This is a genomic window from Lacibacter sp. H407 (genome assembly GCF_037892605.1).
Taxonomy (GTDB): Bacteria; Bacteroidota; Bacteroidia; order Chitinophagales; family Chitinophagaceae; genus Lacibacter.
The window spans coordinates 1,845,491-1,960,833 of sequence record NZ_JBBKTU010000001.1 but is presented as its reverse complement, the minus strand read 5'-3'; the positions used below and the strand labels follow the sequence as shown (position 1 = coordinate 1,960,833).

The 115,343-nt window shown below is 40.9% G+C and carries 102 protein-coding genes (1 of these 102 cut by a window edge); 51 read left to right on the top strand and 51 right to left on the bottom strand.

Translation table 11 applies throughout. The annotated features are described in order from the left end of the window. The first annotated feature begins 181 nt into the window (after positions 1-181). The 8 genes from WG989_RS08525 to WG989_RS08490 all read left to right on the top strand — a co-directional run bounded on the left by WG989_RS08525 (position 182) and on the right by WG989_RS08490 (position 12,308). Positions 182-784: a hypothetical protein gene (locus WG989_RS08525; RefSeq protein WP_340428684.1), complete on the top strand. Its 603-nt coding sequence runs from the start codon at positions 182-184 to the stop codon at positions 782-784. Positions 785-1,468: 684 nt separating this feature from the next. Then, positions 1,469-3,100: an amidase gene (locus WG989_RS08520; protein WP_340428683.1), complete on the top strand. Its 1,632-nt coding sequence runs from the start codon at positions 1,469-1,471 to the stop codon at positions 3,098-3,100. Between the two features lie 159 nt (positions 3,101-3,259). Then, positions 3,260-3,730, top strand: coding sequence for an RNA polymerase sigma factor (locus tag WG989_RS08515; protein ID WP_340428682.1), 471 nt, complete (start codon positions 3,260-3,262; stop codon positions 3,728-3,730). Positions 3,731-3,735: 5 nt separating this feature from the next. After that, positions 3,736-4,287: a hypothetical protein gene (locus tag WG989_RS08510; protein WP_340428681.1), complete on the top strand. Its 552-nt coding sequence runs from the start codon at positions 3,736-3,738 to the stop codon at positions 4,285-4,287. Between the two features lie 603 nt (positions 4,288-4,890). Beyond that, positions 4,891-6,732, top strand: coding sequence for a lectin-like domain-containing protein (locus tag WG989_RS08505; protein ID WP_340428680.1), 1,842 nt, complete (start codon positions 4,891-4,893; stop codon positions 6,730-6,732). A gap of 243 nt (positions 6,733-6,975) precedes the next feature. Continuing rightward, positions 6,976-9,348 carry a PQQ-dependent sugar dehydrogenase gene (locus tag WG989_RS08500; protein ID WP_340428679.1) on the top strand — a complete coding sequence of 791 codons (2,373 nt, stop codon included), beginning with the start codon at positions 6,976-6,978 and terminating at the stop codon, positions 9,346-9,348. Between the two features lie 119 nt (positions 9,349-9,467). Then, complete coding sequence (locus tag WG989_RS08495; protein WP_340428678.1) at positions 9,468-10,994, top strand: DUF4394 domain-containing protein; 1,527 nt, start codon at positions 9,468-9,470, stop codon at positions 10,992-10,994. A gap of 450 nt (positions 10,995-11,444) precedes the next feature. Next, positions 11,445-12,308: an SDR family oxidoreductase gene (locus WG989_RS08490; RefSeq protein WP_340428676.1), complete on the top strand. Its 864-nt coding sequence runs from the start codon at positions 11,445-11,447 to the stop codon at positions 12,306-12,308. Here WG989_RS08490 and WG989_RS08485 read toward each other — a convergent pair. After that, complete coding sequence (locus WG989_RS08485) at positions 12,305-13,318, bottom strand: PorP/SprF family type IX secretion system membrane protein (protein WP_340428674.1); 1,014 nt, start codon at positions 13,316-13,318, stop codon at positions 12,305-12,307. The two genes, WG989_RS08490 and WG989_RS08485, sit on opposite strands and share 4 nt — an antisense overlap. A 119-nt stretch (positions 13,319-13,437) precedes the next feature. After that, a complete protein-coding gene (upp, locus tag WG989_RS08480; protein ID WP_340428673.1) occupies positions 13,438-14,088 on the bottom strand; it encodes a uracil phosphoribosyltransferase in 651 nt (216 codons plus the stop codon). 160 nt (positions 14,089-14,248) lie between these two features. Between upp and WG989_RS08475 the strand changes: the two genes are divergently transcribed. Continuing rightward, positions 14,249-14,854 (top strand): anhydro-N-acetylmuramic acid kinase, encoded by a 606-nt coding sequence (locus WG989_RS08475; protein ID WP_340428670.1) that lies wholly within the window; start codon positions 14,249-14,251, stop codon positions 14,852-14,854. 411 nt (positions 14,855-15,265) lie between these two features. Here WG989_RS08475 and WG989_RS08470 read toward each other — a convergent pair whose 3' ends face one another. The 4 genes from WG989_RS08470 to WG989_RS08455 form a co-directional block, all read right to left on the bottom strand. Next, entirely contained in the window at positions 15,266-16,009 is a 744-nt protein-coding gene (locus WG989_RS08470; RefSeq protein WP_340428669.1) for a LytR/AlgR family response regulator transcription factor, read from the bottom strand. 59 nt (positions 16,010-16,068) lie between these two features. After that, on the bottom strand, positions 16,069-17,082 hold the full coding sequence (locus tag WG989_RS08465; protein WP_340428668.1) for a sensor histidine kinase: 1,014 nt from the start codon (positions 17,080-17,082) through the stop codon (positions 16,069-16,071). A gap of 43 nt (positions 17,083-17,125) precedes the next feature. Next, positions 17,126-17,479 carry a DUF4288 domain-containing protein gene (locus tag WG989_RS08460; RefSeq protein ID WP_340428667.1) on the bottom strand — a complete coding sequence of 118 codons (354 nt, stop codon included), beginning with the start codon at positions 17,477-17,479 and terminating at the stop codon, positions 17,126-17,128. A 114-nt stretch (positions 17,480-17,593) separates the two neighbouring features. Beyond that, on the bottom strand, positions 17,594-18,337 hold the full coding sequence (locus tag WG989_RS08455; RefSeq protein ID WP_340428666.1) for a LiaF transmembrane domain-containing protein: 744 nt from the start codon (positions 18,335-18,337) through the stop codon (positions 17,594-17,596). A 188-nt stretch (positions 18,338-18,525) separates the two neighbouring features. Between WG989_RS08455 and WG989_RS08450 the strand changes: the two genes are divergently transcribed. Then, positions 18,526-20,085, top strand: a complete 1,560-nt coding sequence (locus WG989_RS08450; RefSeq protein ID WP_340428665.1) for a peptide ligase PGM1-related protein — start codon at positions 18,526-18,528, stop codon at positions 20,083-20,085. A gap of 28 nt (positions 20,086-20,113) precedes the next feature. On the opposite strand, the gene WG989_RS08445 is transcribed toward WG989_RS08450, so the two are convergent. After that, a complete protein-coding gene (locus WG989_RS08445; RefSeq protein ID WP_340428664.1) occupies positions 20,114-21,487 on the bottom strand; it encodes a M20/M25/M40 family metallo-hydrolase in 1,374 nt (457 codons plus the stop codon). Between WG989_RS08445 and WG989_RS08440 the strand changes: the two genes are divergently transcribed. Continuing rightward, positions 21,486-21,695 (top strand): hypothetical protein, encoded by a 210-nt coding sequence (locus WG989_RS08440; RefSeq protein WP_340428663.1) that lies wholly within the window; start codon positions 21,486-21,488, stop codon positions 21,693-21,695. The genes WG989_RS08445 and WG989_RS08440 overlap by 2 nt on opposite strands. 39 nt (positions 21,696-21,734) lie before the next feature. After that, on the top strand, positions 21,735-22,871 hold the full coding sequence (gene bshA, locus WG989_RS08435; protein WP_340428662.1) for an N-acetyl-alpha-D-glucosaminyl L-malate synthase BshA: 1,137 nt from the start codon (positions 21,735-21,737) through the stop codon (positions 22,869-22,871). Here bshA and WG989_RS08430 read toward each other — a convergent pair. The 6 genes from WG989_RS08430 to porU form a co-directional block, all read right to left on the bottom strand. After that, positions 22,857-24,191: a murein hydrolase activator EnvC family protein gene (locus WG989_RS08430; RefSeq protein ID WP_340428661.1), complete on the bottom strand. Its 1,335-nt coding sequence runs from the start codon at positions 24,189-24,191 to the stop codon at positions 22,857-22,859. The two genes, bshA and WG989_RS08430, sit on opposite strands and share 15 nt — an antisense overlap. A gap of 84 nt (positions 24,192-24,275) precedes the next feature. Then, the gene (gene lolB1 / locus WG989_RS08425; RefSeq protein WP_340428660.1) at positions 24,276-25,106 is read right to left on the bottom strand and encodes a lipoprotein insertase outer membrane protein LolB1; all 831 of its coding nucleotides are present in this window, start codon (positions 25,104-25,106) and stop codon (positions 24,276-24,278) included. Positions 25,107-25,112: 6 nt separating this feature from the next. Continuing rightward, positions 25,113-25,547 (bottom strand): dUTP diphosphatase, encoded by a 435-nt coding sequence (dut, locus tag WG989_RS08420; protein ID WP_340428659.1) that lies wholly within the window; start codon positions 25,545-25,547, stop codon positions 25,113-25,115. A gap of 6 nt (positions 25,548-25,553) precedes the next feature. Next, positions 25,554-26,030: a 2-C-methyl-D-erythritol 2,4-cyclodiphosphate synthase gene (ispF, locus tag WG989_RS08415; protein ID WP_340428658.1), complete on the bottom strand. Its 477-nt coding sequence runs from the start codon at positions 26,028-26,030 to the stop codon at positions 25,554-25,556. A 64-nt stretch (positions 26,031-26,094) separates the two neighbouring features. Further along, complete coding sequence (porV, locus tag WG989_RS08410; protein WP_340428657.1) at positions 26,095-27,246, bottom strand: type IX secretion system outer membrane channel protein PorV; 1,152 nt, start codon at positions 27,244-27,246, stop codon at positions 26,095-26,097. Positions 27,247-27,315: 69 nt separating this feature from the next. Continuing rightward, the gene (gene porU / locus WG989_RS08405) at positions 27,316-30,726 is read right to left on the bottom strand and encodes a type IX secretion system sortase PorU (RefSeq protein WP_340428656.1); all 3,411 of its coding nucleotides are present in this window, start codon (positions 30,724-30,726) and stop codon (positions 27,316-27,318) included. Positions 30,727-30,985: 259 nt separating this feature from the next. On the opposite strand from porU, the gene WG989_RS08400 reads away from it, so the two are divergent. The 3 genes from WG989_RS08400 to WG989_RS08390 all read left to right on the top strand — a co-directional run bounded on the left by WG989_RS08400 (position 30,986) and on the right by WG989_RS08390 (position 35,177). Next, positions 30,986-32,533 (top strand): SUMF1/EgtB/PvdO family nonheme iron enzyme, encoded by a 1,548-nt coding sequence (locus WG989_RS08400; protein WP_340428654.1) that lies wholly within the window; start codon positions 30,986-30,988, stop codon positions 32,531-32,533. Between the two features lie 131 nt (positions 32,534-32,664). Beyond that, positions 32,665-33,963, top strand: coding sequence for a UDP-N-acetylmuramoyl-tripeptide--D-alanyl-D-alanine ligase (locus tag WG989_RS08395; RefSeq protein WP_340428653.1), 1,299 nt, complete (start codon positions 32,665-32,667; stop codon positions 33,961-33,963). 254 nt (positions 33,964-34,217) lie between these two features. After that, positions 34,218-35,177, top strand: coding sequence for a T9SS type A sorting domain-containing protein (locus tag WG989_RS08390; protein ID WP_340428652.1), 960 nt, complete (start codon positions 34,218-34,220; stop codon positions 35,175-35,177). Positions 35,178-35,216: 39 nt separating this feature from the next. On the opposite strand, the gene mce is transcribed toward WG989_RS08390, so the two are convergent. Further along, positions 35,217-35,618: a methylmalonyl-CoA epimerase gene (gene mce / locus WG989_RS08385; RefSeq protein ID WP_340428651.1), complete on the bottom strand. Its 402-nt coding sequence runs from the start codon at positions 35,616-35,618 to the stop codon at positions 35,217-35,219. A 147-nt stretch (positions 35,619-35,765) separates the two neighbouring features. Between mce and WG989_RS08380 the strand changes: the two genes are divergently transcribed. From WG989_RS08380 to WG989_RS08350, 7 genes are all read left to right on the top strand, one after another. After that, positions 35,766-36,098, top strand: coding sequence for a HesB/IscA family protein (locus WG989_RS08380; RefSeq protein WP_340428650.1), 333 nt, complete (start codon positions 35,766-35,768; stop codon positions 36,096-36,098). Positions 36,099-36,274: 176 nt separating this feature from the next. Continuing rightward, positions 36,275-37,468, top strand: coding sequence for a carbamoyl phosphate synthase preATP-grasp domain-containing protein (locus WG989_RS08375; protein WP_340428649.1), 1,194 nt, complete (start codon positions 36,275-36,277; stop codon positions 37,466-37,468). 162 nt (positions 37,469-37,630) lie between these two features. Beyond that, complete coding sequence (locus WG989_RS08370) at positions 37,631-38,104, top strand: DinB family protein (protein WP_340428648.1); 474 nt, start codon at positions 37,631-37,633, stop codon at positions 38,102-38,104. A 69-nt stretch (positions 38,105-38,173) separates the two neighbouring features. Continuing rightward, positions 38,174-40,249: a ComEC/Rec2 family competence protein gene (locus WG989_RS08365; RefSeq protein ID WP_340428647.1), complete on the top strand. Its 2,076-nt coding sequence runs from the start codon at positions 38,174-38,176 to the stop codon at positions 40,247-40,249. Between the two features lie 119 nt (positions 40,250-40,368). Continuing rightward, positions 40,369-41,871 (top strand): bifunctional phosphoribosylaminoimidazolecarboxamide formyltransferase/IMP cyclohydrolase, encoded by a 1,503-nt coding sequence (purH, locus tag WG989_RS08360; protein ID WP_340428646.1) that lies wholly within the window; start codon positions 40,369-40,371, stop codon positions 41,869-41,871. Beyond that, positions 41,871-42,875 (top strand): DMT family transporter, encoded by a 1,005-nt coding sequence (locus WG989_RS08355; protein WP_340428645.1) that lies wholly within the window; start codon positions 41,871-41,873, stop codon positions 42,873-42,875. The genes purH and WG989_RS08355 overlap by 1 nt, the downstream gene beginning before the upstream one ends. 19 nt (positions 42,876-42,894) lie before the next feature. Then, complete coding sequence (locus WG989_RS08350) at positions 42,895-43,629, top strand: pseudouridine synthase (protein WP_340428644.1); 735 nt, start codon at positions 42,895-42,897, stop codon at positions 43,627-43,629. Between the two features lie 45 nt (positions 43,630-43,674). On the opposite strand, the gene WG989_RS08345 is transcribed toward WG989_RS08350, so the two are convergent. From WG989_RS08345 to mutY, 7 genes are all read right to left on the bottom strand, one after another. Then, positions 43,675-44,964, bottom strand: coding sequence for a polysaccharide deacetylase family protein (locus WG989_RS08345; RefSeq protein WP_340428643.1), 1,290 nt, complete (start codon positions 44,962-44,964; stop codon positions 43,675-43,677). 8 nt (positions 44,965-44,972) lie between these two features. Beyond that, positions 44,973-46,349 (bottom strand): LutB/LldF family L-lactate oxidation iron-sulfur protein, encoded by a 1,377-nt coding sequence (locus WG989_RS08340; RefSeq protein ID WP_340428642.1) that lies wholly within the window; start codon positions 46,347-46,349, stop codon positions 44,973-44,975. Positions 46,350-46,358: 9 nt separating this feature from the next. Next, positions 46,359-46,952 (bottom strand): DUF3109 family protein, encoded by a 594-nt coding sequence (locus WG989_RS08335; RefSeq protein ID WP_340428641.1) that lies wholly within the window; start codon positions 46,950-46,952, stop codon positions 46,359-46,361. Positions 46,953-47,040: 88 nt separating this feature from the next. After that, positions 47,041-47,691 (bottom strand): gliding motility lipoprotein GldD, encoded by a 651-nt coding sequence (gldD, locus tag WG989_RS08330; RefSeq protein ID WP_340428640.1) that lies wholly within the window; start codon positions 47,689-47,691, stop codon positions 47,041-47,043. A 5-nt stretch (positions 47,692-47,696) separates the two neighbouring features. Then, the gene (gene gldE / locus WG989_RS08325) at positions 47,697-48,986 is read right to left on the bottom strand and encodes a gliding motility-associated protein GldE (RefSeq protein ID WP_340428639.1); all 1,290 of its coding nucleotides are present in this window, start codon (positions 48,984-48,986) and stop codon (positions 47,697-47,699) included. 119 nt (positions 48,987-49,105) lie between these two features. Continuing rightward, positions 49,106-49,537 (bottom strand): single-stranded DNA-binding protein, encoded by a 432-nt coding sequence (locus WG989_RS08320; protein WP_340428638.1) that lies wholly within the window; start codon positions 49,535-49,537, stop codon positions 49,106-49,108. A gap of 64 nt (positions 49,538-49,601) precedes the next feature. Beyond that, the gene (gene mutY, locus WG989_RS08315) at positions 49,602-50,717 is read right to left on the bottom strand and encodes an A/G-specific adenine glycosylase (protein WP_340428637.1); all 1,116 of its coding nucleotides are present in this window, start codon (positions 50,715-50,717) and stop codon (positions 49,602-49,604) included. Positions 50,718-50,895: 178 nt separating this feature from the next. On the opposite strand from mutY, the gene WG989_RS08310 reads away from it, so the two are divergent. The 3 genes from WG989_RS08310 (at position 50,896) to WG989_RS08300 (ending at position 53,986) form a co-directional block, all read left to right on the top strand. Beyond that, positions 50,896-51,186 carry an HU family DNA-binding protein gene (locus WG989_RS08310; protein WP_340428636.1) on the top strand — a complete coding sequence of 97 codons (291 nt, stop codon included), beginning with the start codon at positions 50,896-50,898 and terminating at the stop codon, positions 51,184-51,186. Between the two features lie 63 nt (positions 51,187-51,249). Further along, the gene (locus tag WG989_RS08305; RefSeq protein ID WP_340428635.1) at positions 51,250-52,152 is read left to right on the top strand and encodes a tetratricopeptide repeat protein; all 903 of its coding nucleotides are present in this window, start codon (positions 51,250-51,252) and stop codon (positions 52,150-52,152) included. A 286-nt stretch (positions 52,153-52,438) separates the two neighbouring features. Continuing rightward, complete coding sequence (locus WG989_RS08300) at positions 52,439-53,986, top strand: Rne/Rng family ribonuclease (protein ID WP_340428634.1); 1,548 nt, start codon at positions 52,439-52,441, stop codon at positions 53,984-53,986. Between the two features lie 88 nt (positions 53,987-54,074). On the opposite strand, the gene WG989_RS08295 is transcribed toward WG989_RS08300, so the two are convergent. Both WG989_RS08295 and WG989_RS08290 read right to left on the bottom strand, forming a co-directional pair. Beyond that, positions 54,075-54,269 carry a hypothetical protein gene (locus WG989_RS08295; RefSeq protein ID WP_340428633.1) on the bottom strand — a complete coding sequence of 65 codons (195 nt, stop codon included), beginning with the start codon at positions 54,267-54,269 and terminating at the stop codon, positions 54,075-54,077. Between the two features lie 118 nt (positions 54,270-54,387). After that, complete coding sequence (locus tag WG989_RS08290; protein ID WP_340428631.1) at positions 54,388-54,768, bottom strand: RidA family protein; 381 nt, start codon at positions 54,766-54,768, stop codon at positions 54,388-54,390. Between the two features lie 75 nt (positions 54,769-54,843). Here WG989_RS08290 and WG989_RS08285 point away from each other — a divergent pair, with 75 nt between their 5' ends. From WG989_RS08285 to WG989_RS08270, 4 genes are all read left to right on the top strand, one after another. Continuing rightward, entirely contained in the window at positions 54,844-55,482 is a 639-nt protein-coding gene (locus WG989_RS08285; protein ID WP_340428630.1) for a 3-hydroxyacyl-CoA dehydrogenase family protein, read from the top strand. A gap of 1 nt (position 55,483) precedes the next feature. Further along, on the top strand, positions 55,484-56,158 hold the full coding sequence (gene tsaB, locus WG989_RS08280) for a tRNA (adenosine(37)-N6)-threonylcarbamoyltransferase complex dimerization subunit type 1 TsaB (RefSeq protein WP_340428629.1): 675 nt from the start codon (positions 55,484-55,486) through the stop codon (positions 56,156-56,158). 104 nt (positions 56,159-56,262) lie between these two features. Beyond that, on the top strand, positions 56,263-56,586 hold the full coding sequence (locus WG989_RS08275) for an ArsR/SmtB family transcription factor (protein ID WP_340428627.1): 324 nt from the start codon (positions 56,263-56,265) through the stop codon (positions 56,584-56,586). An 82-nt stretch (positions 56,587-56,668) separates the two neighbouring features. Further along, entirely contained in the window at positions 56,669-58,075 is a 1,407-nt protein-coding gene (locus tag WG989_RS08270; RefSeq protein ID WP_340428626.1) for an MBL fold metallo-hydrolase, read from the top strand. Positions 58,076-58,110: 35 nt separating this feature from the next. Here WG989_RS08270 and WG989_RS08265 read toward each other — a convergent pair whose 3' ends face one another. The 7 genes from WG989_RS08265 to WG989_RS08235 form a co-directional block, all read right to left on the bottom strand. Then, complete coding sequence (locus WG989_RS08265) at positions 58,111-58,992, bottom strand: lysophospholipid acyltransferase family protein (RefSeq protein ID WP_340428625.1); 882 nt, start codon at positions 58,990-58,992, stop codon at positions 58,111-58,113. Between the two features lie 34 nt (positions 58,993-59,026). Further along, entirely contained in the window at positions 59,027-60,628 is a 1,602-nt protein-coding gene (gene nadB / locus WG989_RS08260; protein ID WP_340428623.1) for an L-aspartate oxidase, read from the bottom strand. A gap of 10 nt (positions 60,629-60,638) precedes the next feature. Next, a complete protein-coding gene (locus WG989_RS08255) occupies positions 60,639-61,412 on the bottom strand; it encodes a hypothetical protein (RefSeq protein WP_340428622.1) in 774 nt (257 codons plus the stop codon). A 3-nt stretch (positions 61,413-61,415) separates the two neighbouring features. After that, positions 61,416-63,494, bottom strand: a complete 2,079-nt coding sequence (ispG, locus tag WG989_RS08250; RefSeq protein ID WP_340428620.1) for a (E)-4-hydroxy-3-methylbut-2-enyl-diphosphate synthase — start codon at positions 63,492-63,494, stop codon at positions 61,416-61,418. Between the two features lie 153 nt (positions 63,495-63,647). Beyond that, positions 63,648-64,286: a tetratricopeptide repeat protein gene (locus WG989_RS08245; protein ID WP_340428619.1), complete on the bottom strand. Its 639-nt coding sequence runs from the start codon at positions 64,284-64,286 to the stop codon at positions 63,648-63,650. Next, entirely contained in the window at positions 64,283-65,278 is a 996-nt protein-coding gene (locus WG989_RS08240) for a VWA domain-containing protein (protein WP_340428618.1), read from the bottom strand. Before WG989_RS08240 ends, WG989_RS08245 begins: the two co-directional genes overlap by 4 nt. 170 nt (positions 65,279-65,448) lie before the next feature. Further along, entirely contained in the window at positions 65,449-66,255 is an 807-nt protein-coding gene (locus WG989_RS08235; protein ID WP_340428617.1) for a penicillin-binding transpeptidase domain-containing protein, read from the bottom strand. Positions 66,256-66,368: 113 nt separating this feature from the next. Between WG989_RS08235 and WG989_RS08230 the strand changes: the two genes are divergently transcribed. Beyond that, positions 66,369-67,280 carry a hypothetical protein gene (locus tag WG989_RS08230; RefSeq protein WP_340428616.1) on the top strand — a complete coding sequence of 304 codons (912 nt, stop codon included), beginning with the start codon at positions 66,369-66,371 and terminating at the stop codon, positions 67,278-67,280. A gap of 4 nt (positions 67,281-67,284) precedes the next feature. On the opposite strand, the gene WG989_RS08225 is transcribed toward WG989_RS08230, so the two are convergent. Together WG989_RS08225 and kbl are read right to left on the bottom strand one after the other, a co-directional pair. Then, the gene (locus tag WG989_RS08225) at positions 67,285-67,806 is read right to left on the bottom strand and encodes a hypothetical protein (RefSeq protein WP_340428614.1); all 522 of its coding nucleotides are present in this window, start codon (positions 67,804-67,806) and stop codon (positions 67,285-67,287) included. Then, positions 67,803-69,002, bottom strand: a complete 1,200-nt coding sequence (gene kbl, locus WG989_RS08220) for a glycine C-acetyltransferase (RefSeq protein WP_340428613.1) — start codon at positions 69,000-69,002, stop codon at positions 67,803-67,805. The genes WG989_RS08225 and kbl overlap by 4 nt, the downstream gene beginning before the upstream one ends. 145 nt (positions 69,003-69,147) lie before the next feature. Between kbl and WG989_RS08215 the strand changes: the two genes are divergently transcribed. The 7 genes from WG989_RS08215 (at position 69,148) to WG989_RS08185 (ending at position 75,079) form a co-directional block, all read left to right on the top strand. Further along, positions 69,148-69,345 (top strand): hypothetical protein, encoded by a 198-nt coding sequence (locus tag WG989_RS08215; protein WP_340428611.1) that lies wholly within the window; start codon positions 69,148-69,150, stop codon positions 69,343-69,345. Between the two features lie 86 nt (positions 69,346-69,431). After that, positions 69,432-69,917, top strand: a complete 486-nt coding sequence (locus tag WG989_RS08210) for an RNA polymerase sigma factor (RefSeq protein WP_340428610.1) — start codon at positions 69,432-69,434, stop codon at positions 69,915-69,917. 78 nt (positions 69,918-69,995) lie between these two features. Next, a complete protein-coding gene (locus tag WG989_RS08205) occupies positions 69,996-71,063 on the top strand; it encodes an anti-sigma factor family protein (protein WP_340428609.1) in 1,068 nt (355 codons plus the stop codon). A 25-nt stretch (positions 71,064-71,088) separates the two neighbouring features. Next, positions 71,089-71,955, top strand: coding sequence for an outer membrane beta-barrel protein (locus tag WG989_RS08200; RefSeq protein ID WP_340428608.1), 867 nt, complete (start codon positions 71,089-71,091; stop codon positions 71,953-71,955). 134 nt (positions 71,956-72,089) lie between these two features. After that, entirely contained in the window at positions 72,090-72,521 is a 432-nt protein-coding gene (locus WG989_RS08195) for a DUF4332 domain-containing protein (RefSeq protein WP_340428606.1), read from the top strand. Between the two features lie 272 nt (positions 72,522-72,793). Beyond that, entirely contained in the window at positions 72,794-73,351 is a 558-nt protein-coding gene (locus tag WG989_RS08190) for a L,D-transpeptidase family protein (RefSeq protein WP_340428605.1), read from the top strand. Between the two features lie 66 nt (positions 73,352-73,417). Beyond that, a complete protein-coding gene (locus WG989_RS08185) occupies positions 73,418-75,079 on the top strand; it encodes a restriction endonuclease subunit S domain-containing protein (RefSeq protein ID WP_340428604.1) in 1,662 nt (553 codons plus the stop codon). 92 nt (positions 75,080-75,171) lie between these two features. Here WG989_RS08185 and acs read toward each other — a convergent pair whose 3' ends face one another. Beyond that, positions 75,172-77,109 (bottom strand): acetate--CoA ligase, encoded by a 1,938-nt coding sequence (gene acs / locus WG989_RS08180; RefSeq protein WP_340428603.1) that lies wholly within the window; start codon positions 77,107-77,109, stop codon positions 75,172-75,174. A 218-nt stretch (positions 77,110-77,327) separates the two neighbouring features. On the opposite strand from acs, the gene WG989_RS08175 reads away from it, so the two are divergent. After that, positions 77,328-79,235, top strand: a complete 1,908-nt coding sequence (locus WG989_RS08175) for a T9SS type B sorting domain-containing protein (protein ID WP_340428601.1) — start codon at positions 77,328-77,330, stop codon at positions 79,233-79,235. A 62-nt stretch (positions 79,236-79,297) separates the two neighbouring features. Further along, the gene (gene gldA, locus WG989_RS08170; RefSeq protein WP_340428599.1) at positions 79,298-80,191 is read left to right on the top strand and encodes a gliding motility-associated ABC transporter ATP-binding subunit GldA; all 894 of its coding nucleotides are present in this window, start codon (positions 79,298-79,300) and stop codon (positions 80,189-80,191) included. Between the two features lie 10 nt (positions 80,192-80,201). Here gldA and WG989_RS08165 read toward each other — a convergent pair whose 3' ends face one another. Next, entirely contained in the window at positions 80,202-80,768 is a 567-nt protein-coding gene (locus WG989_RS08165) for a DUF4126 domain-containing protein (protein ID WP_340428597.1), read from the bottom strand. 161 nt (positions 80,769-80,929) lie between these two features. Between WG989_RS08165 and eno the strand changes: the two genes are divergently transcribed. From eno to nth, 4 genes are all read left to right on the top strand, one after another. Beyond that, the gene (gene eno, locus WG989_RS08160) at positions 80,930-82,222 is read left to right on the top strand and encodes a phosphopyruvate hydratase (protein WP_340428596.1); all 1,293 of its coding nucleotides are present in this window, start codon (positions 80,930-80,932) and stop codon (positions 82,220-82,222) included. A gap of 66 nt (positions 82,223-82,288) precedes the next feature. Then, positions 82,289-82,582, top strand: a complete 294-nt coding sequence (locus tag WG989_RS08155; protein ID WP_340428595.1) for an FtsB family cell division protein — start codon at positions 82,289-82,291, stop codon at positions 82,580-82,582. Between the two features lie 95 nt (positions 82,583-82,677). Beyond that, entirely contained in the window at positions 82,678-82,926 is a 249-nt protein-coding gene (locus WG989_RS08150) for a hypothetical protein (RefSeq protein WP_340428593.1), read from the top strand. Between the two features lie 35 nt (positions 82,927-82,961). Further along, on the top strand, positions 82,962-83,606 hold the full coding sequence (nth, locus tag WG989_RS08145) for an endonuclease III (RefSeq protein ID WP_340428591.1): 645 nt from the start codon (positions 82,962-82,964) through the stop codon (positions 83,604-83,606). Between the two features lie 111 nt (positions 83,607-83,717). Here the strand turns inward: nth and WG989_RS08140 are convergent, their stop codons facing one another. Then, positions 83,718-84,164 (bottom strand): RidA family protein, encoded by a 447-nt coding sequence (locus WG989_RS08140; protein ID WP_340428589.1) that lies wholly within the window; start codon positions 84,162-84,164, stop codon positions 83,718-83,720. 106 nt (positions 84,165-84,270) lie between these two features. Then, the gene (locus WG989_RS08135; RefSeq protein ID WP_340428587.1) at positions 84,271-86,115 is read right to left on the bottom strand and encodes a 2-oxoacid:acceptor oxidoreductase subunit alpha; all 1,845 of its coding nucleotides are present in this window, start codon (positions 86,113-86,115) and stop codon (positions 84,271-84,273) included. A 175-nt stretch (positions 86,116-86,290) separates the two neighbouring features. On the opposite strand from WG989_RS08135, the gene WG989_RS08130 reads away from it, so the two are divergent. Then, positions 86,291-87,271 (top strand): YitT family protein, encoded by a 981-nt coding sequence (locus WG989_RS08130; protein WP_340428585.1) that lies wholly within the window; start codon positions 86,291-86,293, stop codon positions 87,269-87,271. 21 nt (positions 87,272-87,292) lie between these two features. Here the strand turns inward: WG989_RS08130 and WG989_RS08125 are convergent, their stop codons facing one another. The 5 genes from WG989_RS08125 to WG989_RS08105 all read right to left on the bottom strand — a co-directional run bounded on the left by WG989_RS08125 (position 87,293) and on the right by WG989_RS08105 (position 97,732). Continuing rightward, positions 87,293-90,670, bottom strand: coding sequence for a VCBS repeat-containing protein (locus WG989_RS08125; protein ID WP_340428584.1), 3,378 nt, complete (start codon positions 90,668-90,670; stop codon positions 87,293-87,295). A 96-nt stretch (positions 90,671-90,766) separates the two neighbouring features. After that, positions 90,767-92,320 (bottom strand): RagB/SusD family nutrient uptake outer membrane protein, encoded by a 1,554-nt coding sequence (locus tag WG989_RS08120; protein WP_340428581.1) that lies wholly within the window; start codon positions 92,318-92,320, stop codon positions 90,767-90,769. Between the two features lie 42 nt (positions 92,321-92,362). Next, entirely contained in the window at positions 92,363-95,719 is a 3,357-nt protein-coding gene (locus WG989_RS08115; protein ID WP_340428580.1) for a SusC/RagA family TonB-linked outer membrane protein, read from the bottom strand. Positions 95,720-95,892: 173 nt separating this feature from the next. Beyond that, the gene (locus WG989_RS08110) at positions 95,893-97,002 is read right to left on the bottom strand and encodes a FecR family protein (RefSeq protein WP_340428579.1); all 1,110 of its coding nucleotides are present in this window, start codon (positions 97,000-97,002) and stop codon (positions 95,893-95,895) included. A 106-nt stretch (positions 97,003-97,108) separates the two neighbouring features. Next, positions 97,109-97,732 carry an RNA polymerase sigma factor gene (locus WG989_RS08105; RefSeq protein WP_340428578.1) on the bottom strand — a complete coding sequence of 208 codons (624 nt, stop codon included), beginning with the start codon at positions 97,730-97,732 and terminating at the stop codon, positions 97,109-97,111. A gap of 245 nt (positions 97,733-97,977) precedes the next feature. Here WG989_RS08105 and WG989_RS08100 point away from each other — a divergent pair, with 245 nt between their 5' ends. The 4 genes from WG989_RS08100 to WG989_RS08085 all read left to right on the top strand — a co-directional run bounded on the left by WG989_RS08100 (position 97,978) and on the right by WG989_RS08085 (position 102,253). Next, a complete protein-coding gene (locus WG989_RS08100) occupies positions 97,978-98,277 on the top strand; it encodes a hypothetical protein (protein WP_340428576.1) in 300 nt (99 codons plus the stop codon). Positions 98,278-98,418: 141 nt separating this feature from the next. Continuing rightward, a complete protein-coding gene (locus tag WG989_RS08095) occupies positions 98,419-99,282 on the top strand; it encodes a polysaccharide deacetylase family protein (protein WP_340428574.1) in 864 nt (287 codons plus the stop codon). Between the two features lie 41 nt (positions 99,283-99,323). Beyond that, complete coding sequence (locus WG989_RS08090) at positions 99,324-100,085, top strand: Bax inhibitor-1/YccA family protein (RefSeq protein ID WP_340428573.1); 762 nt, start codon at positions 99,324-99,326, stop codon at positions 100,083-100,085. Positions 100,086-100,198: 113 nt separating this feature from the next. Then, entirely contained in the window at positions 100,199-102,253 is a 2,055-nt protein-coding gene (locus WG989_RS08085) for an OPT family oligopeptide transporter (RefSeq protein WP_340428571.1), read from the top strand. Between the two features lie 137 nt (positions 102,254-102,390). Here WG989_RS08085 and WG989_RS08080 read toward each other — a convergent pair whose 3' ends face one another. The 3 genes from WG989_RS08080 to WG989_RS08070 all read right to left on the bottom strand — a co-directional run bounded on the left by WG989_RS08080 (position 102,391) and on the right by WG989_RS08070 (position 106,327). Next, entirely contained in the window at positions 102,391-103,443 is a 1,053-nt protein-coding gene (locus tag WG989_RS08080) for a glycosyltransferase family 4 protein (protein ID WP_340428570.1), read from the bottom strand. A 187-nt stretch (positions 103,444-103,630) separates the two neighbouring features. Then, positions 103,631-104,827, bottom strand: coding sequence for a DUF1501 domain-containing protein (locus WG989_RS08075; protein ID WP_340428569.1), 1,197 nt, complete (start codon positions 104,825-104,827; stop codon positions 103,631-103,633). Between the two features lie 75 nt (positions 104,828-104,902). Then, on the bottom strand, positions 104,903-106,327 hold the full coding sequence (locus WG989_RS08070; RefSeq protein ID WP_340428568.1) for a DUF1800 domain-containing protein: 1,425 nt from the start codon (positions 106,325-106,327) through the stop codon (positions 104,903-104,905). 104 nt (positions 106,328-106,431) lie between these two features. Between WG989_RS08070 and WG989_RS08065 the strand changes: the two genes are divergently transcribed. Next, complete coding sequence (locus WG989_RS08065; protein ID WP_340428567.1) at positions 106,432-107,496, top strand: alkane 1-monooxygenase; 1,065 nt, start codon at positions 106,432-106,434, stop codon at positions 107,494-107,496. 21 nt (positions 107,497-107,517) lie between these two features. Here WG989_RS08065 and WG989_RS08060 read toward each other — a convergent pair whose 3' ends face one another. Beyond that, positions 107,518-108,171 (bottom strand): hypothetical protein, encoded by a 654-nt coding sequence (locus WG989_RS08060; protein ID WP_340428566.1) that lies wholly within the window; start codon positions 108,169-108,171, stop codon positions 107,518-107,520. A 258-nt stretch (positions 108,172-108,429) separates the two neighbouring features. Between WG989_RS08060 and WG989_RS08055 the strand changes: the two genes are divergently transcribed. Then, complete coding sequence (locus WG989_RS08055; protein WP_340428565.1) at positions 108,430-109,413, top strand: zinc metalloprotease; 984 nt, start codon at positions 108,430-108,432, stop codon at positions 109,411-109,413. A 141-nt stretch (positions 109,414-109,554) separates the two neighbouring features. Further along, complete coding sequence (locus tag WG989_RS08050; RefSeq protein ID WP_340428564.1) at positions 109,555-110,529, top strand: zinc metalloprotease; 975 nt, start codon at positions 109,555-109,557, stop codon at positions 110,527-110,529. A 70-nt stretch (positions 110,530-110,599) separates the two neighbouring features. Here WG989_RS08050 and serS read toward each other — a convergent pair whose 3' ends face one another. The 6 genes from serS to WG989_RS08020 all read right to left on the bottom strand — a co-directional run. Next, entirely contained in the window at positions 110,600-111,871 is a 1,272-nt protein-coding gene (gene serS / locus WG989_RS08045) for a serine--tRNA ligase (protein ID WP_340428562.1), read from the bottom strand. 115 nt (positions 111,872-111,986) lie between these two features. Next, a complete protein-coding gene (locus tag WG989_RS08040; protein WP_340428561.1) occupies positions 111,987-112,427 on the bottom strand; it encodes an ester cyclase in 441 nt (146 codons plus the stop codon). A gap of 25 nt (positions 112,428-112,452) precedes the next feature. After that, a complete protein-coding gene (locus WG989_RS08035; RefSeq protein WP_340428560.1) occupies positions 112,453-112,992 on the bottom strand; it encodes a hypothetical protein in 540 nt (179 codons plus the stop codon). An 85-nt stretch (positions 112,993-113,077) separates the two neighbouring features. After that, complete coding sequence (locus tag WG989_RS08030) at positions 113,078-113,914, bottom strand: DUF6597 domain-containing transcriptional factor (protein ID WP_340428559.1); 837 nt, start codon at positions 113,912-113,914, stop codon at positions 113,078-113,080. 72 nt (positions 113,915-113,986) lie between these two features. Continuing rightward, positions 113,987-114,418: a GNAT family N-acetyltransferase gene (locus tag WG989_RS08025; RefSeq protein WP_340428558.1), complete on the bottom strand. Its 432-nt coding sequence runs from the start codon at positions 114,416-114,418 to the stop codon at positions 113,987-113,989. Between the two features lie 11 nt (positions 114,419-114,429). After that, on the bottom strand, positions 114,430-115,343 hold the 3' portion of the coding sequence (locus tag WG989_RS08020; RefSeq protein WP_340428557.1) for an NAD+ synthase. Its footprint extends 769 nt past the window's final position; only the last 914 of its 1,683 coding nucleotides appear in the window; its start codon lies beyond the right edge, outside the window — the gene reads right to left on this strand; its stop codon occupies positions 114,430-114,432.

The window sequence follows — 115,343 nt, the reverse complement described above, 5'->3', positions numbered from 1 at the left end:
GGGTTGCCAACCTTTTGAAGGTTGGCAACCCTATTATCAACCAATCTAAAAAACTCATATAGCAACTCTTGAAAAATCAAACAGTTGGAAATATTGATTCTTGGAAGAGTTGTGTACTTTAGCGTCTTGTAGGTAACATAACATTATGAACAGAACGTCATACTTTGAAAAAATTAATTCCGTGACATCTCCTTTGCTGTTACTGCCTGACCAGTTTGACACCGTTATTAAAGAAAGGACAAATAACTTAATTGAAACCATTGACACTTATTTGAATTTTGCTGACCAACTTTCGGAACTTAACAGTGACGCCGCAAAAACAAGAGCTTCATTTATCAGAATGCAATGTGGCGGCAATGACACAAAAGAATTTTTTGAACAGCATCGGGAAAGTTGGGGCATTCCAAAGTTTGAAGAAGAGCTTGTTACTTTTGAAGATTTTAAAAATGGTTTCCTTTATACGTTTCGTGACCATTCTACTTCATGGTGTGAAGATGGTGAAGCAAGAGATTGGTTTTTCAAATCCGTTGAAGCAAGGTTTGTGAGACAATATCAGTTTTGGGCTTGCGATAACGGACCCGAAGAAATTCTATTAAGCACAAGCGGTGATTACAAAAGCATCATGTGGGCAATTGTAAGAGACTATCAGGACTATTCAGCTTTGGTAAGTCCCATTTTCACAAAGCAAGACCTGCAAGACTTTTACAACGACTTTGACGAACAGAAAGGCGACTACGAAAAAGAAGATTTGTTAGAAATGATTGAAGAAAACCCTAATTGGTGAAAGGATGAAAGGCTGCCTTCAATAAGGGTTTTATGCAACTGTGGCAGCAAGTTAAAAATTAGGCGAAAGAACATCACGTCATTAGTATATTTTTAAAGAACAGGAGCGCTGCCTATTCCAACCCCTTTCGCCCATCTTGGCATGCCTGCTGAATAAAAAGCAACACAGCCGTTGTTCGGGATACTGAGCTTGCCGAAGTATCACCAACAACGAAATCAGGGAAACGAAGCTAATAATATCGATATTCTGATCGGTTGGTGAGGACACACAACCGAGGCGTGCTTCGTTCGTTAGCAAACTAAAAACGGAAATGCATTTTTATCACCCCTCCAGGGTTTTACCTCATTCCTATAAATCATCTTCTATAATAATTTCATCCCTTCGGGATTATGCAACCTCGAAGAGGTGACAGTATTATAGAAACAAAACACAATTCGTTCAACAAACCCCGAAGAGGTGATATAAAAAACTGTTGATCGCTTGAATGAATTGATGACGGGCTGCCGGATACGAAGGGGCAGTGCGTAGCACCGGAGCGAAGCGGAGCCCGAAGAAGCCGGAGCTACTGCTGCCACAAACACTACTGCTCACAGCCCCAACTTCAAACAATAAACAATGTCTTACACAACCATGTACAGCAGTCCGTTCTTCCCGTATATTTAGCATACCATTTAACTACTGCATATGAAACGTAGAGATTTTCTCCGCAACAGTACATTGGCCGGTGCCACCACGTTAGTTGCTGCTGCCTGTACCACGAATACAAACGAAACGAAAACAAACACCGAAACAGCAGCTGATGATGATGTATTTGAATTGAACGAACTCACAATCGATGAACTGCAACAAAAAATGGTGGCGGGCACCTACTCAAGTGAACAACTCACCAACTTATACCTGCAACGTATTGCGGCTATTGATAAAAGCGGACCAACGCTCAACTCGGTGATTGAACTGAACCCTGATGCAGTGTCGATCGCAAAACAAATGGATGCAGAACGTAAAGCCGGTAAACTGCGAGGACCCTTGCATGGCATTCCGGTGTTGATCAAAGACAATATTGATACAGCCGATAAAATGATGACAACAGCGGGTTCGCTTGCATTGGCCGGACATGTTGCAACGAAGGATGCATTTATTGTTGCGAAGTTGCGTGATGCAGGTGCGGTGTTACTTGGCAAAACAAATTTATCGGAGTGGGCAAATTTCAGATCAACCAAATCCTGTTCGGGTTGGAGCAGTCGTGGCGGACAAACAAAAAATCCTTACATCCTCGATCATAATCCATGTGGTTCAAGTTCGGGTTCGGGTGTTGCGGTTGCTGCTAATTTATGTGCAGTGGCGGTGGGTACTGAAACAGATGGTTCGGTTACCTGTCCTGCATCGGTGAACGGAACGGTGGGTATTAAACCAACAGTTGGTTTGCTGAGCCGCAGCGGTATCATTCCAATTTCTGCAACGCAGGATACGGCTGGTCCGCTTGCACGTACGGTAAAAGATGCGGCAATTTTATTGGGAGCATTAACGGGTGTTGATGCGAATGATGCCATCACCAAAGAAAGCGAAGGTAAAGCAGCAACTGATTATACGAAGTTTTTAGATGCAAATGCATTGAAGGGAAAACGATTGGGAGTGGAGAAAAAGAAATATGAAAACCAGTTTTTGAATCGACTGCAGGAGAATGCTATTGCACTCATGAAACAACAAGGTGCAGAAATAATTGAACTGGAGTACTTAGATAAACTGAATGCATTAGGCGACGCAGAATATGAATTGATGAAGTTTGAATTTAAAGATGGATTGAATAAATATTTGTCGACAGCAAATGCCAATGTAAAAACCATTGCTGATGTAATTGCCTTCAACAAAGCAAGTGAAGACAAAATCATGCCTACGTTTAAACAAGAGAATATGGTGATGAGTGAAGCAAAAGCCGGGCTCGACAGTAAAGATTATAAAGAAGCGTTTGAAAAAAGTCATATCGGATCAAAGAAAATCATTGATGCAGTGCTACAGGAAAATAAACTCGATGCATTGTTTGGTTTAACGATGGGACCTGCGTGCAGTATTGATACGATATATGGCGACCGCTGGGGCGATGTGTTTCTCACATCACCTGCAGCCATGAGTGGTTACCCACACATCAGTGTACCATGCGGCTTGGTGTATGCATTGCCGGTTGGTCTTTCATTTTTCAGCACTGCTTATAAAGAAGCTGAATTGATTGGGTTGGCTTATGCATTTGAACAGGCGGGCAAGCACAGGCAAAAGCCGGCGTTTAAGAAAGCGTTTCTCGATGAACTTCCCACAGCATAAATGATTTTGTAGCGTTGTTTGATGCAACAGCCTTTACATTCCTTGTACTTAACTGAATTATTTTAAAAAATAATTTCAGCTTCTGTAAGTTTTTGTTCCCATATCGCAACCTATGGTTTAGAAAGTCTAACTTTTACAGGTTAGAAAGAAAGGAGCAACATGGAGCAGGCATTTCTAAAAGACATTCAGCAGCATCAAAACATCATTTACAAGGTTTGCAACTTGTATCGTGATCGTCGTGAAGATCAGGAAGACCTGTTCCAGGAGATCGTGTATCAACTTTGGAAAGCTTACCCCGGTTTTAAAGGCGAGGCGAAGCTAAGTACATGGATGTACAGAATTGCATTGAACACTGCCATTGCTGCATATCGTAAACCAAAGATCGATATTACATATCCCGAAGAACTGCCTGATCACGTTCAGTATGCGACTGATACAAATAGCTCAGAAAATGAACAGCGGTTGTTTCGTGCACTGCGCAGCTTAACAGATGCTGAGAAAGCAGTGATCTCACTTTATCTCGAAGATTATAGTTACCAGGAAATTGCTGCCATTACCGGGTTAACTGAAAGCAATGTTGGTGTAAGACTCAACCGTATTAAAACAAAATTAAAAGAACGCTTAAACTGAATTTTATGGAACTGAATGAATTAAAATCGGGCTGGCAAAATGCCGGCGGCAATTACAGAACAGAAGCTGATCTGGTACGTATGACCAAACTCAATCAACACCCCACATTGAAACGCATACGCACCAAGCTGATCATTGAAACTCTTCTGCTTTCGTTTTTCTTAATTGTGTATTACGATTGGTTTGACGGCGATAAAAAACCATTATACGCTAACCTGCTTTTGTTTGCGTCTGTACTGCTGTACATTTTGAATGGTGTGATGGGTTATATCTCCTTAGCAAGACCGGTAATGAAAGAAAACCTACGGTCATCTGTTCAGCATTTGTTAAGTAAGGTGAAACGATTGTCGATGCTGTCGCTTGTTGTTTCGTTTTCATACAGTGTTTGTTTGCTTGCCTTTTTTCTATCGGTGATCACATTCACCAAAGAGAAGAGTTTTATTCTGCTGGGGGTGATCCTGGTGCTTGTGCAGGTAACACATATCTCTTATAAAGTGTGGCGCAACTGGATCGCAAAACTGGAATTGCAGGCAACTGATTTTGCAAAAGAAGATTAATGTCTCCTCTACTATCCTTCTCACATTATTGTTAAAAAAAGTAAGCCCCCGTTTTGGGCGGGGGCTTTAATGACTTCAATGCTTTTTGGTCTTGTCCGTGTTATCCTTTTCGCAGGGTACAGAAGTCACTTGGTTTTCATAGAGCCGTAATTTAAAACGGGCGGCTTTTGGATCTTTGGTTTTCAATGCTGCTTTTCAGCAGGGTTCGGATTTGGATGTTGGTTTTTAGGTTTGGATTTGGATCTTCGTTCTTGGGTTTGGATTTTTTTCGGTCTTTCTAATTGGATATTGTTTTCTGCTTCGATGATGTAAAAGTACATCCGCCAAACCCACGCCCCAACTATTTTGCAACTGTATTTTCAAAAACAAACAGCAGCATGCACCGCTTCTAAGTGGCTGTACTTAGTGGGTGTGTAAAGAAAGTACACGTGTTAAAATCAACTACAAAGTGGATAGCAGGATGTACTACAATTACCCGAAAAACAAACGACGGACATTACATCAATTTGCTCATACAGGCCCCATTTCTTGTGCCATTCTAAGAATCTGTTGCCTGTAAATACATATTTTAAACAATCACTCAGGTTTATTCGTTTCTTTTCAATGGCCATTAATAAGCTGAATTTTACCATTGTGGCAGGCCTTTTCATGTTGTTACAGCATGAGGTGCAGGCGCAGCAGTTTTCGACGCATGGAAATGCTTCGCAAACTGGTGCGTATACCTACATTATCACACCTAATGAATTTTCGCAGGCGGGTATGGCTACCAACCTGTACCCTCTCGATCTCACCCAAAATTTTACACTCAATTTCCTGTTGAATTTTGGATTGAATGATGCAACGGGTGCTGATGGTTTTGCTTTTTTGATGAGCAATATTTGTAACCCACAGCTTACAACCGGCAATGGGCTGGGAGTAAAAGGCATTCCCAATTCTCTAATTGTCGAATTTGACAGCTGGAATGATCTTCCTGCTTTTCATGATATCAACAACGATCATTTAGGTATTTATGCAGATGGAATTTTAGATGCAACAGGTTTCATAATGGACGGGAATACATTGCCTATATGCTTGCTGAATGATTGCAGCAATGTTGAAAATGGAAGATGGTATTCCGTTGCGATCAAATGGGAATATATCAGCGCTTCGGTACAGAAAATAAATGTTTATTTCAGCGATGTTCTCAGGGCCAGTTCAACCGGCAACCATATTGCGAACCGTTTCAATAACAGCAATCTTGTTTTTTGGTCGATCGCCGGAGCAACAGGCACTTCAAAAAATCTCCAGCAGTTCGGGATCGAAAGTAATAACAACAATAACCTCAATGTTTGTGAGGGAAGCAATTTCACTCTTACTGCCCCTGCATTGGCCACTAATTATTCATGGAGCAATGGTTCCACTTCAACAACCCGGACCGCTACGTTTACAGCAATAAAAAACGAAGTGATCACCTGCAACTACATCGACTACTGCGGAAATCCCCGCACTGTTTTTTTTACAATCACGGTAAACCCAAACCCCATCGTTTCGGTAAACAACCCTTCTACATGTGAAGTGAATCCGGCACTCCTCATAGCCACACCTGCAGTAAGTGCTCTTTATGTTTATAATTGGACGGTGCCGTCAGGAGTTACAAACCCCGGTAACGTAGCATCATTTCCTGTAACCACTTCCGGTCAATATTCGGTTGCCATTACAAATTCTGAAACCGGTTGCAGCAGCACTACCGAAAAAGCAACTGTCGTTACAGGCTCGCCCATTGAAGCATTGTTTTCAATTGCAGATACAATTTGCAAAGACGAAACGATCACTGCCTTGCCAACAATTTCACTGAATGGTATCAGGGGCACCTGGCAACCGGAGTTGAACAATCAGCGAACAACTACTTATAGCTTTTTACCTGATACAGGGCAATGCTCTCCAACTCTTACAAAAACTATTACCGTTGTAGAATATCCTGTTGTAAAACTAACTTCCAATGAAAAAATTTGTACGTGGGAATCAATTTTATTGAATCCTGTTACAACTGGTACAGACCTGCAATTTTTATGGCAGGATGGTAGTTCTGATTCTGTTTTAAACGCCACACAACCGGGAATTTATACAGTTATAGTTACAAATACATGTGGCAACGATACGGCAACTGCTTTACTGGAAATAACAAATTGCGGTACATATATACCATCTGCTTTTACTCCAAATGAAGATGGATTAAATGATGTATTTCGCATCAACGGCTCAGCGAATACAACTGCATTCAGTATGCGAATCTATAATCGATGGGGAACTCTGTTATACAATTCAAAAGATCCATTACAAGGATGGGATGGCAGTTTCAACGGATCGAAACAACCGCCCGGTGTTTATGTTTATCAAATAGCATTTGTTAATCCACAAACCGGTAAACAAATCCGTCTTCGGGGAAACTTCAGTTTACTACAATAAGAAAGATCCGCTTTCGATCCATTACAATTTTCATAAATATACTTCACATAAAAAAGAACTATTCAACAACAAATGCAACAATTATATTTTGTTGCATTTGTTGCATTGTCTGCTCAACAAGTATATGAGCATTGAAATTGTTTAGTCCATGTACATATCTTCATTTTTTAATTCGATTTCTGTATCAAAAAAAAAGAGTTAATTTGACATTAGTAAACCAAACTCCCCAAAATCTACATTACAATGAAACAACTACTGCTTTCATTTCTTTCTCTCGTGCTGTTCCATCAACTTTCTGCTCAATGTACAGGCATGGGAAGCATCAACTATCAACAATGGAATAACGTTACCGGTGGCAACATCAGTAATCTTACTTCCAATGCCAATTATCCAAACAATCCATCTGTAACGGGCACACGAACAACGTTTGAGATGCCAACCAACTTTGGCAACAACATTGGCATCAGGATGAATGGCTATCTCTGCGTGCCTACAACGGGCACATATTATTTCTGGATAGCTGCTGACAATGCAGGCGAATTATGGCTAAGCAGTACAGCTCTTCCGCTGAATAAAACAAGAATTGCATATACTTCTAAAGCGTGTAAATATCGTCAATGGAATGCTTCAACTTCACAAAAATCGGCGGGCATTGTATTGGTTGCCGGTGTAAAATATTATGTGGAAGCATTGATGAAAGAAACAACCGGAAACGACAATCTTTCTGTTGGTTGGGCAAAGCCGGGTCAAAGCAGTGCTGCACCCAGTGAAGTAATTCCGGGCAGCAGTCTTTCCACTCAGTTAGTAACTGATAGCGAAGCCCCATCTGCCCCATCAAATGTTTCAGCTGATTTTATTACCAACACATCGTTTGTATTAAAATGGAACGCATCAACCGATAATGTTGCAGTAACCGGATATGATGTATACCGCAATGGAGTAAAGATGAATAGCGCTGCATTGATTGGCACTTCATATAGTGTTACCGGTCTTGCTGCAAACACAACGTATAACATGACGGTTCGTGCAAAAGATGCCGTTGGGAACGAATCAACCAGTGCTGTGTTTCCTGTTACTACACTTTCTGCAACGCTTGCATCAGAATCATTCAGTGTACGTACCGTTATAGCACGACAGCGCATGCCGCATGATCTTGTATATGGACCGGATGATAATCTCTGGTACACTGAGCGGTTTGGCGGCACCGTTAGTTTTGTGAATCCAACAACAGGAGTTAAACGTATTGTATTAACACTTGGTTCCAAGATGGTTCGTGTTGGCGGACAAGATGGCTTGATGGGCCTTGCATTGCACCCGGCCTTCCTCACCGGCAAACCATTTGTCTATATCGCTTACACATATCAATCGCTCAGCTCAACCGTACGAAGAATGCGGATCGAGCGTTACACGTATGATGCATTTACTCAAACATTAATTGAGCCGGTTACAATCCTCGAAAATATTCCCGGCAGTAACGATCATAATTCAGCACGACTTGCCATTGGCCCCGATGAGAAATTATATTTCAGTGTGGGTGATATGGGTGCCGGACAGTTTGATAATATCAGCCGTGTAAATAATTCACAAAACCTTTCTATCCTGGAAGGAAAAATTCTTCGCTTCAATACAGAATTAGTAAGTGGCTCCTGGATCCCTGCTGATAATCCGTTTACAAGTGGCGGACAACCGACTGCGGTATATTCTCTCGGCCATCGTAATCCGCAAGGCTTGGTGTGGGGCAATGTAAACGGAACAAACTTCTTATACAGTACCGAACACGGTCCTTTCAGTGATGACGAAGTAAACATCATTGAGAACGGGCGCAATTTTGGCTGGCCGCAAGTAGCAGGTTATTGCGATGGTAATTACAATGGCAGAAACATTGGCGGCTTCAATGTTGTGAACGAGCAATTGAATTGTGCAACCTTAAACGCAAAAGAACCGTTGCGTTCTATTTTCCCTTCTGTGAATCCTCCAACCGGTGGCGATAATATGTTGTGGCCATCGATGGCTCCATCGGGTACTGAGTTTTACGGCAGCTCTGCGATTCCGGGTTGGCAAAATTCTTTACTTGTAGCAATGTTGAAAGCTGGCACCATTACCCGTTATCAATTAAGTAATGATGGTTCGCAAATTATTTCCGATACCATTAATTATTTCCGTGGAATGGGTCGCTTTCGTGATGTGGTAGTAAGTGCCGATGGATTAAAAATTTATGTGGCTTGTGATTCAAGTGGCTCCACCTCCGGACCAACGGGCAATGTAACAACTGCTCCGGCAAACCCTGGCAGTATCATGGAGTTTACCTTCAACAATGGTTCGTTCCGTCAATATGTTCAAACTACCCAACCTGTGCAGGAAGAGAAAAAGGATAAAACAATTGATATTTATCCGAACCCTGCCACCAACTTTATTGTTGTGTATAATTACAGCAACGAAGCAGGACGTCTTATTGAATTGTTTGATGTGAAGGGACGCAAAGTGAAGCAGCAGGCAGCAAACGGAGTTGCAACCCGTATGGAAACAAGTGAATTACCAGGTGGCATGTATGTGCTCCGTATTACAACGGCAAGTGGTACTATTTTACGAACAGAGAAATTGATGATCAATAAATAGTTCTTTTCCTGATGAACGATGATAGGCTGGCTCAGAAATGAGTCAGCCTTTTTTGTTTTTTCCTGAAAGGAAAATCTGTATGCCTCTGTTCTTCGTACCTAAGTTCTAAACTCACACGTATGAAGAAGACAACTCAACTCGTTGCCCTCATTGTAATTCTTTGCTCCGTACTTACGATCAGCTGTAGCAAGATCAATGATGGTAATAAAAATGGCAAAGGCCCCAAGATCGAATTTTATGCATTGATCAACACAAACACCCTTGCAAAATTTGATGCATCAAAACCTGAAACTGCAATTTCAAGCGTATCGATCTCAGGTATGCAATCGGCTGAAACAATGCTGGCAATTGATTTTCGTCCGGCAACCGGACAACTTTACGGTGTTGGCAGCAGCAGCCGCATTTATGTAATTAACACTACCACAGGCGAAGCAAGAGCCATCGGCACAGGTGCATTTACACCTGCATTGGCCGGCGATGTAGCTGCTTTCGATTTTAATCCAACAGTTGACCGTATCCGTTTAATTTCTACGGGAGGTCAAAATCTTCGTTTAAATCCAGAAACAGGAACAGTTGCATTCACCGATGGATCGTTGAATATTGGCGGCACAGCAAATGCAAATATTTCTTCTGCAGCCTATACTGAAAATAAAGCAGGCGCTTCTGCTACTGTGTTATTTGATATTGATGTAAACAATGATATTCTTTATAAACAAGATCCTCCAAATGCAGGAGGTTTAATGGCCGTTGGTAACCTGGGTATTGATTTGTCAGGAACAGGAGAGTTTGATATTGCAGCAGCAGAAAATATTGGCTTGGCAGTTTACAACAGTGGCAGCACACCTTCTGTTTTCACTATTGATCTTTCAACCGGTAAAGCAACCAATGTTGGAATGCTTGGCGGAGCAACAAGTGTTAGAGGCATTGCGATTCCTACACTTCCTGTTGCGTATGCAGTACAAAACGGAAACACCTTACTCATTTTAAATCCTGATGCACCAGTTACCGTGAGTAAATCAATTACAGGTACTGCAATGGGCGAAACAATTGTTGGTATCGATTTTCGTCCTGCAAACGGACAACTCTATGCATTGGGCAGCCAAAGCAATTTGTACACTATCAATACATCAAACGGTGCAGCAGCAAAAGTAGGTACGCAGTTTTCAACATTGCTTACAGGGACTGATTTTGGTTTTGATTTTAATCCAACCGTTGACCGCATTCGCATTGTAAGTAATGTTGGATTAAATCTTCGGGTACATCCTGTAACTGGTTTAGTTGCATTTGTAGATGGAAGCTTAACGGAAGGCGCTTCTGTAGGTGGTGCAGCTTATACAAATAATTTTGCAGGAGCAACAACAACGGTGTTGTTTGATATTGATCCGGCAGCAGATAAATTATACAAACAGGATCCGCCAAATAGTGGAACACTGGTTGCTATTGGTGACCTTGGTTTAAATACAACAGCAGTAGGTGGTTTTGACATTGGTGGCACGAGTGGAAATGCCTGGGCAGTTTTAACTGTTGATGGAAAAACACGTTTACATAAAATCAATTTAAGCAACGGATCGGCTTCTCCTTCACCGGCTAATTTTGAATTCACCGGCGGTGCAATTACCGCTTTCGCAATCGGTTTAGGATTTTAAGCTTGATGGTGAGTAGTTTTTAGTAAGAGCAGGGCAAAGGCCCTGCTTTTTTATTTGCTGCATGTTGATGATGCTAACTGATGCATTGCTTGAAAGGTACTGCCAGCGAAATGTGTTGTATATTCAGTTAACAAATTTTAAACAGCATGACGGCTTCAACAACCAAAACAGAAAAAATATTGCTTTGGTTAAGTTTATTTACATGCCTCTTCTGGTTATTGATACAGTTGGTTGATGTATATCAGTTCAAAGTAACCGGTATCTTTTATGAGATAGTTTCCATACCCATGTTATTGATGTTAGTTGTACTGCCTATCGTATTAATTGTACAACTCATTCGGCACAAACCGAAGTTTCGTTCACTTTACCTGTTATCGCTCAGCTTGCTTTTTGTTACTTTGATCATACTGCTATTCATCGGATAATGTAAACAGATCAAACCTGTCAATCATGAAGATCATTCTATTTGGCGCCACAGGCAACCTTGGTAAATGCATTGCATCAGAAGCTGTAAAACAGGGCTATGATGTAACTGCAGTTGTTCGTAATACAACAAAAGGAGAAATACTGCAGCAAACAGTCAACTGTAAACTACTTGTAGCAGATGTAACAAAAGCTTCATCACTTGAGCATTGCTGCAATGGCTTTGATGTGGTGATCTCAGCATTGGGAAAATCTGTTTCCATCAATGATAACAGTGCAGCTTCTTTTATGGATATTGATCTTACCGCCAATACACTAATTCTTGCAGAAGCACTAAAAGCCGGAGTGAAAAAATTTATTTATGTCTCTGCGTTTCATGCAGAGCGTTATCCTCATCTCACCTATTTTCATGTACACCAGCAATTTGCTGAACGGCTGATGCGATCTGGCCTTAATTATACCATTGTAAAACCTCCAGCCCTCTTCAGTGCTTTTATTGATTTGTTTGAACTGGCAGAAAAAGGAAGATTGATAAACATCGGCAAAGGCGATAAACTCACCAATCCTGTTTATGAAGCTGATGTGGCAGCTGTATGCATCAATGCCATTACACAAGATGTAAGTACAATTGAAATCGGAGGACCCGAAGTAGTAAGCCGCAAACAGATCAATGAAATTATACAGAAAGTAATTAAGCCGGAAAAAAAGATCAGAACCATTCCATTGGGCCTTGTAAAATCGATGTTGCCTTTACTGAAACTGTTCAATAAAAACATGCATGACAAGTTTGCATTTTTTCTAGAAGTGATGCAGCATGATACAATTGCACCCAAGTTGGGAAAACTGCAATTAGCTGACTATATAAAAATGAAGCTAAAAAAATCTGCTTAGAATCTTGGACAATTCAACTTCTTACGATTTGGATCAACATATTTTTTGATCCAGATCAATGAAATTTCCATACCGCCTCTGCGTTGCGATGCAGCTGCAAGACGTGATACATTCACATCGTACGAAATACCTAAACGATAATTGCCAAATTCTAATCCGGCGTAAGGAATCAATGCATCACCATAACGGAAAAATGCACCGGCATATACATCGGTAGGACTTTCAAAATCCTGGTTCACGGTAAATCCAACAGCCGCACCAAAAATGGTTTCTGTTGCACCGGCTTGGCGTTGATGGTTGGCACTCACAAATAAAGTAGTAGCATCAGCAATGGGAAAATAACCACCGCCATGAATGGTAAAGCGGGGATTCATAATATAATCTGCTCCCAAAAAACTTACTTTGGGTCGATTGATATGATACACCGAAGCACCAATATAGAAATTATTATACTCGTTGGTAGCGCCATTGTAAATAACACCTGCATTTACATCCGCATAATTGATATTTAAGAACCCGGTATTAATGCCATTAAGTTCCGCCGTATTGCCTGTAAAACCAAGGCTTGTAAGCTCATCTTCAAAATCAAGCTTACCGAAATCTAACCGGCGTTGTGCGTATGAACCGCTGAAGCCCACACCGATCTGGTGGAAGCCATCTTCATCAATTCCTTTGTGATACGCCACCGATCCGGAGAAGAAACTGTTCTTCATCACACCATCACCATTCACATCATACATACCCATTACACCAACACCAAACTGATCAAACTCAGGTATACGGTTACCCAATATTCCAAAATCAACAGAGGCTGTTCCGGTACGGAAGGCATTATTGATCGTTGGCCACTGGTTCCGGTAGTTACCTGCTACACGTACCTGTCCATTAAACTTGCCTGTTAAAGCAGGATTTAATGTAAGAGGCGATGCAAAGAATTGTGAAAAGTTAGGATCCTGTGCATAGGATTGCAACACGATCACGAGCAGAGGTAGTAGTATAAGTTTTCTCATCAGAGCAATTGTTATGAAAGACGTTTTTCAGCGTTCAAATGCTGCTTTCGCTTTGGTTAAGGTTATTGGTTTTAAAAAAGTCGATTTATTTGGTTCTGTCTTTTGTTTTGGTTGTTCTGTTACATCTGCAATTTCGTTCCGTAAGCCAGGTCGCCGGCGTCGCCTAAACCCGGCACAATATAACCCTTCGCTGTTAATTCATCGTCAATGGCGCCGCACCAGATCTTTACTTTGGGCTCGTTGCGATGTACATATTCGATCCCCACGGTACAGGCAATGGCACACACAATATGAATTTCCGACGGCAATCCCTCATCCCGCAGGTATTGCACCGTTTTTACCAATGAACTACCCGTTGCCAACATGGGATCTGCAATGATCACTACTCTGTTCTCTATACTGGGGCAACTGATATAATCCAGGCTGATTTCAAACGTTCCATCCCGGTGATGTTTACGATAAGCTGAGATGAACGCATTATCGGCACGGTCGAAATAATTCAACAATCCCTGATGTAACGGCAAACCTGCCCTCAAAATTGTGGCCAGTACCGGTTGATTCTTCAACATTTTTGATGGAGCCGTACCCAACGGGGTGGTGATCTCTATTTCTTCCCATGCCAGCTCCTTGCTGATTTCGTAGGCAGCCACTTCGCCAATCCGCTCCAGGTTACGGCGAAAACGCATACGATCGGTCTGAATTTCGGTATCCCGTAACTCGGCTACCCAGTTGCTTACCAACGAATGTTCCTTACTTAAATTGATCACCATGGGTTGAAAATTTCGATTGATGACAGTGGTTGAAAGATGGTTTCTCCTTGCGTAACGCATCAATCTTGAAGCCGCTATCGTACTTTTACAAATCTAACAGATAAATTGTGAACAGGATTGCCGGACGAATAAAATCTGCAATCGAAAATTTTTATACGGAATGGTTTACCGGGCTTTGGGAATTGCCAGCAATGCATCAGCACAACAACTGGAACTGGTTTTCGCCTCTTTTGAAGTAAGCGGACAGAAATGGGCCGTTGAAATTCGTCAAACAGCTTCTATTCCCTACCCACAGGAATTGTGGGGTCGATTGGAAAAAGCTGCTACACTTCCGGCTGTTGATTACATGCAACTGCATGTTGATTATGGGCACTGGATCGCCGCAACGGCCAACGAATTTATTATCGCCAATCAATTGGAATACCAGGTACAGTTGATTGGATTGTATGGCCACACGGCTATTGATTCGCCTGCCACAAAACTCACGCACCAGTTGGGCGATGCCGCTGCCGTTGCTGCAATTACAGGAGTGAACGTAGTGAGTGAGTTGAAGCAGATCGATCTGGCACTGGGCGGACAAGCATCCTCGTTTTATATTTCGGCCGAACAATTACTTCCGTTAACAGAGGGTGTACACAAAGAAGCATTTTATGCAGCCTTTTTTGCATTACTCCGCTGGCGTGAAGAAAATAATATCAAAGCGGCTGACAGCAATGCTGTTCGTGATAGTATTGGCGGTGCTGTTTGGGTGGGGCAGGAATGGTGATTGACGAAAGTGGGAGGCGCAAAGGTGGAAGTACAAAGTATGCTCAATGTACCGTCGAAATCCATCAAATTTCAGCAGATCTAATTTTTTAATTTCCAAAGATTTTTTTATTCGTTGCAGGTTCTTTTATTTTATTTAAGCTATCTACTTTCTTTGCTGACTCAATATTTGGTGAAACAAAAAGTATATTAAGGATCATAAGAAACGCCATTACAATAAGCAAAAAAAAGGTAAGCTTTATAGACAAACTCCTGTACTTGTTATAAAGATACCAGCCACTCATATTTTGATTCTATTTTTTTGATAATCGATAGTATTTTCGACGTTAGCTTCAACACGAAAAATGTAGGTTCAAGTAAATGAGCTTATTGTACCGACATAAGCTAATTAAAGTTATTAATAATGTCAGGACTACAACCCCAACATCACCTTCAACTTCGGATACCCTGCACGGCTCACCGGAATTTTTGCACCCGAACGTAATACGGCTACATGATTCTCTTTTTCATACGGATCAATGCGGGTGATCTCCTGTACACGCACCATAAATGAACGATGAGTACGTACAAAAGAAGACGCATTGAGTGTCTCTTCAAAATAACTCATGGTTTGTTTTTTCAGAAAGCTGCCGGTTGCAGTGATGATCTTTACATAATCATCTGCTGCTTCTAAGTATTGAATATCCTGCACCGGAATAATGGTGATCTTGGTTCCGTTCTTTACAACAACACGTTCTGCCTGCGCCGGATGTTTGGCTGCATCTTTCAACACCTGTTCGGTAGCTGCAACTGTTATTGCTTTATCCTGTTCCATCCATCGGCTGATGGCTTTATCAAACCGCTGTTGTGAAAACGGCTTTAATAAATAATCAACTGCATTTTTTTCAAACGCCTGCACAGCATATTCATCAAACGCTGTGGTGAAAATAACAGCCGGTGGTTCTTCCAACAGTTCCAGCATTTCAAAGCCGGAGATCTTTGGCATTTGTATATCAAGGAAAATAAGATCGGGACTGTGTTGCTGTATGGCTTTCACTCCTTCAAATCCATTGCTGCATTCTTCCACAACAATTAACTGCGGATGTGTCTGCAAATATTCATTGACCATACTGCGGGCCAGCGGTTCATCATCAATAATTAAAACTCTGTATTGCATTGCTTATAAATTATATGATCTGACACTTATCGTACCTCATACTTCGTACTTCAAATATATCAGACACCCGTTGGTTGTGGTATCAACAGCTTTGTGATAAAGATATTTTCTTTTGTACTTGTTTGCAGCAAATCATTGCGCCCAAACATTAAATACAATCTGCGCTGTACCGAACTTAATCCAAAGCCAGTTCCTTTCTGCGCAGCTGCCGTTTCAACATCAAATGGATTTTCAACGGTTATCATGAGTTGTCCATCTGCTGCATCTGCTTTCAGGTAAATTCGTGCTTCACCTGTTGTATCATACAAGCCAAACTTGATGGCATTCTCCACCAATGGTTGCAGTAACAATGCCGGCACCTGCATTTTCCATGCAGTTGCATCGAATTCCAGTTGCGTATGTAACCGGTGACCGAACCGCACTTTTTCAATTTCAAGATATAATTGCAAAGAATGAATTTCATCTTCCAGTTGTATCCATTGTTGCTCTTCTTTTTTCAACGTAGTGCGTAAAAAATCAGAAAGTTGCTGCACCATTTCTCTTGCTTCGCCCGGTCTTGTACCAATCAACGCATTGATTGAATTGAGTGCATTGAATAAAAAATGCGGTTGCAGTTGTTGGCGCAGTTTGTACAATTCAGCTTCCTTACTTAATTGCTCGGCCTCTGTTTTTTTCTTTTCTGTTTCAGCACGTTCCTGCCAGTTGAAATAAGCATAACCAATTACACTGATGCATCCATTGATCAAAAAACCAATGGCAAAACGAATGGGCCATGTATTATTTACAATTGACTGGTAGTGTTGATTCGTTCCATAGATCCAATCGAGTAATTTATCAGTTGCAAAGAACCAACCTGTTGTAAGTAATATCACCCACATAAAAAGATTCAACACACTGTTGGTGCGGGGTAAATAAAACCGTAGAATGGTGAACATCAACATCGAGACATAAATCAGCAAACTATTACTTACAATGCTATCGGTTAACGCTTCAAACCAGGTTAATCCCATTTGGTACAACGCCAATTCCTGCACACTGATCCATATGAACCAACTGATGCAGAAGGGAATCATGAATTGCCGTGTACGAAAAGGTGAAATAGCCACTTACAGTTGTTTAGGATTGATAAATACCGGCGATGCGTTCCGCAACATCAGTCGACCGCATCTGCATCGTATGTATAAACGATGCAGCTTGTTCTTCTTCACTGATACGTGAAAAAATTTCTGCTCCATCCAGCTCTGCATTAAACGGATAGATGTCGGTGACAGCGATCAGTTTCCAGCAAACAGTTTGTTGCGCATGATTGAAGAACATTTGCTCTTCCTTTTTCCCAAGCAGCGTTGCTTTGTTTACAGCTCCGTTTGCATCAGCAGCCTGAATTAAACGTAATTGTTCTTCAAACTGTGCTGTATGTTTTCCATTACCGCAAATGATTTGAAAAACCATTTTAACTAGATACCAGTTCATGAATGCAGTTGATTAGATGATAAAGGTTAATGGTTAACAGAAGTACGTATTTCTAACTTCGACATTCGTACTTGAACTAAAAATTGTTCATTTGAAAATATGCAGTGTTTACAATCAGATCGATTTGATATCAATGCCGCCAAACATCACAAAGCCTTCGATCACTAATATTTTATCTGTACTTACGCCGGCAGGTCGCTGACGCTTATCTTCAATGGCACCAAAAATGGCCACTACTTCGCTACGTATTTGCCAATGCGCCGGAACAAATAAGGTAGTGCCTCCAAAAACATTCACCACTTCCAGTTTTACTGTGCCGTTAAAATCAGCATGGGCCAGGTTAATTTCAGAACCACCAAACACAGCCACTGATTCGCCTCCTTTGAAATTCTTTGAATACACATTTCGTTTTACCGCTCCAAAAACTGCTGCCACATCAATCTTATCTTCGTCTTCAACAGCAGTGGTTCCGGAAGTGGAACTATCGGTTGTATAAGGAATCGTTTCCGTTGTAATGGAATCTTTTCGCTTATCAATAATGAACCCGCCTTTCCTGCGGAACAAAAAACTTAAGCCAATCGCAATGAGAATAGCCGGTGCAATGAATATACGCAGGTTCCATTCCGGATGTGTTTTTATAAACAGGAAGAAGGCACCCAATCCCATCAGGATGATCCACGAATTCCCTTTAAAATTATCCTTCAGTGCTACCACTAAGCCGATAGCAATTAAGATCATTGGCCAGGAGAAGAAAACCGTTGGAATCGGAAGATTGAGATTGCGTAACAGAATCAGTACACCTACTCCAAGTATTGTTAACCCGATCCACTTTTCGTTTGATCTATTGTTTGTTCCCATACAATTGCTTGTCATTTTTATGAATTTAGAACAAAACTATCATCACATCAAACAATGGGCAACAGTTGATAGAGAAGCAGCCGCTAAAAATCGGTGAACGACAGTATCCCGTCGGTAAGCTGCAACCTGTTACTTTGCCTGTTTAGCAGCAGGCTTGACTTCCTGTTGTTCATTTTATATATTGTGGGATGCCCAACATTATTCAGCAACACCCGCACACAGCAATTGCACCTGCATCGGTGCATACACTTTCTGCAAATGAGAAAGAGCTATTCAACAAACTGAAAGATCAACTCGGTGAACAATTCAGAACAACGTTCCCTGATAAACTGGCTGCAAAAACTGTTGTGGTCATTCCAAGCCTTACGCTCGATCATACCATCCTTTCAAAAGTAAAAGGACATGTGTTTTATGAAGAGCGTTTGCTTTGCTTACTGATGTTGCTGCGTATGCCCCGTACACGTGTTATTTATGTAACCAGTGTACCGATCGATCCTGCAATTATTGACTACTACCTGCATCTGTTACCCGGCATTACAGGTTATCACGCAAGGCAACGGCTTACTTTATTGAGTTGCTTTGATTCTTCATCTGTTCCACTCACTGAAAAAATTTTGAACAGGCCTCGTTTGATCGAACGGATCAGAAATCATATTGACCCGCATGCGCCTGCGCATATCACTTGTTTTAATGTTACGGAATATGAACAATCGCTTGCATTGAAATTGAATATTCCCATCTATGGTTGCGATCCTGATCTGAATTACTTAGGAACTAAAAGTGCAGGCAGGAAATTATTCAAATCGCTAAACATCCGTACACCCGATGGTTTTGAAGATGTAAAAAATAAAACTGAAGTGATCGATTGTCTTGTGCTGCTGAAACAACGCCACCCCGCATTACAGAAAGCGGTTGTAAAAATGAATGATGGTTTTTCCGGTGAAGGTAACGCCGTGTTTTCTTACAAGAATGCACCTGCCGATGATTCATTGTATAGCTGGATCAGCGAACATCTTGATGAACAATTGAAAATTGTTGCAGCAAATCTTACAAGTGAAGTGTTCTTTCAAAAGTTTGAAGAAATGGAAGGCATTGTGGAAGAATTTCTGGAAGCAGAACTTGTTACATCACCTTCTGTACAATGCCGTATTAACCCGTTGGGTAATGTGACTGTATTATCAACACACGATCAAATGCTTGGCGGCGATAATAACCAGATCTTTTTAGGTGCTACTTTTCCTGCTGATAAAGCCTATGCAACAGAAATTGGTCGCTTGGGCCATCGCATTGCAGAAGGTATGAAAGAGTTGGGTGTTCTTGGACGATTCGGGATTGATTTCATGAGTACAAAAACAGGCGATAGCTTTACTCATTACGCACTTGAGATCAACTTACGAAAAGGCGGCACCACACACCCCTATCTCATGTTGCAATTTTTAACTGAAGGAGATTATGATCCTGAAAAAGGAGAATACTTTATGCCCGATGGAAAGAAGCGCTATTATTTTACAACAGATAATTTGCAACGTGATTGCTACAAAGGTCTTACTCCACACGACCTGATTGAAATTGCAATGATCAATGGCTTACACTACAGCAATGCGTTGGAAGAAGGTGTGATGTTTCACTTGATCAGTGCGTTGTCGCAATACGGAAAAGTAGGACTTGTTTCCATTGGCAGCACACCTGAACGGGCCGTTGAATATTACAATAAAGTAGTAGAAGTATTGAACAATGAATGTGAATGAGGATCACTCATTCACATTCATTGTTTTGTTATAATCCATATTGATCAACTACGTATAACAGCAATACCATATTGATAGCACCTAACTCCAGCTCACGCTTGCTTACCATTTCAAATACATCGTTCGCAGCATGATGATGATCGAAGTAACGCTGTGAATCAGGACGTAAGCCTGCCAGTGTTGTACCTAATGGACGCAACGGACCAATATCAGCTCCGCCACCACCGGCAGAAAATTCATACACACCATATGGTTTAAACAGCGGCACCCAATTACGGAGTTTATTTAACACTGATTCTTCTGCAGTAAAACCAAATGCTCTCGGCGTAAAGCCTCCTGCATCACTTTCCAATGCAAAAATGAATTTCTTATTTTTTTCAGCAGTTGCTACTTCAGCATATTTACGTCCACCACGTAATCCGTTTTCTTCGTTCATAAACATCACTACACGAATGGTACGCTTCGGTTTAATTCCAAGTTGTTTGTACACTCGAATCACTTCCATACTCTGTACACAACCTGCACCATCATCATGCGCACCTTCACCCAGATCCCATGAGTCCAAATGACCGCCAACAGTAATGATCTCATTGGGAAATTCTGTTCCTTTTATTTCTGCAATTACATTATGACTTTTTACATCTGCCAGCATCACACACTCTGTGCGGAAATACAATTGAAATCTTTTTTTCTTTTTCAATTCACTGCTTACATATTCTGCATGGCGGGTTGAAACAGCAATGGCTGGAATTTTTGGAAATGAATCGTTGTACGTGGTTGTACCCGTATGCGGATAGTCATCAATATTACTTGCCAATGAACGAACCATTACACCAACAGCGCCATACTTGGCAGCCATTGAAGGGCCACGTCCACGAAATTGTCCTGCTTCACCATACGAACGAAAGGTTTCAACATTGGTTGGGTTCATCGGAAAATTATAGAAGACAATTTTCCCTTTCACCCCTTTTTCACCTAACTCATCCAGTTCTTTGAACGAGCGTACTTCGATCACTTCGGCTTTTATACCCTGCTTACCTGTGCCAACACTATTGCCCAATGCACACACATTCAGTGAAACGGTTGCACCTTTTTCATCCACCAATAAAGCACTTTCTTTTGCACCACGTACCCAATGCGGCACCATGCACTCCTGCAGGTACACTGTATCGGCACCCATTTCTTTCATCATACGATAAGTTTCCTTCACCGATTTTTCTGCCTGCGGCGATCCACTTAAACGTGGCCCTACCTGTTTACATAGGAAACGCAGATTATCGTAAGCTGTGCTGTGATAAAACACATTATCAGCAATGCGTTTAAACATTGCAGAATCATTTTTTTGCGCAGCAGCTGTTAATGCCATAAAACTGAAGGCGATGGCGAATTGAATTGTTCTCATGCTTTTAGAAAAGTTGATTGGAATGCCCAAAATAGAACAACTCTGCAAACCCACAAAAAGAGATGTTGCTGTAAAAACTGCTTTTTTACAAGCGGTAGCCATTCAAAAATGCGGGTTGTCTGAAAATGCTAACTTCGTAGCTGTAACCTGTCAAATCATCAGTGGCAAACCCTCTGGCATGATAAATGACACTTGTCCTATCAATTAAACAATCCTCCCAGAGGTTTGTAACTATAAAAAAGAATCAATGAAAATAGGTATTGTATGTTATCCCACGTTTGGCGGAAGTGGAGTATTGGCTACGGAGTTGGGAAAAGCATTGGCAGAGAAAGGCCATTCTGTACATTTTATCACGTATCAACTACCGGTACGGCTGAGTGGTTTTTTTACAAATATATTTTATCACGAAGTACGTGTACCGCATTATCCCTTGTTTGATTATCCGCCGTATGAAACCACGTTGGCAAGTACAATGGTGGATGTGGTGATCAATAACGATCTGGATCTGCTGCATGTGCATTATGCCATTCCGCATGCATCAGCGGCTTATATGGCCAAACAGATCTTGAAGAAAAAAGGAAAAGATATTCCCGTGATTACAACGCTGCACGGAACGGACATAACACTGGTTGGAAAAGACAAAACCTTTGAACCGGTTGTTACATTTTCGATCAACGAAAGCGATGCCATTACTGCAGTATCGCACAACCTTCGGAAAGAAACCTATCATTCATTTCATATTGAAAAAGAAATTGAAGTGATTCACAACTTTGTGGATGTAAAACGCTTTGATAAAAAACCATTGGATGCATTCCGCAAAGTGCTGGCTCCAAACGGCGAACGTATTATTGCACACGCCAGTAACTTTCGTAAAGTAAAACGTGTTAATGATATCATTCACATTTTTGATCAGATCAACAAAGCTGTTCCTTCTAAATTACTGATGGTGGGTGATGGCCCTGATCGTCCGGGTGCAGAAGAACTTTGCCGTGAGTTGGGCATTTGTGATGATGTACGCTTTCTTGGCAAGCAACAGGAAATGGAAGAGATCCTTGCTATTTCAGACTTGTTTATTCTTACATCGGAATATGAAAGCTTTGGTTTATCTGCCCTCGAAGCAATGGCGGCAGGTGTACCGGTGTTATCAAGCAATGCAGGTGGTATTCCGGAAATCAATATTCATGGCGAAACAGGTTACATGGCAAATATTGGCGATGTAAATGAATTGAGCCGTTTGGGTATTGGGTTACTGAAGAATGAAGAGCAGTTGCAACTATTTAAACAAAATGCAAAGGAACAAGCAGCAAAATTTGATATTCACTACATTGTTCCTTTGTATGAAGAATTATATGAGCGTTTTGTAAACGTATCAGCGACCTCTTAACCAAGGTGCCGGATTGATCATTTGATTTTCTCGTGCCAGAATAAAATTCAATTCACCATCCCCATCAAGGTTAGTTCCCACACGGCCAATTACCTGGCCTGTTTTGATCGTTTGCCCTTTGCTCACTGTTGTTGAACTGAGATTACTGTATGTGGTAAAGTATTTCCCATGACGAACCATTACAGCGGTGTTGCCACCCACATCAAACACACTCACAACTTCACCTTCGAAACAAGCTTTTACTGATGTTCCCGGCGGCGAAGCGATGGTGATAAAATCCTGACTGGTTTTTAGAGTAGTACCGGGGATAGTATATGATCCAAAGTTGATCGAAACAAATCCATTATCTACCGGAAAGGGAAGCTTCCCCTTGTTTACTTCAAAACTATTACCCAATGCAAGATCTTCTTTGTTGTATTCGAGATAACTTACTTTCTTTTCTGGTGCAGCCGGTTTTTCAACGGGTGCAGCAACAACAGGTGCCGTTGTAGCACCCGGGTTATTCTTCGCATTTTCTTTTGCTATACGGTCAGCTTCTTTTTTTGCATTGGCAATACGGTCTCTCTCTGCTTTTGCTTTTGTGTCGGCCTCTTTTTTAGCAGCTGCTATTTCACGGTTAATGATCGCCTGAATGGATGCCTGCATTTGTTGTGCCTGTTTCCGTTTAGCTGCAATGTTACTATTGATCTCTTTTTCTTTCTTTTTCAGTTGGTTTACTACGCTGGCCTGTTCTTCTTTATCTTTTACCAGTTCGCCCATTTCTTTACTTTGATCTTTCAGTACCGTACTTTTTTCTTTGCGGTTATTGGTGAGCTGTACAATTTTGTCTTTGTACAACGCTTCTGTTTTATGAATAACTGCTAATTGATCGGCCCTGTAACTACGATAGGCTTTCATGTATGCAATACGTCGAATAGCATCATTGAAATTAGTAGCCGAGAAAATAAAATTGAGTACATCGTAACTGCTGCGGTTTTTATACGCATACACTACATTGTGGGCATAGGTTAATTTCAATGTATCAAGATCTTTTTTCAGTCGACGCATCTCAATATACGATGCATTGATATCCTGTTCAATGGTTCGCACCTGCTTATTAATGTTATTGATCACTTCGTTCCGAAGCTGTATCTTTTTCTGAATAAGGGTGAGTTGTCCAATACTTTGTTTCGTATTCTTCTTCACATCACTGTACTGCTTGTTGAGCACATCGATCTCCTGAAGCGTTTGTTTCCGCTTTTTCTCCAGTTCTGCTTTATCCTGCGCTACCAGCGCTAACGTGAGCAATGTGCAAACAGAGAGCAATATGATTTTCAGCATAGGTATCGTGTTTGATTCGTTACAAAAATAAGGTTTGAGGCCCGAAAAGAGTTAACGCCCTGTTTTCTAAAAACGTATAGCAGGTCAGATTCTTTTGAATTTTTTAGGAATTGCAAAAGGATACGTCATCTCTTCATTGAACTTGTAGTCCTTGAATTTCAACTCTACATCCAGTTTAGTTTGCTGCAAAATAGTTATCTGGCGTTGCGTAGAGAAGTTTACGCCTGTTTTGGATTCGTAATTACTATAGATGAGATCGCAGGTGCGGTTCAATGCAGGATCATTATCATCCAGCTTGCTTTTCTGGATCATATAATCAGATCCTATCGATAACAGGTTCTTAAATAACGATGCATAACTCAACAGCGTATAACCGTTGGCGTTATTGGTATAAGTTGTAATACTGTCTTTATTAAAAAAGATCGGATTCCCGATCAACAGATTTTGCAGATCAGCAAATGAAAAAGGTATTTGGCTGAGTTCCTGTATATGACTCAATGGACGAACCTGATAGGTATTTGCTAATTTATCCAGGACTTTAATACTGTCTTTGCTGATCAACACACGTATTCCTTCAATTCCAATATCATTCCCAAGTGATACCCAGATAAGGCTGTCCTTTAACATGCGGACATTTGCCACAAAATCAGGTTGTTTCCCTTTGCTGTTACTGTAATCAACTTTTATTTTAGCGGAGAAGGTGCGGAAATCAATATACTTCTGCTGCACATTGTTTAATACATCATTCACCATCCTCATGGTATCTTCATGTGTCGGAAGTTTTTCAGCAGGCACTTCAGGAACAGCAACGGTATCTTTTTTTACCATTGCCTGCTGAATTGTTTTGGTTGACTTACAGGCCGAAAAAGCCAATAGCAGAACCAATGCAAAGAGTACTGAAAAAAAATGCTTCATTGTTGTTTATTGTTTTCCTGTGCTGCCAAAGCCACCATCACTGCGTTCTGTTTGTTCCAGTTCAACGGCAAGGCTCCAATCAATTTTTTCTACTTTCTGGATAACCATTTGTGCAATGCGGTCTCCATTATTAACAGACTGTATTTCGTTACTGAGGTTGATTAAAATTATCTTAATTTCTCCACGGTAATCTGCATCAATGGTGCCGGGTGTATTTAAACAGGTAATTCCCTGTTTAATTGCTAATCCGCTTCTTGGCCGTATCTGTGCTTCATATCCATCTTCCAATGCAATAAATAATCCGGTAGGGACCAATGCCCGTTCCAATGGTTGAAGTGTAACCGGTTCGGTAACAAATGCACGAATATCCATACCGCTGCTGCCTTCGGTTGCGTACGCCGGTAATGGATTGTTTGATTGATTAATGATCTTAACGGTCATGCGATTTTATTTTTCCAACAATACTGTTGCATAGGCCACCACCCCTTCTTCTCTTCCTACAAAACCCATTTGTTCAGTAGTAGTTGCTTTTACTGATACAGCATCTGTATCCAACTCAAGTATCGCAGCAATGGTTGACTGCATTGTTGCAATATAAGGTTTGATCTTAGGCGCCTGCAAACAAAGTGTACTGTCTACATTCACTACACGGTAGCCTTTCTCCTTGATCTTATCAAAACTTTGCTGCAACAAAATCTTACTGTCAATGTCTTTGTACGCAGCAGATGTATCAGGAAAATGTGTACCAATATCGCCTAACGCTAACGCTCCCAGCATTGCATCGCAGATGGCATGTAGCAATACATCTGCATCACTATGCCCCACCGAACCTTTGTGATGTGGTATTTCAACACCGCCGATAAAAAGTTTTCTACCTTCTGCCAATTGATGATAATCAACGCCTGAACCAATTCTGAATGCCATAATGTAAATAAAAAAGCGAAGGTAAACTACCTCCGCTTCTGACAAAATCTTTTCTATATGTGAATTATTCAACGGTTCCGCTGCCATCGCCACCCAAATCAAACAACAAACTGAAGCGTGTTGTATTACTTAAAGGATTACGATTAATTCCCTGACCTGTTGGTACTAAGTACGAGAAGTTAAAACCAAGTTTATTGTATTTGACACCGGCACCTACACTAAAGAAGCGACGGTTCCCTTTTGTTTTTGCTTCATAAAAATAACCTGCACGTGCAAAAAACTGATTATTGTAACCGTACTCAAGACCAGTAGAGATCTGGAACTCTTTTAACTCTTCGCCAAATCCACCCGGTGCATCACCGAATGAAGAGAACCAACTGCCCACCACACTTTTATTACGATAATTATCTCTCGCTGCACCCGATGTATCAGTTGGAGGAGTAGGCACTAACAGTTTATTGATATCAATACCAAAACTGATAGAGTTGATCTCGTCAATTGCTTTGGTGTACATACCGCCAATACCAAGATTTGCAGGAATATAATCTTTACCACGTGCATCGTTGGTGTAAGCAATCTTACTTCCCAGGTTACTCATTACAGCTCCGGCTGTAAAACCTGTACCAACATCATTCAATCCATTATAGTAAAATGAGATATCGCCGGCAACTGCAGTACCGGGCTTGTAAGTAACACCATTGGTATTACCATTTGCCAGATTTGAATAAATGAATCGTAAAGCAATACCAATACCGATCTGATCACTCAGTTTGCGGCTATAGCCTGCATCTAACGACCACTCACGAGGTCGGAATTGTTGCAGATCGTTACCGGCAAAATCGGTAAACTGGATATTACCAAGATTGAAATAACGCATTGAACCGGAAATTGCCTGGAGTTCATCTATTTGATGATACCCGGCAACTGTGGCAATGAATACATCATTCAGTCCAAGATCTTTTAACCATGGTGTATATGTGAGAGCGATCGCTGAACGTTCTTTTGCAAACGGAATTTTTGCCTGGTTCCAAAACGATGAATTTGCATCAGGTGATGTGGCAATTCCCATATCACCCATACCACCTGCACGTGCATCGGGCGAAATACGCAGCATAGGTACAGCAGTGGTTACAACATTGATCGGTTGTTGGGCAAAGGTTTGAACGGACATGCCAAGCAGCATGCTGCATAAAAGATATGCGTTTCTTTTTCTCATAAGAGTTGAAATTAGAGCCATAAAATTAGAAGAAAATTAAATAAGCAATCAATAATAGATTTTGGTTTATCAGAGCAGAACCAACTTTTGTATGGCGGTTTGTTTTTTACCATTTGAATCTTTTACTTCCAGTTGGTAGATATATACACCCCGACCAATTTTTGCACCGTAATCATCACGACCGTCCCACTCAATGTCAAAAGAACGGTTTCCGTCATTATTTATTGTACGTTGAATTGTTTTTACAATTTTTCCTGATACAGAAAAAATGCGGATGAGTACTTGCAGGTTATCGCCGGGTCTGTTGTGCTCAAACATAAAGGTGGTTCGTGTAGTAAACGGATTGGGATAATTGTATACACGTTCCAGTTTTAATTCTTGATCTTTCACTACACGAAATTCAAGACGGTATTCATTGCTGTTGTTTTGTACATCCCATGCTTTTATCTTCAACACATGCAAGCCTTCCGTTAATACAGGCAGTTGAAAGCGAACTGTTCCCTGCTGATAGCTATCTGCATCGGCTTCATAATAATCATTCAATACAAAGAACTGACTGTTATCATCATCCAATGTTGCTGTAAGATCGTGTCCTATGCCCGTTCCTACAGTATTGATACCACTTGAATCAGAGAGCTTTAGAAACAAAACTGGCGTTTCATTTGTGATACCACCGTTTACAAATTTTTCATCGTTGAGGTATGCTTTTATTCCCGGTCCGTTATTATCTGTTACAGGATTTTCACTTGCTCCACCAACAACAATTGTTGTTTCGGCACCGTTGCCGTCAACGTTGCCATTCTCTGCATAATAACTGATCTTGCCATTTCCAAATTGATAGTTGATATCTTTTGGCACAACAAAACTGTAACTGAATTCACCATTTGTAACTTTTGCTTTGCCTTTGAAAATGATGTTTGATTGCTGATCAAAATCTGTTACAACACTTCCGGCATCGTTGCCGATTGTTTTTACCTGTTGCACTTTATCATAAATAACAGGATATACGTTACCGTTAAAATTATTGATACGGTTACCGGCTGCATCTGTTACTTCACCTTTAATTGTATATCTGTCCAATGCTTTTAATGTATCTGCAACAGGTAGTTGGTTATTGATAGCAGTTGTTTTTACTTTCAACGTTGGAAATCCTAAACGAACAGCAGGATCGCCCAGCAATGTGAATTTTCTGTTGTTAATAATATCTCCAAACGTTTGATACGTAAAATTCTTTGCCCGTTTCATCGCTTCTCCTAATGTTGGAAAAACGCCATTTGCATCAGGTTGCAAGGCCTGCTTGAAATAATTGTTATTCATGATGCGGTTGCTGAATGCAAATACCACTCTAGTGGTGGTCATCAATGCAATTGCACCTGTGCGTTCCCGTAATAAAATATTTTCACCCAGAGAATTTATTAAAGGATTATCGTAAGGCGCAAAATCGCAGGTAGCGGTAATAAACAATGGCAGTTTATTCGGATTATTCCATGTATTGACCATGTCCTGATCAAGGATGGCTTCGCCTGCCAGGCGCCTGCTGCCACCATGTCCGCTGTAATTCCAGATTAAAGTACCCGCAAATACTTTACTGTTGATGGCTTGGTTTACATCGGGGTATCGACTACCGCCACTTCCACTCTGTTGACGATATGCATCCAGGTAAATTTTGGGAACATTGAATGTTTTGTTTTGCTGAATTACTGATGCATGCAGCTCCGCATCATCCAAATGAATATTGTTATCCTCATCATCAGCCACCAATGTGATATCATTCCGCCACGGGCCAAAACTTTCTTTGGCATGATAACGGATGATCTTATCCACCACAGATTTCGCTTCTGCTAAAGTCTTCGCAGGAATACGACCAATGCCGATATCTAACAGACTTACAGGAAAGGAACGATTGATGTCATCTTGGTCATCCAGCAAACCAAAAAAATCATCTGAAGTGTACGTTGCCAAGGGGTCTAATGATGCTTCACTTTCATAACATGGAACAAGGTTGGTATTGCCATTGATGCGGTTAAGATAATCGTACGACGCATCTCCAAACAACAATAAATAACGTGGGCGTTTTGTAGTATCTGCGCCGGCACGATCATAAAACATTTTTACAAAATTGCGGATCGCTGCAGCATCCGGCGAACCGGAAGCGAATTCATTATATACTTGTTCCGTACTTACTGCTATTACCGTAAGGCTTTGATTTTGGCGATGCCAGTTTGCCAGCCGCTGCGCTTCCTGCAGTAATGAGGGATGCGCTACAATAATGTAATTTGTTGTTGGTGCGCCATGTAAATCCTGGTTTGCAATTTTTCCTACGGCAACCGGTTGTAAAAAATTCTGCTGATTGAAAGCAACATATTCACGCAGACGTTCTGCTGTATTGACAAACCTTAATTCATTGCCGCTTAGTAAACCGGTCATGTTCTGTGGACGCAACGGATCGGTTATATCCCACACCAACGTATTACTTACGGCACCCTGTAGCCGAAATTCGGCAACGTTGCCGGACCCGACAGTTTCCCAATCTCTGAACAGTAATTGATCAACTGAATTCATACTAAGTTGACGCTGCGGAAACAATTCGAACCAATTGAGCCAGCCCTGTGCATTAACACTGCCTGTTTGGTAATTGTATTGTAATGCGATCGTTGATTGCGACGCATTGAAAGAGGTAACGACTTGATGTGCCGACGCCACCGGATCGTAGGTGCCCGTACCTACAGATGAAACGGTATGCTGTGCAACAGCCGCATTATTGACTCTTATTAAAAAAGAACTGGACGCACCGTTACTCCGGGCAGCCACATTAGAAACCAACTGCACAGGCGCAGGCAATAGATTTGGCACATTGATCGAAAACGTTCTTGTGGTTGTACTACCGGGTGTGTTGCTGAATTCTTCGCCATACCACTCTTTTCCACTCCGTAAAAAATTGATGGTATCCTGTTCATGAAAATAGCGGTCTTGAAAAGCCGTAACAATTCGGTTGGGAGCTCCACCAAATGTTCGGTTTTGAATACGCAACCCACTACCACCGATATTGATGAAATAGAAAGCTTCGTTACTGTATAAATTCTTTCGATGGCTGAAGCGCTTGTTCGTTGAATCTTTGATCCATTGCTGCGGACCATTGCTGTAAAACAGAAAATAATCGCTGCCATTCATCACAGCGTCGCCGCCGTCCACTACCTGGATGGCATTTTCTGTGAGATCGTCCAACAGAATAATGGTATTCTGTTCCGGCAACATTTCCCCGCCATTTCCATACAGCCGGATACTACTGCTTTGCAGATTGCTGACATTTACCCCCAACGACTGCAGCAAAGAAATATTGACCCTGTACACCCCGGGTTCTTTTACAGATATCTTATACCATTCTCCGCTTGCCAATACGGAATTGCTGCGATAGATGCGCTGAGCAGTACCGGAAAAAAATAAAATGCAGCCAAGTAACAGGGCAGTGGTGTATCGCATAAAAAGAGAGATTCAAAGATACCTGAAAATGGTTCCCCAAATTGTTGGTTAAAGAGAGCTGTTGATGGTTGAAAGCTGCAGCCCTGCGTAATTTCACGGCATGCTAAGCAGAAATACTAAAAAATGGATACAGAGGCCCGCTTTGTTTCAAAAATCCAAAAGATTAAACTATGTTTGTTGCCAGCCCAATTTAAAATTTGGGTCGGGAAATCCAATACAATATTTTTGAACTTCACCCGTTAACTAACAAAACGAAAAGATGAAAAACCTTTTCCGCATTCAGAATCTAGGTATCCTATTAATTGGGGCTACACTTATTACCTCTTGTAATTTATTCAAGAAGAAACCGGAGAAATCGGCTTCAACCGGATGGACGTACAATGATCCAAACGGTAGCGGTTTCCGTGTATCAAAAGAAAAGGAGCAGAAAACTGGTCCCGGACTCGTGTTTGTTGAAGGTGGAACCTTCACCATGGGTGCTGTTGAAGAAGATGTGATGCGTGACTGGAATAACATTCCACGTCGTGTAACCGTCGCTTCATTTTATATGGACGAATCAGAAGTTGCGAATGTTCACTACCGTGAATATCTCTTTTGGCTCGACCGTGTGTTCATGGATACAGCCATCACCAACCGTGCTTTACCCGATACTTTAGTTTGGAGAAGCGAGCTGGCATACAACGAACCTTACGTTGAATACTATTTCCGCCACCCTTCTTACAACCTATACCCTGTGGTGGGCGTAAGCTGGAAACAAGCTTACGACTATTGCTTGTGGCGTAGTGATCGCGTAAACGAAAACATCCTTTACGAAAAAGGTATCACCAACAAAAAAGCTGAGCTGCAAAAACAAATGCAAGGCGGCGGACAGGATAACTTTAATACAAAAGCATATCTGTTAGGTGAATACCAGGCAACTCCCGGCAAAAACATCAAAAATTATAAAGATCCGATCACGAAGCAGGTTCCGACAAGTATCAGCTTTGAAGAAGGTCTGATTTTACCTGATTACCGTCTGCCTACAGAGGCAGAGTGGGAATATGCCGCATATGGTTATATCGCACAAAACCCGAACCCACGTCGTAGCGAAAAGAAACGTGGTGAGGAGTTAACTGCAAACAAACAGGTATATCCTTGGGCACAGAATGTAAATGGTTTGCGTGATGCACGCAGAAGCAGCTGGCAGGGTCAATTCCTAGCTAACTTCAAGCGTGGATCTGGTGATAACATGGGTGTTGCCGGTGGTTTGAACGACCGTGCGGTAATTACCGGTCCAGTAAAAGCTTTCTATCCAAATGGTTTTGGCTTATTTAATATGGCAGGTAATGTGAGCGAGTGGGTAGCCGACGTTTACAGACCAATGACACCAAGTGATGGTGACGATTTCAACTACTATCGTGGTAATAATTTCCAGCGTATGGATTTGAGTACCGGTAAAGCTGAAAGAGATTCAATGGGCCGTATCAAATACCGTGATGAAACAGAAGACGAAGTAAAGAACCGTCGTAACTATCAAAAAGGGTATGCAATAGATTACCTTGATGGTGATTCATTAAGTGCTGTTCAATACGGATATGGCGTTACTACATTGGTAAGCGATAAGAGCCGTGTGTACAAAGGTGGTAGCTGGAACGATCGTGCTTATTGGTTAAGTCCTGGCGCACGCCGCTTCCTGGAAGAAGATCAAAGCAGTTCACAAATCGGTTTCCGTTGTGCCATGACACGTTACGGAAGTGCAGAAGGTAACGGACGCAAAACCGGTAACTGGTTTGGAAAAAGAAAACAAAACAATCGCAAAAGAAATTAATGATTTTGTAACTCATAAAAAGACCCTCCAAATGGAGGGTCTTTTGTTTATCACAGCTTTTACAGATCGTCTTTTTACAAAATAGATACAACAACTTTCTTACGAAATATCTTCCTGATTATCTTTGACGTATGCACATCGAAAAATTGTATCAACTTTTTTTGCAACACCCAAGTGTACAAACGGATACCCGTAAGCTCACAGCCGGTGATCTGTACTTTGCGCTGAAAGGTGAAAATTTCAATGGCAACAATTTTGCGAAACAGGCATTGCAAAAAGGTGCAGCCTATGCAATTGTGGATGAAAAAATTGAGCAAGCTGATCACAGAATCATTCAGGTTGAAGACGTGCTCCAAACACTTCAACAATTAGCCAAACATCATCGGCAACAATTCAACAGCTCGCCTTCCGGCAGTCAGGTTCCCTTTTTAGCGATTACCGGAAGTAATGGGAAAACAACTACTAAAGAACTGGTGCATGCAGTTTTATCATCGCATTTCAAAACCTATACCACCGAAGGAAATCTCAACAACCACATTGGCATACCACTTACCCTGTTAAAAGTAAAGGCTGATGCAGAAATTGCAGTGATAGAAATGGGCGCCAATCATCAGAAAGAAATTGCCTCCTATTGTACCTACGCTTTGCCTACCCATGGTTTGATCAACAATGTGGGCAAAGCTCACCTCGAGGGTTTTGGCGGAATTGAGGGTGTAAAAAAAGGAAAAGGAGAATTGTTTGACTTTATCCGTTCAACCAATGGCAGCATTTTTATCAATACCGACCTCGATTACCTTGAAGAGATGAGTAGAGGTATAAGCAATAAGATCACCTATGGAACCAACCATGCACAAACAACAGGCAGGCTCATCAGCAGCGAACCGTTTCTTGTGGTGAACATTGACAGTGACGAAGCCATTGGTGAAATCAATACACATTTGGTAGGCGATTATAATCTGCCGAATGTATTGGCTGCTGTTTGTGTAGGTGCACATTTTGGCGTTCCCGCACATAAAATCAAGGCTGCAATTGAGAATTACCTACCCTCCAACAGCCGTTCGCAGTTACTTGAAAAAGACAGCAATAAGATCATTCTCGATGCTTACAATGCCAATCCCAGCAGCATGAAGCTGGCTATTGAAAACTTTGCCAAATTACCCGCCGAAAAAAAGGTATTGATGCTGGGTGCCATGGCTGAGCTGGGTGATGAGAGTTCAGCCGAACACCAGGCGATTGTTGACCTGATCCAGCAATTCAACTGGGATGCAGTTGTACTGGTAGGCGGTGATTTTACAAAAATCAACCATCCATTTCTTTCTTTTTCCAACTCTACAGAAGCCGGACAATGGTTTCAAAATCAACAATTTGCCCACACCCACCTACTCATTAAGGGCTCCCGAAGCATGAAAATGGAACAGATCCTTTTATAATATACTTGCACAAGTCAAATACTTTAGTATTTTTACGGTCTTCTCTTAATATCCTTTACGAATTATCACTTAGCTGCTAACCAGTTTCTCCCTACCAATAAGTGATCCAGCCCCCTGAAACGAACCGTTAACTTATTCCGTTCAAACTATTATTAATGGTTCCGTTTATGAAGTATTTTTTACTCTCTTTATTCGTACTCTTTTGCTACTCCTCCAAAGGGCAGTACTATTTCCCACTTCCTAGTTGTTCCAACATGCCTACTAACTGTACCATTGTAGCCGTTCAAGATGGAGACTGGAATGTTGCCACCACTTGGAGCCCGCAACGAATTCCTGCAGATCTTGATAAGGTATGTATTCCTGCAGGACGAATTGTCAGAGTAAAAGGTACCCAGTACACAAAAATTGTGGATTGCCCGACAAGTATAACAAACCCTAACATTGCCATTTTTATCTGTGGTACTCTGGATTTTGATGCCAGTGGAACTTTATACCTTGGTTTTAATAGTTTAATTCAGGTTCTCGATCCTGTTGGTCCTACAACAGGATTAATAAAAGCTTCAAACGGCAATAGTGATTTGATTAAATTCGGCTGTGTGTTGAAATGGAATGGAACTTATGATATTAATGGCCCATATTATATTGGACCAGTTGATGAGGGGCCTGGCGTACTTCCCGTTGTATTCGGACACTTCAAAGCAGAACAAAAACAACCCTTTACAGTCAACCTTGAATGGAGCACGCTGCAGGAAGTAAACAATAGCAGTTTCGTAATTGAACGAAGCAATGATAAAAAAACATGGAGCGCCATTGGGTCTGTTGCATCAGAAGGCAATAGTTACACTAAGAATAATTACACCTATGTCGATAATGTCCCGGAAGCTGGTAACAATTATTATCGTTTACGACAGGTTGATTTGAATGGGCAAGTAAGTTTTTCAGAAACTGTTCGGATTGTACACATCATTAAAAAGAATATCAGCATTTTCCCAAATCCGGTGAACGCTGCCGCACAATTATATACAAAAGAAGCCTTTAAACCGGGTCAGGCAATTCAATTGATCGATGCAAAAGGCACTCGATTGAAAACGGTCAATCCAACTGGTGGGAACAGAGTGCAGATTGAAATGAATGGAATGGCTGCAGGCTTGTACCTGATTCAGTTGATGGAGAATGGACGTATCATTGAAAGTGTTTCAGTGATCAAACAATAAAAGCTTACATCCAAATACAAAGTAGCTGCTTTCGGGCGGCTATTTTTTTTCCTGACAGAGTTCAATTAATACAGCATTGGTCGATTTCGGATGAAGAAAACACACCAGCTTATTGTCAGCTCCGTTTTTTGGTTGTTCATTCAACAATACAAACCCATCCTCTTTTAATCGCTTCATTTCAGCAACAATATCTTCTACATCAAATGCAATATGATGCATCCCCTCTCCTTTCTTTTCAATGAACCGGGCAATCACCCCGTCTGCATCAGTACTCTCAAGTAATTCGATCTTTGTTTCACCCTTGCGAAAGAAAGCGGTCATCACTTGCTCTGTTTCTACTAACTCTGTTTTGTAACATCCTGTATTTAACAGCTTCTCAAACAATGGAATTGAAACCTCGAGACTTTTCACAGCAATGCCAATATGTTCCACCTTTTGCATGTAATTATTTTACGGGCAATTTACAACCATTGGTCAGAACTTTACCTGCTGAGCCAATCATCAGTTTCAAATTGACTAAATTTGCAGACAAGACGGCAGTAGAATTTCACGTGGCCCGTCAATTGCAGATACGTTAAAAAGTACATTATGATTTTTGTTACAGATAAAGCAAAAGAAAAAGTAACCCATCTGAAGCAACAGGCAAATGTGGGAACTGATGAATCCTATTTTCTGCGGGTAAGTGTAGTAGGCGGTGGGTGCAGCGGACTCAGTTACAAACTAGATTTCGACAACGAATCCAAACCCAACGATCAGGTATTTGAGGACAATGGCGTAAAGGTGGTAACCGATATGAAAAGTTTTCTCTATCTCTACAATACCACACTTGATTTCAGCGATGGATTAAATGGCAAAGGTTTTCATTTCAACAATCCTAATGCCAGCAGAACCTGTGGCTGTGGCGAAAGCTTTGCAGTATAGAAGCGAATCAGAAAAACTTTCAGCTGATTCAGCCTTTTTTCAGAGTTAAATTTTTCTACTTCGTTAAAGATGGTTTTGAACAACCGTTCTAACTCATACCTGTTAGTTAACCGCCAGTAAATTTTACTTGAAAAAATCTGCCAAAATTTTTCCTGCACCCCTACCTTTGCACCGCAATGGCAAATACGATCCTCCACAACGAATCCATTCCTTCTCAGCGTAAAAAAATTATTGTTCTCGGTAGTGGCCCCAACCGGATTGGTCAGGGTATTGAATTCGACTACTGCTGTGTTCACGGCCTGCTCGCCATCAAAGAATGTGGCTTTGAAGCCATTATGGTGAACTGCAACCCCGAAACAGTGAGTACCGATTTCGACATGGCCGACAAGCTTTACTTTGAACCAGTAAACTGGGAGCATCTCTGGGAAATTATTGAACTGGAACAACCTTATGGTGTAATTGTACAATTAGGTGGACAAACAGCCCTCAAACTCTCCAAGCGTCTGCACGAAAAAGGCATCCGTATCATTGGTTCTTCCTTCGACAGCATGGACATTGCTGAAGACCGTGGCCGTTTCAGTGATCTGCTCAAAGAAATGGAGATTCCTTATCCAAAATATGGTACAGCGTATACCACCGATGATGCCATTGAAGTGGCAAAAGAAGTGGGCTATCCGGTACTGGTTCGTCCCAGCTATGTGTTAGGCGGACAGCGCATGCGGATTGTAATCAACGAAACCGAATTGGAAAGTGCCGTATTAAGTCTCATCAAACATTTACCCGGCAACAAAATCCTCATCGATCATTTCCTTGATCGTTGTCAGGAAGCAGAGATCGATGCTATTTACGATGGTGAAAATTTCCACGTAATGGGTGTGATGGAACATATTGAACCAGCCGGTATTCACAGTGGCGACAGCCATGCAGTGTTACCTGAGTTCAATCTTTCTCCATTGATTGTTGCCACAATGGAAGAATATGCAAAACGAATTGCAAAAGCGCTCGATATACGTGGCCTCATCAATATTCAGTTTGCCATCAAAGGCGGTAAAGTGTATGTAATCGAAGCCAACCCACGAGCTTCACGCACCACACCGTTCATTGCAAAAGCGTACCAGATTCCTTACCTCAACATTGCAACGAAAGTAATGTTGGGCGAAAAGAAGCTTACTGATTTTACATACGAGAAAAAACTCACGGGTTATGCCATCAAAGAACCGGTATTCAGTTTTCACAAATTCCCGAACGTAAACAAAGAGCTCGGACCTGAAATGAAAAGTACAGGTGAAGCGATCCGTTTCATTAAAGATCTGCGTGATCCATACTTCCGTCAATTGTATAAAGACAGAAGTATGTATCTAAGTAAATAAATTTCAAACTCCGCACTTGTTGCGGAGTTTTTTTTGATACAAGCTTCACTTTTTATGGCATCAACTGTTGCCACGCTCGATTCATCGGTCCTCTTTCAATTGCGCTTTCTTTTTAACAGAATCATCATTGCATGTTCCTGCCCTTCTTCCTAACTTACAAGTATGAACAATAAAGAGGTACAATCGATCATCAGCAATCTGCAACGTGTTATCAACGGACAACCTTGGTACGGCGAAGCAGTATTACCCATGCTGCAGAAAATTCATCCGGCTGTTGTGTATATCAATCCAAAAAACTCACATGCTGCCATTGAAATTTTGTACCACATGATCAACTGGGCGCAGTTTACACTAAACCGCTTACAGCGAAAACAAGAAGAAGAATTGATGGACTCTGAAGAATCTGACTGGCGTACCATTGATCCAAAAGAACATACCTGGAAAAAAGGTTTGGCAGAGTTTGAAAGTCTGCATCAGCAAATCGTTGCTAATCTGCAAAAAAGAGATGATTCTTTTTTGGACGAGTCCGTTGATTTCCGGGATTACAATTTCCGTTTCCTGCTCAATGGCTTGATCCAACACAACATCTATCATTTGGGGCAAATAGCATTTCTTAAAAATTTACTTGGTGAGTAAGTAAAAAGGGGGAAATCCCCCTACCAGAGCACAGCTTCCGTTTTTATTTTAACGGTAACATCTGTAATAATGGTTCCTATTTGGAAAAACATCCCCTTTCTTCGTTTGTTACTGCCTTTGGCTGCAGGCATTATTTGTGGCTGGTATTTTTCACTACACTGGACACTGGCGTTATATGCAACCGTTAGTACTCTTCCCTTTCTGCTGTATTATTATTTTGCAACAGAACGCAGTCGGTTTTTCAACAACTGGATCACGGGGATCAGCATTAACATCATCCTGATCGCCTCAGGGATTGCGTTGGCATGGGCTAACCAATTACCACATCAGCCAAACTGGGCTGGTCATGCATACCAACAAGGAGATATAGTTCAGCTTCGTTTACTCGAGCCGTTAAGTGAAAGGGAAAAAACTTACAAGGCGCTGAGTGAAATCAGTATTGTTTACCACAACAACAAAGCAAAAAAAGTAACTGGTAAAGCCGTTATCTATTTCCGGAAAGACAGTTTTCCTCCGGCATTAACGTATGGAGATATTATTCTTGTTAACAAACCACTGCAGGAAATAAAGAATGCCGGAAACCCCGGAGGTTTCGACTACAAACGATATGCACTGTTCAACGGCATGACACATCAATTGTTTGTACAATCAAAAGATTATAAAAAATCAGTTCGATCAGAAACATCCTATTTCTGGAAACAGATGTATTATATAAAGGGCTATATATTAAAAACGATCCGCACTTACATTAAAGGCGATATGGAAAGCAGTGTTGCCGAAGCGTTGCTGATCGGCTACCGTGATGATCTCGACCGTGATCTGGTACAGGCCTACAGTAACACCGGCGTTGTACACGTAATTGCCATTAGTGGAATGCATTTAGGATTGATCTATGTTCTGTTGCTCTTCTTATTAAAACCACTGGAGCGCTTTAAGCGATTGAAACTATTTAAAACAATTCTTGTGATTCTGTTATTGTGGTTGTTCAGTTTATTAACCGGTGCCGGAGCATCCGTTCTCAGAGCCGTGATCATGTTCAGCTTTATTGCAGGTGCTGATCTATTTAAACGCAAAGGAAATATTTACAACAGTATGGCTGCATCCGCTTTTGTGCTGCTGTGCTACAATCCTTTTCTGTTGTGGGATGTAGGCTTTCAATTATCCTACGCAGCAGTGTTAAGTATTGTGTTATTTATGAAACCTATTTATCACTGGTTCAGCATTCAAAATAAAATACTGGATAAACTTTGGCAGTTGAATGCAGTTACATTGGCAGCACAAATCCTTACGCTGCCGCTTTGCATCTATCATTTCCATCAGGCACCAACAATATTTCTCATCAGTAATTTCTTAGCCGTACCATTATCAACGTTCATATTGTATGGATTGATTCTGCTTATGACTTGTTCATTCGTTCCATTACTTGCAAAACCTGTTGCAACTGTTGTAGCTATATTACTAAAATGGATGAATCAATTCATTCTGTGGGTCGATCATTTTACATTCTCGGTGGTAGATGGCATCAATCATCATCCCCTTCAAACAATTTTATTGTATTCGTTTATTGCAGCAACAGGTATCTGGCTCATTCAAAAACGACCGAACGCATTAAAGTGGAGCCTGGCATTTCTTTGCTTATTTTTCAGCATTCAGATCTATGTGCTGTATAAAACCAGCCGACAACAAAAACTAATCGTTTATAATCTGTCGCAACACACAGCCATTGATTTTATGCTGGGCAATCAATACCAATTCATCGGCGATTCTGTTTTACTGCAAGATGGATTTCTCCGCAACTTTCATTTAAAGCCATCAAGAATTGCGCATCGAACGTATCATTCGCCGATGTTGCAAAATCCCAACGGCAGGTTCGGTTATAATATCAATAACAAACGAATCGTCCACATCAACCAATCGTACCGGTACGATTCACTCGCTTCTCCCCTTCAAGCCGATGTAGTTATCGTATCCGGCAATCCCCGGCTTTTTATCAACGATCTGCTCAAAACAATTGATTGCAAGCTGCTGGTTTTCGACAGCTCCAACCCGCAATGGAAGGTAAATCTTTGGAAAAAAGACTGCGAACGTTTGCAACGCAACTATTTCTGCACAAGTGAGCAGGGTGCTTTTGTGATGAATTTATAGACCCCTACCTTTGCGGCTTCTAAAAGTCTTGCCACAAAGACAAAAAGTCTCCAAACACTAACGCTTTCCTCGTGTTTCTTCGTGACTTAGCGTCTGGGTGGCGCCAATCAACCACATTTATGAAGAAGATTCAAGCAGCGCTTATTTCAGTTTTTTACAAAGATGGTCTGGATTCATTAGTTCAGCTTTTACACGAACAGAATGTAACCATTTACTCAACCGGCGGTACCCAACAGTTTATTGAACAACTGGGAATCCCAGTTGTTCCCGTTGAAAACCTCACAACTTACCCTTCCATTTTGGGAGGCCGTGTGAAAACCCTGCATCCTTCTGTGTTTGGTGGTATTCTTGGAAAAAGAGATGATGAACAGCATTTAGCTGAAATGAAACAATACAATATTCCGGAACTTGATCTGGTAATTGTTGATCTCTACCCGTTTGAAGAAACCGTTGCTTCAACAACAGATGAAAAAGCGATCATTGAAAAAATTGATATCGGCGGACCATCGATGATCCGTGCTGCCGGTAAAAATCATAAAGACGTTGTGGTGTTGGCAGCAAAGAAAGAATATGCTGTATTAGAAAATATATTGCGTGAGCAAAATGGTGAAACAAGTTATGAGCAACGTAGAGCATTTGCCATCAAAGCATTTGATGTATGTACTGCATACGATACAGCGATCTCTAACTATTTCCACCAATCTGCTGTTGAAACACCTTTCAACAAAGAAGAAAAGATCATGCGTTATGGTGAGAACCCGCATCAGAGTGCAAGGTTCTTTGGTAACCTCGATGAATTATTTACACAACTGAACGGTAAAGATCTTTCGTATAATAATCTGGTTGATGTAGACGCTGCTGTGCAACTCATCAAAGAATTTACAGATACAACGTTTGCTATTATCAAACATACCAACGTATGCGGCGTTGCACAACGTGCAACAGTAAAAGACAGTTGGGATACTGCATTGGCCGGTGATCCTGAAAGTGCATTTGGCGGCGTATTAGTTTGCAATGGTGAAATTGATAAAGCAACTGCTGAAGCCATCAATGAAATTTTCTTTGAGGTATTGATTGCGCCTTCGTTTGCTGCTGATGCATTGGACGTATTAAAATCGAAGAAGAACCGTATTCTTCTTCAGTTGAAAGATCAACCGAAAACAAAAGAACAATACAAATCATTACTGAATGGAGTATTGGTGCAAGGTTTGGATGAAGGCAATTATACTGAATGGAAAGAAGCCGGTGACCGAACAACTACTGCTGCAGAAAAAGATGATCTGGTTTTTGCAAACCTCATCTGCAAACATTTAAAATCGAATGCCATTGCATTGGTAAAGAATAAACAACTGGTGGGTAAAGGTTGCGGACAAACAAGCCGTATTGATTCGCTTCGTCAATCGGTGGAGAAAGCAAAACAATTCAATTTTGATTTAACCGGTGCGGTAATGGCGAGTGATGCATTTTTCCCATTCAATGATTGTGTGCAATTAGGACATGCAGCCGGCATCACAGCTTTTATTCAACCGGGTGGTTCAATTCGTGATAATGATTCGATCGATTATTGCAAACAAAATAATCTGGCAATGGTGATAACCGGAATGCGTCACTTTAAACATTAATGCCCAAACTCGACATCAATAAAGCCTTTACATTTTCTGCTGATACCATCAAAAGTTTAGCAGTATTTAATCCTTTGACCATCCGGAAAAAAGGAACAAGAGCCAAAGCCATTTTTGCACTTGCCATTGTATGTGTGTTATGGGGTACAACATGGATCGCTTCCAAAGAAGGGGTGCGGCACATGCCTGCATTGGAGCTGGCGGGTATCCGTCAATTACTCGGCGGACTTTGTTACATGATCTTCTTTATTGCGAAAGGCGCTCAGTTTCCGAGAGGCAAAGAACTTATTCCATTATTGATATTATCTGTATTAAATTTTGTACTCAGTAATGGCTTAAGTACATGGGGTTTAAAATTTATTTCATCGGGGCTTGGTGCAATTATGGGCGCCATCTTCCCACTGTGGTTAGTGATCATTGGTTTGTTTACATCAAAAGGTAAAATTCCTGCTAAAGCAATACTTGGTTTAATGATTGGTTTTGGAGGTGTATGTGTGATCTTCTACGAACACCTGCACGATTTTTTTGATCCCGGTTTTCGCTTCGGTATTTTAATTTCACTCATCGCCACATGGACATGGGCATTCGGTTCATTGTACACCAAACAACAAGCTGCTAAGTTCAATCCCTATTTTGGTTTGGGTTTTCAAATGGTGATAGCAGGCATTGCCTTATTTGGTATTTCAGCTACTGATAAAAACTTTTTACCGCTTACTGAAATCCCCTGGCAGTCGTGGGCTGCTATTGGTTACCTGGTTGTGTTTGGTTCCGTCATTGCATTCATTTGTTACTTGTATGCACTGCAAAATTTACCAACGGAACAGGCAAGTATCTACGCTTATATTAACCCGGTAGTAGCTGTACTATTTGGTGCCATGATATTTGGAGAGAAGCTTACGCTTACATTAACAATCGGCGGCTTGGTCACATTGTTAGGCGTTTACCTCGTTAATAAAGCATTTAAGAAAACAGCTGAAGAGCAACGGGACGTTGCAGATAATTAATCCTCCTTACTTTTGACACATGGCCGAAGAGAAGATCAGTCTCAATAAATACATCAGCGCTACGGGTTACTGCTCACGTCGTGAAGCAGATAAACTGATCGATCAGGCACGTGTGGTAGTGAATGGAAATATTGCATTGACCGGCACAAGAGTTTCATCAAAAGATAAAGTGTACATTGATGATGAGTTACTGAAAGTGAAGTCAACAGCAAAGCAGGATCAGTTTATCATTGCATTCAACAAACCGTTGAACATCACTTCAACCACCGATGAAAAAGACCGCACCAATATCATCCGTTTTATCAATCATCCCAAACGAATATTTCCAATCGGTCGGTTGGATAAAGATTCGGAAGGGTTGATTTTCCTTACCAACAATGGCGATATCGTTAATAAAATTCTGCGTGCAGGCAATGAGCACGAGAAGGAATACATTGTTACAGTCAACAAAAAACTAACGCCCGATTTTGCTGCAAAGATGAGCAAGGGCGTACATATTCTCAATACCACTACGCTTCCCTGTAAGGTGCGTACGTTGAGTGGCAAAAGTTTTTCCATCATTCTCAAACAAGGATTGAACCGTCAGATCCGTCGCATGTGCGAAGCATTTGATTACGAAGTGGTGAGCCTGCGTCGTGTACGAATCATGAATATTCAATTGGGAAATATTGCTGTGGGAAAATGGCGCTACCTGAGCGATCCTGAAATGAAAGAGTTAATGCAGATGCTGGAAGGTTCGAAGAATGATCAATAAGAAAGCAAGTGGTGAGTGGTGAATGGCGAGTGCGTTGCGTACTTCTTACATCGTACCTCGTACTTCAGCTACCAATGCTTCATACATCTCCTTCCATCCGTTAAACATCGGATCAGTTCCCAACATGTGGTTGTGAAAAATTGTAATAAAAGTACCGCCAACTTTTTTCACCTCTTCTGCTAACTGTTTTGCTTCTGCCAACGCTTCTTCAGGTGAATGACGTAATTCATAAAACGAATTGGCTTCCATATATGCAAATGGATGAATACGGAGTGATGTAGATTCTTCTCTTTCTAAGTCGTACCACAAATATGAATGCGAAGTAGATGCACGGAAGCCATTCACAGTACCGTAACCCATACTGTATTCATCTGTAAAACCGGCAGCGATCAATTCCTGAAACGAATGTGGTAAATGAAAACGGATATAATGAGAACGTGTATGTTTGATTTCTTTCCGGCTGATCCATTGCAATTCATCTCGTTCTTTTAACAGCAACGCTTTGTTTACATTGCTTTGTACTGATGGATGCAGCCCAATTGTCGCTTTCTCAGCAGCAGAGCGGATCAACTGTTGCAACGGAGGTTTTGCAGGAGAAATATTTTTATCGTATTCACTTTTATCCCTTGCTACTAAAAAGAAAAAGATTGGGTTCAATTCATATTGCTGATGCAAATCGTTGATCCAATCGTATGAATCAAACGGGTCTTTTTCTTTGCCGCTTAATACACTTAATCGTTTTGGAATAGATGAAGGATGGTTAAGCGATGCACCCACACTTCGCCAAAAGCCTTTGTGTTTGTAACTCCAGGCAATATCAATATCGTAAGTGGGAACAAAGGTGAATGGTGAGTGGTGAATGGCGAGTGATGGGAACTTTATCTTTAGTCCTTTGCCGAATGCAATCAACCAAATATCAACCAATGGTTGATTTAAGAACCCTTCTTTCCATGCTAATGAATTCCAATGAGCATAGCGGCCATATTCATCCGGTTCAGATTCGGTATATTCTTCGTAACGGGTAATGAGAAAAAACACGGCAGCGAATACATCAAACCCAAGATCATCATCCGTTTGAAAAAATGCTTTAACACCGTTCCAATCAAAGCATTGTATTTTTTGCTTACGGATAAAATCCTGCTGCAATAATCCAATCGGCTTGATGTAAAACTCTGCAGCATCAATCCGCTCATCAGAATAATTCAGTTTGTTACCAGTGTATGAGCGATAATGTTCTACATCATCTGTCAACTCAGCATCTACCAATAACTGTTCATTGAAATACTGCAGAATGTAAGAAATGCGTGGAGTAATATGTGCTGTGTAAACAAGCATGCTTCAAGTTACTTCCCGTTACGTTCCTGCCAAAGCTGGTTGAAACTTTTTTCAGGGAAATTCATGGGGCCACGATGTTTAGTCCAGTCTTTCACAAATTTGTTGATCACCCAGTTTTTGATTTTGCTGTTGCCCATGTTCATCATCTTACGACTTAATGAAGCACGCTTCCATACTTTCCATGCCATGCGTTCACCGAACGAAGAGAAACCTTGTTCTACTGCTTCGTGACGATTCTCCAATAAGAGTTCATGCAAATTAATCCGCACCGGACAAACTTCTGTGCAGTTACCACAAAGCGATGATGCATAACTCAGATGTTTGTATTCATCCAGGTCATTTAAATGCGGTGTGATCACTTTTCCAATGGGTCCGCTATACGTTGCACCATAACTATGACCACCAATATTTTTATAAACAGGGCAAGCATTTAAACATGCGCCACAACGGATGCAATACAAACTTTCTCTTGTAACAGGATTCTTCAACACATTTGTCCGTCCATTGTCCAATAAGATCACCACCATTTCTTCAGGACCATCTGTTTCACCGGGTTGCTTTGGTCCGAGCACGATGCTGTTGTAGACTGTTACCTGCTGACCTGTTCCGTATGTTGCAAGCAATGGCCAGAACAAACCAAGATCATGCATGCTCGGTAACATTTTTTCAATACCAACAACAACGATATGCGTTTTCGGAAATGCACAACTCAATCTCGCATTGCCTTCATTTTCTGTTACAGCAATACCACCAACATCAGCCAGAATAAAATTGGCACCCGTTACACCTACTTCTGCCTGTACATATTTTTCACGAAGTATTTTTCGTGCAACCAACGTTAATTGTTCTGGAGTTGCTTTCGGGTCAGTTCCCAATTTTTCAGCAAATAATTTCGCCACATCTTCCTTGCTTTTATGCATGGCGGGTGTAACAATATGATAAGGCGCTTCGCCATCCAATTGCTGAATGTATTCACCCAAATCTGTTTCAACACTCTCAATATTATTTTTTTCAAGGAAATCGTTCAGGTGAATTTCTTCTGTTACCATGCTCTTACTCTTCACCAATGTTTTACAATTTCGTGCTTCACATATTTTCAGAATTTCATCGCAAGCCTGTTGTGCAGTTTCGGCCCAGATCACTTTGCCGCCACGACGTGTAAACTGCAATTCAAATTCTTCGAGTTGCTGATCCAGTGTTTCCAATGCACGCCATTTCACATTCTTTGCACGTTCACGTGCAGTAAGCATTTGTGTAAACTGCTGTTTCCCTTCCGGCACTTTTGCATTGTATTTGCCAATATTGAAATTGATCGTACGCCTGTGATCCAGGTCGGCAGACTTGATGGTACTCTTCGCTAAAAATTTATCGGCAGTCTGGCTCATGCGTTAAAGTTACTTATTTGATTTGTTGGAATAGTACTGATCTGCGATCTGCGTCAGCACTTCATAAAATTCTTCACCATACTTGCGAACGATGGCCTCTTTCAAAAAAACATACGTAGGCACTTTCAGTTTTTGTCCCAACGCACAGCCGGGGTTACACATCGGGTCACGTGGCTCGTAATTCACATATTCCTGATCGGTGTTTTCGCTCTTACTGATCTTGATCGGATACAAGTGACAAGAAATTGGTTTTTTCCACTTGATCTTTCCTTCATTGTATACTTGCTCAAACGAACACTTTACAATTCCTTGTTCATTCACTAAACCATACGCACACATTCCATTGCTGATGGTGGGCGTTACCCAGCCAAATTCCCGATCGTATGTATAATTTCCTTCTGTTTCAATTACCAGTTGTCCTTCTTTGGTAAGTAAATGTTTAACGTGTACAATAGCTGCGTTCACTTCTTCCAACTCCTCATTCGTGAGCGGTGCACCTGCATCGCCATCAATACAACAGCCGCCTTTGCATTTGTGCAGATCGCAAACAAACTGCTCCTCAACAACCTCATCGCTGATGAATATATTTTCAATCGCTATCATGCGGCAAAGATAAGTCGGTAATGGCTGATTCGTTCATTACAATAACAGGAAGAATGAGAATGAAAAAAACGGAGGAACGAGCAATTACTCAACCTCTCCACTTCAAGGTCTGTATCAAATGTTGCATGTCTTTGTAGAGAAACTGTTCAACAGGTCGGATGGAATCGTAGTTGGGGGTTGTATTAAAATATAGAGCACCTCTTAAAAAATGGCTGGTACTATCGGTCACGAAAAATTGTTTACCGGTAGCTGCATTGCCACCAATATCAAATACAAAACCCGTTACACCTGCACCACCCTGCACAGGAATTTCATCGATCGATGATGCTTTTAAACTGTGCTTACTCGTCATTTTAAAAGCATCTTCCACAAGGTTACTGAATTTGTTATTCCCTCCAATGGCTTTATAGCTGATGTGTATACGACCTGCCAGTTCAGGAAAATCAAGATTTACCCAGTATGGATTCTCGGGTTGATTTTCAAAAAAAGTACTGTCCTTTAATACATTTCCATACACAGGATATTCAAATGTGTAAGGATATCCGGGCTCATCAAAAAGCTTGTATTGTTTCTCCGGAAAATCGATCTGGAAATAACCTTTTGGTCGTGGCCGAGGATTAGAGTTGCAGGCAATAATGGAGAGAAGAAGTAAGAAGTACGAAGTAAGAAGTACGAATCTATTACCAAACTGCAACACGTTATTAATGAAATGTAAACTAAGATTGTGCAATTGCTTCATGTTAATCAATCAATGGGTTTAATGGTCACTTTCACTTTTTCAATACGGTTGCGGCTTACTTCCTGGATCGTGAATTGAAAATCGCCGGTTTCCACAACTTCATTCACCGGTGGTAAACGTTCGGCCAGTTCCAATACAAGCCCGGCCAACGATTCGCTTTCACCTCTTACTTTATCAAACGTATCAGGGGGAAGATTCATTGTACGACATACATCATGTATCATAGTGCGGCCTTCAAAAATATAATTGTGTTCGTCAACTTTCTTGTTCACACTTTCTTCATCATCAAATTCATCTTTAATATCACCAATAATTTCTTCAACCACATCTTCCATTGTTACAATACCACTGGTGCCACCAAACTCATCCACCACCACTGCAAAGTGTATCCGCTTTTGCTGAAACTCTTTCAACAGATCGTCGATCAGTTTTTGCTCAGGTACAAAGAATGGTGTGCGCATTAGCTGATGCCAATGAAACCCATCTACATCGTTAATATGTGGCAACAGATCTTTGGTTTGTAAAATGCCCACTACTTCGTCCATGTTGTTTTTATACACCGGCAACCGACTGTAATGCAGATCCTGCACACGATTGATGAGATCAGTAAATGAACTATTGTAATCGATCCCACTTACATCCAAACGGGAACGCATGATCTGCTTCACTGTTATATTGCTGAAGTTCTGAATGCCTTTGAGTATCTGCTTTTCTTTTACCGTAGCTTCTTCTTCACTCATCAGATCAATGGCATAATCCAGTTCATCTGATTTGAGCGACGATGTTTGATATCTCGACATCCGTTTTTCTATACTATCAGTATAACCTGCCAACCAGTTTCCCGTTGTTTTAAACAATGGATAAACAATGGAGTCGATCCACCAACTGGCGAAATACGCAAAGAAGATATTGTTTTGCGAGGCCCATACTTTCGGTAATATTTCGCAGAACAAAAGGATCAAGGCTGTAATGGCCGTTGCTTTTAAAACAAATTCTACCCAAAATAAATTATGCCGTAGGTTGAGCGCTTCGTCAATTAAAAAATTGGTAAGGAAGATCAAACAAAGATTGAACACTACATTAGCCGACATTAAACTGGCCATCAGAACTTTTGGTTCTTCCAGCAAATTCACAATGCGTTTGGCTGGTGCTTCCGGTCTTGTTTTGATCATGTTGAGATCTTTGTACCGCAACGAGAAAAAAGCAACCTCCGCACCACTTACAACAAACGAAAAAAACAATAACAGTAAAAACAGGATCACCAGTAAGGTTAATCCCTGGCTGTTAATTGCCAAAAGAACAGGTTTAATAGAAAGTAAAAATGAAGTGCTGACGTGGTAACAATCCAAAGCATGTAGATTAAGTGAACAATGCGCCGCTATACCGGCAAAAATAGCATTCGCAACGGTATTTCCTAAAATGGTAAATCAGCACTCGGTTCACCGATGGGTGGCAGATCATCGCCATGGTAGCCGGGCAAGGATTCAGGACCATCTGGACGGCCGGCACCTTCTGCCCTTTTATCCAGCATAATCAGGTTATCGCCAACGACCTCCGTTGCATATTTTTTAACCCCTTCTTTATCTTCCCAACTTCGGGTTTTTAAACGTCCTTCAATATAAACAAGACTTCCTTTGTGCAGGTATTTCTGTGCCAATTCTGCAAGGCCACGCCACAATACCACTGTATGCCACTCGGTTTGACTCACCAGTTTACCCGTACGATCTTTAAATGTTTCAGTTGTAGCTAATGGAAATTTTGCAACCGCAATATTTCCTTCCAGTACCTGTACATCAGGGTCTTTCCCCAGATTGCCTATAAGCATTACACGGTTAACTCCTCTCATACGTATAAGTTTTATTGCTGAATAAATGAATCAGTTCCAAACGCTTTCCGTCGTTACTCCTAAATTACGTTTTTTGCGTAACTGTTCCATTAATCAGGCCAAATAATTCAAGAACACCTGCCTTCAAAAAATCATTCAACAATTTTGGAAACGGTAATTGTTGCAATTGCCTGGCTGTTTTCCATTCCCAATCGTTTTTAATTACCGCTTTTCCTTTCAACTGCAGCAATTCCGCCGTTGCATAAATAGTTTGATGGCTTAGTTGCTGTTTGATCGGTTTTGTTATACTTACTTGTGTTGCTTTTTGTGTGATCTTTTTTTCTTTCAGCCAGGTTTCAAATGCAGTACCTCCTGTTTTTTTCCATTCCTTTTCAGAAGCAAATTCATTATTCGGAAATTCATACAAATTACTCCACACATCTTTGCCTGTTCGCTTTTGCACTGCAAACAAACCATTTTGCTCAAGAATGTAAAACCAGAACCATCTGCTTCTGATCTTGGTTTGTTTTTCTTTTACAGGCAACTCATTTACCCGTTCTGTTTGAAAAGCAACACATTGCTTTTTCATTATACAACCGCCGCATTCCGGAAGATCGGGCTTGCAAACAGTTGCACCAAAATCCATGATGGCCTGGTTATAGGAGGCCGGATCATTTGTATCCAAACATTGCTGCGCCAACTCCTGAAACTGTTTTTTCCCAATCGTACTGTCCGTAGCCGTTTCAATTCCAAACACACGACTCAGTACACGAAACACATTTCCATCAACAACAGCATACGGAAGTCCGAAGCCGAACGAAGAAATAGCAGCAGCTGTGTATGGACCAATTCCTTTCAGTTCAAGAATTGTATCATACGCATTTGGAAAATTTCCATTCAACTCAAATGCAATTTTTTGTGCAGTTGCATAAAGGTTGCGGCAACGGTTGTAATACCCCAAACCTTCCCATAATTTATACACCTCTTCAATTGGTGCGTTTGCAAGCGATTGAATAGTTGGATAAGTTTGAATGAACCGTTCATAATATTTCAACCCCTGACCCGCACGGGTTTGTTGTAAAATAATTTCACTCAGCCAGATGCGGTACACATCTTTTTCCTGCTTCCAGGGAAGCTGGCGCCTATTTTTAGTATGATGCCAATGCAGTAGTTTTTTGCGAAAAAAAGTTGAACGTTCCATAGTGCCCGTTGCCGATAAATGTTTCTGAATTTGTACAAATAAAAGCAATGAAACCCACTAAATGGGCATTTTGTTCATTATCAACAAGTTATTGAAAGAAATTTGACCAAATATTTCAGTTTTTGAAAATATTTCAGGATATTAGACCAAAATAAACTCAACCCTTAAATTATTGCCCATGAGAAAAGCAGATCTCGTGAACCAAATCTCCGAAAAAACAGGCATTCCCAAGGTGGATGTGCTTGTTACACTTGAAACCATGTTTAAAGAAGTAAAGGATTCTCTTTCTGCGGGTCAGAATATCTATATCCGTGGATTTGGGAGCTTTATCACAAAAAAACGTGCAGCCAAAATTGGTCGCAACATCAAGCGTAATACGGCGGTTCATATTCCTGAGCATTACATTCCCGCTTTTAAGCCAGCGAAAGAATTTGTGCAGGAAGTAAAAACCCAATACAAGGGAAGTTAAATTCATTTTACTTCACTAATAATCACTGGCTTCCTGTAGCTTTGCAGTTCAATTTTTTGAACAGTGAACAGGCAACAAATTATTTCTATAACTGCTGCGATCTCAGCAGTTTTTCTTTTGTATTTTTTTGGAAGAACAGTACCCAAAAAAACAGAAGATGATCATGCCGGACATGATCATTCTAAAACGGCCACTACTGCTCCTGCAGCAGGGAACACAACCTTGCTCGATTTCCCCACCATGCTTGGCTTGGCGAAGAAACGACTGAACCCGGCTCAACTGCAGAAAGTAACGGAATGGGAAAATTCGGTGGTGCGGGGCGATGTAAAAAATCAACAAATTCAGGTTTATCGCAAATTATCTGCCTTCTGGATGGATACCATTGGTGCCTTTGTGCCCTATGCCAAATACATTGCAGAAGCTGCTAAGTTGGAAAATTCGGAGAAAAACCTCACCTTTGCTGCCCATTTGTTTTTAGAGGAGCTGCAAACGGTAACGGAACAGCCTCTCCAGCTATGGATGGCAAAGGAAGCAAGAGAGTTATTTGAAAAGGCATATGAACTGAATCCCGGCAACGATTCAACCAAAGTTGGACTCGGAAGTACCTACTTTTTTGGAGCCGGCGGAAGCGAACCACCAATGAAAGGGATCGCCCTTATTCGTGAAGTAGCAGAAAAAAATCCTGACAATGCATTTGCCCAATACATGTTGGGAGTTGGTTCTTTTATCAGCGCACAATGGCCCAAAGCCATTGAACGCTTTGAAAAAGTAACACAACTGCAACCGCAAAATCTGGAAGTAAAACTCCGGTTAGCGGATGCTTATGAAAAAAGCGGTGATAAAGTGAATGCCAAAAAGTGGTACCAGCAGTTTTTAGAAACAGTAAAGTTGTTAGAATCACAAGGAAAATTCCGGAGTAACCCGGAAATGATGAAACAGATAGAAGACCACATTAAATTATTATAACATATTTTTTAACGAACGTAAAACGTATTAAACATGCCTTGCGGAAAAAAGAGAAAGCGTCATAAGATTGCTACACACAAGCGTAAGAAACGTCTTAGAAAGAACCGTCATAAGAAGAAGAATAAATAATCTTCTGAATTGAACGGAGTCCCGCTTTTAAACGGGACTCTGCTTCGCTATAGCCAATACAGAGATCTGTGTGCTTGCTTGTATACTCATGCTGTAACCGGCTCATTCCTTCCTGATCAGGTGAAGTAAGAATGGTTCAATTTTAAAGACGTATCGAGTGAATAAGGAACTGATCATTAATTCTGCCCCAACCGGGGTTGAAATAGCGTTATTAGAAGACAAGAGATTAGTAGAGCTGCATCAGGAAAGTCTTGATACCAGTTTTACTGTTGGTGATTTATATCTGGGTAAGGTAAAAAAACTGGTACCGGGTATGAATGCTGCATTTGTGGATGTTGGTTTTGAAAAAGACGGCTTTCTGCATTACACCGATCTCAGTCCGTATGTACGCTCCCTCTTAAAATTTACTGCATTATCTATCAACGAGAAATCGGAAGATATCAGCGACTTTGGTAAATTTCAAACTGAAGCTGAGATCATTAAAACCGGAAAGATCGGCGAGGTTTTGAATGGCAAGCCCAATGTATTGGTTCAGATCCTGAAAGAACCCATTGCAGCGAAAGGCCCACGCCTTAGTTGTGAAATTTCATTGCCCGGCCGTTTTGTAGTGCTTACTCCCTTTAATGATATTGTAGCGGTATCCCGCAAAATACATTCAAGCGATGAACGCAAGCGTTTGCAAAAGATCGTTGAATCGATCCGCACCAAAAACTTTGGTGTGATCGTTCGTACTGCTGCTGAAGGAAAAAATACTGCAGAGCTTCACGAAGATCTCAACAACCTCATCAATATGTGGCAACAGATTCAAAAAAATCTGAAAAATGCGACTGCTCCTTCGAAAATTTTAGGTGAGACAGATAAAACCACCAGCATTCTTCGTGATCTGCTGAGTGCCGATTTTAATCGCATTGTGGTGAATGACAAAAACATTTACAACGATGCCCGTACCTACATTCAAAAAGTAGCACCGGACAAAACAGACATCGTTACCTTCTATCAAAACGGCTCTCCCATCTTCGATAATTTTGGTGTTACCAAACAGGTAAAAGGATCGTTCGGTAAAACCGTGAACCTTGCCAGTGGTGCATATCTTATTATTGAGCATACTGAAGCGTTGCATGTAATTGATGTAAACAGCGGTTATAAAAGTGTAAGCACGAATCAGGAAGAAAATGCATTGCAAACAAACCTGGAAGGTGCGGAAGAAATCGCACGTCAGTTGCGGTTGCGTGATATCGGTGGAATTATCGTGGTTGACTTTATTGATATGAAGTTGCCCGATAACAAACGTCGTTTGGCAGAAGCGATGGAAGAATTTATGCGAGCCGACAGAGCGAAGCATGCGATCCTTCCTATTTCGAAATTTGGATTGATGCAGATCACCCGCCAGCGGATGAAGCCGGAAGTGAACATCAACACCATGGAAGTGTGCCCGAGCTGCAGCGGTACCGGAAAAGTTTCAGCTACACTGATCCTCGAAGATGAAATTGAAAAGAATATCAGCTACCTGGTGATGCAAAAGCATAAAGTGCTTTCTATTGCGGTGCATCCTATTATGGAAGCATACTTACGCAAAGGATTCCCATCCAAGCGTATGAAGTGGAGCTGGAAGTACAAACAAAAAATTAAGGTGAAAGCGAATACATCGTACCACCTCACTGAATATCACTTCTTCGATAATCATGAAGAAGAAATCAGACTCTAAATAAAAACGGTTGATCAAATAATCAACCGTTTTTGTTTATGCGAAAGGCTATAGAATTATTTCACTTTTTAGTGAAGGCAGAATTAATTTACCCAATACTCTTACTACTGTTTTTATAGCCGGAAACTAATAAAAACCCTAATGGCGGAATAAAGATTGTGAGGTAGGTAAGCGCAAGTTTATTTGATTTGCTTAGAGCTAACTTATCCAGTTTGGTTAATGTAACAACAATAAGAATAATTGAAACGATCACTGCTAAGACTAAAACAATTTCCCTTGACATGTTGATTGATTTTAAATTGGTGACAAGTTTCATCCTTTGCTTACAGCTGCTCCATTACAAGTTAAAGAAAATTCTGCATAGTGAGCTTGTCTTCTACATACAATAAAAGCGTCTGGTATTACCCTGCGGCAATCATACTGATCTCAACATTTACATTTTTCGGCAATCCTTTTACAGCAACCGTTTCCCTTGCCGGAAAATCACCTTCGAAATATTTGCCGTAAATTTCATTCACTTCACTGAACAACACCATATCGCTGAGAAAGATGGTTGTCTTTACTACATTCCGAAAATCCATACCGGCTTCCTGCAATACAGCTTTCAGATTATGCATTACCTGGTGCGTTTCGGCCTGTATATCGGCATTGTTCATATCGCCTGTATCGGGCTTAATACAGATCTGCCCGGAGATAAATAAAAATCCACCTGCTGCTACTGCCTGGTTATAAGGACCAATTGGCGCAGGTGCCTGATTGGTTTGTATAATTTTCTTTTCCATTGTACCACAAACTTAGTTTTTTGCCGGTAAGAAAAAAATCAGGTTTGCTTTTTGTTCCCTGTAAATTTGCCGAACATGAATTTGCTGCTGATCAGTCCACAACCGGTTACAACATTGTTTGGCAAAACATTCCCGTTTGCAGACATTAACTGCAAGGTTGTTGCCGAACCTGCCGTTTCAGATTTTGATAATACAGATTGTGTGATAGATCTTTCGTTTGAAGAACATCCCGAAAGAATCAACCTTTATCAAACCTGTTCCATTCCTGTTCTCATCGGTTCTATTGTTTCCCGATTAAGTGATCTTGTTGTTGTTGATGGTTCACCTATTGCACGCTTTAATCACTGGCCGGTCTTCATCAACCGGAATTGTATTGAATTTGCTGCACACCCCAGTCAACGGGAATTATTTGAGCAATTGTTTATCAAACTACAGGTTCCCTTTTTTGCTACCGCCGATACACCCGGCTTTGTAAGTGCACGTACGCTGAGCATGATCATCAACGAAGCTTTTTTGGCAATGGAAGAACAGATATCAACCGAAGCTGAAATTGATACGGCTATGAAATTGGGCACAGGTTGTCCTATGGGTCCATTCGAATGGTGTCATGCAATTGGCCAGCAGCGCATTCTGGCGCTGTTGCAAAAATTAGCGGCTACGGATCAACGTTATCAACCGGCTGACTCTCTTTCTCAATCAAACATTTTTTATTGATATGGCGCTGCTGCTTTGTATTGATACTTCCACCACACATGCATCCCTTGCTTTGGCAAAGGATGCTGAACTGATTGGTATCAAAACAAATCAAAACCAAAAAGATCATGGTTCGTTTTTGCAGCCGGCCATAAAAGAATTGATGCAGGAAACCGGTTTTGCATTGACCGACCTGCAGGCCATTGCTGTTACATCGGGCCCCGGCTCCTATACCGGTTTACGTGTTGGCTTTGCATCGGCAAAGGGTTTGTGTTATGCATTGGGGTTGCCCCTTATTACAATCCCAACTACAGCTGTAATGAGTAGTGAAGCATTAAAAGAGATCACATCAATCGATACATTTTTACTTTGCCCGATGATCGATGCCCGTCGCATGGAAGTTTTTACCTGTCTGTACACAGCCAACCTCGATCCGCTTTCTTCTATTGGCGCCAAAATACTGGAACCCGGTTCGTTTGCTGCCGAACTGGCCCAGCAAATCATTTACTTTTTTGGAGATGGCGCTGCCAAATGGCAATCCATTTGCCAACACCCACATGCCCGATTCCTAACCATTGATTGGAATGCTGCGGGGATGATTGAAATGGCTGAAAAACGTTTTCAGCAGCAGGCCTTTACTTCACTCGCCTATTCAACTCCAGACTACGGTAAAGAGTTTTATTCCACCCAGTTATAAATAATGTCTTTTACGACTATTGGATACGTAATTTTACTGATAACTTTACGATTGACAGAGTTAAACCCAAATTACCCAACGACACACTAAAACTTGCTCTGGAAATGGCCACAACTAAGAAGAAAGAGAATAGTTTACCTATTCCGTTAGATTATCATGCGGTGAAGAAGGCCGCCTTGATCTTACGATCAGTAAATCACAAGCTGCGTCAACAGATCGTTCAACTCATCAACGAGAACGGGCAAATGACCGTTACAGAAATTTACGTAAAGCTAAGACTGGAACAATCCGTTGCCTCACAACATCTTGCAATTTTGCGCCGCAGCAATATTGTAAAAACGACCCGTGAAGGCAAATTCATCTGGTACACTGTAAACCACGACCGTTTGAAAGAAGTTGATCAGTTTGTTACGAGTCTGTTAGGTTAATATTTACAGAACGCTTCGCTCTACAGTAACATCCTGTTTATTCAGAGAAACGTACTTTTGCAAAAAAGCAAAGAGAATATCTATGTACGTACAACAACTCTATACAAACTGCCTTAGTGAAGCAGCGTATTATATTGAGAGCAATGGCGAATGTGCCATTATTGACCCACTTCGTGATGTAGAGGTGTACCTGAACCTGGCAAAAGAGCGTAACGCAACCATCAAATACATTTTTGAAACGCATTTTCATGCTGATTTTGTTAGCGGTCATCTCGATCTCGCCAAACATTCCAATGCACCCATTGTGTATGGTCCTGAAACTGAAACAAAGTTTCCGGTTTACGTAGCGAAAGATGGAGAACAATTCAAGATCGGTGCATTGACCATCGAAGTATTGCACACGCCCGGTCATACGTTAGAAAGTACCTGTTACTTGTTGAAAGATGAAAACGACAAAGACCACTGTGTATTTACCGGTGACACGTTGTTTGTTGGCGATGTGGGAAGGCCCGATCTTGCACAAGGCGGCGACCTTACCATGAGCGAACTCGCAGGTATGCTGTATGAATCGCTTCAGAAAAAAATCATACCATTAGCAGATGATGTAATTGTTTATCCTGCTCACGGGCCCGGCAGCTCATGTGGCAAAAATCTTGGCCCTGAAACGCACAGCACGATTGCTGAACAGAAAGCAGATAACTATGCACTGCAGCAACAATCAAAAGAAGAATTTATTAAAGCAGTTACAAACGGATTGGAAGCGCCTCCCAAATATTTTCCTGTAAATGCACGCATCAATAAAGAAGGTTATGGTTTGATGGATGTACTATTAAAAAAAGGATTAACTGCTTTGAGTGTTGAACAGTTTAAAGAACTTTCAAAAGAACCGAAAACATTGATCCTTGATACAAGACATGCAGATACGTTTACACTGGGCTTTATTCCGGGGTCGATCAGCATAGGATTAGAAGGACGTTTTGCAGAATGGGCTGGTGCATTGCTGCCGTTTGACGAAAACATTTTGCTTGTTTGTGAGGAAGGAAAAGAAGAAGAAACCATTGTACGATTGGCCCGTGTTGGATTTGATAAAGTAAGTGGTTACCTCGCAGGTGGTTTTGAAGCTTGGGCCGCTACAGGAGAAACGATTGATCTCATCATTGATGTGGAAGCAGATGAACTGGCGATGGATATGCCACATGATGATCATTTGCTGGTGGTTGATGTACGGAAAGAAACAGAGTTCGCTGATGGTCATGTAAAAGATGCCGTGAATCTTCCGTTGAGCGAAATGAACGATCCGGGACTATTGGCCAATATTGATGACAGAGATAATCTGTATGTGCATTGTGCCGGCGGTTACCGGAGTGTGATCGCATCTTCCATTATCAAAAAGCAAGGATTTCATAATCTGCGGAATGTAGTAGGAGGCTTTGCAAAAATCAAAGAACAAAAAATTCCGATACAGAAAGAAAAAAGCGTACTGAATTAAAAACTATACAAAGCCCCGATCAGATCGGGGCTTTTTTACTCCACCCACATTTTTCGATATTCATCTTTCCATTCATGTTTCCACCGTCGATGGCTCCATAAATAATTTGAAGGGCGTTGGCGAATAGAGGTTTCAATTTTATCAACAATTAACCGGGTCAACGCACCTTCTTCAAACTGATTTGGTTCGCTGGTAAGCAATTCCATTTTAAACTCATAATAACCACGCTTTACTTTGTAAAAGTCAACATAAATAACGGCGGTATTATTCCGCTTTGCACCTTTTTCAGGCCCTTTCGGAAATGGTGCTGGCTTAGTGAAAAAATTTGTCCAGTATGCTTTTGCAGGGTTACCGGGATTTTGATCGCCCACCAGAATCAATGCATATTGCTGCTTCATATATTCACGCACCTGGTTTTGAAAATCAGTTGCAGCCACCAGTTTTGTACCGGTCTTTCCTCTGAGTTCGTACACAACTTTATTCACTTCTTTATTCCGTAACGGCATGTACACAACAACAAAAGGCATTTGTGATAATGCACCTAAGCCAAGGTTAGCGATTTCCCAATTAAAATAATGACCTGACACAACCTGCACACTCTGCTCTTTGCCAACCCATTCATTCAACACTTCGATGTTTCCTGAAAATCGTTTTTTAATTTCTGCTTCATTCCATGAAAACAGTTTGATCATTTCCATAAACGTGTCGCAAAAATTACGATAGAATGCTTTCATAATTTTTTCGTGTTCCTCTTCTGATTTTTCGGGAAATGCAATGGAGAGATTATTCATAACTACCTGCCTGCGATAACCAAGTATATAAAACAATAATACATACAGCAGATCGCCAAGGAGATACAGAACAGAAAGTGGAATAAACGAGAGTAATCGCAGGAAACCATAGACGATATAGTACATGCTATCAAGATATTAATTCAAGGTTTTAGCAATTTTACAAAACAATATTCTGCAACAGCGGATGCTTTTCCGGATAATCAGTATTGAAATGCAAGCCTCTGCTTTCTTTCCGGAACGATGCACCTTTCGTAATTAAATAACCAACCGTGATCATATTCCGCAACTCCATGATCTGTGGTGATATAGAACTGCTGCGATACAAGTTTTCCGTTTCTTCCCACAACAAATCCAAACGACGCATGGCACGTTGCAAACGGATATCGTTCCGAACGATTCCTACGTAGTCACTCATCACCTGTTGTAATTCTTTCAGGCTTTGTGTAATGAGGATCATTTCTTTTGGCTGACTTGTGCCTTTTGCATTCCAATCAGGCAAAACAGTTTTCTCATCGTCCAGTTTCTTTATTTTATCAACAGCATCCATATAACTGCGATGTGAAAACACCATTGCTTCCAACAACGAATTACTTGCCAATCGGTTTGCACCATGCAAACCTGTACTTGCACATTCGCCTGATGCATATAAATTGTTGATAGATGTTCGTCCCCACTCATCCGTTTTAATTCCACCGCAACTGTAATGTGCAGCTGGGGCAACAGGGATCATATGCTGTGCAACATCAATTCCAAGACTCTTGCACTTTTCATAAATATTCGGGAAGTGATGAATGAATTTTTCCGTATCCATGTGTTTGCAATCGAGCCACACATGTTCTGTACCGCTGATCTTCATTTCACTATCGATCGCTCTCGCTACAATATCACGTGGGGCAAGATCTTTACGTTCATCGTAACGCTCCATAAATGCTTCGCCTTTATGGTTACGTAAAATACCACCATCGCCACGTACAGCTTCTGTTATTAAAAACGCCTGCCCTTTTTGACCGGCTTGGTATAATGCAGTAGGATGAAACTGGATGAACTCCATATTTTCAATCCGGCCTTTTGCACGGTACACCATCGCCACACCATCGCCACTTGCAATGGATGGATTGGTTGTGGTGCGATACACCTGGCCGTTACCCCCGGCCGCCAGCATTGTTATCTTCGATTGGATGACTTCAATTTGATTGGTGAGCAGGTTCAATGCGTACACACCATAACACTGTACATCAGGTGTTGCTTTTGTAACAAGGAAACCAAGATGATGTTGCGTGATGATGTCCACTACAAAATAATGGTTCACCAGTTGAATATTTTTACTTCTGCGGATGGTCTCAAGTAAAGCACGTTCCATTTCAGCACCCGTCACATCTTTGTGATGCAGAATACGATGTTCACTATGGCCACCTTCTTTTCCCAATGCATAGTCGCCATCTTTTTCTTTATCGAACTGTGCACCCCATTCGATAATTTCATTCACTCGCAAGGCACCTTCCTTCACTACCACTTCTACTATTTCCGGATTACATAAACCATCGCCTGCTATCAACGTGTCTTCAATATGTTTATCAAAACTATCTTTCTCCAGATCATTCACTACTGCAATGCCACCTTGTGCATACTTGGTATTGGTTTCATCTGCATTTGATTTTGTTACGATGAGCACCTGTTTATCAGGACATGCTTCCGCTACTTTAATTGCATAGGTTAAACCTGCAATACCAGAACCAATAACGAGAAAATCTGTTTGCATAAAACATTAATCAAAATGAAATATAAAACTTTGTGCTTTCCTTACTTGAAACAAGCTCCAGCATACTCGCAGAAATTACCACTGTTTTTTTATCGTCCAACAACTTGGCATTATCCCCTTTTACAATCTTCGCCGGACGTGGCAATTTAATAGTTGTGGAAATCGTGATCTGTCCGAAAAACATTTCCATGCCTTTCATGTCGCCCATTTCACCTCCCATATCTGCTTTTTCTATTCCTTCCCTGCTGATGGACGTATCTGTAATGATGTAAGCCGTTTTTGGAGTCAGCATTTTTGAAAAATCAGGTGTCTTCTGATTCAATTGCAATTCCCCTTCACCTTGAGCTTCCGGAATACTGTCTTTGTTTGCTTTTGTAATGGAATCAATTTTATGTTGGGTTGCAAAAAACTGTTGCATGTCTTTCAAATCTTTGATCGGGTAGCGTAACTGCATGGTGAACAAATTTTCTTCCATGTTCATTTTCATTTCGCCCTTTCCATTGAGGAAATACTGCAACTCTTTATCTGTAAAAAATTCACGGATCGAATCTACCTGGTTGAAAAGTGAAAAGCTGCTGTCTTTCGCACCAGCCATGCTGCTGTCTTTTAACTGATCGCCTCCGCCCATCGATTTCATCATCGTTAAAGCCTGACCCATATCTGCATCTACTTTATAATAGCCGCCGTTGGCACCACCGCTCAAATCCATCTCTTCCGAAATGGAGCAACTGCTGAACAAAGCCAGTGCCATAATAAGATTAAATACTGATTGTAATTTTTTCATGTGTTAGTTGGTTGCCGGTTCTACCCAGGCATTATTTTCTTTTAATAAATTGATGAGTTCATCTACTGCCACTTCACTATCCACACTTCGCTTTACCACTTCTTTTCCTTTGTACAATGTAATTTTCCCCGGGCCACTTCCTACATAACCAAAATCAGCATCGGCCATTTCACCGGGACCGTTTACAATACAACCCATGATAGCGATCTTCAACCCTTTCAAATGATTGGTAACTGAACGGATCTTCGCTGTTGTTTCCTGCAGATCAAACAAGGTTCGTCCGCAACTCGGGCATGAAATATACTCTGTTTTGGAAATACGTGTACGGGTAGCCTGCAAAATACTGAAGGCTGTATTGTTGATGAATTGCTCAGGAGTAAGATTCATTAAATAGTTACGGCCACTTGTACCCTGCGTTAAACTCTCCGTCTGCAACTTGTAACTATCGCTGCTCATTCCCAAACAGATTCCATCGCCCATACCATCGAGCAACAACGCACCACACTCCGTTGAATAATGAATAAGATGTTCATCGGCCGTTTGCCAGTTACTATCCGTAATTAAAACCACAGGGTTTTTAATACCACGGCTCATTAATTCAATGAACATGCGACGTACACTCTGCATGGCATTTTTATTTGTGCTGCTTAAACAAAGTACAACAGTTGGGTCATTTGCCAACGCATCGAGATATGTATAATCATTGATCGCTGTATCATCATTGTAACAATCGATCATAACAAAATTCAGCGATTCACTTTTCAACTCTGCTTCGGCATAACCGCTGTCCATAAAAATGGGAAGGTACTTCTGTTCACCTGCAACAGTTGCTTTTGATGTTTTCCATGTTTCAGGATACACGATCACTTTTAATGTTCCGGGCAATTCAAAATTCAATGTTTGATTGGCGGTGAAAATATAATCAGCTGCCATATCACCAATGCTCCACTTATCTGTTGCTTCATCATATTTATATCCTACACGCTCCAGTTCTTTTTGTGTGATGGTTCCAAGTTTGCTGAGATCCGCAATCACCACAGGCACTTGTTTACCGCCTACATTACTTACTGCATATGTTTCTCTTCGCTTGTAATCAAATGGAGAATAAGGTAACACAGCCTCCATAGCAGCTTCCTCACTTTTCGAAGATTTTGCATTTAACGCAGGCACATTACTGTGGACTATGGACTGTCGACTATCGACTGCATACCGCTTCACCAAATCTCTACACACCGGAATTTCAAACTCAGGATCTTCTGTTAAGCTTACACGAACCGTATCGCCAATACCATCTTCTAACAATGTTCCAATTCCTGCTGCACTTTTTACACGACCATCTTCTCCATCGCCGGCTTCTGTAACGCCAAGATGAAGAGGATAACATTCATTGAACTCCTCCATCATGTGATTAATGAGCATACGATATGCCTGCACCATCACCTGCGGATTACTGCTCTTCATACTCAACACAATGTTGTGATAACTTTCTGCACGGGCAATACGCAAAAACTCCATTGCACTTTCTACCATACCAATGGCTGTATCGCCATAGCGACTCATAATACGATCGCTCAATGAACCGTGATTGGTTCCGATACGCATAGCCGTACCATATTCTTTACAGATCTTCACCAATGGCGTAAAGCGTTCACGAATACGATCGATCTCTTCGATATATTCGGCGTCGGTATATTCGATCTGCTCAAATTTTTTCTTATCGACATAGTTGCCGGGGTTCACACGTACCTTCTCTACAATTCGTGCAGCAATTTCAGCAGCATTCGGTGTAAAATGAATATCGGCTACTAACGGTGTATTGTAACCTCTTTTTCGTAATTCATCTTTGATGTTTTGCAAATTCTCTGCTTCTTTTTTGGATGGAGCTGTGATACGCACTAACTCAGCACCTGCTTCAATACAACGGATGCTCTGTTCCACTGTTGCCATAGTATCCATGGTGTCAGTAGTGGTCATGGTTTGTAAACGGATGGGATGGAAATTACCCAACACCAAATCACCGATCTTTACTTCTTTTGTTGCCAGTCGTTTATAGTCAGTTAAGGAAGGAGTATAGAGAAACATTAATTTGAAAATTTGAAAATTGCTTAATTTGAAATTCCAGATAAATCATCTATGGAATTTCAGCACAAATGTAACAAAGAAAGGGCTCTAAGGTTTAGGGAAGATGCACTTCCTCACATTTTCAGATTTTCAAATTATTCCATTTTCAAATTACTACCAGTCTTTCTCGGGTTGTGAGGGTGCCCCCGTCTTTTTCTGCATTTTTTCCTGCAGTTCCCGCTCTTTTTGTTCGAGGGCTTTGAGGTATTGTTCCACCTGCTTTTTGGTGAGTTTGCTCTTTTGCGGTTTTGGTTGCTGAGGCTTAGGCTGTTCTTTTTTCTTTTCTTCTTTTGGCTTCTGCTCTTTCTGTTGTTGCTTCTTCTGTTCTTTTGGCTCCTGTTGCTTTTTGGCCATCAGTGCAAGCTGCAGATTTTTCCGTACTTCCTCATCAGAAGGTGATAAACGAAGGGCTTGTTTGTATGCTTCAATAGCTTCTGTAAGCCTGTTGTTTTTATGAAGCAATACGCCTTTGTTGTACAATGCTTTTGTTTTCAGTTCGGGATCATCGGTTGCCGCCGCTGCATCATCAAACGATTTTACTGCATCATCAATATTTTCTTTTTTGTATTGTGCGTTTCCCAGATTGTATCGTGTAACCGGGCTTTCTTTTTTACTCAATGCTTTTTGATACGCCTCTTCCGCTTTATCATACTTGCCGTCTTTGTAATAACGATTCCCTTTCACCACTTCACCTTCCTGCGCAAATGCAATGAAAAAAGAAAAGAAAGCCATTATGGTAAAACAAATCTTCATACTGTTTTTCGTTCACGAATGAATAACTCAATGAGCAAGAATAATGCCGCTGCAACTAAAAACCAGGTGAAATAGTTGTTATAATTCGTATTGCTCACTTCTCCTTCCACCCCTTTTTTTTCCAATTGATTGATTACTGCCGTGATCTCTTCCAGCATTTCATCCGTATTCTGAAGGTTGCCGTACAAGCCCCCGTTTACCGAAGCTAACTGACGCAACAATGGCTCATTTAGTTTTGTTACCACTGTTTGACCAAGATTATCTTTCTTAAAATCTTTGGTTGTAGGGTCAGCAATAGGTGAACCTTCAATGGTTCCCAATCCTATACAGAGTAACAGAATGCCACGGTCTTTCAATTGGCGGGCCATGGTAACCGCAGATTCATCATGATCTTCACCATCAGTAATGAGCAATACAATTTTATATCGTTTACTTTCCTGCGGAAAACTTTCAGATGCTAAACGCAGCGCTTCACCAATCACTGTTCCCTGTGTGGGTACTGCATCAGGAGATGCAGATTGTACAAACAGTTTTGCTGCACCTTGATCAGCCGTTAACGGCATCGGCAAATACGCTTTCCCTGCAAACCAGATCAAAGCGATCCGGTCGTCGGGCAACTGATCCATTAACTTACTCACGAATTGTTTGGATTTATCAAGACGTGTTGGTTTTACATCATCGGCCAACATGCTTTTGCTTACATCCATTGCTACAACAATGTCTCTTCCTTTTCGATTCACATTCTCAGCTTTGCCTGCTGTGCGTAAGTTGGCAGCACCCAATGCGGTCAACGCAATCGCAACGAATAAGAAATAAAATTTTGCAGAAAATTTCTTTTTGGAATGATTTGCTGTAAGCAGATTTACCAATTGCTCATCACCGATCTTTTTTCTTGTTTTCTTCTTCCATCGTCCATTCAATACAAAAAGTACTGCAACAGGTATTAATGCTGCCAGTAAAAGTAGATACTCGATATGTGCAAAGGAAAACAACGGTGCAACGGTTTAAGGTACAAGATACAAGATTACAGGAACAGAAAGAATGAAACAAAAGTTAAGCCAGACTTTCCAATAATCAATTGGCAATAGACAATAGGCAATGAACAATACTTGGTGCTGCCAACTTTGCCTATTGGCAGTTGCTTATTGCCTATTGATTTTCACTATTTCTTCCCTTGCATAAAATCGTAGTGTTTCAGAATGTCTTTCAACAAACCAAGACGGTTAGTACGCATATCATATTCTTTTTCGGGCGACTGCACTAACAGTACAAAGAAATAAGGATGGCGGTTCTCTTCGATCCATCCAACGATCCAACCTATATTGGCACCTTTTTCATCAAAACCCCAACCGGTTTTGTATGCAAGTTTGTACAATGAATTATCCTCCTGCATCATCACTTTCTTCACAATATCCTGTGTACGTTTTTGAAACGGCAATTGCTGAAAATACAACCGCTTTACCAGCCCCAATTGTTCATCGGGCGAAATTTTGATAGCATTGTTGAGCCAGAACGAATCAACGGCATTACCAATCGTTTTGTTGCCGTATTGCAACGTATCGATCCAACGCTGCATGGTATCTCTTCCAATTCTGCGGGCCACTTCCTGGTAATAAGGAACCGAAGAAACTTTGAATGCTTCTTCCATATTCATGTCTTTGTTCAACTCTTCACGTTCACGAACAACACCATCCCACTTGATCACCATCTTTTCATCAAAGATCCGTCCTGTTTCCAGCCCAATGAGCGAGTTCACTATTTTAAATGTAGATGCCGGCGTATAACGTTTCCGGAAATTAGCTGAATCGTAGATCGTAAAGTGCGCCTGTGCATTGTCGAACAAGGCAAAACTTCCCGTTGCTTTGTATTTATCAAAATATTGCTTCAGATCGTCATCGATCTCAAAATTATTGATGGAACAGGAATTAAATAATGTAACAATAGAGAACAAAACAACTGCAAAACGCATGATGGGAAATTTTGCACAAAAGTAAAGTGAGATTGTGAATAGGCTCTTAAAACTTTACGGAAAACAATAAGGCAACGAACAGGACGTTTTAAACTGACTTAAAATCAACCACCATGTCCCGTACACTTGCACTTGCGCTTTTTACGGCCAGTATCAGCATGATCGCCTGCAAAAAGAACGAAACAGGAAACAGTACTGCAAAACTCATCTTCAAATTCAAGTTTGATTCTACACAGGCCCGGTTGAATAATATCGGTCAGCCCTCGACCATACCTGCAGGCAATGCGGCTCAAAGTGGTGTGATGAATAAGATGAGTGCACATTACATTGAATTGGCACCCGGCGCACTTACATTACTGGGAAAAGGTGCAGTACTTTATCATGCCGCGGAAACAACAATTGGCGGAAGTAAAGCCATTGATTTTGAAAAAGCACCACAGGCAGGAAACAACGAAGTGTTTTATGAAGTGCCGATCAATCAAATTGCCACTGGCGAATATGAATGGCTGCGTATTTCATTGGCTTATCAAAACGGTGATGTGAAAATTCGGGTTGATACAACTATCAACGGGATTTCCATTAACCAGGACCTGAATGCTACATTGGCTTCTTTTATTGGTTACAACACTTACATTAAAAATTTTACTGTAAAAAACCAATCCATAACGGTAAATGGTAACCGCTCCCAAGGCTTCTGGGGTTTTGAAACCGCCGTGCCAGTGCTGGGTACAAACATTCCGATTGCAGAAAGCGGTCAAGCTCCGGCAGGTGCAACTACAGTTGTCAATCCATTATTCAACACATCACCCATACCTGCAGGAAGCTGTGTAGTAACAGCAGCATTTGCCAATGGAAAACTAAAGATCACCGGTAATGAAACAAAAGATATTATTGTTGAATGCAGTTTCAGCACAAATAAAAGTGTAGAGTGGAAGGACCTGAACCCGAATAGAAAATGGGAACCACTGAAAGGTGAAACATTAGTTGATATGGGTATCCGTGGTTTGATACCCACCATTAAATAACTCACTACTTCTCTCGTTTGAGTAATCCCTGCTGCAAACTCTTTACCTGATAACTATCAACGGGTGGTATTTCGTTTGAGGTACCACCCGTTGTTGTAATTGGATTTGTTGCGTAAGTAGTAAATGAAACCATCAAACCTTCCGCTGTTAATTCATACTTGCTCACAATTGTGCTACCTGATACAGCAAAGACAGAACTAAACGTGTTGCCGATAAAATATCCATCCAGCACAATTGTATTTCGTTCATCAATTTTCCAATGACCTTTTGAGGTATCAACCGGCATTAATATGTACGGACGATTATCTTTCTGCACATCACCATAAATTATCTGCCAGGTATAACGACCGCTGTCAACAGCTTGAGTATTCAACCGCATTGTAAATTGCTGTGTTGCTTTCTCAGCTCTGTTCCATGTAAGTGTACCTTTCCAGTTGCCAACAAATGACTGCGGAAATGAAAGTTGTTGTGCTGATGAAAACAAACCTATCAGCAGCAATACATGAACAAGAAAAAGTTTCCTCATGCAGTTACTTCTTTCAGTACACCCAATTCTTTGCCCACTTTTGTAAACGCAGCAATCGCTTTATCTAAATGCTGTTGATCATGCGCAGCACTTAATTGTACACGAATACGTGCCTGTCCTTTCGGAACAACCGGGAAGAAAAATCCAATCACATAAATTCCCTCTTTCAACAGTTTGGCAGCAAAATCCTGCGCCACTACTGCATCGTATAACATGATCGGAACAATCGGGTGATCGCCGGGTTTAATATCAAAACCAGCAGCAGTCATTTTACTGCGGAAATATTTTGTGTTAGCCTCAAGTTTATCACGCAATTCGGTTGTTTCACTTAACAGATCCATCACAGCAATCGATGCACCAACAATACTTGGTGCCAATGTATTACTGAAAAGATAGGGGCGTGAACGCTGGCGCAACATCTCGATGACTTCTTTACGACCACTGGTGAAACCGCCGCTTGCTCCACCAAGAGCTTTGCCCAAAGTTCCGGTGATGATATCGATCTTACCCATCACTCCACGGTATTCATGAGTACCACGACCGGTCTTTCCGAGAAAGCCGCTTGAATGACATTCATCTACCATAATGGCCGCATCATATTTTTCGGCGAGTTCCACAATTTTATCAAGCTGGGCAATAGTTCCATCCATGCTGAAACTTCCATCAGTAACAATCACACGGTTACGGGCACCTGCTGCTTCCTGAAGTTTTGCTTCAAGATCGGCCATATTATTATGCTCATAACGGAAACGTTGCGCTTTGCACAAACGCACGCCATCAATAATACTGGCATGGTTCAATGCATCGCTGATGATGGCATCCTGTTCGCCGAACAGAGGCTCAAATACTCCCCCATTGGCGTCGAAAGCGGCGGCATATAAAATGGTATCTTCTGTACCAAGGAATTTAGAAATTTTCCTTTCCAGTTCTTTATGAATGTCCTGCGTGCCACAAATGAAACGTACGCTGCTCATCCCAAAACCACGCAGGTCGATGTATTTTTTTGCCGCCTCAATAACTTTCGGGTGTGAAGACAAACCGAGATAATTATTGGCGCAGAAATTCAGCACAATCTTCCCGTTTACCATGATCTCCGGGCCTTGGGCGCTCTCAATGATCCGCTCGGTTTTAAAAAGCCCGTTGGTCTTGATCTCCTCCAATTCATTTTCAATGCGTTGTACTAATTTCTCATTCATAACAATAGGTTTAAGCGACAAAAATAAGAGGATTCACAGGTTCTTTCATGCGTAACCGATTGCATGTTCAAGAAATTCACACAAATATGTGGTGTAACTGTAACATTTTCCTTCTACCTTCGTCTTATCCTTCAAACAGGTGTTTATGAAAAAGCAAATTATCCTTCTTGGTGCTGTGGTATTAGTTACCGTTTCTGCATGGGCATTGCTTACCATTACACCTGCTAAGAAATCGGCTGCAACTTCCCCCAAATGCAGCAAAACCTGCCAGGAAAAACCTGCACCGAACAGTGCTCCTCAAACCGGTTTTTTCATTTTTGATTCTTTTTCGGGCTCGCTCTAAAAATATTTTTATTTTCCTGTAACTTTTATTTCCGGTGTCCGTAATACTGATAGTTAAACTTATCATCACGGATCACTAACTGATTTATGACCGCCAGAGAATATAATGAATGTGTGACCCGGTATGCCGACAACGTGTACCGTTTTATCCTCAAGAATTTGGGGCACGAAGAAGATGCACGGGATGTTGTGCAGAGTGCTTTCGAAAAATTGTGGGTGAATAAAGACAATGTAGATAATGAGCGCAGCAAATCATACCTGTTTACCATTGCTTACAACCAGATGATCGATCACATTCGCAAACACAAACGGGTGAGCCTGCGGGATGAATTTGCAGAAGAAGTGAGAATCCAGGACAGGCCGCAACATAATATGAAGAAGGTGTTGGAAGAAGCGCTGGCCCGGTTGAGTGAAACTGCAAGAAGTTTGGTTTTACTAAAAGATTACGAAGGATACAGTTACGACGAGATCGGTGAAATAACGGGATTGAACGAAAGCCAGGTAAAAGTTTATTTGCACAGGGCAAGATTACAGTTGAAGAATTATTTAGTTAGTATTGAAAATGTAATGTAGGTATAGCTCATAGTTGATAGTTCATGGAAAGAAGCTTTGCAATGAACCATGAACAATGAACCATTAACTTGAATAATAATGAACATTAACCGCCATAATTACGAAGAGTTTTTCCTCCTGTATGTCGACAATGAGTTGACAGCCGGGCAGCGGAAAATTGTGGAAGCATTTGTGGCGACCAATCCTGATCTGCAGGAAGAATTTGAACTGATTCAGCAATCTACTTTTACTGATGATATAAAACTGGACACAACCTTCATCAACTCTTTATTAAAACCTGTTGATGAAGAAAGCAACATCAGCGAAGAGCAATTGTTACTTTATGTTGATGGCGAATTAAGAGCCGATGAAAAAGCTGCTGTTGAAAAAGAACTGGTAGCAAATAGTTCTTTGCAAAAAGAATTGCTATGGCTCCGCCGCAGCCAGGTAACCGCTGATACTTCTATTGTATTCCCCGATAAATCTTTACTGTACAAACAAGCTGAACCTGCACGTGTGTTCTCAATGAGCATGACAGTCAGGAGATGGAGTGCTGCAGCTGCCGTTGTGGTATTGCTGGGCAGTGCGATGTGGTTGATGTTGGATGGAATAAAAACAACTGATAAACCTGACTCATTTATTGCAGCTGATAAACCAGCAGTAAAAGAAAATCAATCCATCACTCCTTTATCTCCAAAAGAATTAGTAAAAAAAGCATTGGAAGAACAAACCAATGAATTCAATGAAACAACAGCAGCTACAGAATCAACCGAACAAACAAAAACCTCTGTAACTACCAATGGTTCTGTTGCAACCGTTAACCCAACTACTAAAACAGAATCAACTACTGCTCCTGTTGTTGATGGGCAAATAGATATTGCAAAAACAGAAGCAGATGAAAAAATAATCGAAGAAAAAATTGAAGCTCCCAGTAACTTTTCTAAAACTTCAACCGTACAACCTATAGCAAACAACATCAGTTATGCTTCTTACAACAACGATGTTGCCGACGAAGAAGACAATGAACTTCTTACCGAAGAAAGGCAACGCAAAAGTGGTATAGCAGGCTTTCTGAAAAAAGCAAAACGGACGCTTGAACGTAAAACCGGTATTCAATCAAGTTCTTCCGAAGTACGCTTTGCAGTGTTTGCGGTAAACACCCAATAACAAAAAACTTTAAACGGAAATTTTTATGAAGCAGTCAATCTTATCATTGCTTGGTCTCGTTCTATGCCTCGGCCTTAATGCACAAAGCGACACCACAAAACCACAAGGTGCCGATACAATCAAAGTCGGCAACATGATCATCATCAAAAAACATGATAGTAAAGAAAAAAAGTCTGAAAAAGACAATAATGACGATGACGATGATGACGAAAGCACATCTGTAGAAATCACAAAAAGGAAAGATCACAAAAAATCAAACGTAAGTACTAACTGGCTGATTCTTGATCTTGGGTTTTCCAATGTAAATGATCAAACAAATTACGCATCACCTTCCGCTCAGGCCTTCTTTCCGGGAGGAACCGGTAGTAAAGAACAAATGTCTTTACGCAACGGTCGTTCCATCAATGTGAATGTTTGGTTCTTTATGCAACGAGTAAACATTATTAAACATGTTGTAAACCTGAAATATGGTTTAGGCGTAGAGATGAACAACTATAGCCATGAAAAAAGTGTTCGGTACAATACCGAACCCGAAACCAACATTACCTTCGATAATTTTAAGTACAAGAAAAATAAACTGGCAGCCGACTATTTAACGGTACCTGTGATGCTTGATTTCAACTTTGCCCCCAAGCGCAAAAAAGGGTATGGCTTCAGTGCAGGCGTAAGTGCAGGTTATATGTATGCAGCCCGCCAGAAAATGAAGAGTGAGCAAAACGGTAAAGAAAAAGTAAGAAGCGATTTCAACCTTGAACCATGGAAGCTTTCTGCAATTGGTGAATTAAACCTCGGTGCGGTTCGCTTATACGGAAGCTATGCACTCAACAACTTACATAAAAACGGGTTGGAGCAAACACCTTACAACTTTGGTATTAGATTTAGCAGCTGGTAATACAGCTCACGCTGTATTCTCTGGCTAACCGCTTCTCGCTTGAGGAGCGGTTTTTTTATAGAGGAGGGTTGCCAAAAAAAGGATGGCCCACCGGCTCCGAATAAACAGTTTTATAACTTTAGAATTTCTTTACTTTGCCGAAACTTAAAAAACGAACCATGAGTTATAAAGTGATCGACATTGAAGGCATCGGCAGCAACTACGCAAAACGATTGGAAACCATGGCCATTTTTACAACAGATGATCTGTTGGCACAAGGAGGAACAAAAAAAGGTCGGGTAGCGATTCATGAAGTAACAGAGATTCCTGAAAACCTGATACTTACCTGGGTGAACCATGCCGACCTCCACCGCATTAATGGTGTTGCCGGACAAACAGCCGAGTTATTGGAAGCAGCGGGAGTTGATACCGTGAAAGAACTGGCAACACGCAATGCAGAAAACCTTCACGCAAAAATGATAGAGACAAATGAAAAGTTTGGCTTAACCGGAAAAGTTCCTTCAGCTGAAAAATTAGCAGCCATGATTGCTGAAGCAAAAACACTGGAACAAAAAGTATTTCACTAAGCATTACTACGAATTATTCTCAAAGCCGCCTCATAAACAAGGCGGCTTTATTGTGTGAGCCATCAACAGGTTATTCACCACTTTTCCATCAACGGATTGTTAATTAAATTCCACAAAATAATATAGCACAATTATTGCCCGTTAATCTTGTACTGTTGAACCGGGTAAAAAAATTAATGAGCAGTTTTTACAGTACATCGATATTAATTTTTATTACGATCCTCAACTGGCAATAAAAAAATCAAAAAGAAACAGTTGAAAACAACGTGTAAATGAAAAGCCAATCAACCATTCTTATTTTTTGTTGTGTGCTCATGCTGTCCTTGTCGGGCTTCAGTTTGTTTCACCGAGGCAAAACGGCGGTGTACAAACCCGTTGCAAAAAAATCGGCTTATTACAAGGTAGTGATCGATAAAAGCAACTATGAGTTGAAAGTGTATGACGAGGAAGGCTGGTTGTTTACCTATCCGGTTGTTTTTGGCACCAGTGAAAAAACAGATAAGATGATGGAAGGCGACCGCCGCACCCCTGAAGGCAATTACCGGATCATCGCTAAAAAAATACATGCAGAATGGGGTCATTTTTTATTGCTCGATTACCCCACACAGACCGATATTGAAAAATTTAATGCACGAAAATCGCAAGGTATTATTCCTCCCTACGCTAAACCGGGTGGCGGCATCGGCATCCATGCAACACGCCGCAACGAAGACCGCTTTGTAGATTATTATTACAACTGGACGCTTGGTTGCATCTCCACCAAGCGTGAGTACGCCAAAGAGCTTTATGATCTGCTACCTGTAGGCACAGAAGTAACCATCTTACGTTAAAATACCGTCTTAAGGGTATACCATTAGCAAACAGGAAGTGCTTTATTTGATTTCAAACTCCACAACATGAAATCAATGAATTTGCTGTTACTCCTGTTTATGGGTAGCAGTCTTACAGTCAATGCTCAAAAACTTTCCAAAGAAGGCACCCACGAAATTTCTAAGAAAGCAAATAAAGGTTATTTGTATGAACCTACTGTCGATGAAGCAAAGAACGAGGTAACCATGAACTATGTTACCAAAGCATCGGGGCGAAAAGCTAAATTTGAAACCTACAAATTTGATCTCGAATTCAACTTTAAAGGAATGGAAGAAAGCGAAGTTCCATTAGAAAAAATCAAAGGGTTTAAAGCAGATAAAGGCGAAGAATATACTGTTGAAGCTGTAACGGTTGAGCCCAACATGTTGGGAACATTGATTCTGAAAAGCAAAACTTACAAACGCAAATGGAACTGGTTTTGGGGTGGCTACGATACCAAAGTTAGTTTTGGAGAAAAAATAAAACCCAAAAGTGATGATGGCGGAAAGTTTCAATACATCGCCCATTCGGAGCAACAGGAAAGCGGCAACATTTTAATTTTTGCCGGCGATAAGGGAACAGGACTCGGTAATGCATTAAAGATGACAACTGAAATTCATATTCTTCGGTTTGATCATGACTTGAATAAGATAAGCGACAATTTGTTGAAGTTTGACTATCCTCAAACTGTGGTTGCCGTTAACACAGATGATCAGGATGATGATAATGATACAGACAGTGATGTATTGCTTCTGTTTGCACCAATGGGTGGGAAAGCTTACAAAAAATCAGCCGATCCTGTTGCAACCAATTACACATTTGTACGGGTAGGAAAAGATGGCACAGTTAAAGAACGCATCAGTGTTGCATCAAAAGCAGGCATCTTCAACGGCAATATGTTTGTAACCATTGGAAGCGATGTACTGATCATGGGAGCCACAGGTGAAAAGACGGATGATTACTTTGATGAAAAATTTGCTGCGCCTGTAAATATGCGTGATGATGAAGTTGAAAAATTCAAAGCCAAGGGATTCCAGGTTGTGAAAATTTCAAACGGAAAAACAGCATTTGTTAGCAACAATACATTGGAAGATTTCGATAAAAAATCGCAATCACCTCCCTCACAAAAAAAGAATCCTGAATACACCGGACGGAAATTCAAAGTGGCTGATATTAAACTTTTAAGCAACGGTGATATTTTATTAGCAGGCCAGAAATATACCAAAGCAAAAGGTGGCGGACATGTAATGAAGTTTGGCAACCTTGGTTCCGTTGGCGGCGGCGGTGGCGGCGCTGAATACGAAGATATCATTATGATGCATTTTGGAAGTAGCGGTGTACTTAAAGCTTCTTACGGAGTAAGAAGAGAAGAAAATGACAAAGAAGCAAAATCATCGCCTAACAATCAATTGATCATGGAAAGCAGCGATGGAAAAACGGTTTACTGGACGATCATGGAAATGAAAGGCTGGAGACAGGAAAAAGAATTGGGTGAAAGCAAGTATAAGTTCCTGATGTATCCCAACGTTGCGAAGATCGATGTTAGCAGTGCGAAAATTGGTGACTTCGTGCAAATGGGACAAGGCAAATCAGACTACTATGTAAATAATAAATATCCATCACTTCCAATTGGTAAAGGGCAAATTGTTTTCCTCGGCGAAAATAAAAGCGGAAAAACATTATGGTTTGCGAAAATGCCGCTGGAATAAAATATACCTCTAATTAAAAATCTTACACGGATCAATATCCAAAATCCACATGTAAGAAAGAGCCCCGACGTAGGTTTCGGGGCTTCTCTTTTTTATAACTTTCCGTTTTTAATTTCATCAACAACTCCTGGATCAAGCAAGGTTGATGTGTCACCAAGATTACTGAGATCGTTCTCAGCGATCTTTCTTAAAATACGCCGCATGATCTTACCGCTTCTTGTTTTGGGTAAGCCACTTACAAACTGAATCTTATCAGGCTTTGCAATAGGGCCGATGATGCGTGTAACTGTTTGCAGAATATCTTTTCGTGTAAGATCTTCATCGCCATGCATGTGTCCATACACAACATAGGCATACACGCCTTGTCCTTTTACATCATGCGGGTAACCAACTACTGCACTTTCAACCACACCTGCATGCATGTTCAATGCGTTTTCAATTTCAGCTGTACCTAAGCGGTGACCACTTACATTCAACACATCATCTACCCTTCCTGTAATGCGATAAAATCCTTCCTCATCTTTCAATGCACCATCACCCGTGAAATATAAATTTTCATACGTTGCAAAATAATTGGTACGGCAACGTTCATGATCACCATACGTTGTGCGAAGTATAGCAGGCCATGGTGCTTTGATACAAAGGTTACCTTTCAAATGACCATGCTCATCTTTCTCTGTTACTTCTTTACCATTCTCATCAACCAATATTGGTTGCACACCCGGCATAGGCAACGTTGCCCAACTTGGTTTAGAAGGTGTAACACCAGCCATATTTGAAATTAAACAACCACCTGTTTCTGTTTGCCACCATGTATCAACAATGGGGCATTTGCCTTTGCCAATATGTTCATCATACCAATGCCATGCTTCTTCGTTAATAGGTTCGCCAACAGTACCCAGTATTTTTAATGAGGAAAGATCTTTTCCTTTCAACGGATCTAAACCAAAGCCCATCAAACTGCGGATGGCTGTTGGTGCCGTGTACAAAATATTTACTTTGTGTTTATCAACAATATCCCAGAAACGTCCTGCATCAGGAAATGTAGGAATACCTTCAAACATCAATGAAGTTGCACCGGCACTTAACGGACCATATAAAATATAACTATGCCCGGTGATCCAGCCAATATCAGCAGTACAAAAATGCACATCACCTTTGTTGTATTGAAATGTATTCACGAATGTATAATTCGTCCAGATCATATACCCTGCACTGCTATGTACTACCCCCTTCGGTTTACCTGTTGATCCGCTTGTGTATAAAATGAACAATGGATCCTCTGCATCCATCTCCTCCGCAGGAAAACTTACCACACCGTTTTTCTCCACCTGGTGTTCTGCAAATTCCATTTCATCTTCCCACCACACATCTCTTCCTTTCAACATTGATACAGGTGTGCGTGTGCGTGTATATACAATTACTTTCTTCACCGTTCTGTTACCGATCAATGCATCATCAATTACACTTTTCAACGGAATATCTTTATTGCCCCGGTATGCACCATCGCATGTAACAATAAATTCTGCCTGCGCATCATACAAACGATCAGCAATACTTTGTGCACTAAAACCACCGAAGATCACACTATGTATTGCACCAATGCGTGCACAACCTAATACAGCGTATGCTAACTCAGGCACCATACCCATATAAATACAAACACGATCACCTTTTTTTACACCATTGTTAATTAACACTTGTGCAAATTGACAAACACGTTTGTGCAATCGGTTATAGGTTACAACACGTACACGTTCTTCCGGATTATTTGGTTCCCAAATAATGGCGGGCTTATCGCCCATTGTTTCCAAATGCCGATCGATACAATTTTCAGTGATGTTCAGTTTGGCTCCTTTGAACCATTCTACTTTTGGTTCTCTGAAATTCCATTCCAATACGCTGTCCCATTTCTTTTTCCATTGAAAATGTTCAGCAATTGAACCCCAGAATGCATCCGGTTCTTCAACACTTTTTTGATAAGCTGCTTTATACTCGTCGTAAGATTTAATTTGGTAAGGATATGACATCATTCATTATTTGGGCCATAAATATAAAAATATTGCAGCCGTATGCAGCGAATTTTATTCAGCAACGGTCTTTTACTTGAAAGAACACAGACAATACCCTATTGATCTGTTCGATGTCTGTTCATATGGTTGGTTTTTTATGAAAGCCCTTGTTGTTTAGCAAGGGCTTTTTGTTTGTAAAGATTCGAATGGTTACTTTTAGCCCTCTTAAGCAAACGATGTTCAAAGCCACTTCTCTCAAAAATTTAATAGCAGTTGTTAGTTTTTTGTTACTCAATCAACAATTGATCGCACAGTGTTCGGGCAACGTATTGTTTTATGAAAATTTTGGCGGAGGTATCAGTTCTCCGTTAACAGGACCAAGACTTCCTGCGGGTGTTACCACTTATAGCTTTGATTCCTTGGGACTTGTTGATGATGGACAATACGGAATTCGAAAGACCACAGCTGATATTGCAACAGGTGGCCGACAATTTGGAGTTTGGCATATTGGTACAGATCGTTCATCAGGCGGCAATATGATGATCGTGAATGCCGATTACACCGCAGGAAAATTTTATGAAACAACTGTAGCCAATCTTTGCTCCGGATCGCAATTGTATTTTTCTGCATGGATCGCTAACCTCATACCTCTTGGTTCTAACAATCCATTGGATCCCATTATTCGCTTTGAGATCAGCAGTGCTACATCAGGCAACGTGTTACAGACGTTTAATACGCCCTCTATTTCACGCTTTAGCAACTTTACCTGGGAGAGATTCGGCTTTCTGTTTGCATTACCTGCCGGTGAAACATCGGTTATCCTACGTATTTTTAATAACCAGGTAGGCGGGCTCGGTAACGATCTTGCACTAGATGATATCGAATTCACCTTATGCGGGCCAACCATGTCATCTTCTGTTAGCGGAACATTACTCAATACAAATGATGCCTGTGTGGGAAGTACTGTTGACCTTAACATCAATGTAGCCGGTGGGTTTTATTCAAACCCTGCTTATCAATGGCAGTTTAATAACGGTACCGGCTGGACGAATATTCCTGCTGCCACTACACCTAACTTATCACTTAGTAATATTCAGAAAGCCGACAGCGGCAATTACCGCTTGCTTGTAGCAGAAGCAGTGAATATCAATTCTAACAACTGCCGCTCTGTTTCACCAATTATTCCGGTAAATGTATTTGCACCCGTTTCACCCATGCTGCAAAGCAATGCACCTGTGTGTGAAACAAAAGATCTGATACTGAATGTTCCTGTTGATGCCATTGCCTATATCTGGACCGCTGATGGAACTCCTTTAAACATGAGCAACGATACGTTGCGTGTAGTAAATGCAACAACCGGAAACAGTGGAATGTATCATGTACGCCTGATCACCAAAGGCGGTTGCTCAAGTGCAGATTCAGTTGCGGTAGTGGTACAATCAAACTTATTACAACGTACGATCCCATTGGATACATTGCTTTGCGATGCGCAAACATTGGATGTAGATGCACAACAACCCACTGCTGTATCGTATTTGTGGAACGATGGGACAACCGCCGCACAACGAACGCTTACTAATACAGGAAGCTATTCATTGCTTACAAGCGATGGGGTGTGCAGCCGCACTGATAGTTTTGTCATCACAAGAAATTTTACACCCACTGTTCAACTTATTGGAGATACAACGCTTTGTGTAAACGAACCCTTAGTATTGAATGCAACGCATCCGTTAGCTGAATTTTATTTATGGAATAATAATGCAACCGACAGCAGCATTACAGTTACGTTGCCCGGCATTTATTCTGTTGCTGTAGGAAACGGATGCGGCATTGCTATTGATGATATTACCGTTGATTATAAAGATTGTGCGGATGTGATTTTTGTACCCAATGCTTTTACACCAAATGGCGACCGGTTGAACGATGTACTCAAAGCAAAAGTTTATTTCCGTATTGATGAATTTGAATTCAGGATCTTTAACCGCTGGGGGCAACTGATCTTTTCAACCAATGATGTAGCCGCAGGCTGGGATGGATTCATCAATAGCCAGAAAGCCCCTCCCGGACAATATGTTTGGACCATCCGTTACAAACGCAACGACAAATCCTTTAACCAAAAAGGAACGGTGCTGCTTATTCCCTGATGCCAATAACAGCAACCAACTGAGTGTGCTGCAATTCATTTATTTTTGACACAAACAAGCGTATGTCGATCGAGGTAAAAAATCTGTTGAAAGTATATGGCACACAAAAAGCTGTGAATGATATTTCTTTTTCTGTGAAGAAGGGAGAGATCGTTGGTTTCCTTGGTCCGAATGGTGCGGGCAAAAGCACTACCATGAAAATGATCACCGGTTACCTGCAGCCGAGCAGTGGAGAAGCCATTGTGTGTGATGTGAAAGTGAATGAAAATCCCATCGACACCAAACAGAAGATCGGCTACTTACCTGAGAGCAATGCGTTGTACTATGAAATGTATGTACGGGAATATCTTGCTTTTATTGCGGAAGTACACAAGGTTGTTACTCCAAAACAAAAAATCGAACATGTGATTCAGCAGGTTGGTTTAACACCCGAAGCACATAAAAAAATAGGGCAGCTTTCAAAAGGATACAAACAGCGTGTTGGTTTGGCTGCCGCACTCATTCATGATCCTGAAGTATTGATCTTAGATGAACCAACAAGTGGACTTGATCCCAACCAGATCATTGAGATACGGGATGTGATCAAACAACTTGGTCAAAACAAAACCGTTTTATTTTCTTCGCATATTTTACAGGAAGTACAAGCTATTTGCGATCGTGTGATCATCATCAACAAAGGAAGTATTGTGGCAGACGATCAGTTATCGAATTTGTTGAAAAAAGTTCATGCAGGCGAAGTGATCCTTGAATTAAAAGAAGAAGTGGATGAATCGTTGTTTCAATCTATTCAAAACTGTATTCGCTTAAACAGCACTACCTGGAAATTCAAAACAGATAATCCTGATGCTGTGAAGAAACAACTGTTACAACTTTCGATCGAAAAAAATCTGAATGTGCTTTCGCTGAAGAGTGATGAGAATTCGTTGGAAGATGTGTTCAGGAGTTTGACAAACTGACGTTGTCTGTTCACCTCCGCAATCTCCCCACCCCCTTCACCAATATCCATCCAATCAACAGCAACATAAGCAAAGCAATAATCACCGGTGCAATAAAACTCAACGCTGTTCCTCCAATTGCTGCTGCATTCTCACCCGTAGATACCACCACATTGCCAGTACCTGCTGTGGCCTTGGAAGAAAACAAACGCAACAATCCGGTCCCGGCTTGCACTGTTCCCGCAGCACCACCTCCGGCAACAATCGCCAATATCCATTTCAACAACGGAGTAAATTCTGCAATCGGTAAAAATGATGCAGCTAAAATTGTTCCTGCTGCAACAGCTAACGGAGTAGCGATCGTATCCAGCAGGTTATCGACAAACGGAATATAATAAGCACCAATTTCTAACACCGCTGCTGTTCCAAAACAAAGTACGGCCGGCAAGCTGCCCACCCATTGCATATCAGCAGGCAGGTTGAACCATTGCTGCCATGCAGCAAAGCTGGCACCCAACATAGGCACAAATACCCGAAAGCCACAGCATGCGCTGAGAGCAATGCCCATTGCAACAGAAGTAAGTAATGTTGTATCCATACAATCGTTTGTTGTACTTAAAAATAATCATTTCACTGCTCATAACTCTTTGCTGCTGCCGCTGAAAGTCTTTTCTTTGCAGCGAAAAGAAAGCTGCACGCTCTTTGCTACATGCTGCACGCTTTGTAACAACTGCAAACATTAACTACAAACTGAATTTTATGAGCTTTATCGCCGACATTCATGCAAGACAAATTCTCGACAGCCGTGGTAACCCAACTGTTGAAGTAGATGTAATTACCGAAAACGGAATTCTTGGCCGTGCTGCTGTTCCAAGCGGTGCAAGCACTGGTATACATGAGGCAGTTGAACTGCGTGATGGAGATAAAAGCAAATACATGGGTCGTGGTGTATTGAAAGCTGTAACAAATGTGAATGAAGTTATTGCCGATCAACTCATCGGTATTGATGTTACACGCCAGGCGTATATCGATTCACTTCTGCTGAAAATTGACGGTACTGATAACAAAAGCAATCTTGGTGCAAACGCAACATTGGCTGTAAGTATGGCCGTTGCAAAAGCAGCCGCTGAAGAAAGTGGATTACCCTTGTACCGTTACCTCGGTGGTGTAAACAGTACTGTGTTACCTATTCCCATGATGAATATCATGAACGGTGGTGCACATGCCGATAACAAAATTGATTTCCAGGAATTCATGGTGATCCCTGTTGGTGCTACATCATTCAGTGAAGGATTACGTTGGGGTGTGGAGATTTTCCATCACCTGAAATCTGTATTAAAGAAAAAAGGATTCAGTACAAACGTAGGTGATGAAGGTGGTTTTGCTCCTGAAATTCAAAGCAACGAAGAAGCGATTGAAACTGTACTGGAAGCGATCACTGCGGCAGGTTACAAACCGGGCGAGCAAGTAGCGATTGGTATGGATGCTGCTTCCAGCGAAATGTATGATGGTGCTACAAAAACCTATAAGTTTTACAAAAGCAATCCTTCGAAAGTGATCAGCAGCGATGAAATGGTTGCATACTGGACAGAGTGGGTGAATAAATATCCCATCATTTCAATTGAAGATGGTATGGCAGAAGAAGATTGGGAAGGATGGAAAAAACACACCGATGCAATTGGCAGCAGAATTCAATTAGTAGGTGATGATCTGTTTGTAACGAATACCAAAATTTTAAAAAGAGGAATTGATACAGGAACTGCTAACGCTATCCTGATCAAAGTAAACCAGATCGGTACCGTTACGGAAACCATCAACGCTGTACAAATGGCGCAGAATGCAGGTTACAATACGGTGATGAGTCATAGAAGTGGTGAAACAGAAGATACAACAATTGCTGACCTGGCAGTTGCATTGAATTGCGGACAGATCAAAACCGGTTCAGCTTCTCGTACCGACCGTATGGCGAAGTACAACCAACTCATCCGCATCGAAGAAATGCTGGGTGAGAATGCAATTTATCCAAACGGAAAGATTAAATTTGGTAAGTAACTTTAGTTGATAGTTCATGGTTCATAGCAGAACACTATGAACCATGAACTATCAACCATTAACAAAATGAAATTTCTAACTCACATACCGCCCATTCTGAAAAACAAATACGTTTTAACCATTATTGGTTTTGCGGTGTGGATGTTATTTGTGGACCGGAACGATTTTCTCACACAGGTGAACCGTTACCGCAAACTGTCTGAACTGAAGAGCAATACTTCTTATTTCAACCAGAAGATCGAAACGGCCAAAACCGAGCTGGAAAACAGGCAAAAAGACCCGGCCGCCTACGAGCGCCTTGCCCGTGAGAAGTATTACATGAAAAAGGATAATGAGGACGTTTTCCTCTTTGAGGAATAAAAACAGCCCGCCCCGTACAATACAAGTTTACCAACAGCGTTTAATAGCAAAGCAGATCCTTTGAGAAGCCCCTACGCATAAAAACAGGATTGCTTATGACACATAAATTTACGCCGGAAGACTTGTTACAATATCTCTACAAAGAAACAACCGCTGAACAGAATGCCGCTATCGAACAGGCAATGGCTGAAGACTGGACCCTCCGGGAAAAGTTTGAGGTAATCAAAAAAGCGGCACAACGGCTTACCAATTTCAGATTTTCACCCCGTACAGAAACGGTGTTGAATGTGCTGAAATATGCCAACAAGGACATGGCAGCCACTGATCTTTCTGCATCAAACTGATCTTTCCCTAATTTCGCCGTCATTCCAAATTCAGAATGACAACTAAAGAGCGTTACCAATCGGTTATTGATTATTTTTCGGTACATGCACCCGATGCGGAAACGGAGTTGCTGTACGATAATCCTTTTCAGTTACTCGTGGCCGTTATTCTTAGTGCCCAATGCACCGATAAACGGGTAAACCTGACAACTCCTTCCATCTTCGAAAAATATCCTGATGCTGAAAGCATGAGCAAGGCAACCTTTGATGAATTGTTTCCTCTCATTAAGAGCATTTCGTACCCCAATAATAAAACCAAACACTTGATCGGTATGGCACAAAAGCTCGTGCATGAGTTTAACGGTGAAGTGCCGTTAACTGTTGAGGAATTGATCAAATTACCGGGTGTTGGACGAAAAACAGCCAACGTCATTACTTCTGTGGTGGATGCACAACCAAATATGGCGGTGGATACACATGTGTTTCGTGTGAGTAAGCGCATTGGACTGGTGAAACAAACGGCTACTACTCCGTTAGCAGTAGAAAAAGAGCTCATCAAACATTTCCCTACCGAGCTGGTGTACAAAGCACATCATTGGCTCATTTTACATGGCCGTTATATTTGTATAGCACGAAATCCCAAATGCAGGGAATGTGGCTTGCAGCAAGCCTGTAAGTATTTTCAAAAGAATAATAAATAGTTCCGCTTTTTTCTCCGTGTACTTTGTGCATTATTTCGTTTGCTTTGTAATACAAATTAGCACAGCGAACACAAAGGCTTTTCACAAAGGACACAAAGAAGAACGACAAATCTATTGTTTCGGGAAATGTGCAATCAACTCCACTTCCAGTTTTGCATCGGGCATAAATAACCGAACAATTTGCACCCAGGTAGCTGCAGGGAAATCGCCTTTGTAAAATTGCTTGCGTACATGGTTGAGTAGTTTCATCGCTTCTATATCAGTCGTGTATAAATTTTCTTTTACTACATGCTGAAAGGTTAATCCATATTGTTTGAGTGAACGTTCCAAACCTGCATATACCTGCTTGACTCCTTTTTCACTTAGTTCAGTAGTTACAGTTCCGGAGAGATATAACACATCCCCTACTTTCAATGTCTGCGCATATCCGGCCGATGTATCCTGTTTGTTGGGATTGCCCCAATGCCATTTTTCTTTTATAATAGGGGCGGTTGTTTGTTGCGCCGAAGCTGTTATTGAAAAGACCACGGCAACGACGAAAATGAAATAGCTGTTCATGACGATAGGTTTTAACTGTAAAGTAAAAAATTGCAGCCGGTAACAAAAACAAAAAATCCATCAGCGGTTCACTGATGGATTCAAGACTTATGTAAAGTAAGAACAATTACAAATACTGTTGCAACTCTTCGATCAATTCACCTTTTGTAATAGGTACACCTTTGATCTTGTTGTAACCTTTTGCATCTACAAAATAAACGTCACGAATAATTTTGATCAACTGTCCGTTATTGATCTCGGGGATCAATACGGTTTCATAATTGCTCAATATTTCTCCAAGGTTGCGTGGGAACGGACGGATATAACGGAGATGTGCATGCGCTACCGATTTCCCCTGCACCTGTAATTCTGCACAGGCACTTTTAATAGCACCGTACGTACTGCCCCATCCAAGGATGAGCACTTTTCCTTTTTCAGGACCACTGTCTAATTGCTGTACAGGAATATGATCAGCAATTTTATCAACCTTTGCCTGTCTTGTTTTCACCATGTGCTGGTGGTTATCAGCATCGTAACTGATGTTACCGGTAATATCCTGTTTTTCCAATCCGCCAATGCGATGTTCCAAGCCGGGTGTACCGGGTATGGCCCATGGACGAACTAATTTATCATCACGTTTGTACGGTTGTAATTTTTCTTCGCCTTCATCCAATCCCTGTTTGAATTTTACATGGATCTCAGGAAGGTCGGCGCTTTGCGGAAACTTCCACGGTTCAGCACCGTTCGCAATATACCCATCGCTTAAAAAGATAACAGGCGTCATGTGCTGTACCGAAATTCGGGCCGCTTCATACACCGCATCAAAACAATCGGCAGGTGTGGAAGCAGAAATGATCGGCATCGGACATTCGCCATTGCGTCCGTAATACGCCTGCATCAGATCACTTTGTTCTGTTTTGGTGGGTAAACCGGTTGACGGTCCGCCACGTTGGATATTAATAATGAGCAACGGAATTTCAAGCATCACTGCCAAACCCATCGCTTCACCTTTTAATGCAATACCGGGACCACTGCTGGTAGTTACTGCCAGCGATCCGCCATAGGCTGCACCAATTGCTGACGTAATAGCTGCGATTTCATCTTCGGCCTGGAATGTTTTTACACCAAACGATTTGTACTTACTCAGGTCGTGCAAAATATCAGAAGCCGGAGTAATGGGGTACGAACCGAGGAATAATTGCAGTCCGCTTTTTTGCGAAGCAGCGATCAACCCAAAGCTTACTGCCTGGTTACCCATCACGGAACGGTACATGCCCGGTTCCATTTTTGCCTTCTCTACTTTATAGGTGGTGGTAAATGTTTCGGTAGTATCGCCATAATTATAACCGGCCTGTAATACACGAATGTTGCTTTCCAGTATTTCCGGTTTCTTACCAAACTTCTCCCGCAGGAATGAAATGGTATTCTCCATATCACGGTTGTACATCCAGTACAAAAAGCCCAGCACAAACATATTTTTTGCACGGTCTTTTTCTTTCATGCCCATCGTAATATCGGCCAATGCTTCACGTGTAAGCTTTGTAACATCGATCTTAATCACCTCATAGTTAGTGAGACTGTCGTTTTCGAGTGGGTTTACACCTTCGGGATAATTTGCAAGGCGCAAATTTTTTGCATCGAAGCCATCTGTATTGGCAATGATCTTTCCACCTTTTTTAATAGCGGTAAGATTTGCTTTGAGGGCAGCTGCATTCATGGCCACCAACACATCGCACTCATCGCCGGGGGTAAACACATTATCACTGCTGAAACGCAGTTGATAACCACTTACACCAGCCAGGGTTCCTTGTGGGGCACGAATTTCGGCAGGAAAATCGGGGAAGGTGGCAAGGTCAATTCCCATCAACGCCGTATTATTGGTAAACTGGCTGCCTGTTAACTGCATACCATCACCACTGTCTCCTGCAAACTTGATAACTACATCGTTTAATACTTCCTGAGTTCTTGTCATAGCAACGCAAAGTTAGGTGTGCCCAAGCTATGAAAAAATTTAACTCGTCTGTTATTATCCTGATTTTTTTCATAGGTCAGGTAATTGAAAACCTGTAATTTCCCAGCATACGGGTTGCCGGGAATTCTGCGGGCAATTACAGGGCTTCCGTTGTTTATATTGATAATGCAAGGTCATGGGTAAACAAGACTCCGAAACATTGGTAGAAAAAGCAATGAGGGTACGAAGCAATCGTACAAACCCTGATGCACCACTTACTCCGTATGAAAAAGCAAAAGCTTATCGTGAACGGCGCATTTCGTTTTATGCGTTATTGAAAGATGCTTTTCTGATGTTGATAGGAATTTTCTCTGCCGCCTTTGGCTTAAAAGGATTTTTAATACCTAACCGGTTTATTGATGGTGGCGCCACCGGTATTGCCCTGCTTACCAACGAACTTTCAAAAATTCCATTTCCGCTGTTGCTGCTGCTGGTAAACGCCCCTTTTGTTTTGTTTGGTTACCGCATACTCGGCAAAGTATTTTTTATCAAAACAACCATCGCCATTATTACACTGGCATTGGTAACAGCTTTTGTAAGTTTTCCGCAGGTAACCGATGATAAATTATTGGTGGCCATTTTTGGTGGATTCTTTTTAGGTGCCGGTATTGGCTTTGCTATTCGTGGTGGATCGGTGATCGATGGTACGGAAGTAATGGCGTTGTTTGTAAGTAAAAAGATCGGTGGGTCGGTGGGTGATGTGATCCTGATCATTAATGTAATGGTGTTTTCAGTTGCCGCTTATATTCTGTCGATCGATACAGCGATGTATGCACTTATTACTTACCTCGCCGCTGCAAAAACAGTTGATTTTGTGGCCGAAGGAATTGAAGAATACACAGGTGTTACCATTATTTCAACACATAGTGAAGAGATCAGCCGTATGGTGACGCATCAACTTGGACGTGGTGTAACAGTGTATAAAGGGAAAGGTGGTTTTGGCACGAAAGGATATGCTGATGAACGTGATATTATTTATTCGGTTGTTACACGTTTGGAAATTAACCGCATTAAAACAGAAGTACATAAAATTGATCCCAACGCTTTCATGGTGATGAGCAGTATTAAAGATGTAAAAGGCGGATTGATCAAGAAACGCCGGTTGAAAGGGAATTAACTATGAACGCTCTACTTTTTATTACTGATTGCGTGCAACAGCAATCTTAAATACCCGCATAGAATCATTATTAACTGCAGCAAGGATTCTTTTTTCTCCGTTTGTTAAGCGAATGAGCGACATGTCCTTTACATCACCATTTAAAATAAACCCACTTTTTGCAGGGGGAACTGACTGAAAGGATCTATTACTACTTCCGCGAAGAAAACAACCGTAAGACGCATCATATCTTCCTGTGATTACCTCGGTTTGGTATTCATTACCTGCCAGCAAAAGGTCTTTGAATCCATCGTTATCGATATCATCACAGATAATGGCATTAACCGGCGAAAATTGTGCTTCTACCGGCAACACATGTTTCACAAATTTACCATTGCCCGTATTTTCAAAATAACAAGTCCTTGTTTCATTACAATGCAACTGCAAAATTTTATCGGCTGCTTTTCCTTTAAATATATCTTGGTAAGTAGCGTGTGCATAATCCTTATTGAAAAGAAATTGTTTTTTTATAGCAGGTACCTGCTCAGCAAAGCGGCCCCTGCTGACGGCGGGATACAAATGCTTCACAGCATCCGCTCCTTTTATGTAGTAGAATAAAAAAGGATCGATACTGCCGTTACCATCAAAATCAGTTGCAAATAATTGCATGGGTTCATTCGGACTAACCTTGTATTCACAATTCAATCCAAGGTTGCCTGCAACAAGATCCATGTCTCCATCATTATCCATATCGCTGGCAATTAAACTACGCCACATTCCATTTATTTGAGTTAGCCCCGTAGCAGCTGTTACATCAATTAATTTTCCTTGAGTGTTTTTAAAAAATTGTACGGGCATCCATTCTCCTGCAATAACAAGGTCTGTTTGCTGATCATTATCAAAATCAGTCCACACCGCAGCAGTAACCATTCCGGGTGTTTGCAAAGCGGGACAAACTTTTGCAGTAACATCGGCAAAAATGCCACGGTTATTGTGGAGTAAAAAACTTTTAGGAGACTGTGGATATTTTTTCGACACCCTGCCTGCAATGAATAGATCGGGGTAGCCATCGCCGTCATAATCACCAACGCTTACACAGCCCGCAATCGTTCTTACTGAATCAGGAATGGCGCTACTCTGCAATGTGAAATTACCCTTGCCATCATTTGTATATAACCGTGGTTTATAGTAAACTGAATTTTCTTCAAATTGCATACCGCCGTACGTAACCAATAAGTCGTTATCACCATCTTTATCTGCATCAAATAAAATACAATCCTGTTCTTCTTCAAACTTAATACTGTCGGTAAGATTTTTTGAAATAAATATTGCTCCGGGCTTTTGTATGAAAAATTTTCCGGAAAAGTTAAATGCAGCACCAATAAAAAAATCTGTTGTGCCATCATTATTGATATCGCCGGTAGTAATAAACGGCCCCATTTGAGAATATTTTTGCGGCAATAATTGTTGAGATGTATAATCGTTAAAGGGATTTTCCTGATGTTTATAGAACAAATCGCTCTGCCCTGTTATATCTGAAAAAAGATACGATGGAAATACTACATCAACCTCATCAACAACAGCGTTTTTCCATGCAAGTACAATCGTTGTATCAGCCTTTACATTTTCTAAGACCTGTTTTTTCCCATCGGGCCACACGATCACAAGTGAATCTGCATGATCATGTTGTCCTAATCCAAAAACAAGTTGCTGATCTACTGATGAGAAATATCCACGAACAGGATTTTGTTCCTGCAGTTGCACTTTGCCGCCTGTATGTACAAACAGTTTTGCGCCAAATCCTTTCCTGTTAAGACTGTCTCCGTTTAATTGCACACTTAAGGAATGAGAAGTTGGAGCTTTGTTTTTTTGATAGGTATTGTTAATGAAAACAAATGCCGCTTTATTAATATTATTTACAACCAGGTCGAGATCGCCATCATTATCCAAATCGGCATAAGCTGCACCATTCGACATGGAAGGTTCGTTCACTCCTGCACTTTCAGAGTGATCTGAAAAGCTGAGATCTTTATTGTTGATGTATAAATAATTTGGCAGGTTAACATTTTCTAATGAAGCCAGTTTTTTTCTGATCGCTTTTTGTTGTTCTTCTCTTGTTTGGTTGCTATTGAATATCCCATTACTGAACTCCAGAAAATCGGCATCAATAAAATCTCTCCCAATACCATTGGTGACATGCATATCTTTCCACCCATCATTATTAAAATCAGCCAGCAATACACTCCAGCTCCAATCGGTTGCATGTATTCCGCTCAATCTTCCTATTTCACTAAAAAAAGGAATACCGGTAGTTCCTGAGTTTAAGTTACCATTATTCAACTGTAGCATGTTGCGCATAAATTCCGGTTCATAACCCATCCTTCTTTCCGATTCATACCGATCATAATTCATGAACGAGAGAGAGGTCTTTTTCCGTTCATTCGTTTCCGGCAGCATATCCAGTGTAACGATATCTGTTAAGGCATCATTATTCATATCAGCAGCATCAGATCCCATACTTGAATACGACTGATGCTGAATTGCCTTGTCGATACAATTGGTAAAACTTCCGTTGCGGTTATTAAGCCATAATTCGTCGTTGGATATAAAATCATTTGCTACATAAATATCCGGCCAGCCATCATTATTAAAATCACTAACGGATACGCCCAACCCATATCCATCTTCTTTTATTCCCGCCGCAATTGATACATCGGTAAAAACAGGATGTCCTGTATTTGCACTATCGCCCTCATTGCGGTAGAGTTTATCATTCGCAGGTGAAAATCCGCTTTTATCTCTCGGGAAAATCGTATTCGAATTTTTTGTACTCAGCAAGTAATTTACAAGAAACATATCCAGGTCGCCATCTCTGTCATAATCAAAAAAAGCTGCCTGTGTTGAGTAACCGACATCTGCAAGTCCATATGCTTCTGCTTCTTCTTTAAATGTAAGATTCCCTTGGTTGATGAATAAGAGATTTTTTGAACGATGCATCAGATCCTTACCAAATACACAAACATAGATATCATCGAAGCCATCCTGGTTAACATCAACAATGCTTACACCTGTACACCAGACATTGGTACCAATGCCTGCTTTTTTTGTGATATCATCAAACTGATTGTTTCCTTTATTGATGTACAACTGGCTGCTTACCTGGTTTCCGGCGAAAAAAATATCCTTTAATCCATCATTATTAAAATCGCCAATGCCCACACCGCCGCCCATATAACCAAACTCGTTGATGAAAGAGTAGGAAGAGTCGTTGTCGTGGATATCATTACTAAAATTGATACCCGACGCTGTTGCCGAAAGCTGTGTAAACAACGTGTCTTTTTGTTGGCGATTACACGACAGTAATAAAATGATGCCGATAAAAAAAATAAACTGTTTCGAATAGTTGACAAGCTCTTTCATGCAGGACGACAAGTTATAGTTTAAAAAATCAGGGCGAGAGACCGGTAAAAAAAATAGAGGCTAAGAATAGCCTCTATGAAAATTAAACTATGCCATTTAATTTATCAAAGGATTTGTTGACGTTTCACTGGAAGGAATTGGAAACATATCTACCTGGTTCGGTACGGGATCTGGTTTCAATAAAGGGAAATAACCTTTTTTCCTCCAGCGTAAAACATCTATACTGGCTACTTCTTCGGCACCTAATTCAACTGCACGTTCATGCATCACTGCTTTTAATGCATCGTTTTTTGTTAACGGCGTAACAGGTGGCATTGCTACACCCGGGCGGCTCCGCACTTCATTGATATAGATTGCTGCCTGTGCCGGCGTTCCTGCTTCTGCTTCACATTCTGCCAACATCAGCAATACATCTGCATAACGTATTACACGCTGATTAATACCGCCGGGGTGGAAACCGGAGTTTACATATTCATAAATACTGTACTTGCGGAAGAAACGCTTCTTCGTTACACCGTTCTTTGTGCTTGGCGCAATGTTCATTGCCGCAGCTGTAAGTTGTAAAGGAGGTGTTGCTGCCGGGTTATTAATATTATCAACTGCACCCGGAGCTGTAAGTATGTTATCACCCTCTTCATAAATCGTAAATCTATATCTCGGATCGTTGGCTTCAAATTCATTTAAAAACCTGTCCGATGGAATCACATTTCCCCAGGTAATACCATACTCCTGGTTACGTACTGTACTCAATGGACTGGTTGAACCTTCACCATTATATCCCCAGTTAAAATTATTATCACCCTTATCAACAAACACTACTTCAAAAATAGATTCAGCATTAAATTCATGACCAGCTGTAATGGTTACCCCACCATCACTCTTTATATCGCCATCAAAATTCCACAGGTAATTTGGTACAAGTGAGTATTTGCCATACACTTTCAGCAAAGCAGTTTTAGCAGCAGCATAATCACCTTTTTGCATCAGCACTTTGCCCAGCAAAGAATTAGCGGCTCCACTTGTGGCCCTGCCATTATCAGATGCTCCGTAGCTCGCCGGCAATGCCGCCGCTGCTTCAGTAAGATCCTTTATTATGAAAGCATAAATATCTGCAACAGGCGATTTGCCTTTAAACCCAATTGCAGAAGTAACCGTTTCTGTATACAGCGGAACTTCGCCCCACTGTGCTACCAATTCAAAATAAGCCCAACCTCTTAAAAATTTTGCTTCTCCCACCACACGATCTCTTAATGCTGTGTTATCTGTTATTTCCGGTGCTTTACCAATTACAAGGTTAGCCCTGTTGATCATTTGATAACTACCAGTCCACACATTCGTCATTACAGAATTTGATGGAGCAGGTGATGGTTGTTTTAACAACTCAGCTCTTGGTGCTTCTAACTGATCGCCACCGGCCCAGCATTCACCGCCTCTCATATCATGTGTAAAAAACCATTCCCGACCAACCAGTTGAGCCGATCTTAAAGTAGAGTAAACAGCATTTACACCGTTCTGCAATTCAAGTGCTGTTTTAAAATAACTTTCTGTTGTTGGATTGTTTTCGTCCAACACCTCCAGTTTTTTGATACAGCCCAGCATAGTGGTAACTGCCAATGTTGTTACTATAATTGATTTTATATTTTGTTTCATATCCTTAGAATTGTTTTATAAAATAAACGTGGGATAATTTCATTAAAAACTTACCTGAATACCTGCCTGGAACGACTTAGGCTGTGGATACACTGCAAAGTCGATACCATTGGTTAATGATGAACCGGGAGTTCTGTTACCCACTTCCGGATCGTATCCGCTATATTTTGTAAACGTTAGTACATTTTGTGCTGATACGTAAACCCGTAAACTCTTTACGGATCCTTTTGTATGTGTGTTTAAAAAATTTACCGGCACCGTATATCCTAACATTACATTTTTCAGACGCAGAAATGAACCGTCTTCAAGAAACCTTGTAGAAGGACGGGCGTTTCTGTTAGGATCTGAAGAAACAGCACGTGGAATATTTGTATTAGTATTGGTTGGCGTCCATGCGTTCAACACCTGTGTGCCGGCATTAAAGAAACGAACCATGCCTTCGGTAATAACCCTTGTAGCGTTATAAATTTTGTTGCCCTGAACTCCCTGGAAGAAAAGTGATGCATCAAAATTTTTGTAGTTGCCGCCAAGGTTAAATGCATACGTAACCTTAGGAATAAAACTTCCGAGAAACTGGCGGTCATCATTATCAATTTTTCCATCCTTGTTAAGGTCTTTAAACTTCAAGTCGCCGGGAGCTGTAGCAGCTGATTGTGTAGCATGGCTGCTAACTTCTGCTGTACTTTGAAAAATACCTTCTACCACCCAACCGTAGAAACCCTGAACAGAATATCCCGGTGCAGTATTAGTAATATTATCACCACCAAAATCTGCATCATTACCACGCTCAATTTTTGTAACACCTTCAGCTAACCTGGTTACCTGGTTTGTAACAAAACTCATGTTTGTGCTTGCATACCATTTAAACGCACCTTCTCGTTTATTGTAACCCAATTGAAATTCAAATCCGTTGTTATTCATTGCACCAACGTTTTGAAATACTGTGCTGTTGATATATCCAAAAGAAGGGGGAACAGGTACTTCCAAAATCAGGTTATCTGTTTTTCGCTGATAATACTCAGCCGATAAAGTGATCTTATTTTTAAATAATCCAAGATCCAGACCGATGTTTATCTGTTTTGTTTTTTCCCATTCCAACTCCTGGTTGCCCAATCCCGGAATAGTAGAACCTGGTCCGCCGGTAATTGAATTACCAAGAGGGTACGATGAACTATTTGCAAGCACACTCACTAACCAAGGTGTGTTACCCAATACCAACCCGTTAAGACCGGTAATTCCATATCCAACTCTCAATTTCAATTCAGAAATTTTAGGCATGTTCCGCATAAAATCTTCCTGATCAACTCTCCAGCCTACAGAAGCTGAGGGGAATGTTGCCCATTTTTTTCCGGGAGCCCAAACAGAAAGTCCATCACGTCGTATAGCTACACTTACGATGTATTTGCTTTGATAATCGTAATTCACACGTCCAAGGAAGGATAACAATGTATTTTCTCCAACCAATGTTTGTGCAGAGATATTCGTTGCATTGTTCAGTGTGCGCAGGTCGTTTGATGGTTGGTTACCGCTTGCATTTTCCTGCTTTGTTTGCTGGCTCTGTTGTTCGTAAACTGCAATTACATTGAGATGATGGTTGCCAAACGTTTTATCGAACGTAAGTTGTTCAGTAAATAATTTTACAGTGGAAACATTCCGGTTATTTGTAATCGTTGCCTGTGTAGCGCTTGAACCGGCAACAGCACCGTTGTTATTAAAAATAGGTGCAAAACGATAATCTAACCCAGTAGCATAATCAATACCAAACGTAGATTTAAATTTCAGCCAGCTGGTGATGTTGGCTTCGAGAAAAGCAGTACCAAAAATCTTTACGGTTGATCGTTTACCTGGATTTTTCAATGCTGCATCTTCTACCGGGTTGGTTGGATCGCCACCATCTTTTGTAGCATCTACACCTCTGTAACCTCCGTTAGATGTTGGATCAAAAACAGGTATATGTGGCATCATTCGTATCACATTCACCAGGTTGGTTCTGGAGCCGGTTTCATTATTATCATAGTTCTGAATTCCGGAAGCGATGTACAGGTTTTCACCGAACGTAAAAACTTTGTTGATGATATGATCTGAGTTAATGCGGAAATTATAACGACGATAAGCCACACTTGGTGCAATACCCTGCTGATCAGTATAACCGGCAGAAGCATGAAATCGTGATACTTCATTACCGCCGCTCAAGCCAATGTTATGCTGATTCATACCGCCTTTTTTGAAATAAGCATCCTGCCAATCAGTATTAGTTTGGCCATAGGTTTGTGTTGCCCCGGCATGAGTGGGTTGACTTATTTGTGGTTCTGTAAGTCTCGGTACCTGGTTGCCTCTGTAAGCAAGCGCATATTGTTTGAACTGTTCTGTATTAAGGAGTGAAAGGCGACTTGTTACTTCCTGTATGCCAAAATAGGAATCAAGCGTAACACTCATTTTCCCATCTCTTCTTCCTTTTTTTGTATTGATGATGATTACACCACTGGTTGCTCTTGAACCATAGATCGCTGCAGCAGATGCATCTTTCAATACGTCTACCGATTCAATATCTTTTACATCAATTGCGGAAAGGTTTCCTGTAGGAAATCCATCTACCACATATAATGGATCTGAAGCAAAACTAATTGAGCTGATACCTCTGATACGTACAATGGGTTCGGTACCCGGGCTACCATTATTGGTTACCTGTAAACCTGCAACACGACCCTGTAATGCCTGCGAAATACTTATGGCCGGCAGTTCATTCAATGTTTTACTGCTTACAGTTGAAACTGCACCGGTTACCAATGTTCTTTTCTGCGTACCATAACCTATCACCACCACTTCATTTAATGCCTTGTCTAATAAAGACATTACCACTTTTACGGAGCTTTTACCTTCGATATTTACTTCTTGGGTAACCATTCCAATAAAAGACAAGACTAATACTTTAGCATTGTCTTCTACCTCAATTGTAAATGAACCACTATTGTCTGTAGTAGTAGCTTTAGTAGTTCCCTTTACCTGCACTGTTACGCCTGCGAGTGGTTCTCCTCCATCACCAGCTACAGTGCCATTGATCGTACGCATTACTACAGCATCTTCAGCATGATCTTTTTTCTCTGAAATAATAAAAACACCGGATGTTTCGTCGAACCTGTATTTAAGGTTGGTTTGCTGCAGCACCGCATCCATTACCTCTGATAAGGGCGTATCTTTTGCTTTCACGGTTACGATCCTTCCGGGCGGAATAATATCATTTGAAAATGTAAACCGGTAGTTGGTTTCCTTTTCGATGACTTTAAAAAACGTCGTCAGTTTTACCCCATTTAGCGAAAGGGTCACTTTCACATTTTGGGAGAACCCGCCGGCATGTACCATCAGGCTACATACAAACAGAAAAATTACAGTCAGTTTCATAATTTTAAGCAGCTTCGTTAAAGATGGGTTCGCAATACCCCACCTGTAAGGATGATTTTTTTTCATACCTTTAGTTTGGTTTTAAATTAAAAAATAGAAACCCTTTTTAGTAGTAAAAAGTGTTTCAAAATTTTGGATACAGGTAGAATGCTGCAACATTCTCCTGTATTTTTTTATTTTGACAGATTTATGGTTAATGTTTCTCCTTCTTCAATTGTATAATTAAAATTTTTAGATTCTTTCATGTAATCAAGCACTGTATTCAGATCTTCCTTTTCGTATGTTCCTGTAAACCGGTAGTTGCGAATGGGGGCATCTTTAAAATTAATTTTTGCACCGTACCACCTTTCCAATAAAATGGCGATGTCTTCAAACTCTTCATCATCAAAGATCAATTTGTTTTCTTTCCAGGCTATTTCCTTGATATCACCAGTACTCGTTACCACCAGTTTTTTCTTGAGGCTGTCGGTTTCATTTAAAAGAGTTTCGTTATTTACATTGGCTACGTTTTTACCGGGAGTGTTGGTATTTCCATGTTTCCATTCAATTTTTTGATTCGGATAAAGCAACATCTTCAGGTTATTAATTTCTTTAAGTGTTACCTCTACCAATCCACTTATCAAAGATGTTTGCGTGTTTTTTTCATTCAGATACGCCTTTACATTAAATGCTGTACCAAGTGCTTTTACATCCATTACCGGAGTGTGCACAATAAATGGAAGAGTGGAATCATGCTTCACCTCAAAAAAAGCTTCTCCTTCCAGGTAAACATCCCGTGTAGCTACACCATATTTTTCATTGATCTTGATATTGCTTCCTGCATTTAATGTAACAACTGAACCATCGGGTAACTGAATATTTTTTCTTTCACCATAAACCGCAGCATAGGTTTTGACCTTGTTATCTCTGCCTGTAACAAAATAGTTGATCGTAAAAAACAGGCCTGCCACAATCACTGCAGCTGCAGTAATTCGAAGCAATAGCGGCAAAACCTTACCCCGCTTTTCTTTTTCAAATTGCTCCATCTGTATAACCACTGTACTCTCTTTCTCCTCAAGGCTGTTTTTTAAACGGGCCGACTGCTCATCAAAGTCGGCAAGGGCCAACGCATTGAACAGCTGAATATATTGTTCTTTGGCGTGCTCCACCAATAAAGCCTTATCGGGATTTTGTTGTTTATAATTCTCCCAAAAAGCAATGTCCTCAGGCGAAACCCCTTTGCAGTAATTAATAAACGATTCGTCAGAAAGTAGTTCCTCTATGCTCATTTTATCAGCGTACATAATCAAGTATTAGTATATCAATTATAAAGCAGAGTATGCTGCAGGAATTTTTTACCCGTTTTTTAAAAAATAAACGAAAAGAAAATTAAGAAACCAACGTTAGTATTTATTGAGCCGAAGTAATAGTGGCAGCAGATGCCAAAACCTGGAGTAAGGATAGTAGTGCAGCACTTTGCGGATACTGACTTTTGACGATATCCAATTTGAGTTTTTTTAACCCTTCATGTATTTTATTATAGACAGTGCGATGTGATAAGCCGGTTCTTTGTACAATTTCCTGGTAAGTAAGGCCTTCGTAAAACTTAAGCGTTATCAATTCTTTTTGTCGGTTCGGCAGTTCATTGATGCGCTCCATCAATAGTTTAAACAAATGGCTTTGTTCGTCTTTACGGATCAATTTTTCCTCGGGGTTTGGTTGCTGATCTTCAGGGTAGCTGCTCCACACCACTTCTAAAACTCCCGATTGTTTATTTTTTTTCCAATCAGCAGTAAGTTTTCGTAAGAAGGAAGTAATCAGGTAGGATTTTACATCTCTTGCATCTTGTATTGTTTCCCTTTTTTCCCACAGGTATAAAAATAATTGCTGGATGATATCTTTTACCAAATGAGCATCCTTCATCTCCTTCACACCAATGAAAAAGAGTGTATGGTAATACTTTTTATATAAGGCTAAAAACATTTCTTTATCGCCCTGTTTCAGCCCTTGCCATAAAATGTTATCATTATCCATAAGCAATCGTAGAGAACCTGCTGTATACTTTCTCTTAACGGAAACATCCTTCTCCGGATACAAAGTATAACATATTTTGTAATTTGGAAAACCTAAATGCAGCAGTTCTTAGGCTAAAGATATTGAATGTAAGTATTGAAAAACGGTAAACTGCAAACACTAAAGTCAATTTTAAAAGAATGTCGTATTGACAACAAGTATTAAACTGGACTGATAATTGATATAATTCATTTAAACTTACAACTATGGTCAACCCCAAACACATCGCAACGTTTCTGCTGGGTGCAGCAGCCGGTTATGCATTGTTCAAATACAACAGTATGACCGATGAAGAAAAAGAAAAAATGTACGCTGATCTCAAAGAGAAAGCCAACAAACTGAAAGAGGAAGCAGAAAAATCGTTTAACAAAGCCGGCGATTATTTTGAAGAGCTGAAAACAAAGGGCTCAGAAAATATGAAAGATTATATGAGTGAAGCCGAAGGTATCTTCAACGACGTCTTTAAGAAAAAAAACGACGGCGAAAAAGGTACAACTGCTGTTTAAAACAACACACATTATTTGCAAACCTCACAGAAAAATTTTTGTGAGGTTTTTTCATTTACAGAATCTTTAACGAAAGCGTACTTGCAAAGCAATTTGCCACCTGCTATCTTCATATTCAAATCAAATCAACAATTATTTTTTATGAAACAAACTGAATCATCGTCAGCCGACGATGAAGGCGAGCCTAAAAACTCAGCCAACTATCTCCCCCACTTTTTTCTTCTTGTTTTTTTCAGCAGCTGTACATTCAACAGTACCAACAATGAATTGCCGATGGCAATCACGCCCGTTGTACAAGCCATGCCGGCACCGGAAAAAGAAGCACCGCCTCCACCAAAAAAGAAAAAGAAGATCTACATCACCTTCGATGATGGGCCTAACAAAGGAACACGGCAAGTTCTTCGTGTAATTAACGAAGAACAGGTGCCTGTGAGTTTCTTTGTTGTTGGCGAGCATGTGTATGGCAGTAAAGAGCAACAGGCAACCTGGGACAGCTTACAACAAAGTGAATGGGTTGAAATTTGCAACCACAGTTACACACATGCACACAACAGGTTTTCAAAATTCTACAGTAACGATAGTGCTGTAGTTGCTGATTTTAAACGAACGGACGACTCCTTACAACTCAACAACAAAATTGCACGAACGCCCGGCCGGAATATCTGGCGAACAGCAGCCGTTAATGCAACAGACATTGTAAAAAGCAAAGCTGCCGCCGATTCGCTTTACAATGCAGGGTTTGTTGTGGTGGGCTGGGATATTGAATGGCACTTTAACGATTCGCTGAAGTTGAAACAAAGCAGTGAAGAATTGATCAAACAGGTAGACAGTGCTTTTTTTCATAACCGAACCAAAACACCTGATCATATGGTGCTGTTAACACACGACCAGGCTTTTGCTGATTCAACGGATGTAGCCTCACTTCGCCATTTTATTCAACACATCAAAACAAAAAGCGATTATCAGATCGAATTTGTGAGCCGCTATCCCGGACTGAAGCAATAAAAAATTATCCGTTAACTTTACAATCCTAAAATTTTTACACCATGTCTTTATTCAAGTCAGGTAATCCTACTCTCAGTGAAAAGCAATTTCAAACAACCGACACTGTTTTCAGCGGCGAAACCATGACCGTTCGTGGTACCATGAACAAGTTTGGCTTCTTAATGCTGATGGTGATGGCAGGCGCAGCATTTGCCTGGCAGTGGTTTGATGCAGGAAAAAATATTATGCCCATGGTGATCGGTGGTGCGTTGGGTGGTTTGGTAATTGCATTGGTGATCACGTTCAAAAAAGAATGGAGTCCGTTCCTTGCTCCGGCTTATGCCATTGTGGAAGGTTTATTTGTTGGAGGCATTTCAGCCTACTTCAATTTTATGTTCCAGGAAAAATATCCCGGCATTATTACACATGCAGTGTTGCTCACGTTTGCAGTAGCGGCAAGTATGTACCTCCTGTTTACATTACGCATCATTAAAGTAACTGAGCGTTTCCGTTCCATCATATTTGTAGCAACAGCAAGTATTGCTGTGTTCTATCTCCTTACATGGATCCTCGGCTTTTTTGGAATTAACTTCTCCTTCATGTCTTCTACCAATGGTTCGATGTTCAGCATTATTTTTTCGCTGGCTGTGATTGCCATTGCTGCATTGAATTTGATCCTTGATTTTGATATGATCGAAAAAGGAAGTGAAATGGGCGCACCGAAATTTATGGAATGGTACGGCGCATTTGGCTTGCTGGTAACATTAGTATGGTTGTATTTAGAAATTCTTCGTTTACTGGCTAAGATGAACAGTCGTAAATAAGTTACACATACATTTTTTCAAAAGGCTCGCCAATGGCGGGCTTTTTTGTGTACATCCCTTTCTAAACTGTGCTAAAGTTTTTCCTATCTTCCTTATCCTAAACTAAAAGCCATATGTCTGATCAAAAATTTCAACCCTTTGTTCCTGATGAAAGTAAGATGGCCGAATTCACCGTTAAAAGTGTACTGGTTGGTGCTGCTTTCGGAATTCTTTTTGGCGCTTCAACAGTTTATCTCGCTTTAAAAGCAGGACTTACAGTAAGTGCATCCATCCCCATTGCAGTCATCGCTATTACATTAGGCCGTCGCTTTTTAAAAACAACGATTCTTGAAAACAACATTATTCAAACAACAGGAAGTGCAGGCGAAAGTATTGCAGCCGGTGTGGTGTTTACTTTACCGGGCTTTTTGTTTTTAAGTGAAAAGGACAGTTCGCAGTTTTTCAACTATTTCACTATTCTTACACTCGCCATTCTGGGTGGTATCCTTGGCACATTGATGATGATCCCATTACGCCGGGCTTTGATTGTAAAAGAACATGGTGTGCTTCCCTATCCAGAAGGAACAGCCTGCGCCAGTGTATTAAAAGCAGGTGAGCGGGGTGGCAATTTTGCCAAGACTGCATTCATGGGTTTGGGCTTTGCATTTGGTTATGCGTTTTTACAAAAGATTTTTCATGTAATTGCCGAAACACCTTTCTGGATGACCCAACAGGCAAACAAATTTTTTCCATCAGCAAAGGTGAGTGGAGAAATTACACCAGAGTATTTAGGTGTTGGTTACATCATTGGCCCAAAGATCAGTGGTGTGCTGGTAGCCGGTGGTGTTATTGCATGGTTTGCTTTTACTCCTTTGCTTGCGTCACTGGTTCCTCCCGATACTATCGCTGCCCAATTGGTGAAGCTGGGCTATTTAGGCGGACTGGATAAAACAGGTGGGCCAGGTGGATGGGATCCCATCAATCATACATTCACCGATTTTTCAACAGCCATTTATCGGGCATATATCAGGCAGATAGGTGCCGGTGCAGTTGCTGCCGGTGGTTTTATTACGTTGATCAAAACTATTCCAACCATCATCTCTTCCTTCAAAAGCAGTATTGGCTCTATGAAGAAACAGGAAGGCGAACCTATAGAAGTAAAAAGAACAGAAAGAGATTTGAATATTAAAATTGTAGGCATTGGAAGCCTGGTATTAATTATTCTCATGGCCTTAATGCCACAGATTCCGGGAGAAAGTATTGGCAGTAAATTACTATTGGGATTACTCGTTGTCATCTTCGGAGCTTTCTTTGTCACCGTATCATCCCGAATTGTTGGTTTGATTGGCTCTTCCAACAATCCTATCAGTGGTATGACCATTGCTACAATTATGGGTACCTGTCTGATTTTTATTGCTGTTGGCTGGACGGGTAAAGTCTATGAACCCATGGCGCTGGTTGTTGGCGGTATGATTTGTATTGCTGCCGCCAATGCAGGTGCAACATCACAGGATCTTAAGACAGGTTATATTGTTGGAGCTACACCAAAATATCAACAGATTGCATTGTTTATTGGTGCCATTGTTTCATCCATTGCCATTGGGGCAACCATTAAAATTCTGGACAAACCAAGTGCTGAAATGTTAGCACAGGGTGTAACACATTTGATAGGTACAGATAAATATCCTGCACCACAGGGAACATTGATGGCCACCCTCATTAAAGGAATTCTTTCCTTTAATCTTGACTGGCAGTTTGTTTTGGTTGGAGTGTTTATTGCTTTTACAATGGAACTATGCGGAATAAAATCATTAAGCTTTGCTGTTGGTTTATACTTACCATTATCCACAACACTTCCCATTTTTGCTGGTGGTGCCATTCGTGGGTTGGTTGACAGGAAAAAGAAAAAAAGTGGTGAAGTATTAACTGCTGAAGAAGAAGATCTGGGAAAAGGAAACTTATTTGCCACAGGTTTAGTTGCCGGAGGTGCGTTAGCAGGTGTATTGATCGCATTTTTCTCGGCTCCAGATGCCACACAGGCATTCCTGCAAAAAATAAATTTAGAACATGGCTTGGTTGGGTGGTTTGGTGAGAACGGATATTTCCTGTTAGGTGTTTTGTTCTTTGCTATAATGGGCTTTACACTTTACAGGATCGGCATTAAGAAAACAGAAAAGATCCAGGAATAATTGTCTGACGCTCTCTTCTGACAATGAAAAAGAAAACGTTCCGTCAGATGGAAAATATAAAAAGCCTCCGAATGGAGGCTTTTATTTTTAACTACAACTAACTACTATAAGAACGGGTAAGTAAGTACAAGGTTGTTTTAAACTAATCCAAGAAAAGAAGCAGCCGCTTTTGCCTGGCGGAACATAAAAAATTCAGAAGCAGGTTGCGTAGCAATTTCTTCATACAACGCCGTGTACTTATTGGTGATGTTGTCGATGCTGTATTTGTAACGCATTTTCCAACCATTGTTCACCAACTGGTCACGGTATGTTTCATTCTCGATCACCTTTAATACACCACGACGGATATCAAGTACATTGTAAGGATTTACTTTGCAAGCTGCATCGTCTGCAATTTCATCCATTGGAGAAATACGGCTCGTCACTAACGGACGACCAACTGCACATGCTTCCAAAATCGGCAAACCAAAACCTTCATAGGTTGAAGCAAACACGACCATATCGCAAAGGATGTATTGACGTTTCAATTCATCAAATGAAAGATTAGTGTGTGTTTTAAAGTCGATCTTATTTTCCTGCAGTACAAGTTGTGTTTCCACATCAAGGCTGCCGATAATATGTAATTCACAATTCACACCTTTCAATGCTTTCGCCAGGTTGTGAATGTTTTTATTTTCTTTTGTTCCGATCTGCAGAATGCGTGGCTTCTGTGTGTTGAATTGTTTCGGTGCAAATTCAAAACGTGGATCAAAAAAGTTTGGAACCACTTTTACTTTATCGGCTCTTACACCGGTTAAGTTCATGAGTTCACGTTTTGTTTTCTCGCTGATCACCGTAATGGTGCTTGCACGCCACATAGGTAACTGGTACCAGAAGAATTTAAACATCCAGTATTTCAGGTTCCATTTGTTATACTTCGTTAAAAACACACAGTCGTGAATTGTGAGAACAGTGTTGCGTTTTTTCATACCAAGCGATACATAATGAATATCACCGGTGATATGATTAACAGTGCCCTGACTGCTGCGTGACTTGAAAATGTTTACAAAAATGTTTCTGATAGAAGGAACCTCAATTTTGTTGGCCTTGAAACTTGTTGTTTCAGCCACCTGTGCCTGTACATTATCGAATAACGATTCGATACTGAAGGCATGAAGCCTTTTTTTACGGAAGAAGTATGATACTTCCATAGGAATTGGAGGATGTTTGATTTTTCAAATAATTGGACAATACAAATATACCCTTGCATTCCGCCTCAAACAATAGGAGTTTTCACCTAATCTTTCTACGGTAATTTTACGCAACAGAGCCGCCCGGTTTGGGCGGCTCTGTTCCCTCATCAAGTCAACTCTGGCTGAGTAGCAACGAGTTGATGGCTTATATAAAACTTAGTGGCTGAATGTTTTGCTGCAAAATGGCATTGGCATCAGCACCGAGCCAGTTATTCAAAACCGTGGCATATACCTGTTTGAAATCGAGCTGAAATTTCACATCGCCATCATCGAGATTTGTAAGATCGGGTAATGGATTATAAATACCCTGCTGTTTCAATCCGCCTCCAATAAAAAACATATTATTTGCCTTTCCATGATCAGTGCCATTGCTGGCATTCTGTGCTACTCTTCTTCCGAATTCAGAAAATGTAAACAGCAATACGTCATCAAAGCGATTGTTGGCTTTCAGATCTTTTACAAATGCTTTTACAGCATCATTCAATTCTGTAAACAAACGTTTCTGCTGCCCTTCCTGGTTGATATGTGTATCAAAACTTCCCAAGGAGATATAATACACTTTGGTATTGATCTCACTGAAGATGAGTGAAGCAATTGTTTTCAAGCCTTTTCCCAAATCAGAATTCGGATACGATTCTGCTGACGGACGTTGTTTGCTTTGTTTAAAAATATAATCGGCACTGGAAATAGTTTCAGCCATTGTTTTGTACAAATAGTCAACCGGCTGTTCGTGTTCATGCTTGTGTTGTGCTAATATTTCTTTGAAATAACGTTCCTGGCTGCTGGTATATAAACGGCGTGGATCTTCCACTGCAATGCCTTTGATCTGATCTCCTTTTAAGGCAAGACTCAATACATCATCAATTTCCAATGCCTGTGTTGGTTTATCACAACCCTTGCATTGCGCATCTAAATAACGGCCTACCCAACCGGTGTTCCAGTAATCACGGCTATCGCTTGCAGTATGCCAGATATCCATACTGCGGAAATGACTTTTATCCGGATTGGGATAACCCACACTGTTGAATATCCCCATGCTGCCCTCATCATACAACTCTTTAAACGCAGTAAGCGATGGATGCAAACCTGCTTCATCGGTTAGTGCCAATGCAGCATTGCGTTGAATTCCCAACCGTGGACGATTGCTGTAATACAAATCGTTTCGGTAAGGGATCACTGTATTCAATCCATCGTTACCGCCACTCAATTGAATGATAACGGTTACTTTATTTCCCGGAGGAACAAACTTACCCGATTCAAATGCCTTTAAAAATTGCGGCATCAACATCGATGCTGTTGCAAGTGAACCGAGCTGGAGAAATTCTTTACGCTTAAAATACATAGTATAAGATTGATGTAAGAGATAAGATGCAGGAGGTAAGATTCGTACCTCGTACTTCTTACTTCAAACTTTTGTTTAGCACATTTGATATTCCGGTGTACACATCAACTGTATAATCGATGTTTGTACATAACGGTCACGACTGGACGCATCTACAAATTTTTCCACCATTGGCTTATTCAACTTAGCTGCGTCTGTTTGCCAAATAATTGACGCAACATTGCTGAGTAATTGTTCCCGCTGCACTTTTTCCAGTTGTTTAAATGCTTGTTCCCATTGAATGGTTGTATTTACAACTCGACCGGGCATTCGTCCTGCACGACCCATCTCCTGATCGTCATCATTTTTTGCTTTGAATTGAAATGCTTCTTTATTCGCCATGAGCTGCGGAATACGCATACGGAACATCAACGATGAACTATCGATCCAGTTCAAACCACCCGGCCATCCTGCCACATTTGGCGGATAGAATAATATTTGTCCCAGTACTTTTTGCAAAAACAATTGCGCATCTTCATTTTCGATCTGCATTGGCATCGAACGACGAATACCCACCAACAGATCAACCGGCGACTTTACTCGGGTGCCAATATTCTTTTCTTCATAAAACCAGTCGCTTGTAAAAATATCTTTCAAAACAGTTTTGATCTCATAATCGCTTTTGTAAAATCGATCGGCTAACCACTCTACTCTTTTTTCATCCACCTGTTCATTCACAAAAAAGCGATACATTTTTCGGGTGATATACAGCGCTGTTTGCTTTTGTTTCAATAAAAGATCAAGGATATCATCACCATCAAAATTTCCTGTTTGTCCCAACACCGTTTTGGAACCTGTATCGTGCAGGTTGGCTCTAAAAATAAATTCACCATTCAGTTTAAACTGCCAACCGGTAAATGCACGTGCAGCTTCTTTAATATCCTTTTCAGTATAGTTGCCACGACCCATGGTAAACAACTCCATCACTTCACGGGCAAAGTTTTCGTTGGGTTTTTGCTTGCGGTTCTGTTGATTATTAAGGAAAGCAAGCATGGCCGCACTACGGCTCACTTCTTTTAACAAGGTTCCGAAATTTCCAATTGCATTCTTGCGGATGATGTGCAAGAGGTCCTGCTGATATAAAGCATTCAGATTACGGCAAGCAAAATGTCCATGCCAGAAGAACGCCAGTTTTTCACGGAGCTGTTGTTCGCTGTTCACCATTTCATCGAGCCACTCTAGGTTTAGATTGCGGATCTCTTCTCTTGATTTTTTTTGCATGGCTTGTACCTGTTCCCGATTCATTTCGGTTCGGCGAACGCCATCAACTCCATTCATCAAACCCTCCACAAAATTCGTTGCCACTTTCAATGGCATCGGTTCTTTGCGGGAGGCTTTTTCAAGTGCTTCGTACAATTTTGCCGGAGATGCTTTCGTAAGATCGTTCCACTGTTCAACGGCGGGGCCAAAACCTGCCCGCCATAAAAGATGCTGATTTTTCAACTGTACAGATGCTGCCATGTAAAAAATTATTGCGTTAAGACTTGCTGAAGTTCCGATAGTTTAATGGTAAACGAAAGAAATGAAAAAATCGTTTGTCCAGAGCTTCTTCTTACATTTAAAACATGAAGATTGGCCCATATAAATACCTCAGTCCATTTATTTTGTTTGTGGCAGCATGGTATGCATTTAACAGCACGGGATGGATCACTTTTATTCCGGTGATCTATGCATTTGCATTTATTCCATTGATCGAATTATTTATACGGCCCGATATCAGTAATCTCAATGTAGCAGAAGAAGAATTAGCAAAAGCAGATAAAACTTACGATTATATTCTGTACCTCATTTTGCCGTTGCAGTATGTTTTGCTTATTACATTTTTATTTTCACTACAACACGATGGTCTCACTACGTTTGATAAAGCAGGCCGCATCATCAGCATGGGTTTGCTTTGTGGTGTGTTTGGAATTAATGTGGCACATGAACTGGGGCATCGGGTGAACAAGACAGAACAATTGATGGCAAAAGCATTACTGCTTACATCGCTTTACACGCATTTTTTTATTGAGCATAATAAGGGACATCATAAAAATGTAGCCACCCACGAAGATCCTTCAAGCGCAAGATTTAATGAGAGTGTGTTTGCGTTTTACCCACGTACTTTATTATTTACCTACTTAAGTGCATGGAAAATTGCCAATGCGGATGTTCAGAAAAAAGGGAAATCGAAATTCAGTTTACACAATGAAATGCTGCAACTCCAACTACTTCAGTTTGCACTTATTACAACGATAATTGTTGTGTTTGGATGGAAGATACTTGCTGCGTTCTTATTTTCGGCGTTGATCGGAATGTTACTGTTGGAATGTGTCAACTATATTGAACATTATGGGTTAAGCCGCAAACAAACTGCAAGCGGACAGTATGAACGTACCATGCCACATCATAGCTGGAACAGTAACCATGTGGTTGGACGATTGATGTTGTTTGAATTGAGCAGACATAGCGATCATCATTATCTTGCCAGCAGAAAATACCAGGTATTACGTCATCACGATCATTCGATGCAGATGCCAACCGGTTATCCCGGTATGATGATACTGGCGCATATTCCGCCGCTTTGGTTTTACATTATGAACAAGCGCATAAAAAAAGAGGCACCGGTTGCGATGCCCCTTGCAGGGTAAATAGGCGTTCTTGTAATATGTTTATTTGATAATCCAGCGGGCACCAATACCGATGTTGTACAGGTAACCAAGACCTAAACTGGATCCTACGTTAAAATTTTTCGTTTCAATTGCAGTAGCTCCCATGTTGCTTCTTTGTTCTGTATAATTTATACTAAGAAGATCTGAAAATCTTATATCTAACAAAAAACTGCTGTTCCATTTGTAAGCCAGCCCGGGATAAATACCGGCACTCACCCCAAGCCTATTATTTTCTATTAAGTCAGAGGTGGTATTTTTTGTTTCAGCAGCATTTATGCCGGTTCGTAAGTCACCAAAAACAAAAAAATTACCAGCAAGTTTTTTGTAATTACGGACAAATAAACCGCCGCCCACGTTATATAATTTACTTTTAAACGTAGTGGGTAAGGGATTCCTGTACTCTGTTTCATTCGTTCCCAATCCTCCACTCAGGTAAAACCCTACAACAAGATTCTGTTTTGTTGCAAATCCTAATTCTGTTGAAATACTGGAAAACTCCTCTTTACTTATTTGCGTAAAGTTGTTCTCTTGCCGTTGTAAACTTGAGGAGTTAACATTCAAGCCTAAACCAAGCAATTTATCCCCTTTTTGAAATTGGGCATTTGCGGACGCAATAAAAGTGGATGCAAGAAGAAGCACAATGATTTTTTTCATAGCAATTAATTTAGTTTGAAGCAATGTTAAAGCATCGAAGGCAGGTAAATTCCTAATGGAATGTTTCTTAGGAAATCCTTAAGAACTGCCTGAGATCGTAGTTTTACGAACTCATTATCAGTTATTTGTCATATAACACAGCTATCCCTTTATTTGCAGCGCCGTTACAAAAAAAATTATGAGTTTGCTAACATATGTCAGTTAAAAAATTATAAATTCACCAGTCACTTTTTTTCACCTAAACCTAAACAACAACAAATGAAGAAAGTATCGGTATTGGCAGCGGCATCGCTGTTATTGTTTTTTGGATGCAGTAAATCCGTATCAGACAAAGAACAAATGGAAGAGGAAGTTGAATTAACCCAGGCCTCTGCCCGTAGCTGTTATAGTTATGAAGTATTGCAGGCAAACATGAAAGCAGATCCCTCACTCAAAAAAAGAATGGATGAAATTGAAGCGTTTACACAGAGAGTAATGGCTGATCCATCCGCTTATAGAATCGTGAATGGAGTAATGGAATTACCAGTTCATGTAAATGTTTTATACAAAACAGCTGCTGAAAATGTTTCTAATGCGCAAATTCAATCACAGATCGACGTGTTAAATGAAGATTTTGCTGCAAGCAATACTGATTATAGTTTAACACCTTCCATATTTCAGGGAGTTCGCTCAGGTGACATTCAAATTAGATTTGTTTGGACCACAGCAAATGTTACACGTAAGTCAACTACCAAAACAAGCTGGCGCACAAATGATGATATGAAGAGAAGTTCCCGTGGTGGTATCAGCCCAACTTCACCAGAAACTACTTTAAACATTTGGGTATGTAACCTCAGCAACAGCATATTAGGATATGCGCAATTTCCCGGCGGCAGTCTTGCTACCGATGGTGTTGTAATTGATAACAATGCATTTGGAAGAGGAAACTATCCTTTATTTACTTCATTTAACAAAGGAAGAACAGCTACCCATGAAGTAGGTCATTATTTCAATCTTCGCCATATCTGGGGTGATGCAACTTGCGGTAATGATCAGGTTGGTGATACTCCACAACATAACACATCAAATGGCGGATGCCCGGCATATCCACACTATAGCACTTGCAGCGGAAGCCCCATTGAAATGACTATGAATTATATGGATTATACATACGATGCATGTATGTATATGTTTACTGCCGGACAGGCAGCACGTATGCAGGCAACTTACGTAGCAGGTGGTCCAAGAGCAAGTTTACGCTAAAAGGCAATCACGCATGAGAAAACCTGACCCGCCAAATGGCGGGTCTTTTTATTTATGAAACCTGTCGTTTTGCTTTTAATCTTCAGTATAAGATTGTAACTTATAAGACTCAAATCATTTCATACACCTCAACTAAAACACATGAAAACTTTTCATTTCATATTGACACTTTCCTTTCTTGTTTTGATCGGCTGTGAGCGGAAAAATGATCAAACAGATATAGCAGAGAAAAACAAGATGAACGAGCGACATGGAAGATTATGCAAAACCTACGAAGTTTTTGAAGAGCAATTAAAAAAAGATCCATCACTCCAAAAAAGAATGGATGAGATCGAAAACTTTACGCAACGATATATGAAAGACCCGGCTGCTTATCGTTTACTGGCCGATGGCACATTAGAATTACCGGTAGTGGTAAATGTGCTTTACAACACAGCAGCACAAAATATTTCTGAAAGACAGATCAACTCACAAATTGATGTGTTGAATGAAGATTTTGCAGCAACTAACAAAGACCTGTTTTCAACATCAACGTACAACAGCGTAAAATCAGGTGACATTAAAATAAAATTTGTGTTGCAACAGGTTGTAAGAAAAAATACAGCAATCACCGCTTTCTATACCGATAATGCAATGAAAAATTCAAAGCGTGGCGGCATTGATGCAACAAGCCCTGAAACAACTTTAAACATATGGGTTTGTAATATGGTAGGTGGCATTCTTGGCTATGCACAATTTCCCGGTGGCAACAAGGCCACAGATGGTGTAGTTATTACAACACTTGCGTTTGGAAGAGGTCGTTCTTACAATTTGTATGAGGAGTTTGATCTTGGTCGCACTACTACACATGAAGTTGGTCACTACTTTAATCTTTCGCATATATGGGGCGATCGCAAATGTGGCAACGATCGTGTGGATGATACACCTCTTCATGGAACGTACAATTTTGGTTGCCCTCCTGCTAATAAGATCAGTGTTTGTGATGGCAGTATTGAAATGACGATGAACTATATGGATTACACTGATGATGCCTGTATGTATATGTTCACACAAAAGCAGGCGTTGCGTATGCAGGCAACATATGCTGTTGGTGGACCAAGAGAAACATTAAGATAATTTCCTGCTAACTAAAAAAAGACCCCTGCAATAACTGCAAGGGTCTTTTCATTTATATATCATTCCAATTTTAGTTCAGGATATCTGCTCCAAAATAGGATTGCAGTACTTCAGGTATTTTAATTCCATTTTCTGTTTGATTATTCTCCAACAAGGATGCAAGAATTCTTGGTAGAGCCAGTGAGCTTCCGTTCAATGAATGCACCAATTGCATTTTACCATGCTCATCTTTAAACCGAACTTTCATACGGTTGGTCTGGTAATTTTCAAAATTACTTACGCTGCTGCATTCCAACCATTTCTTTTGTGCAGCACTCCACACTTCAAAATCGTAGGTAAGTGCAGAAGTGAAGCCCATATCGCCACCGCATAAACGAAGGATACGGTATTTCAAGCCGAGATTCTGTAACAGCTTCTCAACATGTGCTACCATTTCATCCAGCACTTCATAACTTTTATCAGGATGCACCAATTGAATGATCTCCACTTTATCGAACTGGTGCACACGATTCAAACCACGAACATCTGCACCAAAACTTCCGGCTTCTCTGCGGAAACAAGGCGTGTAAGCTGTCATCTTGATCGGCAACTCACTTTCCTTTACGATCTCATCACGATAAATATTAGTAACAGGTACTTCAGCAGTTGGGATCATGAAAAAATTATCTTCCTGCATATGATACATCTGTCCTTCTTTATCGGGCAGTTGACCGGTGCCGTAAGCAGATGCTTCATTCACCATATAAGGCGGAATATATTCAGTATAACCGGCCGCAGTATTATAATCAAGAAAATAACTGATGAGTGCACGTTGCAACTTTGCACCTTTGCCTTTGTACACCGGAAATCCTCTGCCTGTGATCTTTACACCCAGTTCAAAGTTTACAATATCGTATTGCTCGATCAACTCCCAATGTGGTTTTGCATCAGCACTTAATACTGGTTCAGTACCACTTTCTTTTACATTCACATTGTCTTCTGCTGTTTTACCAACAGGCACTAATGCAGATGGAAGATTTGGCAAACGCACCAACAGCTCATTTACCTTTTGTTCAAATGATGCGAGCTCCTCTGCAATTTGTTTGGATGATTCTTTAAACTGAGATACTTCAGTTTTCTTTTGCTCGGCTTCTGCTTTTTGTCCCTTGCCCATGAGCATACCAATTTCTTTGGAAGCTGCATTTACTTTTGCTGCCAGGTCATCATTCTCCAGCTGCTTTTTACGACGCTGTTCATCTACTGCAATAATTTCATCAACCAGATCAAGGTTTGCAAAGTTTTTCACGGCCAAGCGTTCTTTCACCAACTCCCTGTTCTGGCGGATAAATGCCAATTGTAACATAACTCAAAAATTTGTGGCAAAGATATGATTCGCTGCAAAGTATACCATAACGGAGTTTGGCAACTAAAAAACAGACCGTTTAGGTCTGTTCATATTTTGTACATCATCATGTTTATTAGCTACCCAGCTGCTTCTGAAAATCAGCATGATCCCAGCTGATATGAATACTGTCGATCTTGTTGTGTGGGTTTAAATGAAAGATGAAAATGTGGTCACTATCAAAGTGCTTGCCTTTGTTTTCAATACCGGCAAAGTCTTTTTCCTGTGTTCCACTTATCACCACCTGGCAACGTACAGTGTTTTCTTCTTCAGCAACGGCCGCATCTAACGTGTTGTCAATATCGGGGAAGCTATCAATTAATCCGGACCAGATAGCTCTGCCTAATTCTCCGATTTTTCCTTTACCGGCATCGCCTAAGGGAATAAAATTTACTTTGCCGTCTTCATCGCAAAGACTAAGCATCTTTTCTACATTCTTTTGCTGGTAGGCAAACATAAATTCAACACAGGCGTTTTTTAAACTCAGTTCGTGTTGTTGTTTTACAAGAGTGTCCATAATAAAGATTTAATGAATGAAACGATTATTGTAAACTGTCTACAGATATTTTGTTTTTGTAATCCCAGAAAGAAGATACATTGGCAATTTTCCATTGTCCGTTTTCCTTTTCCATAATCCGCTGATCTTTACTTAATGTAAAAAACTTATTCTCCTGATCCGCATTGTACTGATCCCAAACCAGGAAGGCCAGTGAATCGGTAAAAAATGTTATCGCCATATTTCTTCGCTCAACACGTGGGTGTGAACTTCCTCCTTCTTTAACCGGATTGTTTTTAATGTACTCACCAATTCGTTTATCGATTGCCTGCCAACCCACCGACGCATCAAACGTAGCATCATCATTGCTCCAGCCTTGAAAAGCGTAATCTTTCTGAATATAGTTTTGTTTCCATCCTTCATAATCACGTCTATAAAAGGAAGATGTTTCATTTTCAATGGTTTTCATAATAGCAGCCTTTTCTGCTTCTTCATTAAAGTCAGCTGCGGAAACTATTTCTTTTTGTTCTGTTTGATTACAGGCCAAGAACAGCAACAATGTAAACGAAAGAACTATTTTTTTCATAACAGTAATATTTACTGCTAAAGTATTGGACAACTATCAGCATCAATTGTAAGGATGCGACAAGCTATTGTAAAACTGCGACAGTTTATTGCATGGGCTTTGTGACAGGCTTATCCAGATAATTGGCGAGTTCTGTATTTTCCTTCAGATACTGCTGGGGTGTGCGACCTGTAAACTCTTCAAAGTCTTTGATAAAATGCGCCTGGTCGTAAAACTCACATTCGTAAAAAATTTTTGACCAGTCTACTTTCTTTTTACCTGCAATTAAATTGCAGAGATACCCAATGCGACGGATGCGTGCATAATACTTTGGGCTTAATCCCACCTTTTGAAAAAACCTGCGTTCAAACGTACGGCGACTCATAAAACTCTCTTTCAGCAAATCAGTAACCTGCAGCATTCCGTTGTGCTCAACAATAAAATTTGCAGCCTGATCGATATAATCAGGTTCAGGTTTTTGCACATGGTATTGCTGCATGATGAATTCTTCCAGCACTCGTACCCGTTGCGTTTCGTCACCTGCCGATTTTATTTTTAAAATCGTTTCATCAATTACCTGCTTTTTAAATACACGATACAGATCGATCCGTTCTTCTGTGTACTCATACATGGGCAATCCGAAAATGGTAGCGAGGGCTGCGGGTTTGAAAACGATACCTGCAATACCAATCTGCCCTTGTAAAAACAGTCTATAACTATAAATACTTAACCCGGCAACAAACTGCATTGGCACAGCAAGACGATCATACTTCTTATTCTGCAAAAAATAGGGATCACCATAATTGAATACGATCGAGCAAAAACTATTGGGAGGAGATTCTATCACCATCGCTTCCTCCATTGGGCCTTCTGAATCCCAAATGAAATAACACTCCACAAAAGGAGCCAATACAGACGATGGTTGATATTTGCGATAATACATGCGGAAAGGTCAATTCTTTAAAATTCCGCATTTAATTAAAGAAATGCAAGCTAATTCTGAGTAGAGGCGTAACTATTGCTTTTTATAAATATCCGGACGATGTATCTGCATCCATCGTTCGGGAAAAGTAAGTTCCGTAAACCCAAACTGTGTATACAAGCCATGTGCATCACGGGTAGCCAGCATCATTCTTCGTAACCCTTGCAGATCCGGGTGAGCCATGATCTCTTCCATCAGCCATTTGCTTAAGCCCTGTCCTCGATAAGCTTCATCAATAAATACATCGGCAAGGTATGCAAAGGTTGTTTTATCGCTAATGACTCTTGCAAAGCCGATCTGCCGACCTAAATGAAACACACCAAAGCAAAGTGAATTGTCGATCGATCGTTGAACAGTTTCAAGTGGAATATTTTCTGCCCAATAAGATTTCGACAGAAAAGCATGAATAAATTCAACATTGAAAAAACTTGTTTCCGTTGTGATAGCGAAACCTTCCCGTTGCATGCTTATAAATTTTATGAAAGATATTTTCCTACGATTGGCACTCTCCTGCCCACTCCAAATGCTTTTGGCGAAACACGAATAATGGGACAGAACTGATTACGTTTGTATTCATTCACATTCACCATTTTCAAAATACGATCAACCAACGCTGCATCATAACCCATTGCTTTGATCTCTTTCGGCCCTTGACGGCGTTCGATGTATTGATACAACACTTTATCAAGAATGGAATAATCAGGTAATGAATCAGAATCTTTTTGTCCGGGCCTTAACTCTGCACTTGGTGGTTTGCTAATGATATTTGTTGGAATAATTTCTTCATTCCGGTTGATGTACTTCGCCAGTTCATATACCTGCAATTTGTAACAATCGCCCAGGACACCAATACCACCGGCCATATCACCATAGAGCGTTCCGTAACCGGTTGCCAGCTCACTTTTATTAGATGTGTTGAGCAGAATGTATCCAAACTTATTCGCAATAGCCATCAACAAATTTCCACGGCTACGGCTTTGAATGTTTTCTTCTGCCAATGAAAAAGGTAAATCGTTAAAGATGGGTTTCAACTCTGTCAAGAATGCATCATAAATATTTTTGATGGGCACTATATCATACGGGTTACCGAGATTTTTACTCAGTTGTTCTGCATCGCTTATACTATGATCTGTTGAATACTGTGATGGCAATAAAACAGCACGCACATTTTCTTTACCCAATGCTGTGCATGCCAATGCTAACGTTACAGCACTGTCAATACCTCCGCTACTTCCGAGAATGGCTTTGCTGAAACCCATCTTTTGAAAATAATCCCTGATGCCGAGTACAATGGCATTGTGTATTTCAGCAATGCACAAAGTTTCATCTAAATGTGCCGGACTAAATTCTTCGTTGGGTAATGTATCAGCGGTTGCAACAACCGGTTCTG

What these genes read in the sequence shown, in the direction of transcription:
- WG989_RS08520 (WP_340428683.1), top strand. Translation starts at nt 1,469, where the DNA reads ATGAAACGTAGAGATTTTCTCCGCAACAGTACATTGGCCGGTGCCACC.
- WG989_RS08515 (WP_340428682.1), top strand. Translation starts at nt 3,260, where the DNA reads ATGGAGCAGGCATTTCTAAAAGACATTCAGCAGCATCAAAACATCATT.
- WG989_RS08510 (WP_340428681.1), top strand. Translation starts at nt 3,736, where the DNA reads ATGGAACTGAATGAATTAAAATCGGGCTGGCAAAATGCCGGCGGCAAT.
- WG989_RS08505 (WP_340428680.1), top strand. Translation starts at nt 4,891, where the DNA reads ATGGCCATTAATAAGCTGAATTTTACCATTGTGGCAGGCCTTTTCATG.
- WG989_RS08500 (WP_340428679.1), top strand. Translation starts at nt 6,976, where the DNA reads ATGAAACAACTACTGCTTTCATTTCTTTCTCTCGTGCTGTTCCATCAA.
- WG989_RS08495 (WP_340428678.1), top strand. Translation starts at nt 9,468, where the DNA reads ATGAAGAAGACAACTCAACTCGTTGCCCTCATTGTAATTCTTTGCTCC.
- WG989_RS08490 (WP_340428676.1), top strand. Translation starts at nt 11,445, where the DNA reads ATGAAGATCATTCTATTTGGCGCCACAGGCAACCTTGGTAAATGCATT.
- WG989_RS08485 (WP_340428674.1), bottom strand. Translation starts at nt 13,318, where the DNA reads ATGAGAAAACTTATACTACTACCTCTGCTCGTGATCGTGTTGCAATCC.
- upp (WP_340428673.1), bottom strand. Translation starts at nt 14,088, where the DNA reads ATGGTGATCAATTTAAGTAAGGAACATTCGTTGGTAAGCAACTGGGTA.
- WG989_RS08475 (WP_340428670.1), top strand. Translation starts at nt 14,249, where the DNA reads ATGGTTTACCGGGCTTTGGGAATTGCCAGCAATGCATCAGCACAACAA.
- WG989_RS08470 (WP_340428669.1), bottom strand. Translation starts at nt 16,009, where the DNA reads ATGCAATACAGAGTTTTAATTATTGATGATGAACCGCTGGCCCGCAGT.
- WG989_RS08465 (WP_340428668.1), bottom strand. Translation starts at nt 17,082, where the DNA reads ATGATTCCCTTCTGCATCAGTTGGTTCATATGGATCAGTGTGCAGGAA.
- WG989_RS08460 (WP_340428667.1), bottom strand. Translation starts at nt 17,479, where the DNA reads ATGAACTGGTATCTAGTTAAAATGGTTTTTCAAATCATTTGCGGTAAT.
- WG989_RS08455 (WP_340428666.1), bottom strand. Translation starts at nt 18,337, where the DNA reads ATGGGAACAAACAATAGATCAAACGAAAAGTGGATCGGGTTAACAATA.
- WG989_RS08450 (WP_340428665.1), top strand. Translation starts at nt 18,526, where the DNA reads ATGCCCAACATTATTCAGCAACACCCGCACACAGCAATTGCACCTGCA.
- WG989_RS08440 (WP_340428663.1), top strand. Translation starts at nt 21,486, where the DNA reads ATGCTTTTAGAAAAGTTGATTGGAATGCCCAAAATAGAACAACTCTGC.
- WG989_RS08445 (WP_340428664.1), bottom strand. Translation starts at nt 21,487, where the DNA reads ATGAGAACAATTCAATTCGCCATCGCCTTCAGTTTTATGGCATTAACA.
- bshA (WP_340428662.1), top strand. Translation starts at nt 21,735, where the DNA reads ATGAAAATAGGTATTGTATGTTATCCCACGTTTGGCGGAAGTGGAGTA.
- WG989_RS08430 (WP_340428661.1), bottom strand. Translation starts at nt 24,191, where the DNA reads ATGCTGAAAATCATATTGCTCTCTGTTTGCACATTGCTCACGTTAGCG.
- lolB1 (WP_340428660.1), bottom strand. Translation starts at nt 25,106, where the DNA reads ATGAAGCATTTTTTTTCAGTACTCTTTGCATTGGTTCTGCTATTGGCT.
- dut (WP_340428659.1), bottom strand. Translation starts at nt 25,547, where the DNA reads ATGACCGTTAAGATCATTAATCAATCAAACAATCCATTACCGGCGTAC.
- ispF (WP_340428658.1), bottom strand. Translation starts at nt 26,030, where the DNA reads ATGGCATTCAGAATTGGTTCAGGCGTTGATTATCATCAATTGGCAGAA.
- porV (WP_340428657.1), bottom strand. Translation starts at nt 27,246, where the DNA reads ATGAGAAAAAGAAACGCATATCTTTTATGCAGCATGCTGCTTGGCATG.
- porU (WP_340428656.1), bottom strand. Translation starts at nt 30,726, where the DNA reads ATGCGATACACCACTGCCCTGTTACTTGGCTGCATTTTATTTTTTTCC.
- WG989_RS08400 (WP_340428654.1), top strand. Translation starts at nt 30,986, where the DNA reads ATGAAAAACCTTTTCCGCATTCAGAATCTAGGTATCCTATTAATTGGG.
- WG989_RS08395 (WP_340428653.1), top strand. Translation starts at nt 32,665, where the DNA reads ATGCACATCGAAAAATTGTATCAACTTTTTTTGCAACACCCAAGTGTA.
- WG989_RS08390 (WP_340428652.1), top strand. Translation starts at nt 34,218, where the DNA reads ATGCCTACTAACTGTACCATTGTAGCCGTTCAAGATGGAGACTGGAAT.
- mce (WP_340428651.1), bottom strand. Translation starts at nt 35,618, where the DNA reads ATGCAAAAGGTGGAACATATTGGCATTGCTGTGAAAAGTCTCGAGGTT.
- WG989_RS08380 (WP_340428650.1), top strand. Translation starts at nt 35,766, where the DNA reads ATGATTTTTGTTACAGATAAAGCAAAAGAAAAAGTAACCCATCTGAAG.
- WG989_RS08375 (WP_340428649.1), top strand. Translation starts at nt 36,275, where the DNA reads ATGGCAAATACGATCCTCCACAACGAATCCATTCCTTCTCAGCGTAAA.
- WG989_RS08370 (WP_340428648.1), top strand. Translation starts at nt 37,631, where the DNA reads ATGAACAATAAAGAGGTACAATCGATCATCAGCAATCTGCAACGTGTT.
- WG989_RS08365 (WP_340428647.1), top strand. Translation starts at nt 38,174, where the DNA reads ATGGTTCCTATTTGGAAAAACATCCCCTTTCTTCGTTTGTTACTGCCT.
- purH (WP_340428646.1), top strand. Translation starts at nt 40,369, where the DNA reads ATGAAGAAGATTCAAGCAGCGCTTATTTCAGTTTTTTACAAAGATGGT.
- WG989_RS08355 (WP_340428645.1), top strand. Translation starts at nt 41,871, where the DNA reads ATGCCCAAACTCGACATCAATAAAGCCTTTACATTTTCTGCTGATACC.
- WG989_RS08350 (WP_340428644.1), top strand. Translation starts at nt 42,895, where the DNA reads ATGGCCGAAGAGAAGATCAGTCTCAATAAATACATCAGCGCTACGGGT.
- WG989_RS08345 (WP_340428643.1), bottom strand. Translation starts at nt 44,964, where the DNA reads ATGCTTGTTTACACAGCACATATTACTCCACGCATTTCTTACATTCTG.
- WG989_RS08340 (WP_340428642.1), bottom strand. Translation starts at nt 46,349, where the DNA reads ATGAGCCAGACTGCCGATAAATTTTTAGCGAAGAGTACCATCAAGTCT.
- WG989_RS08335 (WP_340428641.1), bottom strand. Translation starts at nt 46,952, where the DNA reads ATGATAGCGATTGAAAATATATTCATCAGCGATGAGGTTGTTGAGGAG.
- gldD (WP_340428640.1), bottom strand. Translation starts at nt 47,691, where the DNA reads ATGAAGCAATTGCACAATCTTAGTTTACATTTCATTAATAACGTGTTG.
- WG989_RS08320 (WP_340428638.1), bottom strand. Translation starts at nt 49,537, where the DNA reads ATGAGAGGAGTTAACCGTGTAATGCTTATAGGCAATCTGGGGAAAGAC.
- mutY (WP_340428637.1), bottom strand. Translation starts at nt 50,717, where the DNA reads ATGGAACGTTCAACTTTTTTTCGCAAAAAACTACTGCATTGGCATCAT.
- WG989_RS08310 (WP_340428636.1), top strand. Translation starts at nt 50,896, where the DNA reads ATGAGAAAAGCAGATCTCGTGAACCAAATCTCCGAAAAAACAGGCATT.
- WG989_RS08295 (WP_340428633.1), bottom strand. Translation starts at nt 54,269, where the DNA reads ATGTCAAGGGAAATTGTTTTAGTCTTAGCAGTGATCGTTTCAATTATT.
- WG989_RS08290 (WP_340428631.1), bottom strand. Translation starts at nt 54,768, where the DNA reads ATGGAAAAGAAAATTATACAAACCAATCAGGCACCTGCGCCAATTGGT.
- WG989_RS08285 (WP_340428630.1), top strand. Translation starts at nt 54,844, where the DNA reads ATGAATTTGCTGCTGATCAGTCCACAACCGGTTACAACATTGTTTGGC.
- tsaB (WP_340428629.1), top strand. Translation starts at nt 55,484, where the DNA reads ATGGCGCTGCTGCTTTGTATTGATACTTCCACCACACATGCATCCCTT.
- WG989_RS08275 (WP_340428627.1), top strand. Translation starts at nt 56,263, where the DNA reads ATGGCCACAACTAAGAAGAAAGAGAATAGTTTACCTATTCCGTTAGAT.
- WG989_RS08270 (WP_340428626.1), top strand. Translation starts at nt 56,669, where the DNA reads ATGTACGTACAACAACTCTATACAAACTGCCTTAGTGAAGCAGCGTAT.
- WG989_RS08265 (WP_340428625.1), bottom strand. Translation starts at nt 58,992, where the DNA reads ATGTACTATATCGTCTATGGTTTCCTGCGATTACTCTCGTTTATTCCA.
- nadB (WP_340428623.1), bottom strand. Translation starts at nt 60,628, where the DNA reads ATGCAAACAGATTTTCTCGTTATTGGTTCTGGTATTGCAGGTTTAACC.
- WG989_RS08255 (WP_340428622.1), bottom strand. Translation starts at nt 61,412, where the DNA reads ATGAAAAAATTACAATCAGTATTTAATCTTATTATGGCACTGGCTTTG.
- ispG (WP_340428620.1), bottom strand. Translation starts at nt 63,494, where the DNA reads ATGTTTCTCTATACTCCTTCCTTAACTGACTATAAACGACTGGCAACA.
- WG989_RS08245 (WP_340428619.1), bottom strand. Translation starts at nt 64,286, where the DNA reads ATGAAGATTTGTTTTACCATAATGGCTTTCTTTTCTTTTTTCATTGCA.
- WG989_RS08235 (WP_340428617.1), bottom strand. Translation starts at nt 66,255, where the DNA reads ATGCGTTTTGCAGTTGTTTTGTTCTCTATTGTTACATTATTTAATTCC.
- WG989_RS08230 (WP_340428616.1), top strand. Translation starts at nt 66,369, where the DNA reads ATGTCCCGTACACTTGCACTTGCGCTTTTTACGGCCAGTATCAGCATG.
- WG989_RS08225 (WP_340428614.1), bottom strand. Translation starts at nt 67,806, where the DNA reads ATGAGGAAACTTTTTCTTGTTCATGTATTGCTGCTGATAGGTTTGTTT.
- kbl (WP_340428613.1), bottom strand. Translation starts at nt 69,002, where the DNA reads ATGAATGAGAAATTAGTACAACGCATTGAAAATGAATTGGAGGAGATC.
- WG989_RS08215 (WP_340428611.1), top strand. Translation starts at nt 69,148, where the DNA reads ATGAAAAAGCAAATTATCCTTCTTGGTGCTGTGGTATTAGTTACCGTT.
- WG989_RS08210 (WP_340428610.1), top strand. Translation starts at nt 69,432, where the DNA reads ATGACCGCCAGAGAATATAATGAATGTGTGACCCGGTATGCCGACAAC.
- WG989_RS08205 (WP_340428609.1), top strand. Translation starts at nt 69,996, where the DNA reads ATGAACATTAACCGCCATAATTACGAAGAGTTTTTCCTCCTGTATGTC.
- WG989_RS08200 (WP_340428608.1), top strand. Translation starts at nt 71,089, where the DNA reads ATGAAGCAGTCAATCTTATCATTGCTTGGTCTCGTTCTATGCCTCGGC.
- WG989_RS08190 (WP_340428605.1), top strand. Translation starts at nt 72,794, where the DNA reads ATGAAAAGCCAATCAACCATTCTTATTTTTTGTTGTGTGCTCATGCTG.
- WG989_RS08185 (WP_340428604.1), top strand. Translation starts at nt 73,418, where the DNA reads ATGAAATCAATGAATTTGCTGTTACTCCTGTTTATGGGTAGCAGTCTT.
- acs (WP_340428603.1), bottom strand. Translation starts at nt 77,109, where the DNA reads ATGTCATATCCTTACCAAATTAAATCTTACGACGAGTATAAAGCAGCT.
- WG989_RS08175 (WP_340428601.1), top strand. Translation starts at nt 77,328, where the DNA reads ATGTTCAAAGCCACTTCTCTCAAAAATTTAATAGCAGTTGTTAGTTTT.
- gldA (WP_340428599.1), top strand. Translation starts at nt 79,298, where the DNA reads ATGTCGATCGAGGTAAAAAATCTGTTGAAAGTATATGGCACACAAAAA.
- WG989_RS08165 (WP_340428597.1), bottom strand. Translation starts at nt 80,768, where the DNA reads ATGGATACAACATTACTTACTTCTGTTGCAATGGGCATTGCTCTCAGC.
- eno (WP_340428596.1), top strand. Translation starts at nt 80,930, where the DNA reads ATGAGCTTTATCGCCGACATTCATGCAAGACAAATTCTCGACAGCCGT.
- WG989_RS08155 (WP_340428595.1), top strand. Translation starts at nt 82,289, where the DNA reads ATGAAATTTCTAACTCACATACCGCCCATTCTGAAAAACAAATACGTT.
- WG989_RS08150 (WP_340428593.1), top strand. Translation starts at nt 82,678, where the DNA reads ATGACACATAAATTTACGCCGGAAGACTTGTTACAATATCTCTACAAA.
- nth (WP_340428591.1), top strand. Translation starts at nt 82,962, where the DNA reads ATGACAACTAAAGAGCGTTACCAATCGGTTATTGATTATTTTTCGGTA.
- WG989_RS08140 (WP_340428589.1), bottom strand. Translation starts at nt 84,164, where the DNA reads ATGAACAGCTATTTCATTTTCGTCGTTGCCGTGGTCTTTTCAATAACA.
- WG989_RS08135 (WP_340428587.1), bottom strand. Translation starts at nt 86,115, where the DNA reads ATGACAAGAACTCAGGAAGTATTAAACGATGTAGTTATCAAGTTTGCA.
- WG989_RS08130 (WP_340428585.1), top strand. Translation starts at nt 86,291, where the DNA reads ATGGGTAAACAAGACTCCGAAACATTGGTAGAAAAAGCAATGAGGGTA.
- WG989_RS08125 (WP_340428584.1), bottom strand. Translation starts at nt 90,670, where the DNA reads ATGAAAGAGCTTGTCAACTATTCGAAACAGTTTATTTTTTTTATCGGC.
- WG989_RS08120 (WP_340428581.1), bottom strand. Translation starts at nt 92,320, where the DNA reads ATGAAACAAAATATAAAATCAATTATAGTAACAACATTGGCAGTTACC.
- WG989_RS08115 (WP_340428580.1), bottom strand. Translation starts at nt 95,719, where the DNA reads ATGAAACTGACTGTAATTTTTCTGTTTGTATGTAGCCTGATGGTACAT.
- WG989_RS08110 (WP_340428579.1), bottom strand. Translation starts at nt 97,002, where the DNA reads ATGTACGCTGATAAAATGAGCATAGAGGAACTACTTTCTGACGAATCG.
- WG989_RS08105 (WP_340428578.1), bottom strand. Translation starts at nt 97,732, where the DNA reads ATGGATAATGATAACATTTTATGGCAAGGGCTGAAACAGGGCGATAAA.
- WG989_RS08100 (WP_340428576.1), top strand. Translation starts at nt 97,978, where the DNA reads ATGGTCAACCCCAAACACATCGCAACGTTTCTGCTGGGTGCAGCAGCC.
- WG989_RS08095 (WP_340428574.1), top strand. Translation starts at nt 98,419, where the DNA reads ATGAAACAAACTGAATCATCGTCAGCCGACGATGAAGGCGAGCCTAAA.
- WG989_RS08090 (WP_340428573.1), top strand. Translation starts at nt 99,324, where the DNA reads ATGTCTTTATTCAAGTCAGGTAATCCTACTCTCAGTGAAAAGCAATTT.
- WG989_RS08085 (WP_340428571.1), top strand. Translation starts at nt 100,199, where the DNA reads ATGTCTGATCAAAAATTTCAACCCTTTGTTCCTGATGAAAGTAAGATG.
- WG989_RS08080 (WP_340428570.1), bottom strand. Translation starts at nt 103,443, where the DNA reads ATGGAAGTATCATACTTCTTCCGTAAAAAAAGGCTTCATGCCTTCAGT.
- WG989_RS08075 (WP_340428569.1), bottom strand. Translation starts at nt 104,827, where the DNA reads ATGTATTTTAAGCGTAAAGAATTTCTCCAGCTCGGTTCACTTGCAACA.
- WG989_RS08070 (WP_340428568.1), bottom strand. Translation starts at nt 106,327, where the DNA reads ATGGCAGCATCTGTACAGTTGAAAAATCAGCATCTTTTATGGCGGGCA.
- WG989_RS08065 (WP_340428567.1), top strand. Translation starts at nt 106,432, where the DNA reads ATGAAGATTGGCCCATATAAATACCTCAGTCCATTTATTTTGTTTGTG.
- WG989_RS08060 (WP_340428566.1), bottom strand. Translation starts at nt 108,171, where the DNA reads ATGAAAAAAATCATTGTGCTTCTTCTTGCATCCACTTTTATTGCGTCC.
- WG989_RS08055 (WP_340428565.1), top strand. Translation starts at nt 108,430, where the DNA reads ATGAAGAAAGTATCGGTATTGGCAGCGGCATCGCTGTTATTGTTTTTT.
- WG989_RS08050 (WP_340428564.1), top strand. Translation starts at nt 109,555, where the DNA reads ATGAAAACTTTTCATTTCATATTGACACTTTCCTTTCTTGTTTTGATC.
- serS (WP_340428562.1), bottom strand. Translation starts at nt 111,871, where the DNA reads ATGTTACAATTGGCATTTATCCGCCAGAACAGGGAGTTGGTGAAAGAA.
- WG989_RS08040 (WP_340428561.1), bottom strand. Translation starts at nt 112,427, where the DNA reads ATGGACACTCTTGTAAAACAACAACACGAACTGAGTTTAAAAAACGCC.
- WG989_RS08035 (WP_340428560.1), bottom strand. Translation starts at nt 112,992, where the DNA reads ATGAAAAAAATAGTTCTTTCGTTTACATTGTTGCTGTTCTTGGCCTGT.
- WG989_RS08030 (WP_340428559.1), bottom strand. Translation starts at nt 113,914, where the DNA reads ATGTATTATCGCAAATATCAACCATCGTCTGTATTGGCTCCTTTTGTG.
- WG989_RS08025 (WP_340428558.1), bottom strand. Translation starts at nt 114,418, where the DNA reads ATGCAACGGGAAGGTTTCGCTATCACAACGGAAACAAGTTTTTTCAAT.